The sequence below is a fragment of the Rhodococcus sp. MT28 genome (assembly GCF_058792695.1).
The window spans coordinates 1,124,400-1,236,220 of the sequence record NZ_JBXAFD010000001.1; the positions used below are offsets into that span (position 1 = coordinate 1,124,400).

The 111,821-nt window shown below is 62.0% G+C and carries 109 protein-coding genes, 1 tRNA gene and 1 pseudogene (2 of these 111 cut by a window edge); 39 read left to right on the top strand and 72 right to left on the bottom strand.

Going from position 1 to position 111,821, the window contains the following annotated elements:
- Both AC1Q6C_RS05405 and AC1Q6C_RS05410 read left to right on the top strand, forming a co-directional pair.
- Positions 1-1,138 carry the 3' portion of a class I adenylate-forming enzyme family protein gene (locus AC1Q6C_RS05405; RefSeq protein ID WP_166503000.1) on the top strand. The gene continues 518 nt to the left of window position 1, outside the view, so 1,138 of the gene's 1,656 nt are visible here — the last part of the coding sequence; its start codon lies off the left edge, out of view; its stop codon occupies positions 1,136-1,138.
- 53 nt (positions 1,139-1,191) lie between these two features.
- Entirely contained in the window at positions 1,192-2,097 is a 906-nt protein-coding gene (locus tag AC1Q6C_RS05410) for an NAD(P)H-dependent flavin oxidoreductase (protein WP_202427117.1), read from the top strand.
- Here the strand turns inward: AC1Q6C_RS05410 and AC1Q6C_RS05415 are convergent.
- From AC1Q6C_RS05415 to AC1Q6C_RS05440, 6 genes are read right to left on the bottom strand one after another with little or no spacing between them, the layout of a single operon-like run.
- Positions 2,094-2,990 (bottom strand): LysR family transcriptional regulator, encoded by an 897-nt coding sequence (locus tag AC1Q6C_RS05415; protein WP_003939949.1) that lies wholly within the window; start codon positions 2,988-2,990, stop codon positions 2,094-2,096. The two genes, AC1Q6C_RS05410 and AC1Q6C_RS05415, sit on opposite strands and share 4 nt — an antisense overlap.
- 3 nt (positions 2,991-2,993) lie before the next feature.
- A complete protein-coding gene (locus AC1Q6C_RS05420; protein WP_492666411.1) occupies positions 2,994-3,896 on the bottom strand; it encodes a LysR family transcriptional regulator in 903 nt (300 codons plus the stop codon).
- Positions 3,897-3,926: 30 nt separating this feature from the next.
- Positions 3,927-4,739: an enoyl-CoA hydratase/isomerase family protein gene (locus AC1Q6C_RS05425; RefSeq protein ID WP_030537193.1), complete on the bottom strand. Its 813-nt coding sequence runs from the start codon at positions 4,737-4,739 to the stop codon at positions 3,927-3,929.
- Positions 4,736-5,497, bottom strand: a complete 762-nt coding sequence (locus AC1Q6C_RS05430) for a crotonase/enoyl-CoA hydratase family protein (RefSeq protein WP_492666412.1) — start codon at positions 5,495-5,497, stop codon at positions 4,736-4,738. Before AC1Q6C_RS05430 ends, AC1Q6C_RS05425 begins: the two co-directional genes overlap by 4 nt.
- Positions 5,498-5,534: 37 nt before the next feature.
- The gene (locus AC1Q6C_RS05435; RefSeq protein ID WP_042448546.1) at positions 5,535-6,581 is read right to left on the bottom strand and encodes an MBL fold metallo-hydrolase; all 1,047 of its coding nucleotides are present in this window, start codon (positions 6,579-6,581) and stop codon (positions 5,535-5,537) included.
- Positions 6,578-8,137 (bottom strand): long-chain-fatty-acid--CoA ligase, encoded by a 1,560-nt coding sequence (locus AC1Q6C_RS05440; RefSeq protein ID WP_492666413.1) that lies wholly within the window; start codon positions 8,135-8,137, stop codon positions 6,578-6,580. The genes AC1Q6C_RS05435 and AC1Q6C_RS05440 overlap by 4 nt, the downstream gene beginning before the upstream one ends.
- Before the next feature lie 187 nt (positions 8,138-8,324).
- Here AC1Q6C_RS05440 and AC1Q6C_RS05445 point away from each other — a divergent pair, with 187 nt between their 5' ends.
- On the top strand, positions 8,325-9,269 hold the full coding sequence (locus AC1Q6C_RS05445; RefSeq protein ID WP_042923979.1) for a LysR family transcriptional regulator: 945 nt from the start codon (positions 8,325-8,327) through the stop codon (positions 9,267-9,269).
- Here the strand turns inward: AC1Q6C_RS05445 and AC1Q6C_RS05450 are convergent.
- The gene (locus AC1Q6C_RS05450; RefSeq protein ID WP_030537198.1) at positions 9,203-10,093 is read right to left on the bottom strand and encodes a LysR family transcriptional regulator; all 891 of its coding nucleotides are present in this window, start codon (positions 10,091-10,093) and stop codon (positions 9,203-9,205) included. The two genes, AC1Q6C_RS05445 and AC1Q6C_RS05450, sit on opposite strands and share 67 nt — an antisense overlap.
- 182 nt (positions 10,094-10,275) lie before the next feature.
- Here AC1Q6C_RS05450 and AC1Q6C_RS05455 point away from each other — a divergent pair, with 182 nt between their 5' ends.
- Positions 10,276-11,946: a chitobiase/beta-hexosaminidase C-terminal domain-containing protein gene (locus tag AC1Q6C_RS05455; RefSeq protein WP_064443699.1), complete on the top strand. Its 1,671-nt coding sequence runs from the start codon at positions 10,276-10,278 to the stop codon at positions 11,944-11,946.
- Between the two features lie 50 nt (positions 11,947-11,996).
- Here the strand turns inward: AC1Q6C_RS05455 and AC1Q6C_RS05460 are convergent, their stop codons facing one another.
- Complete coding sequence (locus tag AC1Q6C_RS05460; RefSeq protein ID WP_030537200.1) at positions 11,997-13,187, bottom strand: acyl-CoA dehydrogenase family protein; 1,191 nt, start codon at positions 13,185-13,187, stop codon at positions 11,997-11,999.
- A 309-nt stretch (positions 13,188-13,496) separates the two neighbouring features.
- Between AC1Q6C_RS05460 and AC1Q6C_RS05465 the strand changes: the two genes are divergently transcribed.
- Positions 13,497-14,717: an acetyl-CoA C-acetyltransferase gene (locus AC1Q6C_RS05465; protein WP_064114209.1), complete on the top strand. Its 1,221-nt coding sequence runs from the start codon at positions 13,497-13,499 to the stop codon at positions 14,715-14,717.
- Between the two features lie 5 nt (positions 14,718-14,722).
- Here the strand turns inward: AC1Q6C_RS05465 and AC1Q6C_RS05470 are convergent, their stop codons facing one another.
- The 5 genes from AC1Q6C_RS05470 to AC1Q6C_RS05490 form a co-directional block, all read right to left on the bottom strand.
- Positions 14,723-15,919: a CaiB/BaiF CoA transferase family protein gene (locus tag AC1Q6C_RS05470; RefSeq protein ID WP_064114208.1), complete on the bottom strand. Its 1,197-nt coding sequence runs from the start codon at positions 15,917-15,919 to the stop codon at positions 14,723-14,725.
- Between the two features lie 72 nt (positions 15,920-15,991).
- Positions 15,992-16,732, bottom strand: coding sequence for a 3-oxoacyl-ACP reductase FabG (gene fabG, locus AC1Q6C_RS05475; protein WP_003940214.1), 741 nt, complete (start codon positions 16,730-16,732; stop codon positions 15,992-15,994).
- Between the two features lie 42 nt (positions 16,733-16,774).
- A complete protein-coding gene (locus tag AC1Q6C_RS05480) occupies positions 16,775-17,941 on the bottom strand; it encodes an acyl-CoA dehydrogenase family protein (protein WP_064114207.1) in 1,167 nt (388 codons plus the stop codon).
- Between the two features lie 120 nt (positions 17,942-18,061).
- Positions 18,062-19,582, bottom strand: a complete 1,521-nt coding sequence (locus tag AC1Q6C_RS05485; protein WP_030537202.1) for an acyl-CoA synthetase — start codon at positions 19,580-19,582, stop codon at positions 18,062-18,064.
- A 45-nt stretch (positions 19,583-19,627) separates the two neighbouring features.
- Positions 19,628-20,425, bottom strand: a complete 798-nt coding sequence (locus tag AC1Q6C_RS05490; RefSeq protein WP_003939812.1) for an enoyl-CoA hydratase — start codon at positions 20,423-20,425, stop codon at positions 19,628-19,630.
- A gap of 109 nt (positions 20,426-20,534) precedes the next feature.
- Here AC1Q6C_RS05490 and AC1Q6C_RS05495 point away from each other — a divergent pair, with 109 nt between their 5' ends.
- Positions 20,535-21,965 carry a coniferyl aldehyde dehydrogenase gene (locus AC1Q6C_RS05495; protein ID WP_007729546.1) on the top strand — a complete coding sequence of 477 codons (1,431 nt, stop codon included), beginning with the start codon at positions 20,535-20,537 and terminating at the stop codon, positions 21,963-21,965.
- 36 nt (positions 21,966-22,001) lie between these two features.
- Here AC1Q6C_RS05495 and AC1Q6C_RS05500 read toward each other — a convergent pair whose 3' ends face one another.
- The 9 genes from AC1Q6C_RS05500 to AC1Q6C_RS05540 all read right to left on the bottom strand — a co-directional run bounded on the left by AC1Q6C_RS05500 (position 22,002) and on the right by AC1Q6C_RS05540 (position 31,909).
- Entirely contained in the window at positions 22,002-23,924 is a 1,923-nt protein-coding gene (locus tag AC1Q6C_RS05500; RefSeq protein WP_492666414.1) for an SEC-C domain-containing protein, read from the bottom strand.
- 35 nt (positions 23,925-23,959) lie between these two features.
- Positions 23,960-25,852, bottom strand: coding sequence for an SEC-C domain-containing protein (locus tag AC1Q6C_RS05505; protein ID WP_217017883.1), 1,893 nt, complete (start codon positions 25,850-25,852; stop codon positions 23,960-23,962).
- 18 nt (positions 25,853-25,870) lie between these two features.
- The gene (locus AC1Q6C_RS05510) at positions 25,871-26,548 is read right to left on the bottom strand and encodes a GAP family protein (RefSeq protein ID WP_054826843.1); all 678 of its coding nucleotides are present in this window, start codon (positions 26,546-26,548) and stop codon (positions 25,871-25,873) included.
- Between the two features lie 49 nt (positions 26,549-26,597).
- Entirely contained in the window at positions 26,598-28,151 is a 1,554-nt protein-coding gene (locus AC1Q6C_RS05515; RefSeq protein WP_492666415.1) for an acetolactate synthase large subunit, read from the bottom strand.
- A 150-nt stretch (positions 28,152-28,301) separates the two neighbouring features.
- Positions 28,302-29,876, bottom strand: coding sequence for a polyamine aminopropyltransferase (locus AC1Q6C_RS05520; protein ID WP_064074246.1), 1,575 nt, complete (start codon positions 29,874-29,876; stop codon positions 28,302-28,304).
- Positions 29,876-30,379 carry a DUF350 domain-containing protein gene (locus tag AC1Q6C_RS05525; protein WP_042448576.1) on the bottom strand — a complete coding sequence of 168 codons (504 nt, stop codon included), beginning with the start codon at positions 30,377-30,379 and terminating at the stop codon, positions 29,876-29,878. Before AC1Q6C_RS05525 ends, AC1Q6C_RS05520 begins: the two co-directional genes overlap by 1 nt.
- Positions 30,376-30,753 carry a DUF4247 domain-containing protein gene (locus tag AC1Q6C_RS05530; RefSeq protein ID WP_042448578.1) on the bottom strand — a complete coding sequence of 126 codons (378 nt, stop codon included), beginning with the start codon at positions 30,751-30,753 and terminating at the stop codon, positions 30,376-30,378. Before AC1Q6C_RS05530 ends, AC1Q6C_RS05525 begins: the two co-directional genes overlap by 4 nt.
- Positions 30,754-30,779: 26 nt before the next feature.
- Positions 30,780-31,280: a DUF2617 family protein gene (locus tag AC1Q6C_RS05535; RefSeq protein ID WP_042448582.1), complete on the bottom strand. Its 501-nt coding sequence runs from the start codon at positions 31,278-31,280 to the stop codon at positions 30,780-30,782.
- A complete protein-coding gene (locus AC1Q6C_RS05540) occupies positions 31,277-31,909 on the bottom strand; it encodes a DUF4178 domain-containing protein (RefSeq protein WP_050654601.1) in 633 nt (210 codons plus the stop codon). Before AC1Q6C_RS05540 ends, AC1Q6C_RS05535 begins: the two co-directional genes overlap by 4 nt.
- A gap of 171 nt (positions 31,910-32,080) precedes the next feature.
- On the opposite strand from AC1Q6C_RS05540, the gene AC1Q6C_RS05545 reads away from it, so the two are divergent.
- Positions 32,081-33,394, top strand: coding sequence for a YhgE/Pip domain-containing protein (locus AC1Q6C_RS05545; protein ID WP_158170437.1), 1,314 nt, complete (start codon positions 32,081-32,083; stop codon positions 33,392-33,394).
- Between the two features lie 99 nt (positions 33,395-33,493).
- The gene (locus tag AC1Q6C_RS05550; protein ID WP_065351444.1) at positions 33,494-34,870 is read left to right on the top strand and encodes an NAD-dependent succinate-semialdehyde dehydrogenase; all 1,377 of its coding nucleotides are present in this window, start codon (positions 33,494-33,496) and stop codon (positions 34,868-34,870) included.
- 155 nt (positions 34,871-35,025) lie between these two features.
- Here the strand turns inward: AC1Q6C_RS05550 and glf are convergent, their stop codons facing one another.
- The 4 genes and pseudogenes from glf to AC1Q6C_RS05570 form a co-directional block, all read right to left on the bottom strand.
- Positions 35,026-36,216: a UDP-galactopyranose mutase gene (glf, locus tag AC1Q6C_RS05555; protein WP_492666514.1), complete on the bottom strand. Its 1,191-nt coding sequence runs from the start codon at positions 36,214-36,216 to the stop codon at positions 35,026-35,028.
- Positions 36,217-36,293: 77 nt separating this feature from the next.
- A pseudogene (trpS, locus tag AC1Q6C_RS05560) lies at positions 36,294-37,334 on the bottom strand (tryptophan--tRNA ligase).
- Positions 37,335-37,533: 199 nt separating this feature from the next.
- Positions 37,534-38,760, bottom strand: a complete 1,227-nt coding sequence (locus AC1Q6C_RS05565) for an IS30 family transposase (RefSeq protein WP_492666416.1) — start codon at positions 38,758-38,760, stop codon at positions 37,534-37,536.
- A 102-nt stretch (positions 38,761-38,862) separates the two neighbouring features.
- Complete coding sequence (locus AC1Q6C_RS05570; protein WP_492666417.1) at positions 38,863-39,141, bottom strand: hypothetical protein; 279 nt, start codon at positions 39,139-39,141, stop codon at positions 38,863-38,865.
- 49 nt (positions 39,142-39,190) lie between these two features.
- On the opposite strand from AC1Q6C_RS05570, the gene AC1Q6C_RS05575 reads away from it, so the two are divergent.
- Positions 39,191-39,634: a hypothetical protein gene (locus AC1Q6C_RS05575; protein WP_064074241.1), complete on the top strand. Its 444-nt coding sequence runs from the start codon at positions 39,191-39,193 to the stop codon at positions 39,632-39,634.
- Between the two features lie 4 nt (positions 39,635-39,638).
- On the opposite strand, the gene AC1Q6C_RS05580 is transcribed toward AC1Q6C_RS05575, so the two are convergent.
- Positions 39,639-40,472: an alpha/beta fold hydrolase gene (locus AC1Q6C_RS05580; protein ID WP_492666418.1), complete on the bottom strand. Its 834-nt coding sequence runs from the start codon at positions 40,470-40,472 to the stop codon at positions 39,639-39,641.
- 74 nt (positions 40,473-40,546) lie between these two features.
- Here AC1Q6C_RS05580 and AC1Q6C_RS05585 point away from each other — a divergent pair, with 74 nt between their 5' ends.
- The 5 genes from AC1Q6C_RS05585 (at position 40,547) to AC1Q6C_RS05605 (ending at position 46,440) form a co-directional block, all read left to right on the top strand.
- On the top strand, positions 40,547-41,026 hold the full coding sequence (locus tag AC1Q6C_RS05585; protein WP_064687758.1) for a MarR family winged helix-turn-helix transcriptional regulator: 480 nt from the start codon (positions 40,547-40,549) through the stop codon (positions 41,024-41,026).
- Positions 41,023-41,655: a 5-oxoprolinase subunit B family protein gene (locus AC1Q6C_RS05590; RefSeq protein ID WP_030537216.1), complete on the top strand. Its 633-nt coding sequence runs from the start codon at positions 41,023-41,025 to the stop codon at positions 41,653-41,655. Before AC1Q6C_RS05585 ends, AC1Q6C_RS05590 begins: the two co-directional genes overlap by 4 nt.
- Positions 41,652-42,515 (top strand): 5-oxoprolinase subunit C family protein, encoded by an 864-nt coding sequence (locus AC1Q6C_RS05595; RefSeq protein WP_492666419.1) that lies wholly within the window; start codon positions 41,652-41,654, stop codon positions 42,513-42,515. Before AC1Q6C_RS05590 ends, AC1Q6C_RS05595 begins: the two co-directional genes overlap by 4 nt.
- Before the next feature lie 46 nt (positions 42,516-42,561).
- The gene (locus AC1Q6C_RS05600) at positions 42,562-44,112 is read left to right on the top strand and encodes a bifunctional 3'-5' exonuclease/DNA polymerase (RefSeq protein WP_050654595.1); all 1,551 of its coding nucleotides are present in this window, start codon (positions 42,562-42,564) and stop codon (positions 44,110-44,112) included.
- A gap of 102 nt (positions 44,113-44,214) precedes the next feature.
- Positions 44,215-46,440 carry an MMPL family transporter gene (locus AC1Q6C_RS05605; protein ID WP_075834453.1) on the top strand — a complete coding sequence of 742 codons (2,226 nt, stop codon included), beginning with the start codon at positions 44,215-44,217 and terminating at the stop codon, positions 46,438-46,440.
- Between the two features lie 4 nt (positions 46,441-46,444).
- On the opposite strand, the gene AC1Q6C_RS05610 is transcribed toward AC1Q6C_RS05605, so the two are convergent.
- From AC1Q6C_RS05610 to AC1Q6C_RS05625, 4 genes are read right to left on the bottom strand one after another with little or no spacing between them, the layout of a single operon-like run.
- Positions 46,445-47,290 carry a DNA-3-methyladenine glycosylase family protein gene (locus AC1Q6C_RS05610; protein ID WP_492666420.1) on the bottom strand — a complete coding sequence of 282 codons (846 nt, stop codon included), beginning with the start codon at positions 47,288-47,290 and terminating at the stop codon, positions 46,445-46,447.
- Entirely contained in the window at positions 47,287-47,886 is a 600-nt protein-coding gene (locus AC1Q6C_RS05615; RefSeq protein WP_007729599.1) for a methylated-DNA--[protein]-cysteine S-methyltransferase, read from the bottom strand. The genes AC1Q6C_RS05610 and AC1Q6C_RS05615 overlap by 4 nt, the downstream gene beginning before the upstream one ends.
- Positions 47,883-48,437: an RNA polymerase sigma factor gene (locus tag AC1Q6C_RS05620; protein WP_080961251.1), complete on the bottom strand. Its 555-nt coding sequence runs from the start codon at positions 48,435-48,437 to the stop codon at positions 47,883-47,885. Before AC1Q6C_RS05620 ends, AC1Q6C_RS05615 begins: the two co-directional genes overlap by 4 nt.
- Positions 48,424-48,924 carry a methylated-DNA--[protein]-cysteine S-methyltransferase gene (locus tag AC1Q6C_RS05625; RefSeq protein ID WP_003940613.1) on the bottom strand — a complete coding sequence of 167 codons (501 nt, stop codon included), beginning with the start codon at positions 48,922-48,924 and terminating at the stop codon, positions 48,424-48,426. The genes AC1Q6C_RS05620 and AC1Q6C_RS05625 overlap by 14 nt, the downstream gene beginning before the upstream one ends.
- Positions 48,925-49,068: 144 nt before the next feature.
- On the opposite strand from AC1Q6C_RS05625, the gene AC1Q6C_RS05630 reads away from it, so the two are divergent.
- Entirely contained in the window at positions 49,069-49,614 is a 546-nt protein-coding gene (locus AC1Q6C_RS05630; protein ID WP_007729604.1) for a hypothetical protein, read from the top strand.
- A gap of 4 nt (positions 49,615-49,618) precedes the next feature.
- Here the strand turns inward: AC1Q6C_RS05630 and AC1Q6C_RS05635 are convergent, their stop codons facing one another.
- The 4 genes from AC1Q6C_RS05635 to AC1Q6C_RS05650 all read right to left on the bottom strand — a co-directional run bounded on the left by AC1Q6C_RS05635 (position 49,619) and on the right by AC1Q6C_RS05650 (position 54,440).
- Positions 49,619-50,356, bottom strand: coding sequence for an SDR family NAD(P)-dependent oxidoreductase (locus AC1Q6C_RS05635; protein WP_030537223.1), 738 nt, complete (start codon positions 50,354-50,356; stop codon positions 49,619-49,621).
- Positions 50,353-51,378, bottom strand: coding sequence for a phosphotransferase family protein (locus tag AC1Q6C_RS05640; RefSeq protein ID WP_007729609.1), 1,026 nt, complete (start codon positions 51,376-51,378; stop codon positions 50,353-50,355). Before AC1Q6C_RS05640 ends, AC1Q6C_RS05635 begins: the two co-directional genes overlap by 4 nt.
- Positions 51,375-52,586 (bottom strand): acyl-CoA dehydrogenase family protein, encoded by a 1,212-nt coding sequence (locus tag AC1Q6C_RS05645; protein ID WP_003940162.1) that lies wholly within the window; start codon positions 52,584-52,586, stop codon positions 51,375-51,377. The genes AC1Q6C_RS05640 and AC1Q6C_RS05645 overlap by 4 nt, the downstream gene beginning before the upstream one ends.
- 75 nt (positions 52,587-52,661) lie before the next feature.
- Entirely contained in the window at positions 52,662-54,440 is a 1,779-nt protein-coding gene (locus AC1Q6C_RS05650; protein WP_230359110.1) for an ABC transporter ATP-binding protein, read from the bottom strand.
- Between the two features lie 95 nt (positions 54,441-54,535).
- Between AC1Q6C_RS05650 and AC1Q6C_RS05655 the strand changes: the two genes are divergently transcribed.
- A complete protein-coding gene (locus AC1Q6C_RS05655; RefSeq protein WP_030537226.1) occupies positions 54,536-55,123 on the top strand; it encodes a TetR/AcrR family transcriptional regulator in 588 nt (195 codons plus the stop codon).
- Here AC1Q6C_RS05655 and AC1Q6C_RS05660 read toward each other — a convergent pair.
- Positions 55,058-56,593 (bottom strand): helix-turn-helix transcriptional regulator, encoded by a 1,536-nt coding sequence (locus tag AC1Q6C_RS05660; RefSeq protein ID WP_065351451.1) that lies wholly within the window; start codon positions 56,591-56,593, stop codon positions 55,058-55,060. The two genes, AC1Q6C_RS05655 and AC1Q6C_RS05660, sit on opposite strands and share 66 nt — an antisense overlap.
- 170 nt (positions 56,594-56,763) lie before the next feature.
- Here AC1Q6C_RS05660 and AC1Q6C_RS05665 point away from each other — a divergent pair, with 170 nt between their 5' ends.
- The 6 genes from AC1Q6C_RS05665 (at position 56,764) to AC1Q6C_RS05690 (ending at position 60,226) form a co-directional block, all read left to right on the top strand.
- On the top strand, positions 56,764-57,138 hold the full coding sequence (locus tag AC1Q6C_RS05665) for a PLDc N-terminal domain-containing protein (protein ID WP_030537228.1): 375 nt from the start codon (positions 56,764-56,766) through the stop codon (positions 57,136-57,138).
- Complete coding sequence (locus AC1Q6C_RS05670) at positions 57,135-57,572, top strand: DUF6325 family protein (protein ID WP_064687762.1); 438 nt, start codon at positions 57,135-57,137, stop codon at positions 57,570-57,572. The genes AC1Q6C_RS05665 and AC1Q6C_RS05670 overlap by 4 nt, the downstream gene beginning before the upstream one ends.
- 1 nt (position 57,573) lies before the next feature.
- Positions 57,574-57,882 (top strand): SHOCT domain-containing protein, encoded by a 309-nt coding sequence (locus tag AC1Q6C_RS05675; RefSeq protein ID WP_054825971.1) that lies wholly within the window; start codon positions 57,574-57,576, stop codon positions 57,880-57,882.
- Positions 57,883-57,947: 65 nt separating this feature from the next.
- Positions 57,948-58,925 carry a DUF1214 domain-containing protein gene (locus tag AC1Q6C_RS05680; RefSeq protein WP_003940299.1) on the top strand — a complete coding sequence of 326 codons (978 nt, stop codon included), beginning with the start codon at positions 57,948-57,950 and terminating at the stop codon, positions 58,923-58,925.
- A 27-nt stretch (positions 58,926-58,952) separates the two neighbouring features.
- Positions 58,953-59,366 (top strand): phage holin family protein, encoded by a 414-nt coding sequence (locus AC1Q6C_RS05685; protein ID WP_020970904.1) that lies wholly within the window; start codon positions 58,953-58,955, stop codon positions 59,364-59,366.
- A 38-nt stretch (positions 59,367-59,404) separates the two neighbouring features.
- Positions 59,405-60,226: a tyrosine-protein phosphatase gene (locus AC1Q6C_RS05690; RefSeq protein WP_230359112.1), complete on the top strand. Its 822-nt coding sequence runs from the start codon at positions 59,405-59,407 to the stop codon at positions 60,224-60,226.
- Here the strand turns inward: AC1Q6C_RS05690 and AC1Q6C_RS05695 are convergent.
- Positions 60,213-61,190: a DMT family transporter gene (locus AC1Q6C_RS05695; RefSeq protein WP_230359113.1), complete on the bottom strand. Its 978-nt coding sequence runs from the start codon at positions 61,188-61,190 to the stop codon at positions 60,213-60,215. The genes AC1Q6C_RS05690 and AC1Q6C_RS05695 overlap by 14 nt on opposite strands.
- A 34-nt stretch (positions 61,191-61,224) precedes the next feature.
- Between AC1Q6C_RS05695 and AC1Q6C_RS05700 the strand changes: the two genes are divergently transcribed.
- The gene (locus AC1Q6C_RS05700; RefSeq protein ID WP_151098287.1) at positions 61,225-61,803 is read left to right on the top strand and encodes a TetR/AcrR family transcriptional regulator; all 579 of its coding nucleotides are present in this window, start codon (positions 61,225-61,227) and stop codon (positions 61,801-61,803) included.
- Positions 61,804-61,930: 127 nt separating this feature from the next.
- Here AC1Q6C_RS05700 and AC1Q6C_RS05705 read toward each other — a convergent pair whose 3' ends face one another.
- Positions 61,931-62,824 (bottom strand): LysR family transcriptional regulator, encoded by an 894-nt coding sequence (locus tag AC1Q6C_RS05705; RefSeq protein WP_042924016.1) that lies wholly within the window; start codon positions 62,822-62,824, stop codon positions 61,931-61,933.
- Positions 62,825-62,938: 114 nt separating this feature from the next.
- Here AC1Q6C_RS05705 and AC1Q6C_RS05710 point away from each other — a divergent pair, with 114 nt between their 5' ends.
- The gene (locus tag AC1Q6C_RS05710) at positions 62,939-64,429 is read left to right on the top strand and encodes a CoA-acylating methylmalonate-semialdehyde dehydrogenase (protein WP_054188408.1); all 1,491 of its coding nucleotides are present in this window, start codon (positions 62,939-62,941) and stop codon (positions 64,427-64,429) included.
- Between the two features lie 63 nt (positions 64,430-64,492).
- Positions 64,493-65,656 carry an iron-containing alcohol dehydrogenase gene (locus AC1Q6C_RS05715; protein ID WP_492666421.1) on the top strand — a complete coding sequence of 388 codons (1,164 nt, stop codon included), beginning with the start codon at positions 64,493-64,495 and terminating at the stop codon, positions 65,654-65,656.
- 29 nt (positions 65,657-65,685) lie between these two features.
- Here the strand turns inward: AC1Q6C_RS05715 and AC1Q6C_RS05720 are convergent, their stop codons facing one another.
- Both AC1Q6C_RS05720 and AC1Q6C_RS05725 read right to left on the bottom strand, forming a co-directional pair.
- On the bottom strand, positions 65,686-66,732 hold the full coding sequence (locus AC1Q6C_RS05720; RefSeq protein WP_081377525.1) for a LacI family DNA-binding transcriptional regulator: 1,047 nt from the start codon (positions 66,730-66,732) through the stop codon (positions 65,686-65,688).
- A gap of 924 nt (positions 66,733-67,656) precedes the next feature.
- Positions 67,657-69,198, bottom strand: a complete 1,542-nt coding sequence (locus AC1Q6C_RS05725) for a PucR family transcriptional regulator (RefSeq protein WP_042923930.1) — start codon at positions 69,196-69,198, stop codon at positions 67,657-67,659.
- A gap of 346 nt (positions 69,199-69,544) precedes the next feature.
- Here AC1Q6C_RS05725 and AC1Q6C_RS05730 point away from each other — a divergent pair, with 346 nt between their 5' ends.
- From AC1Q6C_RS05730 to AC1Q6C_RS05740, 3 genes are read left to right on the top strand one after another with little or no spacing between them, the layout of a single operon-like run.
- Complete coding sequence (locus tag AC1Q6C_RS05730) at positions 69,545-70,624, top strand: ABC transporter permease (RefSeq protein WP_021331893.1); 1,080 nt, start codon at positions 69,545-69,547, stop codon at positions 70,622-70,624.
- Between the two features lie 48 nt (positions 70,625-70,672).
- A complete protein-coding gene (locus AC1Q6C_RS05735; RefSeq protein ID WP_492666422.1) occupies positions 70,673-71,641 on the top strand; it encodes a sugar ABC transporter substrate-binding protein in 969 nt (322 codons plus the stop codon).
- A gap of 33 nt (positions 71,642-71,674) precedes the next feature.
- On the top strand, positions 71,675-72,454 hold the full coding sequence (locus tag AC1Q6C_RS05740; RefSeq protein ID WP_019745466.1) for an ATP-binding cassette domain-containing protein: 780 nt from the start codon (positions 71,675-71,677) through the stop codon (positions 72,452-72,454).
- Here the strand turns inward: AC1Q6C_RS05740 and AC1Q6C_RS05745 are convergent.
- The 7 genes from AC1Q6C_RS05745 to hisD all read right to left on the bottom strand — a co-directional run bounded on the left by AC1Q6C_RS05745 (position 72,447) and on the right by hisD (position 80,117).
- Positions 72,447-72,599: a hypothetical protein gene (locus AC1Q6C_RS05745; protein WP_209909953.1), complete on the bottom strand. Its 153-nt coding sequence runs from the start codon at positions 72,597-72,599 to the stop codon at positions 72,447-72,449. The two genes, AC1Q6C_RS05740 and AC1Q6C_RS05745, sit on opposite strands and share 8 nt — an antisense overlap.
- Positions 72,600-72,724: 125 nt before the next feature.
- Positions 72,725-72,865 carry a hypothetical protein gene (locus tag AC1Q6C_RS05750; protein ID WP_158170434.1) on the bottom strand — a complete coding sequence of 47 codons (141 nt, stop codon included), beginning with the start codon at positions 72,863-72,865 and terminating at the stop codon, positions 72,725-72,727.
- A 50-nt stretch (positions 72,866-72,915) separates the two neighbouring features.
- The gene (locus AC1Q6C_RS05755; RefSeq protein ID WP_054188413.1) at positions 72,916-73,752 is read right to left on the bottom strand and encodes a sugar phosphate isomerase/epimerase family protein; all 837 of its coding nucleotides are present in this window, start codon (positions 73,750-73,752) and stop codon (positions 72,916-72,918) included.
- Between the two features lie 31 nt (positions 73,753-73,783).
- Positions 73,784-75,583: a thiamine pyrophosphate-binding protein gene (locus AC1Q6C_RS05760; RefSeq protein WP_031330783.1), complete on the bottom strand. Its 1,800-nt coding sequence runs from the start codon at positions 75,581-75,583 to the stop codon at positions 73,784-73,786.
- A 41-nt stretch (positions 75,584-75,624) separates the two neighbouring features.
- On the bottom strand, positions 75,625-77,211 hold the full coding sequence (locus AC1Q6C_RS05765) for a GMC family oxidoreductase (protein WP_230359115.1): 1,587 nt from the start codon (positions 77,209-77,211) through the stop codon (positions 75,625-75,627).
- A gap of 153 nt (positions 77,212-77,364) precedes the next feature.
- On the bottom strand, positions 77,365-78,798 hold the full coding sequence (locus tag AC1Q6C_RS05770) for an aspartate ammonia-lyase (RefSeq protein ID WP_042923920.1): 1,434 nt from the start codon (positions 78,796-78,798) through the stop codon (positions 77,365-77,367).
- Entirely contained in the window at positions 78,795-80,117 is a 1,323-nt protein-coding gene (hisD, locus tag AC1Q6C_RS05775) for a histidinol dehydrogenase (protein WP_042923916.1), read from the bottom strand. Before hisD ends, AC1Q6C_RS05770 begins: the two co-directional genes overlap by 4 nt.
- A gap of 361 nt (positions 80,118-80,478) precedes the next feature.
- Between hisD and AC1Q6C_RS05780 the strand changes: the two genes are divergently transcribed.
- Positions 80,479-81,498: a Gfo/Idh/MocA family protein gene (locus tag AC1Q6C_RS05780; protein WP_230359116.1), complete on the top strand. Its 1,020-nt coding sequence runs from the start codon at positions 80,479-80,481 to the stop codon at positions 81,496-81,498.
- Between the two features lie 237 nt (positions 81,499-81,735).
- Positions 81,736-82,155 carry a nucleoside/nucleotide kinase family protein gene (locus tag AC1Q6C_RS05785; protein ID WP_125052065.1) on the top strand — a complete coding sequence of 140 codons (420 nt, stop codon included), beginning with the start codon at positions 81,736-81,738 and terminating at the stop codon, positions 82,153-82,155.
- Between the two features lie 175 nt (positions 82,156-82,330).
- Here AC1Q6C_RS05785 and AC1Q6C_RS05790 read toward each other — a convergent pair whose 3' ends face one another.
- The 3 genes from AC1Q6C_RS05790 to AC1Q6C_RS05800 form a co-directional block, all read right to left on the bottom strand.
- On the bottom strand, positions 82,331-82,834 hold the full coding sequence (locus AC1Q6C_RS05790; protein ID WP_054825966.1) for an NUDIX domain-containing protein: 504 nt from the start codon (positions 82,832-82,834) through the stop codon (positions 82,331-82,333).
- Positions 82,835-82,954: 120 nt separating this feature from the next.
- Complete coding sequence (locus AC1Q6C_RS05795) at positions 82,955-84,247, bottom strand: MFS transporter (protein ID WP_021331879.1); 1,293 nt, start codon at positions 84,245-84,247, stop codon at positions 82,955-82,957.
- A gap of 754 nt (positions 84,248-85,001) precedes the next feature.
- The gene (locus AC1Q6C_RS05800) at positions 85,002-85,628 is read right to left on the bottom strand and encodes a TetR/AcrR family transcriptional regulator (protein WP_030536574.1); all 627 of its coding nucleotides are present in this window, start codon (positions 85,626-85,628) and stop codon (positions 85,002-85,004) included.
- 89 nt (positions 85,629-85,717) lie between these two features.
- On the opposite strand from AC1Q6C_RS05800, the gene AC1Q6C_RS05805 reads away from it, so the two are divergent.
- Entirely contained in the window at positions 85,718-86,179 is a 462-nt protein-coding gene (locus tag AC1Q6C_RS05805; protein WP_064443685.1) for an SRPBCC family protein, read from the top strand.
- A gap of 2 nt (positions 86,180-86,181) precedes the next feature.
- Here AC1Q6C_RS05805 and AC1Q6C_RS05810 read toward each other — a convergent pair whose 3' ends face one another.
- The 3 genes from AC1Q6C_RS05810 to AC1Q6C_RS05820 form a co-directional block, all read right to left on the bottom strand.
- Positions 86,182-86,829, bottom strand: coding sequence for a TetR/AcrR family transcriptional regulator (locus tag AC1Q6C_RS05810; protein ID WP_007730038.1), 648 nt, complete (start codon positions 86,827-86,829; stop codon positions 86,182-86,184).
- 97 nt (positions 86,830-86,926) lie between these two features.
- Positions 86,927-87,688: an SDR family NAD(P)-dependent oxidoreductase gene (locus AC1Q6C_RS05815; protein WP_003939707.1), complete on the bottom strand. Its 762-nt coding sequence runs from the start codon at positions 87,686-87,688 to the stop codon at positions 86,927-86,929.
- A 73-nt stretch (positions 87,689-87,761) separates the two neighbouring features.
- A complete protein-coding gene (locus AC1Q6C_RS05820; protein WP_007730036.1) occupies positions 87,762-88,907 on the bottom strand; it encodes an acyl-CoA dehydrogenase family protein in 1,146 nt (381 codons plus the stop codon).
- 140 nt (positions 88,908-89,047) lie between these two features.
- Here AC1Q6C_RS05820 and AC1Q6C_RS05825 point away from each other — a divergent pair, with 140 nt between their 5' ends.
- Positions 89,048-89,656, top strand: coding sequence for a TetR/AcrR family transcriptional regulator (locus AC1Q6C_RS05825; protein ID WP_030536572.1), 609 nt, complete (start codon positions 89,048-89,050; stop codon positions 89,654-89,656).
- Between the two features lie 26 nt (positions 89,657-89,682).
- Positions 89,683-90,261, top strand: coding sequence for a DUF7822 domain-containing protein (locus AC1Q6C_RS05830; RefSeq protein ID WP_230359117.1), 579 nt, complete (start codon positions 89,683-89,685; stop codon positions 90,259-90,261).
- Positions 90,262-90,268: 7 nt separating this feature from the next.
- Here AC1Q6C_RS05830 and AC1Q6C_RS05835 read toward each other — a convergent pair whose 3' ends face one another.
- Positions 90,269-91,510: an RNA polymerase sigma factor gene (locus tag AC1Q6C_RS05835; RefSeq protein WP_003940594.1), complete on the bottom strand. Its 1,242-nt coding sequence runs from the start codon at positions 91,508-91,510 to the stop codon at positions 90,269-90,271.
- A 6-nt stretch (positions 91,511-91,516) separates the two neighbouring features.
- The gene (locus AC1Q6C_RS05840; protein ID WP_007730031.1) at positions 91,517-91,861 is read right to left on the bottom strand and encodes a YciI family protein; all 345 of its coding nucleotides are present in this window, start codon (positions 91,859-91,861) and stop codon (positions 91,517-91,519) included.
- A 140-nt stretch (positions 91,862-92,001) separates the two neighbouring features.
- Here AC1Q6C_RS05840 and AC1Q6C_RS05845 point away from each other — a divergent pair, with 140 nt between their 5' ends.
- Positions 92,002-92,478: a DUF309 domain-containing protein gene (locus tag AC1Q6C_RS05845; RefSeq protein ID WP_003940372.1), complete on the top strand. Its 477-nt coding sequence runs from the start codon at positions 92,002-92,004 to the stop codon at positions 92,476-92,478.
- The gene (locus tag AC1Q6C_RS05850) at positions 92,478-93,116 is read left to right on the top strand and encodes an LON peptidase substrate-binding domain-containing protein (RefSeq protein ID WP_003940076.1); all 639 of its coding nucleotides are present in this window, start codon (positions 92,478-92,480) and stop codon (positions 93,114-93,116) included. The genes AC1Q6C_RS05845 and AC1Q6C_RS05850 overlap by 1 nt, the downstream gene beginning before the upstream one ends.
- Before the next feature lie 6 nt (positions 93,117-93,122).
- Here AC1Q6C_RS05850 and AC1Q6C_RS05855 read toward each other — a convergent pair whose 3' ends face one another.
- From AC1Q6C_RS05855 to AC1Q6C_RS05870, 4 genes are read right to left on the bottom strand one after another with little or no spacing between them, the layout of a single operon-like run.
- On the bottom strand, positions 93,123-93,938 hold the full coding sequence (locus AC1Q6C_RS05855) for a mycofactocin-coupled SDR family oxidoreductase (RefSeq protein ID WP_042446953.1): 816 nt from the start codon (positions 93,936-93,938) through the stop codon (positions 93,123-93,125).
- A gap of 58 nt (positions 93,939-93,996) precedes the next feature.
- Positions 93,997-94,623, bottom strand: a complete 627-nt coding sequence (locus AC1Q6C_RS05860) for a LutC/YkgG family protein (RefSeq protein WP_492666423.1) — start codon at positions 94,621-94,623, stop codon at positions 93,997-93,999.
- Positions 94,620-96,140, bottom strand: a complete 1,521-nt coding sequence (locus AC1Q6C_RS05865) for a LutB/LldF family L-lactate oxidation iron-sulfur protein (protein ID WP_003940584.1) — start codon at positions 96,138-96,140, stop codon at positions 94,620-94,622. Before AC1Q6C_RS05865 ends, AC1Q6C_RS05860 begins: the two co-directional genes overlap by 4 nt.
- Positions 96,137-96,886, bottom strand: a complete 750-nt coding sequence (locus AC1Q6C_RS05870) for a (Fe-S)-binding protein (RefSeq protein ID WP_003940529.1) — start codon at positions 96,884-96,886, stop codon at positions 96,137-96,139. Before AC1Q6C_RS05870 ends, AC1Q6C_RS05865 begins: the two co-directional genes overlap by 4 nt.
- A 98-nt stretch (positions 96,887-96,984) precedes the next feature.
- On the opposite strand from AC1Q6C_RS05870, the gene AC1Q6C_RS05875 reads away from it, so the two are divergent.
- A complete protein-coding gene (locus tag AC1Q6C_RS05875; RefSeq protein ID WP_073512605.1) occupies positions 96,985-97,695 on the top strand; it encodes a FadR/GntR family transcriptional regulator in 711 nt (236 codons plus the stop codon).
- A gap of 53 nt (positions 97,696-97,748) precedes the next feature.
- Positions 97,749-97,822: transfer RNA gene (locus tag AC1Q6C_RS05880), tRNA-Met, on the top strand.
- A 97-nt stretch (positions 97,823-97,919) separates the two neighbouring features.
- Here AC1Q6C_RS05880 and AC1Q6C_RS05885 read toward each other — a convergent pair.
- From AC1Q6C_RS05885 to AC1Q6C_RS05920, 8 genes are read right to left on the bottom strand one after another with little or no spacing between them, the layout of a single operon-like run.
- The gene (locus AC1Q6C_RS05885) at positions 97,920-98,546 is read right to left on the bottom strand and encodes a TenA family protein (protein ID WP_058037937.1); all 627 of its coding nucleotides are present in this window, start codon (positions 98,544-98,546) and stop codon (positions 97,920-97,922) included.
- Positions 98,543-99,295 carry a glutamine amidotransferase gene (locus tag AC1Q6C_RS05890; protein WP_054828143.1) on the bottom strand — a complete coding sequence of 251 codons (753 nt, stop codon included), beginning with the start codon at positions 99,293-99,295 and terminating at the stop codon, positions 98,543-98,545. Before AC1Q6C_RS05890 ends, AC1Q6C_RS05885 begins: the two co-directional genes overlap by 4 nt.
- Positions 99,288-100,379: a phosphotriesterase family protein gene (locus AC1Q6C_RS05895; protein ID WP_228232250.1), complete on the bottom strand. Its 1,092-nt coding sequence runs from the start codon at positions 100,377-100,379 to the stop codon at positions 99,288-99,290. The genes AC1Q6C_RS05890 and AC1Q6C_RS05895 overlap by 8 nt, the downstream gene beginning before the upstream one ends.
- On the bottom strand, positions 100,334-101,377 hold the full coding sequence (locus tag AC1Q6C_RS05900) for an ABC transporter permease (protein WP_003939698.1): 1,044 nt from the start codon (positions 101,375-101,377) through the stop codon (positions 100,334-100,336). The genes AC1Q6C_RS05895 and AC1Q6C_RS05900 overlap by 46 nt, the downstream gene beginning before the upstream one ends.
- The gene (locus tag AC1Q6C_RS05905; RefSeq protein WP_003939830.1) at positions 101,374-102,144 is read right to left on the bottom strand and encodes an ATP-binding cassette domain-containing protein; all 771 of its coding nucleotides are present in this window, start codon (positions 102,142-102,144) and stop codon (positions 101,374-101,376) included. The genes AC1Q6C_RS05900 and AC1Q6C_RS05905 overlap by 4 nt, the downstream gene beginning before the upstream one ends.
- Positions 102,145-102,146: 2 nt before the next feature.
- On the bottom strand, positions 102,147-103,154 hold the full coding sequence (locus AC1Q6C_RS05910) for a substrate-binding domain-containing protein (RefSeq protein ID WP_019745494.1): 1,008 nt from the start codon (positions 103,152-103,154) through the stop codon (positions 102,147-102,149).
- Positions 103,151-104,050, bottom strand: a complete 900-nt coding sequence (locus tag AC1Q6C_RS05915; RefSeq protein WP_050654580.1) for a PfkB family carbohydrate kinase — start codon at positions 104,048-104,050, stop codon at positions 103,151-103,153. The genes AC1Q6C_RS05910 and AC1Q6C_RS05915 overlap by 4 nt, the downstream gene beginning before the upstream one ends.
- A gap of 2 nt (positions 104,051-104,052) precedes the next feature.
- Positions 104,053-104,895: a BtpA/SgcQ family protein gene (locus tag AC1Q6C_RS05920; protein WP_003940276.1), complete on the bottom strand. Its 843-nt coding sequence runs from the start codon at positions 104,893-104,895 to the stop codon at positions 104,053-104,055.
- A 234-nt stretch (positions 104,896-105,129) separates the two neighbouring features.
- Here AC1Q6C_RS05920 and AC1Q6C_RS05925 point away from each other — a divergent pair, with 234 nt between their 5' ends.
- A complete protein-coding gene (locus AC1Q6C_RS05925; RefSeq protein ID WP_003939717.1) occupies positions 105,130-106,155 on the top strand; it encodes a LacI family DNA-binding transcriptional regulator in 1,026 nt (341 codons plus the stop codon).
- On the opposite strand, the gene AC1Q6C_RS05930 is transcribed toward AC1Q6C_RS05925, so the two are convergent.
- The 4 genes from AC1Q6C_RS05930 to AC1Q6C_RS05945 form a co-directional block, all read right to left on the bottom strand.
- Positions 106,116-107,198 (bottom strand): M20/M25/M40 family metallo-hydrolase, encoded by a 1,083-nt coding sequence (locus tag AC1Q6C_RS05930; RefSeq protein WP_054828142.1) that lies wholly within the window; start codon positions 107,196-107,198, stop codon positions 106,116-106,118. The two genes, AC1Q6C_RS05925 and AC1Q6C_RS05930, sit on opposite strands and share 40 nt — an antisense overlap.
- 26 nt (positions 107,199-107,224) lie before the next feature.
- Positions 107,225-107,842, bottom strand: coding sequence for a sortase domain-containing protein (locus tag AC1Q6C_RS05935; protein ID WP_007730021.1), 618 nt, complete (start codon positions 107,840-107,842; stop codon positions 107,225-107,227).
- The gene (locus tag AC1Q6C_RS05940) at positions 107,814-109,511 is read right to left on the bottom strand and encodes a hypothetical protein (RefSeq protein WP_065454959.1); all 1,698 of its coding nucleotides are present in this window, start codon (positions 109,509-109,511) and stop codon (positions 107,814-107,816) included. Before AC1Q6C_RS05940 ends, AC1Q6C_RS05935 begins: the two co-directional genes overlap by 29 nt.
- 133 nt (positions 109,512-109,644) lie before the next feature.
- Positions 109,645-110,217, bottom strand: coding sequence for a peroxidase-related enzyme (locus AC1Q6C_RS05945; protein ID WP_003940498.1), 573 nt, complete (start codon positions 110,215-110,217; stop codon positions 109,645-109,647).
- 154 nt (positions 110,218-110,371) lie between these two features.
- On the opposite strand from AC1Q6C_RS05945, the gene AC1Q6C_RS05950 reads away from it, so the two are divergent.
- Positions 110,372-111,250, top strand: a complete 879-nt coding sequence (locus AC1Q6C_RS05950; RefSeq protein ID WP_064114170.1) for an AraC family transcriptional regulator — start codon at positions 110,372-110,374, stop codon at positions 111,248-111,250.
- A 63-nt stretch (positions 111,251-111,313) separates the two neighbouring features.
- Here the strand turns inward: AC1Q6C_RS05950 and AC1Q6C_RS05955 are convergent, their stop codons facing one another.
- Positions 111,314-111,821 carry the 3' portion of a CoA transferase subunit B gene (locus AC1Q6C_RS05955; RefSeq protein ID WP_003940102.1) on the bottom strand. Its footprint extends 140 nt past the window's final position, so 508 of the gene's 648 nt are visible here — the last part of the coding sequence; its start codon lies off the right edge, out of view; its stop codon occupies positions 111,314-111,316.

Consider the following 111,821-nt stretch of genomic DNA (forward strand, 5'->3'; position numbering starts at 1 on the left):
GTTCACCGGCGGAACCACCGGAGTCTCCAAAGGTGTTCGTGTTCTTCACCGCAACGTCGTCGGCAACATCACGCAGATGTGTGGGTGGAGAACCGGTCACGAGTTGGAAGCAGGTCCTGACGGTCTCGTCACGCCTCGACGCATCGACGGCCTCGACGTGCTCGGTCCGACGCCCGGGACCGGGGCGACCATCGTGGTCTCCCCTCTCTTCCACGCACATTCGTTGCTCAACACGTCGTTCCTGTTGATTTCCGGTCTCACCCAGGTGTTCGCCGGTCGGTTCGAACCCGGCCGGATGCTCGAGCTGATCGAAAAGCACGAGGCCACCTATCTCACCGGGTCTCCCGCCATGTGGCACGCACTGTCGGTTCATCCCGACGCTACGGTGCGCAACACCGACAGCGTGTGCGTCGTGTCTTCGGGTGCCGCCCCGATCGACAGTGTCACGCTCGCCGCACTCCGCCGGGCATTTCCCAAAGCGCTCGTCGTCGAAGGGTACGGGCTGACCGAGGCCACCTGTGTGGTCACGGCCGCTCCGCTGATCAACGGCTCGGAATATCGGCAGAGCAGCGTCGGCCTCCCGATCTTCGACACCGAAATCCAGATTCGCGATCAGCTCGACCGGAAGACCGTTCTGGGCGAGAACGAACGCGGCGAACTGTGGGTGCGTGGGCCTCAGGTCACCGACGGCTATCTCGGACACCCGGAAACCACCGCAGAACAGTTCGTCGACGGCTGGTTGGACACGGGAGACATCGCGTACCTGGACTCGGACGGATACCTCTTCATCTGTGACCGGGCCAAGGACATGCTCATCTACAAGGGGTACAACGTCTATCCGCGGGAACTCGAAGAGATTCTGGTTTCGCACCCGGCGATCTCGACTGCTGCGGTTGTCGGCCGCGAAGTGGGGAGCAACGGCCAGGAGCCCGTAGCCTTCGTGGTGATGATTCCGGGCGCCGAGTTCGACGCCGAGCAGATCAAGGCGTTCGTCGCCGAGCAGGTGCTGCCGTACAAGAAGATTCGCGAAGTCGTCGAGGTAGAACTCCTTCCGACATCGGCTGCCGGTAAGGTCCTCAAGACCGACCTCCGCTCGAGACTTCTCGAATCCGTCGATCAGAAAGGCGGTTCCAGGTGACGACCTTCGCAGACCTGACGTCGCAACTGCGTGTCCCGGTTCTCGCTTCACCGATGTTCATCATCTCGACTCCTGACCTCGTCATCGCGCAGTGCACCTCTGGCATCATCGGGTCCTTCCCGGCACTGAATGCTCGTCCGCAGTCGGCACTTCGGGATTGGCTCAAACTGATCACCGTGGCTCGTGAGGAACATGATCGTGAGCACCCGGAGAATCCGTCGGCGCCATTTGCCGTCAACCTCATCGTCCACCGGTCCAACAACCGCCTGGAAGAGGATCTGGCGACCATCGCCGAGTTCGAGGTTCCGATCGTCATCACGTCCCTCGGCGCTCGCACCGACATCAACGACGCAGTCCACGCATACGGCGGAATCGTTCTCCATGACGTCATCGACAATCGCTTTGCACGCAAGGCGATCGAGAAGGGCGCCGACGGACTGATCGCGGTAGCTGCCGGGGCCGGTGGTCATGCCGGTAGGCAGTCGCCGTTTGCCCTGATTCGGGAGATTCGTGAGTGGTTCGCCGGTCCACTGCTGTTGTCAGGTGCCATCGCTCATGGTGATTCGATTCTCGCTGCGCTCGCGGCCGGGGCCGATTTGGCATACGTCGGATCAGCTTTCATCGCAACCGAAGAGGCTAACGCGGATCCTGCGTACAAGGAGATGATCGTGGGTTCAGGGGCCTCCGACATCGTCTATTCCAACCTGTTCACCGGAGTACACGGAAACTACCTGCGGGGCAGCATCGTTGCCGCCGGCTTGGACCCCGACAACCTGGCCGAATCCGATCCATCCGCAATGAGTTTCGCGACCAACGACACCGATACCAAGGCCTGGCGTGACATCTGGGGCGCCGGACAGGGCATCGGAGCGATCGATGCAGTCCTTCCGACGCATGCAGTAGTAGAGCGTCTCGCCGCCGAGTACTCTGCCGCGCGAGAACGAATCTGCCGACTCTAGTGCTGTGACCGGCGTTCGTCGGACAGGTACTCGTGGATCAGGTTCACGAATACCTGTCCCACCGGCGACAACGTCGAGGGGTCGAAGGCGAGACCGTACGCACGCAGGAATCTCGGCTCGCAGGCCCGTTCCACCACCTGACCAGGCATCGATTTCGCCACCGAGCGCTCGACCAACGAACCGCCGAGTCCGGCGATGACCATCGGGAGCCGCGACTCCCGTTGCTCGGTCACCACCGCGAGTTCCGTTCTGGTACCGGCCTTTCGGATCGAATCTTCGATCGCGTCACCCATCGCTGCCCCGCGAGGAACGAATACCATGGGAATGTCCGGCATTTCCGAAAGGCGTACCGGCCCCTCGGGTAGTTCCGTTCCCGCCGGGTAGACCAGGCGGTATTCCTGCTCCCCCAATTCGACGATTTCGAGCCCTTCGCCCGCCTCGAGCGGCAGATGAGCCACCGCGAATTCGCAGTGGCCGTCCCGGATGAGACTTTCCAGATTGTCCTCACGCTCGAGTTCCGAGAATCTGACTCGTGCTTGCGGATACCGTCGACAGAACTCCGCAATCAGATCGACGATCGTCCCCGAGGTCAGTGCAGGGAAAGCCATGATGTCGAGGCGACCGACGATGGCGCCATCGGATGCCGTCAACTGTTCAGCCGCCGCAGCTACGTCTCGCAAAACCTGTCGACTCGGGCCGACCAGACTGCGACCGGCAGCACTGAGCACCATGCCGCGCCCGATGCGGTGGAACAGCCTCACTCCCAGTTCACGTTCGAGCCCGCGCAACGCTTGTGACACGGTCGGCTGAGCAACGCCGAGAGCCGCTGCGGCGCCGTTGATCCCCTTGTTCTCGACCACTGCGAGGAAGTACTCCATCTGCCGGAACTCCACAGTTCACTCCTCTTCCGTGGACGGAACGGCGGAGGTGGCCATTTCCGCAGCCGTCGCGATGAATGCAGCGGCCGCCGGGGATTGCTCGCCCGAGCGATAGACGATACCGACGTCGCGTGTCAGCGGCGGATCGAAGGAGAAGGCGCAGACGTCTGTCATCTGCTGTTGTGCAACCCTTCTCGGCACTACAGTGGCGCCGATTCCTCGACGCACGAGTTCCCACGTGGTCACAGGGTGGACACAGTCCACGACTACGTTCTCGGCGCCTTCGCTGAGCAAGCCCCGGAACTGATTCGATTGATCACCGAGATCGACCACAAGCGGCAAACTGTGCAAGAGCGCTCGCGGAACCGGATCCGCCAACGGCGTTGCAAGTCGGCCGGACAACGACGCATGGGTGGCGAGCACCAACTCCTGAGTGGCAATCGGAGCCGTGACCAAACCTTCGTACCCGATACTCAGATCGGTGACGCCGACCTCGGCCGACCCTCGCCGCAACGCATTGTCGATCCCGGCCGGGCCGTACGTGTCGAGAACACGCACGACGATCTTCGGGAAGTTGGCCCGGAATCGCCGGACCAACTCGACCATCGGATCGATCGAGAACGCCGAGTACGAGACGACGTCGACACGACCGAACTCGAGTTCGCGAACGGCGGTCACTTTCGCCTTCGCGCGCTCGACGTCGGCAAGGATTCTCCTGGCCGCGAGATCGAACGTGCGGCCCGCGTCGGTAAGAACCAACCGCCTGCCCGTCCGGTCGAACAGCGTGGCGCCGAGTCGACGCTCGAGCGTACGAATTGCCTGTGACAGAGAGGGCTGCGAAATGTAGAGAGCCTGAGCGGCCTTCGTTATCCCACCGTGGTCGACAACAGCGACGAAGTAGGTGACGAAGTGCAGATCCACTCATCCATCATACGACCAGCGATCCGTCGCTCACTCCACCCGAGTTGCCCCTGGTACGGCCCACTCTCCGGTGAAGATCGGCTCCCGCTTTTCCACGAAGGCACGAACCGCGTCGGTGGCATCCGTCGCAAAATTGACCGCTTGCGCCCTCGCCTCGTTGTCCAAGGCCTCCCGCAACGAGAGGGAGGTGTGACGTTCGAGCATGGCGGCAGACTGACTCAGTGCGGCCGGCGGGCCGGCGGCGAGCCGCTGCGCCAGTGTTGACGTGTGTTCGTCCAGCTCGGCCGGTTCGACCAGATAAGTCACCAACCCGAGCTCGTAGGCTTCCTGTGCGTCGATCGTCTCGGCAAGCATCACCAGTCGCTTGGCTTGTTGGAGGCCGACCAGTCTCGGCAGGATCCACGAACCACCGAAGTCGACAGACAACCCCCGTTTGGCAAAGATCTGGCTGAACTTCGCACCCTTGGCCGCCACGACGAAGTCGCAGAGCAACGCCATGTTCCATCCGGCTCCGACGGCAAACCCGTCGACCTTCGCCACCAGAGGTTTGGGAAACTCACTCAGTGCGATTGCCGTTGCGTTGATGACACGCATGCGATCGAGCGGGTGCGACGAGCCACGCTTGTCCAGATCGGAGCCCGCGCAGAAGGTCCCATCCGCGCCGGTCAGGATCACCGAGCGAATCTGCGCGTCCTCTTGAAGTTCGAGGACTGCTTCACGTAGAGCGATCCAGGCGTCGAGATCGAGAGCGTTGCGGCGGTGCGGCCGACAGAGAACAATCGTCGCGACAGCACCGTCTCGTTCGATGCTTACGGCCGCACGCTCGATCGTCTCGGCACTCATGAACCACTCCACACGGGAGAGCGCTTCTCGGCAAATGCCGTGGCGCCCTCCTTGGCATCACGAGAGGTGAAGACCGGATCGATGAATTCGCGTTGCGCCACAAAGGCATCCGGATCGGTGTACTTGGCGGACATTGCCAGTACCTGCTTGGTCGCGCGAACAGCCAGTGGACCGTTAGCCGCTACTCGGGCCGCAAGCTCGCGTGCGACGGTCAGCGCCTGTCCCGGTTCGGCGAGCCGATTGACCAAGCCGTGATGGTGCGCCACGGTGGCACTGAGCGGATCCCCCGTGATCGCGATTTCCATGGCCAACTGATACGGAAGAATTTTCGGCAGACGTAGGAGTCCGCCGGCGGCCGCGGCAAGTCCCCGCTTCACCTCGGGCAGGCCGAATTTCGCGTCCGTGGACGCCACGATCAAGTCGGCCGCCAAGGCCAGTTCGCAACCGCCGGCGAGTGCCCAACCTTCGACGGCTGCGATCAGCGGCTTCGACGGCGGAGCCTCGGTCAGACCGGCAAAACCACGACCCGGTAGCGATGGCCGCTCTCCGCGCGCAAATCCCTTCAGATCCATACCGGCGCAGAAGGTTCCACCAGCTCCGGTCAGAATGCCGATGGTGAGATCGGAGCGTTCCTCGAACTCGTCGATGGCCGCAGCCAAGGCTTCGGCAAGTTCGAGATTGACCGCGTTCTTGGCCTCGGGACGATTGAGGGTGATGATGGCAACGCCGTCGGCGAAGTCGGTGAGCACGACGCTCATGTTCGGTTCCTACTTCCGTGATGAGATTCTTGAAAGGTCACTGCGCGCGAATGCTCCAGCGCACGGGTGTGCCGCCGGACGGTGTCACGATCTCCCGCTTGGCCAAAACAACAAGATGAGCATGGGTTTCGCGGACTGCCAAGCGAAGTAGTCGCGGCGACATCTGTTCGAACGGGCGAGACCAGGAGATCGTGCGTGAGAGTTCCCAGGCCGTGGATTCAGGCTCATCCTGCACCGCAGCCACGATCTCCGCCAATCGCTCCTCGTGGTGCCCCATCAATTGACGTGCACGATCGGCGATCCCACGGAATCGATATTCATGTGCCGGAAGCACTTCGCACTCGCCCAGTGTTGTCGTCGCCTCGAGCGAGAGAAGATAACGATGAAGTGGGTTCTCGAGTTCACCGGGAATCGTGGAGATGTTCGGGCTGATCCTCGGCAGCATGTGATCGCCGCTGAACAACAAGCCTCTGGCCTCTTCCACGAAGCAGAGATGTCCGGGAGTGTGCCCCGGTGTCCACTGGGCGCGGAGATTCCAACCGGGCAGGTTGAGTGAATCCCCATCTCCCAGAACAATGTCGATGGTTTCATGCTCGGCGAACCGCACCAGGTCGACCCGAGACGCGTCGAGCACTTCGGCCGGTGCGCCGAGTTCGGACAATTGCAGGTTCCAGCCACTGATGTCGTCGCGGGTCTGCTCGGGACCGTGGTATCCGAGGAGCGTCGCGTCGGCCACATGCATCGCAAGCGTTGCGCCGCTGACCTGCCGAAGACGCGGCGCCAGGCCGAAGTGATCGGGATGCAGGTGCGTGATTGCCGCATAGCGCACTTCGGAAACGTGGTATCCGATCGATGCTATGCCGTCGACGAGAGCCTGCCAGGACTGTTCGTGATCCCAACCGACGTCGATGAGGGCAAGTCCGTCGTCGAGCGCGAGTGCGTAGACGAGTACGTAACGCAAAGGGTTGTCCGGCATGGGAACGGGGATCGACCACAATCCGTCCCGCACCTGTTCGACCGGTGGAAGGACTTTGTTCGCCCATGCCTCACGTTGTGCGACACCGACGTCTTCGGTCACGATCATGATGCTTCTCCGCTCGCGTTCAGCATGGTCCGGAGGCTCGACTTGAGCAGTTTTCCGCTCGCGTTGCGAGGTAGGGAGTCCACGAAATGGATCTGGCGAGGTTTCTTGTACGACGCCAACTTCGCTGTGCTGAAAGCGATCAACTCGTCGACGCTCGGCACGTCGGCACCGTCGACCAGTTTGACCACTGCGGTCACGGATTCACCCCAGCGCTTGTCGGGAACCCCGACCACCGCGACCTCGGCGACCGAGGGGTGCTCGGCCAGAATGGATTCCACCTCGATCGGATAGACGTTCTCTCCGCCGGTGATGATCATGTCCTTGAGTCGATCGGTGACGAACAGATACCCCTCGTCGTCCAGATGGCCGGCGTCCCCCGTTCGGAGGAAACCGTCGTGGGTGAACAATTCGGCGGTCTCACGGTCACGTCGCCAGTATCCGCGAGTGTTGTTTCTACTGCGCGCGACGATCTCACCGGAATTATTGGGCGGCAATTCCTCACCAGTGGTGACGTCTCGAATCGAGATCTCGACGCCGATCATCGGCTTGCCCGCAGAGCGAAGCAACTCCGAACGCGGCCCGCTCACATGATGGTCGTAAGCACGAAGGACGGATACCGAACCCGTCGTCTCGGTCATCCCGTATCGCTGAACGAATTTGCAGTTCAAGACAGTCATCGCGTGGGCGAGGAGCGCCGGAGTGATCGGTGACGCCCCATAGGCGACCACCTCCAGGCTGGTCAGATCGAAACTGTCGAGAGTCGGCAGATCTACCAGCGTCTGAATGACTGCAGGCACCAGAAATGCGTGGGTGACGCGGTGGGTCGCGATGGCATCAGCGACCCGAGCCGGCGCCATGTCTCCGAGCAGCACCAAAGGCACTCCGGCCGACAAGCATGTACTCATCCAGCCGGCACCGGCGATGTGAAAGAGGGGAAGTGCATCGAGTGCGACTGCATTCGAACCGAATTCGTAGACATCGAACCCCTCGGGCTCGTTGTACAGATTCCGGTGCGTGGCCACGACGCCCTTGGGCCGGCCGGTTGTCCCGGACGTGTACAGATGCAGAACTGCTGCGTCCGGATCGTGCCCGTGTCCGGGGTCGACACCGGTACCTGATGCCACGAACTCCGCCCAGGTTCGCGAATCCGGCAGGCCCCCTGCAGCTCCCACGGTTATGACCTCGATGTCCGGCAACGCTGCGGACATCGCCGCCGCCCCCGCGGCGAACTCGTCATCGACGATCAAGACGTCGAGCTCCGCGTCCTCGGCGATGTCGACGAGTTCGAGTGGGTTGAGCCGCCAGTTCAACGGTATGAACACAGCGCCTGCCTTCGCACATGCGATGAAGGTTTCCGCACCTTCGAGCCCCATACGCAGTAGCGCACCGACACGAGCACCCGTTGTGGTCACTTCTGCCAGCGCACTCGCCAAGGTGCTGGTCTCGCCATCCAGCTCAGCCCAAGTCAACGTTCGGTCGCCGCACGTGATTGCCGGATCGGACGGCCGTGTCGACGCCGAGTGGCGTATCCGGTTGGGTAGGTGAAGCTCGCTCACATCACGCTCCTGTGTTCCAGGTACTCACCGAGCACGAACCGCGGTCGGTGGTACTGGAACAGTCGACCATCGCTATGGCCTGCGCCACAAAGACGAGAAGGCGCACAGAGCCATAGCTCAGACCTATGTCAGCAGGTCGCAGCAAGTCACCGCCGCCAAGGGTCCGTCATCTGGGAGAATTCGTCAGATGCAGGCACCCGGGATGGACATACGCAGCGCGCAGTATCTCGTCGCGGTCGTCGATCACGGCAGCGTCACTGCCGCCGCGGACGTCCTGCGTATCTCGCAACCGTCCCTCTCGCAGGCCGTGCGCAACCTCGAACGAGCTCTCGGAGCCACACTCTTCGAGCGCACCACTCGCGGTCTGGCTCCCACCACGGTCGGACTGGCAGTTGCCGATTCTGCCCGTACGTTGCTCGCCGACGTTGCTCGGGCCGAGGCCGCGGTGGCTGCGGTAACCGCTTTGCGCGCCGGGGAACTCGCCATAGCGGTTCAGTCCGATCTCGCCATCGACCCTGTTGCAGAGGTCGCCGGACGCCTCCATCTGACGGCACCCGGAATTCGGTTCTCCACGAACGCCTCCGCCAACGCACAGGACGTGCGCGCGCTCGTGAGAGCAGGTACGTGTGAACTCGGGTTTCTCGAGACCCACCCGGGTGCCGAAGTCTCCGACGGGCTTCGAGAAATTGCCGTGAGCACCCAGGAAACGGTCTTGTCGATCCCCATTCGCCTGGCCACAGACCTCCCCGATCCGGTTCCGCGCACCGTGGTCGCGCGCCTGCCGATGGTGGTCGAGGCATCCGCAGTTCGGCGCGGGCACTCGATCGACGACGATCTGGAACTCACCGACGTCGTCGTGGAAGTACCTGATCGCCTTGCTGTCCGGGAAATGGTCGGGCAAGGTGTAGGCGCCGCGCTGCTGCCCAGATCGATCGCCGAACAAGACTCCCCGGCATCTGAGGTTCGCTCGCTTTTCCCACCGATCACCCGGCAGACGATCTTGGTCTACCGCGACGGCCCGCTCTCACCGGCCGGGTCTGCGTACATCGAGAACATCTCCCCACGTCACAAGCCCTCCACGAACAGCCTGCCCAACGGCGAGAGCGTCTCCGGATCGAACTCGACGCCGTAATTCAGTGAGATCGCCGGCTCCACCGGAAATATCTCCGCGCCGGACGCGACCGACCTCTCGGCCAACGAACGCTCCATGAATGCCATGCCCAAACCAGCAAAGACGAACGCGCCGACGGTCTCCCGCTGCGCCAACTCCGTCGACATCCGAGTCCGGGCCCCGGCGGCCTGCAGAGACGACTCGATGGCAAGGCGAGCCCGCGAGTGTTTGAGCACACCCACCACGGGGAGATCGGGCAATGCCGTCAATGACACCGGCTCTCCCGCAGCGGGTTTCACACCATTCGGCCAGACGTCAGGATGAACCCCCGACGGCACTGCCAGCCAGTACTCGTTCACCCCCAACACTTTCGTGGACAGCGCCGACATGTCGGGTGGCCAGTAACTGAAGACCACCTCGCACGCGCCGTCTGCCAACACCTGCTCAGACGTTGCACCCTGCGGCAACTCACCGACCCGAACGGTCACAGCAGGCCACCGCTCACGAAAGTCTGCCACGATGCGTGCGATCGGACCTTCGAGACCATGTGCCGCGGAGCAGATGTCGAGCCGGCCACGAGGCTCGTCGGCCGTACCGATCGCGACGTCGAACGCGGCCGCGCTGCTGCGAGTCATCTGCCTCGCCGGCCCTACCAACGCCCGACCTGCTGCCGTCAGCACCAAACCGCGACCGACGCGGTGAAACAGTTCGACTCCGAGTTCACGCTCGAGGCCACGAATACCCTGCGACAGCGACGGCTTGGTGACCGACAGATTCTGCGCAGCCGTCGACAAGGACTCACCACCGGCAACGGCAAGGAAGTACTCGATCTGACGTAGGTCCACTCCATCGACTTTGCCATAAACGCAGCCGGGTATACCGGTACCAAGCACTGCAGGGTGTTCACACACGCTTCATTAATCGGACATTCAGGACACACCTTCTTCTACCCGGCGCCACCTACCGTAATTGGTCCAGACCAATTACGGATGGGTCTGAACCACCGCGTCGAAGACAAGGAATCCTCGTGAGACGTACGACCATCGCGATAGCAGCCGTGACAGCGGCTCTCGCCGTTCCCGGCATCGCACCCGCCGAATCCCACGCCGAACCCGGCTGGGGCAGTTCGTCCTTCGAATGGGGCAGCTCTTCGGGCGAGAACAACACGCCGCCCGCAGCGCCCGGCGTCAGCGTCCCCGGCGGACGGTACGAGCACCCCGTCGACCTGACCTTCACCGCCGAGCGCGGCGCCACCGTCCGCTACACCGTGGACGGAACGACACCCACCACCGACAGCCAAGCTGCCACGCCGGGACGTCCGCTGCACATCGCGCAGGACACCAACGTCACTGTCGCAGCTTTCCGAGGCGATCACGCGAGCGCGGCCGTCTCGTTCGGCTACCTGATCAAGACGTCGGAAAAGCCGCTGGCTCAGGTCGTCGTGATGTCCGACGTCCACGTCGGCGATCACGCGAACAACGACAAGAAGTACGAAAGCTTCTTCGACACAATCGGTTCCATCTTCCCGAAACCCGACGCTATCCTCTCCAACGGGGACATGATCAACGACAACGGAGACGGCAAGGGGCCCGACCACAAGATCGTCGCAGAAATCTTCCAGGCAAACCTCGCCCGGAAGGGCATGAACGACACACAACTCCTGATCTCCAACGGCAATCACGATGCAAGTCTCGCGGCGATCAGAGCCGGGTACCCGGCGGAGTGGTTCCCGGATTCCGGTGGCGGATACTACGAATCCGACGTCAATGGTGTCCATCTCTTCACGGTCAACACCGAAACCTACAACAATGATTCAGCGCAACGCGATTGGCTGAAGTCCCGCCTGACCGAAATCACCGCGGAGTCCGGGAACCTGACCAAGCCGATCCTGGTCCAGGGACACCGGCCGGCAAGCAACACAGCCATGGACGGGCAGCAGGCGTCGAACCCTCGATTGACCGAAGACCTGAGTGCCTTCCCTCAGGCAATCTTCTTCTCCGGGCACTCACATCTGAACAACAACGACGACCGGTCGATCCATCAGCGTGACTTCACGTCGGTCAACGACGGCTCGATGTCGTACATCGAAATCGATCACGGCTACCAGATGGTGACCGAGTCCGGTCTCGCGAACCGTTTCGAATCACCCACTGCCCAAGCGCTCTTCGTCGAGGTCTACCAGGACCGCACGGAAATCAACCGAATCAACATGGCGGCAGACAAGCACGACATCTACGCCGGTGGCGCGTGGTCAGCCAACTGGCAGCCGCCGTACTCGAGCGCGGGCACGCTGAGCGGTTCGGGGTGGACGGTCGAACTCGACGGGTCGACCAACCAGCAGATCAAGGACAACTTCCGCTACACCTCGGGCGCACGGAACACGCACGCGCCGGAGTTCACCTCGAGCACTCCGCTCTCGGTGACGACCGGCGAAAACGGTGCGACCGCACTGAGGATCGCGCAGGCCAAGGACGATCAGATGGTGCACCACTACGCCGTCGAGGTCACGGACACAGCCACCGGAGCGAAGGTGGTCTCGTCGAAGGTGCTCTCGGACTTCTACTTCATGCCGCGGCCGAACAGCCTCGACATTCCGATTCCCGATGCCGCAGCGGGCACCGCATACGAAGCCCGCGTCGAAGCCGTTGACGCATACGGCAACCGGTCACCGGTGACAACCCTGGCCTTCACCCGCTGACCCGACACGACAAAGCGGCACCGCGCATATTCGCGGTGCCGCTTCTCGGCTCAGTTGTACGTGCGAAGCAGGCCCTTGCTGATGATCTGCTTCTGGATGTCGCTGGTGCCTTCACCGATCAGAAGGAACGGCGCCTCACGCATCAACCGCTCGATCTCGTATTCCTTGGAATAGCCGTATCCGCCGTGGATACGGAAGCTGTCCTGGGTGACCTCCGAGCAGAATTCACTCGCCAGATACTTCGCCATACCCGCTGCGACATCGTTGCGCTCACCCGAGTCCTTGAGCCTGGCAGCGTTGACCATCATCAGATGCGCCGCTTCGACTTTGGTGCCCATCTCGGCGATCCGGAACGCGATGGCCTGATGCTCGGCGATCGGCTTGCCGAAAGTCTCGCGTTGCTTGGCGTAGGTGACAGCCAGTTCGAAAGCGCGCTGGGCAATTCCGCAGGCACGCGCGGCGACGTTGACCCGGCCGACCTCGACGCCGTCCATCATGTGCCGGAATCCCGAGCCAGGGGTGCCACCGAGAACCTCCTCGGCTCCGATCTCGAAACCGTCGAAGATCATCTCCGTGGTGTCGATTCCCTTGTACCCCATCTTCTCGAGCTTGCCCGGAATGGTCAGGCCCGGGAGTACCTCGCCGAAACCTGCGGGCTTCTCGATCAATATCGTCGTCAGATTGTTGTGCGGCTTCTCCGCGCCCTCGTCCGTCTTGACCAGGACTGCCACCAAGGTCGAGGAACCTCCGTTGGTCAGCCACATCTTCTGGCCGGTGATCACGTAATCGCCGGAGTCCGTCCGCTTCGCCCTGGTCGATATGGCAGCAACATCGGAACCGAGAGCAGGCTCCGACATGGAAAATGCACCGGTGAGTTCCCCGGACGCCAGACGCGGCAGGTACTTCGCCTTCTGTTCCGGCGTCCCGTGCGCCGAAATCATGTGAGCCACGATGAAATGCGTGTTGATGACACCGGACACGCTCATCCATCCACGGGCCAATTCTTCGACGCACAGCGCGTAGGTGAGCAATGATTCGCCGATACCCCCGTACTCGGGGTCGATGGTCAGTCCGAACAGACCCATGTCCTTCATCTGCTTGACGATGTCGGTCGGGTACGTATCCGAGTGTTCGAGTTCCTGCGCCGCGGGGATGACCACACGATCGACGAACTCGCGTACCGCCCCGACGATATCGGTCTGGGTTTCGGTCAATCCCGCCGTCTGCGCCAAACGAGTCACTGTTCCACCTGTCAGTCGGTACTTCGTGCCCTCCCGGTCGACGAAATTGATTCGACTCCAGGAACTTTCATCCCACCGCGACGTGTGTGCGGCAGAGACGCTGCATCCATTCAATCCCCGAACGGTATATGTGTCAAAGTCGATTTCGCATACGAACCGTATGGCGGAAACTATGTCCGAACAGGTCGTTCCTGCTGTTGACAACCGCGCCACGTGTGCTGGATATTCGAGAGGCCAGGTCGCGGTGGGCCCTTCGATCGGCCCGTTCACGCGACGCATTCCCCACTCTCCTCGAGACAGGCGCATTCCATGCACGACGCAGTCATCTGTGAACCCGTTCGCACCCCGGTGGGCGGATTCGGCGGAGTCTTCAAGGACGTTCCCGTCACCACACTCGCCGGCACTGTTGTGCGTGGCCTCGTCGAACGAACCGGCATTGCGTCCACCGATGTCGACGACGTCATCTTCGGTCAGGGGTACGCCAACGGAGAGGCCGCGGCCATCGGACGAATCGCGGCACTCGACGCCGGTCTGGACGTGTCCGTTCCCGGAATACAACTCGATCGCCGTTGCGGTTCGGGATTGCAGGCGATCATCTACGCCGCGATGCAGGTACAGACCGGGATGAGTGATCTGGTCATCGCCGGCGGCGCAGAAAGCATGAGCGGAACCGAGTTCTACTCCACCGACATGCGTTGGGGCACAAAGCGCCCTTCCGTCGAGTTCCACGACCGATTGGCCAAACCGCGCACGAACTCCGGCGGAGTCAACTTTCCGGTGGAAGGCGGCATGATCGAGACCGCCGAGAACTTGCGCCGGGAGTACTCGATCACCCGCGACGAGCAGGACCGATACGCGGTGCGATCGCACGAACGGGCCGTTCACGCCCAGGACAGCGGGTATTTCGACGACGAGACCATTCCCGTTTCGGTGCCCGGACGCCGTGGTGAGCAGACAGTCGTCACCCAAGACGAGCATCCGCGCCGAGGGATACAACTGTCCGATCTTGCTGCACTGCGCCCCATTCGAGGTCGCGTCGACCCCGAAGCAACAGTCACCGCCGGAAACGCCTGCGGCCAGAACGACGCCGGAGCTGCGGCCATCGTCACCACTGCGGCCAACGCCGAACGGCTGGGCCTGCGGCCGTTCGCGAAACTGGTCAGCTGGGGTGTGGCCGGTGTGGAGCCGAACCGGATGGGCATCGGACCGGTGCCTGCCGTGGCGAAGGCTCTCTCCCGTGTCGATCTGTCGCTGGACGACATCGACCTCATCGAAGTCAACGAGGCCTTCGCCGCACAGGTTCTCGCGTGCGCCAAAGCCTGGGGATTGAGCGCGCGGGACATCGAAGAACGCTTCAACGTCAACGGTTCCGGAATCTCGCTCGGACATCCTGTCGGCGCTACCGGTGGGCGGATCCTCGCCAATCTGCTGCGCGAACTCGACCGGCGCCAGGCACGGTACGGGATCGAGACCATGTGTATCGGTGGCGGACAAGGGATTGCCGCGGTGTTCGAGAACCTGCGACGCTAGAAGCGTTAACCGATCGATCCGTCGCGGCGAAGTTCCGCGATCCGGTCGCCCGTAAGTCCCAACTCGGCCAGCAGAGAATCCGTCTGCTGGCCGAGTGCCGGAACGTCACCCATGCGCATTTCGACATCCGAATACGTCATCGGAGGCAGCACGGCATCGATCGGACCGTTCTCGGTGCCCACGGACCGCCACCTGGCACGCTTCTCCAGCTGCGGATGTTCCAGCAGACCGGCCATGTCGTTGAGTGCCGCGGCCGGAACACCAGCGGCGGCCAGACGCTGATCCAGATCTGTCGTCGAGTACAGACGCGTCAGAGAGCCCACCAATTCGTCCACCTCGCCACGGTTTTCGACGCGCACGATGTTGGTGCGGTAACGCGGATGATCGACCAGATCCTCTCGCTCGAACACGTCCACCATCAGCGCTCGCCATCCACGATCGTTCTGGACGCCGATCAGGATTTCGCCGTCGGCCGTGGGATACGAATCGTAGGGAACGATCGCGGCATGGCCGAGTCCGACACGTGGAATCTGCCTGTCCGCATACATTTTCATGTACATCGGATGGCCCAGCCACTCGACGGTGGAATCGAACATCGAGACCTCGACGAGCGCTCCCTTGCCCGTTCGCTCTCTACGGAACAGGGCGCTCAGAATCGAAGTCAGCGCGTACATTCCTGCCGCGATGTCGGAGACCGGGATGCCGGTCTTGGTGGCCGTCTCCGGTGTGCCTGTCACGGAGATCATTCCGGTCTCGGCTTGGACCAACATGTCGTAGGCCTTGCGCTCGCGCCGCGGGCCGGCACTGCCGTAGCCGGACATGTCGATCACGATGAGCCGTGGGTATTTATCGCGCAGTTCCTCCGCGCCGAACCCCAGTCTCGCGGCTGCGTCGGGAGCCAGGTTCTGCAGGAACACATCGGCTCGCGCGACCAGATCGAGAAGGATCTGCCGGCCGGCTTCCGACTTCACATCGACGGCGATCGATTCCTTGGAACGGTTGAGCCACACGAAGTGTGATGCCTGACCGTGAACCGCCTGGTCGTAGTGACGCGCGAAGTCACCCTCGCCGACGCGTTCTATCTTGATCACCCGCGCACCCATGTCCGCGAGATGTCTGGTGGCGAGCGGTGCCGCCACCGCCTGTTCGAGTGCAACTACGGTGATTCCGTCGAGCGGAAGATCCGAGTTCGGCTGTCCCATGTCAGTAGTCACCCCAGAAGTTTTACACCCAGAATTCTCACACTCTGAATTCTTGCACTCGAACAGGACGGATCAGATGTGGCGGCCGCCGGTGATCTCGAGAACCGTGCCGGTCATGTAGCTCGAGAGGTCGCTCGCGAGGAACAGCACAACCGAGGCAACTTCCGAAGGCTCGGCTGCGCGCCCCATCGGAATCTCGGCAAGCTTCTCGTTCCAGATCCGTTCGGGCATCGCCTCGGTCATCGCCGTGCGGACCAGTCCGGGCTGAACGGCGTTGACGCGAACGTTCTTGAACGCGACCTCTTTTGCCGCGGCCTTCGTCAGACCGACGATCCCGGCCTTCGCGGCCGAGTAGTTGGTCTGCCCGAGCATGCCCACCTTGCCGGAGATCGACGAGATGTTCACGATCGCGCCCGTCTCACGCTCGCGCATGCGGGCGGCGGCAGCGCGTGTTCCGTTCCAGGCGCCCTTGAGGTGAACGGCGATCACGTCGTCGAAGTCCTGCTCGGTCATCTTCCGCATCGTGGCGTCGCGCGTCATGCCGGCGTTGTTGACCATGACATCGACTGGACCGAAAGCGCTTTCGGCCAGATCGAGCATGGCCTCGACCTGTCCGGAGTCACGCACGTCGCAGGAAGCGAAACGGGCGACCGACTCTCCACCGAGTTCGGCGACCGCAGCCGTTCCCACGGTTTCGTTGATGTCGCCGAGAACGACGGTCGCGCCTTCCTTGATGAAGGTGCGCGCAATTTCGAGCCCGATGCCCTGGGCTCCGCCGGTCACTACCGCAACCTTGCCGTCCAACAATCCCATGTCCACTCCGTTCGTGAGGTTAAAGCTCGTCTGGAAAATGTGTCAGCGCTGGTTTTGCTTTTTCGCTTGCGCCACGAGCCCACCACCGAGAATCAGACGCTGGATCTCGCTGGTTCCCTCGTACAGGCGCAACAGGCGAACTTCACGGTAGATACGTTCGACCGGAACACCGCGCATGTACCCGTTGCCCCCGTGGATCTGCACGGCGAGATCTGCGACCTTGCCCACCATCTCGGTGCAGAAAAGCTTTGCCGCCGAAGGCCCGAGACGGCGATCCTCACCGCTGACGTACCGCGCGGCCACCTCGCGCACCATCGCACGCCCTGCCATCACACCGGCTTGCTGGTCTGCCAACATCGCTTGAACCAGCTGGAAGTCACCGATCGCGGTGCCGCCCTGTTCCGTGACCACGGAGAACGCGACAGATTCGTCGAGCGCTCGCTGTGCTGCTCCCACCGAAAGCGCCGCGATATGGACTCGTCCGCGCGCGAGAGACGTCATCGCTGCGCGGTATCCGGTGTCCTGGTCGCCACCGACGAGGGCCGACTCGGGAACCCGGACGTTGTCGAAGGTGACCTCGGAGGTCCAAGCACCTTCCTGACCCATCTTCTTGTCCTTGGGACCGACCGTGACACCTGGCGTGTCAGCCGGAACCAGGAACACTGCAATTCCCGGACCATCGGAATCCGCCGGGCGAGTGCGCGCGAACACCACGAACAGCTGCGCCAGTGGAGCATTGGTGATGAACCGCTTGTTGCCGTCGATCACCCAGTCGGATCCGTCCAGCACTGCCTTGGTCCGAAGGCCGGCCGGGTTGGAGCCCGCGCCCGGTTCGGTGAGAGCAAAGGAAGCCACGACATCACCGGAGGCGATGCGCTCGAGCCACTGAGCCTTCTGCTCGTCGGTACCGAAGCCGACCAGCACCTGCCCGGCAATTCCGTTGTTGGTACCGAACATCGAACGCAGCGCCAGAGACGTGTAGCCGAATTCCATTGCCAGTTCGACGTCTTGGGTGAGATCGAGTCCGAGCCCACCCCATTCCTGAGGGATCGCGTAACCGAAGAGCCCGATAGCTGCGGCCTTCTTGCGTATGTCCGCAGGAATGGCGTCGGTGTCGGCTATCTCCTGCTCACGCGGAACTACTTCCTTACGGATGAACTCCCGCGCAGTCGCCAAGATATCTGCGAAGTCATCTGCGTCGACCTGCATTCCCACCACTCACCTTGCTGTTTCCGAAGTCCATGCCGTCCCCCGAAGTCAATACCGTGAGGCAATCGGAGTCAAAGACCTGAAAACGAACCGAAGGTAAGGCAGAACCTATAGCAAGCTTCAGACGGTGCGCAGTTCCCGCTTCAGTAGCTTGCCGCTCTGGTTGCGCGGAAGCTCGGCCACGAAACGGACATGCTTGGGCACCTTGAACGGAGCGATTCGCTCCTTGACGTGGGCAATCAACGCCTCGGGCGTCAACTCGTCGTTGCCGTCCTTGAGCACGACGATCGCGGTGACGGCCTCGATCCACTTCTCGTCGGGCGTACCGATCACGGCAACTTCTGCCACGGCGGGGTGCGTGTAGACCGCATCTTCGACCTCGCGTGACGCCACCAGGATGCCGCCGGTGTTGATGACGTCCTTGATCCGGTCGACGACCGTGATGAAACCTTCTTCGTCCCGCACGACCAGATCGCCCGAATGGAACCAGCCGTCACGGAAGGCCTCGGCGGTGGCTTCCGGATTCTCCCAGTAGCCGTTGCACAGCTGCGGTGAGCGGTAGAGAACCTCGCCGGACTCACCGTCGGCGACATCGTTTCCGTCGGCGTCGACGACGCGGGTTTCGACGAAGAACACCGCGCGACCACAGGAAGACGGGCGATCAGCATGCTCGCTGGGCTGGAGAACTGTTGCCAGTGGGCCGATTTCGGACTGGCCGAAGCAGTTGTAGAAACCGATGTCCGGGTAGCGCTCGCGCAGACGATTGAGCACGGTGACCGGCATGATCGAGGCGCCGTACTGCGCCTTCTTCAGCGACGACAGATCGCGGGTCTCGAGGTCCGGATGGTTGGCCAGCGGTACCCACACGGTCGGCGCCAGGAACAGCGATCCGATCTTTTCGGCTTCGACACGGCGCAGGATTTCCGGGATGTCCGGCGCCTGCATCAGACTGACCGTCGCGCCGACGGACAGGTACGGCAGCATGAAGACGTGCATGCCCGCGGAGTGGTACATCGGCATGCAGATCAGCGGGTTGTCGTTCTTGTCGAGGCCGAGCGCGATCACCGAGGACACGTACTCGTGAACCAGTGCACCGTGAGACATCATGGCGCCCTTGGGCTTCGAGGTGGTGCCCGAGGTGTACAGGAGTTGCGCCAGATCGGTCGACGTCGCACGCGGTTCGAAGACCGGCACCTCGCCTGCCTCACCGATCGTGACGACGGACAGTTCCGCGTCCCGCAGTGCGATCACGTGATCGAGATCGAGGTCGGAGCGTACCGAGTCGAGTGTCGGCGCCAATGCCGGATCCACCAACACCGCGCGGGCGCCTGACTGCGCCACGAGGTACCGGAGTTCCTCCCCCTTCAGTGCGTAATTGACGGGAACATGCACCAAACCTGCTCGTGCACAGGCAAGAAATCCGATTGCATAGGCGTCGGAGTTGGTTCCGTATGCCGCGACGCGGTCGCCTTGTTCGAGCCCCAGACCGAGCAAGTAGGCGGCGACCCGCGTCACCGCGTCGTCGAGTTCGCGGTAGGTGCGAGTGCGATCTTCGAAGACGACGGCTACACGGTCGGGGTACTTGGCTGCCGAGCGCCGAAGCACTCCGTCGACAGTGTTGGTGCGTGGATCCAGGCTCATGCGCCTCAGGTTATAGGACGTCCAACTAAACCGGAAGAGCGATCGTTACTTATTGCGCCATTCGGGCTTTCGCTTGTCCACAAAGGCCTGCATACCTTCCTGAGCGTCGCAGGTCACGGCGTTGGTTGCCATAGTTTCCGCCATCGCCTCGTACGCCTGCGCTTGCGGCAGATCGATCTGGCGATAGAACGCCTGCTTACCGATCTTCACCGTCAAGGGGCTGGCCGTCGTGATCTTGGCGGCCAGTTCGCGCACCTCTCGGTCCAGGTCTTCGGGCGCGACGACGAAGTTCACCAGGCCCCAGTCCGCAGCGGTGTCGGCGTCGATCGTCTGCCCGGTGAGCAACATCTGCATCGAGCGCTTGCGCCCTACTGCCCTGCTCAGCGCCACCATGGGCGTCGAGCAGAACAGTCCGATCTTGACGCCCGGCGTGCCGAAGACAGCATTCGACGCAGCAACAACCAGATCACACGACGCGGCCAGTTGGCAGCCCGCCGCGATAGCCGGGCCCTGTACTGCGGCAATCACCGGCTGCGGAATCCGCTGTACGGTCTCCATCATCTCGGTACAGCCGTCGAAGATCGCCCGCTCGTCCTCGAGGGTTCTCCCGATCATCTCCGTCAGATCGTGTCCGGCGGAGAACACCGGGCCTTCGGCGCGCACGATCACGACCCGCACGCGCTCGTCTACAGACAATTCGACAAGGGCAGCCGTCACCTCACGCATGGTCTCCGCCGAGAGCGGATTGCGCCGCGCCGGCCGATCGAGCGTCAGGAAACCGAGTCCCACCGATTCCTCGACGGAAATCTTCACTGCAGTGTCTTCTACCTGTGTCTGCGACATGTGTTCTCTCTACCAATCGAATCCGTCCCGGTCAACGAGACGAAAAGGGCATCCACTCGCACCGCGTCGATACGGTCCGGTCAATACTTCGCCACTACGAGGAGTGCCCATGAGCACCGATGCCGCCGTCACCACTGATCTCGAAGAGATTCTGCGCGCTCAGCAGGAAGCAACTCGAGCCGCTGGTCTTCCGTCCGCGCAGACACGACGCGAGCGCATTCAACGCGTCGTCGATCTCCTGGTGGCAAACCACAAGGATCTGACCGAGGCGATCAACGAAGACTTCGGCGGCCGAATCCCGGCCTACTCGGTGATGAATGACGTTCTCGGGTCGATGGTTTCACTCAAGCACGTTCGTGATTCGCTCGAAGAGTGGATGATTCGCTCACCGAGAGCTACCGGAGCGATGCAGGACCAGTTGGGTGCCACGGCGTACGTGTCGTACCAGCCGAAGGGTTCGATCGGCATCATCGGAACCTGGAATGCTCCCCTGTTCACTCTCCTGAGCCCGCTCGCCTGCGCCCTCGGAGCAGGAAATCGCGCCGTTCTCAAACCGTCGGAGATCGTGCCCAATACTGCGGCCGTCCTGGCCGAGGCGGCGCGTCGAACTCTAGACCCCGTGGAGGTCGCGGTGGTGACCGGCGGCCCGGAAGTCGCTGATCTGCTGACGTCGCTGCCTTTCGACCACCTCGTCTTCACCGGCAGCACGACCGTCGGAAAGCTGGTCATGGCCAATGCTGCGAAGAACCTGGTGCCGGTCACCCTCGAACTCGGCGGCAAGTCACCGAGCGTCTTGAGCCGCAGTGCCGATATCAGCTCTGCTGCTTCGCGTTTGGCTATCGCGAAGTCCACCAACGCCGGTCAACTCTGTGTCTCTCCCGATCTGATCTACGTTCCGCGCGAGAACACGGAAGCATTCATCGACGCGTTCACCGACCAGTTCACGGGACTGTTTCCCACGATTGCCGACAACAAAGACATGGTCTCGATAGTCAGCGATCGTCACCTCGCACGCATCGAGGGGTACATCGCGGACGCCGAAGAACGTGGGGCACGAATCATCACCGTTCCCGACGAAGAACTCTCCGCAGACACTCGTCGTCGCCCACTGCGAATCGTGGTCGACCCTCCGACCGACGCGCAGATCATGAAGGAGGAGATCTTCGGGCCGGCCGTCGTCGTCTTGCCGTACGACCAACTCGACAACGTCGTCGCCGACATCAATTCACGACCGAAACCGTTGGCGCTGTATTACTTCGGAACCGATCTGGACGAGAAGGAATCCGTACTCGAACGCACCGTCTCGGGCGGCGTCACCATCAACGACGCGATGTCTCACCCCGGGCTGAGCGACGCACCCTTCGGCGGCGTCGGAGCTTCGGGCATCGGGCACTACCACGGCCGTGAGGGTTTCCTCGAGTTCAGTCACGCGCGAACGGTATTCGAAGCAGCGCAGCATGACCCACGCGGTGAATGGGGAATGCTCCCGCCGTACGGTGAGGGTTTCGAGCAGATGATGTTGGCTCAGGTAACGCCCTAGGGCCTCCGGCCCCGTGCGCCTTTTTGGTAGTTCGCGCTACCGGAAAGGCGCACCGGCAAGGCCGCGACTGAGGAACTCCACCAGCTGACCCGGCTCGGTGTCCTCGGACTCGATCAGTTGGATCAACTCCTTCTTGTCGTCTACCGCAAGCGGTTCGATGCCACCGAACGTGCGCATCGTGGACCCGGCGGGGAGAACACGAGCACACACGAGTGTGCCTGGCTCGAGGTTCAGCGAGCCCCACTCGTCCGTGACCTTCACCAGATGCCCGTTGCGGACGTCGCTGAGGGTCACCAACTGTCCCGACTCCGTCGAGGCGACCTTGTACACCGAGCGCGGAATCGACAACCACTGATCGGCCAGTTCGCGTTCGTCGGCAGGCAGCAGTTCTCCGCGGCGCTCGACAAAAGCCGCGAAGATACCCGCATCGAACAAAGCAGCGTCGACGGCCAAACCACCTTCGACGGCCAGCGTCAGTGCTTCTTCGCTGTTGAACTGCTCGGCACGGATGAGCGCAAGATCGAACACGGCGTCGAAGTACTCCGGCGTGCGCGAGAACAACTGAGCCTTGACGTAGAGCCAGCTGGCCCGGTCGTCGAACGTCACCTCGGACTTACCGAGATGGCAAACCTTGAACTTTCGCCCGGAACCGCACCAGCACTTGTCATTTCGTCCGAGTTCGGGGTGCTCGGCCGGGGCGTAGCGCTGAAGAACCTCGTGCAGAACCTCGGACTCGCCACCCTCGATTCGGCCCAGCAAAGCCAGCGCGCGCGTCACATCGCTTCGATCGGCGGCCAGTAGCGCCAGATCGAAGATCGCGGGAGTCCAGTCGGGATCTAGATCGTGCGCTGATTCGTACGACGCCTCAGCGGCCAGGATCTTGCCGAGACGATCCGAAGCCTTGCCCGCCAGCCAGTGCGCTGCCGGCTTGACACGACGCGACCCTTTTTCGGCGAGAGCAGTTGCAACAGAATGCAATACGGAATCATGATCGTCGAGTTCGGACAACAGCTCCAACGCTGCCGCAGCCGCGGGCGGCTCGGCGAGGCCGGCGAAGGCCTGCGGATCCTCCTTGATCTGCTTGCGCGCCCAGTCCGAGACATCCTCGACGCCTTCGGCTTTCGCGGCCATGACCACATCGACGAAGGCGATCACCGACGCGGCTTCTTCGGGGTGCAGATTCTCGCGGACCTCGAGCATGCGGGCCCGGTTCGCCAGGTGGTATGCCTCGAAATCGAATCCGTCGACCGCAACGTAGTCACCGTCGCGGACGTAACCTGACGCCTCGAGCATCTCGCCCAGCGGGGCGGTCGGCTGACGGAACAGCGACGGCTCGTCGAGCATCAACTGCCAGACAATGGCATCGAGGGTGTCAGCACCGATGTCGGCAAGGACCGTCGCCAGGTGCTCGCCGAATCCGGGTGCGGGATCCAGTACCTCGGGGATGGTGCAGAGCGTCAGCTCACGGTCAGCGACGAACAATCCGATCAAGTCACCTGCCGAGCACTCGGCAAGGGTGTCGGTGTCGAGTAGAAAGCCTTCGTCGTGTGGGAACTCCGGATCTTCGATCCCACGATCAGCCAACAGGTCGTCGTCTATCCCGCGGTGCACGACGCTGATGCCATGAATCTCGTCGTCGTCACGATCGAGGAACACCCGCAGCATCATCAGATCGGGGTTCGCGTCGAGAACGCCGGACTTTATTTCGGCTTCGGTGAGCCGATGGGTCAGCACTCGATGCTCGAACAACGTGTCGAGTGCGGCGTACCGCTCCTCACTCAAGTAGCCGAGCAGTGGGTCCTCGACGTACTCTACGAATTCGGCCATGTCCTCGGCTGTACCGTGGCCGGCATCGGCCAACAGGGTGCCCCAGTCCGCCGCTGTCTGCGGGCCGTGCTCACGCAACAACTCCATCGCGGCTTCGGCGATCAAGTCATTGGCATCCATCGGTTCGTTCACCTATCCAACTTTAACGGGGTCGACTCGATACATCGTCACCGGTCATCGGTCGAGTGATCGGCGCCTCCACGCAACTCGCGCACCAGTTCTTCGGCCTCGAGATCTTCGGAAGCGAGAACTTCGAGTACCCTCGCAGCCTGCGATTCCGTTGCCATGACCACAACACCCACCGCAAACGCGCCAGTGGGGGCCGTCAGGACCCGAGCACTGATCACATCACCTGGCTTGCCTTCGACCGAGTGAGCAACCGTGACGGTCTCCTTGGACCCACGATCGAGCAGCACGACGCCGGTGTCGGACGTTTCGATCACCTCGTACACCGACCTCCGGATTCCGAGCCACTGTGCGGCTGTCACAACTTCCGCCTCCGGAAGTAGTTCGCTGCGTCTGGCCAAGAATTCGGCAAAGATTCCACCCTCGAACAGAGCGACGTCCAGTGCCGATCCGTCGAAGATCGTGGCCGCGATCAGTTCGTCCTCGGAGAGATTTTCGTTTTCGAGATCGTCGAGCCCGGTCACGATGTCGACGAATTCGGAGGCAAACGCAAACAGGCATGCCTTCTTGTACAGCCACCGACCGTCCGCCTTGACGGATTCATCGGCCTTTCCGAGGTGGCAGACCTTGTATTTGCGGCCGGAACCGCACCAACACTTGTCGTTTCGCCCGAGTTCCGGGTGATCGGCTGGGACGAAGTCCTGCAGTACGGCGTAGAGATTCTCTTCGGTTCCGCCGTCGATCCGCCCGAGCAGTGACAGCGCCCGGGTCGCATCGCCGCGGTCCGACGCAAACTGAGCCAGCTCGAACAAGGCCGGACCCCAACCGGATTCGGCAAGGAGCGCTTTCTCGTAGTGCGCCTCCGCTTCGAGGACGCGCCCCAGCCGATCGACGGCCTTACCGGCGAGCCAATGAGCCGCCGCCCTGACCGACCGTGGCCCTCGCTCGGCCAGTTCGGAGGCAAGCGCTTCGAGGATTGCGTCGGTCACCGGGTCCTGATTCCGAAATCCGAGATCGAACACGGCCACTGCAGCACCCGGATCTGCCAGTGAGACAAAAGAGTCCGGAGCAGCGCTCACATGACGGTGGGCCCAGTCCGCGATATCGAAGTCGGCGATGACCGCGTCGGTGTATCCGCGGTCCGCCAGATCGACAAACGCAACGGCAGAGACTGCCTCGTCGTGGGTCAGGTCGTAGGTACTGGCCACCAAGGCTGTCCGAATCTGCAGGTCGTAGGCGTCGAAGTCGAATCCCCGCCGAGCCAGTAGCTCACGCTCGTGCTCGTAACCTGCCACCTCGAAGATCTCACCCAGCGGCGCAACAGGAACCGTGAAGAGTGACGGATCCTCGATCAGGAGTTGCCAGCACACAGAATCCAGGGCCTCGACTCCGTCCTCCTCGAAGAGTTCGCCGAGCGCCGGAGCAAGATCGGGTTCGTCCTCGATCTCGACCAGACGAAACGCAAGTGTTCCGTCTTCGACAGCCAAGCCGACGAGATCACCGTCGGCGCACTCGCCGAGGGTTCCGGCCGGAAGTACCACAACTCGTCGACTCCGGAAGGGAGCAGCTCCGCGTTCGGAGGCTGCTTCTTCCGCCAGGGCCACCCGGATCGCCCCGTCGTCGTCGCCGAATGCCAAGATCGGTTCCAGGTCGGGGCTCGCGTCAAGGATGTCCGACGCAATTTCGACTTCGCTGAGCCGGTGAGTGAACACGAGCCCTTCGAGGACCGTGTCGAGAGCGACGTACTTTCCGTTGGGCAGGTACCCGAGCATCGGTTCGGACAGGTACTCGAGTACATCGGCCAACTCGGTCGCAGTTCCGTACTCCTCGAGATGGGTCGCCCACTCTTCGAGACTCAGCGGGCCTTGCTCGCGCAGAACAGCCAAAGCAGCGGAGGCAATGGAACCGGCAGCGTCGTCGTCGAAATCAGTCACCCGCCAATGGTAGGCGACCTATTGCAGCCCACTGAGCCCCTCGCCCAGCACGGTCGCACCGAGGATCGTCAGGATGACCGTCATCATCACCGCGTTGTTGGCGGTCATCCATGCCTTCGCGGACGCGAGGATCTCGTCGGCACGCTTGCCGGAGAACACCTTCACCAGGATCGGCGACGCGATGCCGACGCTCGCGATGACCGTGAAGATCACCGCGGCAACAATCTGTTGGGCAACGACATTCGTGGCGACCGCGATAGTGGCCGCACCGGATACCGCCAGCGCTGCATTCTTGGGATTGACCGCCGCGGACAAGAACGCCAACCCGAACGCCTTCCGCGGAGTCAACCCGTCGACGCTCTTCATCCACTTCGGAACTGTCGGCTCACTCCCGTTTCGCGGACGCGCGCGCCACTGCTTGTATGCCAAGCCGAACAGGACAAGACCCAACACGATTCGTACGACACTCGACCACACCGAAGTCTGCGACGACTGCGACTCCGCGAACGAGTAGTCCGCGATCACGATGGTCGCTGCAACGACTGCCGAGATTCCGAGGACCCACCCGAGTAGAAAAGATGCCGCCCCTCGATGTGCTCCAGCGGTGATCATGACGAGCACGATCACCGCCATGGGCATCGAGACGAAAAGCAGGCCGAGGGCAATCGGAAGAGACAAACCGATCGCAGCTAGCACCGAAAACCTCCAGTTGAATGCACGATCGACGATCGATTCGAGGTCGAAATCACGACGTCGGAGGCAGCATGACCTCGATGAGATGCGGGCCGGGTTCCGCCAGCGCTGCGGCAAACTGTTCGGCCAACTCCTCCGCTGTGTTCGCCCGCGACGCGGGCACTCCCAACCCCTCGGAGATCTTGACGTAGTCCATGTTCGGAGATGACAGATCCAGCATCGACTGTGCGACGACGCCGCCACCTTCTGCGCCGACTCGTTGCAGTTCGCCACGCAGGATGGCGTATGCGCGATTGTTGAGCAGAATCGTCGTGACGTTCAACATCTCTCGCGCCTGCGTCCACAACGCCGTGATGGTGTACATCGCGCTTCCGTCGGCTTCGAGATTGATCACCGGTCGCTCCGGCGCTGCCACAGCGGCGCCCGTCGCCACCGGGATGCCCTGGCCGATGGCACCTCCGGTGAGCGTGAGCACGTCGTGGCGCGGCGCTCCGGCAAGGGCAATCGGGATCGCCCAACCGGAAGTCGCCGCCTCGTCGGAGATGATGGCGTCGCCTGGCAGCAGGGCGCCGATCACGTCGGCCCAATTTCGAACGTCCAGAGGCCCGCTCGGCAGCGCCGGCCGATTCGCTTCCTGCAAAACAGGTTCGACTCCCGGTGCCACGAGTTCGGCCACTGCCTCCAGTGCACCGGCAACATCGTCGCCGACGCTTGCCAGCGTTGTCACCGCAGCACCCTCCGGTGCCAGATCGCTCGGTTTTCCGGGATACGCAAAGAACGAGACCGGCGAAACCGCTCCGGCCAGAACCAGCTGAGTTGTTCCGCGAAGTTGTTCGGTGGCGTGCTCGGCGAAGTATCCCAAGCGCTCGAATGACGGTAGCCCCGCACCTCGTTGAAGCCTGGCTGGAAAAGTCTCGATCAGAATCTGGGCACCGGTCGCGACCGCAATTCGGGAAGCGGCGCGCAGCCCAGCTTCGGAACAGGCTGCGCCGCCCAGCAGTAGCGTGGCGCGACCCTCGGCATTGAGCGCGCCCACCACCGAGTCGATCTGTGTTGCAGAAACTTCCGCCCGCCCCGGTATGTCCCGAGGACCCGCAAGAACTCCACCTTCGCCCCACGAGACGTCGGCAGGGAGGACAAGTGTGGCAATGCGTCCGGGCGGATTCAACGAGGCGGCAACGGCGTCGGCCGCGTCGCTACCGACGGTCGCGGTGGATTCGGAACGTCGACTCCACCCCTCCAACCATTCGGTCAGCGCATCGATGTTCGATTCGAGAGGAGCGTCGAAACCGTGGTGGTAGGTCGCGTGGTCCCCGACGATGTTCACGATCGGTGTGTGGGCGCGGCGCGCGTTGTGAAGGTTCGCCAGTCCGTTCGCCATACCGGGGCCCAGATGGAGCAGCGTCGCGGCAGGCTTTCCGGCGATCCGTGCGTAGCCGTCCGCGGCACCGGTCACGGCGCCCTCGAACAAGCCGAGTACCGCCCGCATCTGCGCAACGGAATCGAGTGCGGCGACAAAACGCATCTCGGACGTTCCTGGATTGCCGAAGCACACCTCGACGCCCGAGTCGACCAGGCTTTGGATGAGCGACTGTGCACCGTTCATTTCGATCACCTCTTCTTCATGAAAAGCTGCGAATGCTTCCTGCGCTTCATCGTGAGCAACCGAACTCCCGGTGCGTGCTCCTCGATCCGAACAGTCATCCGTACCTCCGTCGTGGCCGAGAGTCTCGATTCAAGCTACTCGGTCGGGAGTTCAGCGTTCATAGCCCTTGCGCATATCGTCGACGATGCGTGGCCGGTCGAGCGTCGAGGGTTCCAACTCCCGCCTCGGGCGATCGCGAGGAAACACCGAGGCCGACGCCAGCGTCGGCTCGTCGAGGAACCGTAGTTCCGGCACATCAGCGGGCAGACGAAGCTCGGGCGGCGTGGAACCTCTTTGCGCGAGCACATATCCCCAGTCACCGAAGCTCGGCACGAAAACGTGATAGGGCGAGACGCTCAGTCCGACAGCCGATACCGTCGACACCGTTCTCCAGTACGCATCCGGTGTCGAGTACGGGCTGCCGGACTGGACGACCATCAGCCCGCCCGGATTCATCGCGGCAGCGGCAAGTCCGTAGAACTCCATCGAATACAAGCGGCCGAGTGCGGGGGTGTCGGGATCTGGGAGGTCGACGATCACCGCATCGAAACCCGGTTCCGGACGCTCTCGCAGCCACCGAAACGCGTCGTCGAGTACGACGTCCACCCGTGGATCCTCGAGCGCTCCCTCGTTCAGATCACGAAGACGCGTGTTGGCCAACTCGATGACTGCCGGATCGAGTTCCACTTGAACGATCTGCTCGACGCTGTTCATTCGCAGCACTTCCCGTGCAGCGAGGCCGTCACCGCCGCCCAGAATCAGCACGCGCCGGGGGTCGTTCACCAGGGCCGGATACACCAGCGACTCCGTGTACCGATGCTCGTCGACACTGGAGAACTGCAGGTCTCCGTCGAGGAACAGGCGCACGTCGTTCCCCCGCTCGGTGACGACGATTTCCTGGTACACCGATCGCTCGGCGGCCACCACGGGATCGGTGTAGAGCCGCTGCCTCGACGTGGTCTCGATGTCCGACGCTGCGATCAGCAACCATCCGATCAAACTTGCTGCCAACAGCATTGCGACGACGGCGATCGATCGTGCGCGCAGGCTGAGCTGCCACCGAAGGAGTATCAGCGCGACCACTGCCGCAGCCACGAGATTGATCATGCCGGTGAGTGCGGCACCGCGAATCATTCCCGCCCACGGCAACAGTACGAACGGCCACAGCAGACCACCGATCAATGCGCCGAGGTAGTCGGCGGCATTGAGGTTGGCCAGTACCTTTCCGGTGCTCTGTGCGTCGTTGTCGCTGCGACCGGACTGCAAGAGCGTCATCAGCAGAGGCACTTCGGCACCGACGAGGATGCCGATCAGCGCGGTCGCCGCCACCAGAACTGCTGCGCTGGAACCGAAGAACGTGAAGGTCACGTACAGCGTGACGGCACTGAATCCGCCGATCAGCCCGAGCAGTATCTCGACCGTCACGAACGAAACGGCAGCGTGTCCCAGCAGAGGTTTGGCGGCCAGCGCTCCGATACCCAGAGCCGCAACAAATCCCGCGACGATCAACGACGTCTGGGTGATGCCGCCGCCGGTCAGACTCACGCTGAGTGTCAACAGGGCCAGCTCGTAGATCAGGCCACACGCAGCGCACGCCGCAACAGCCGCAAGGAGAAGGACGCGTGCGCGCGGGCCGAGCATCGTCGAACGCTCGTCAACTGTCACATCGGGATCAGCGGCAACCATCAGGTGAGCGCTGCGGCGTTCACCAAACCGATGGACAGCAAGCTCACACCCACAGCCCACGCGGCGCCACACATCTTCGGATCCTGCACCAGCGCAACCAACTTGCCGGGAAGGAATGCGTTCATCAATCGCAGCGCGATCGCTTGCAACACGATCGCGAACAGTCCGTACACCGCGGAGTCGGCGAGTCCCTGAGCAAAGCCGTCCGAACTGGTCAGGATTGCCGTCACCACGATGATCGCCAGCGCAAGATGATTGGAGGCCAACAGAATCGCAGCGTTCGGGTTCTTGTCGACGTAAACCTGGTGGCGGAGATTTCCGGGTGTCATGAGGTCGAGGACCAGGAATCCCGTCGCCAGAACCGCTGCACCGACGACGAAGTAGGCGAGGGTGCCGAGAACGCCCCCGACGAGCAATGCCGGATCCACCGTTCCGATCTCGACGGAAGTGGATGCAAAGATGTTCGTCACGCCGTTCTCCTTCTCATTGAGCATTACCGTCATTTGGCACTACCCGAGCCGCCGCTGCCACTGCTTCCACCCGCCGGGGATCCCGGGTTGAAGCCCGGTCCCAGGTACGCGTATCCGCCGCTGCGATACGTGCCGTCGATGTCCTCTACCTTGATGGTGCTGCCACCGCCCGAAGCCGAACTGACAGTGACGATGTCGTCGTCGTAGCGCAGGTATTCGTTGCCGCCGTCAGCACTTCGCGCCGCTGGTTCGTCCGCGTCGACAATCCGTGAGACGGTCGTGCCCACTGGATCTTTCGACGAGTACAACACGACGTCGCCATCCTGGGACGTCTTGGAATAGTTGTCCGCGATGAAGTCTTTGGCTCCACCACCGCACGCCGACAACATAATTGCGGCCGCCAGCATCACCGGAGCAAACCACGTCCGCCCCCTCACGGGCGCCACCTACTGCGCGTCTTCACGATCACTCCTGTCCCCTCCCCCGGGTACAAATGCCAACTCTGCCAACTCCACCCCTGGCGGTCTCGCACGCCACACAACGCGGTCAACGCTGTGTCGTCGCCGGGAAAGGATCCGCAGATCCAACCGTCCTGGCCGGCGGACTCTCTCAACGATGCAGCTTCCGAATCGAATTCGACTCGGTCCAGGATCAGCGAGGAAGACTCGAACCGGTAGTTTTCCGTGGACTCCACTGCCGGCAAGGGTTCACCGCCGGCGGCAAGAGCATCGCACGAAACCTGCTCGGTCAGTTCCTTTCCCGACGCCCAGGCCGTCACCACGTGCGAAGCCCCGAGCACTCCGAGTGTCAGCGTCGCGTCGGAAGTTCCGATCACCAACTCGGCGAGGGTCGGTGGCGCAGGAGCTCCCAGTACCAACCCCAGTGCCGAGGCATCCACGTCGGTCGGCTCCACGTCGAGTAGATACAGGCTCATTCCGGGGGGCCCGAGTGGATGACAGTGAGTTCGCTGCGAGTGACCGCCCGTCCCGTGGAAACCTCCCACGACTGTCCGCGCGCCCACTTCTCGAATGCAATCAGGCCGGTCTTGTCTGCGGTCGCATAGTCCGCGTATTCCATCGAGCCGGAAGGGGCCGTACCCGTCGTACCCTCGGCCGTGAACTTCGCCGTTCCACTTTCGATCTTGCGGTGAACCTTGTCGTCGAGAATGACGTCGCCGTTCGGGACCAGGTTGGTTCCTTCTCGACGCATCCAGAGAGTCATCTCCAATTCGCCCTCGTCGTCCTCGACCGTCAACCAACGACGACCGGTCGAACCGTCGAGAAGGTGCTCACGCCAGATGTACCCCTCTTCGTCGAGCGTGATGGTCCCTCGAACAACATGGTCGATACCCGCGTACGTGATGATGTCGCCGACCCCGATCTTGTGGGGGTCGTACACCTCGGGATAGTCGGCGAGCGGGTCGACGCGAGCATTCGGCTTACCCTGGCGTCCACGCAGGACCACAAACACGACGGCAGCGATCACTACGAGTATCAGGACAACTATCAGCACGTTGGTCAACGGTTTCTCCGAAATCGTCTCGGCAGGGTTGCCGCGGGCCATACCCTACCGATCCGTTCTCAGCCTTTTCGGATGAGACTGCCGGCAATCCGGCCTGTCGCCGACCGGACAGGTCTCCAGCGCCGCGGGCAGATCGAAAGACTGCCCCGGCGCACCTTTGCGTTTACGCTCAGCCCGAGGAACTCCGCGCGAACGAAAGCCGGTCGACTGACGATGAGCAAGAACACGGAGCCGTCTGCCCGCACCGTCATGCACACACCACGATTCTGGTTGACACCATTGATAGTGGTCACCCTGTTGATGTCTGCGCTGGCAGCGTTGTACATGGGCGGAATACTCGACCCCAAGAAACACCTGGACCAGTTCCCGATCGCCCTGGTCAACCAGGACGAGGGCGACACCCTCCCCGGTGGCGACCCCGCCGACCGCAAGAACTTCGGAAACGACATCGTCGCCGGCCTCGAAAGCGGAATCGACCACCAGAAGATCGACCTGCAGCAGATCGGTATCGCCGAAGCCCAATCGCGGTTGAACTCCGGAACGCTGTACGGCGCGATCGTGATTCCCAGTGATTTCACGAAGAGGACGATCATCCTGGCGGAGGCCAGCGTCGTCGCCGGTGAAGTAGAGCAACCGATCATCACGATCTACACCAATCCTCGCGCCGGTTCCGTCTCGGCATCGCTGGTCCAGTCGATCGGAACCACAGCCCTCGCCTCGGTCAACAAGAACATGGGCGAGCAACTCACCGCCCTTGTCACCGCGCAGTTGGAAGCGGGAGGCACCGGAACCCAGATCTCCGGAGCGAGCCGCCTGCTGCTCGAAAACCCGGTGAACGTACTCACGGTTGCCCACGATCCGCTTCCCGACGGAACCGGATTCGGTTTGGTGGCATTCTATTTCGCGCTGCTGTTGGTCCTTGCGGGATTCACCGGAGCAACCGTGGTCAATTCCTTGGTGGACGGCATGCTCGGATACGCGCCTACCGAATTCGGTCCACTCTTCGTTCAGAACGACGTTGTGGGTATCAACAGGTTTCGAACGCTGCTCGTCAAATGGGCATTCATGATCGTGTTGTCCGGCATAGTCTCCGCGTTGTTCCAGTGGATCAGTCGCGCCCTCGGAATGCCGGTCACTCACGGGCTTGCATTGTGGGAGTACGGCGCGCTGGTCATCACAGCGGTGGGCATCACGGCGATGTCGGTGATGGCCGCGTTCGGCTCGTTGGGCATGTTGATCAACCTGTTCGTGTTCGTCATTCTCGCGCTGCCCTCGTCCGGTGGCACCATCCCCCTCGAAGCCAGCCCCAGGTTGTATGCCTGGCTGGCGCAATTCGAGCCGATGCACCAGATCTACATGGGCACGCGATCGATCCTGTTCTTCGGCGCACGCGGTGAGGCAGGCCTGCTGCATGCCGTCTGGATGACGTTGGTGGGTCTACTGATCGGCGTCGTACTCGGCATCGTGACCACCCGTTTCTACGACCGCAAGGGCTACGAGCGCACCCATCGCCGCAAGGTGGCGTGACATAGTACCCAGCCGGGATTTGATCGAAACCTGTTGAGCCGATTCAATGTGATTGCGCGTTTCGGGAATCTTCGAGCCCCTTCCGCACGTTGTACAACTATGGCTAATTACAAAACAGTCAATCCCGCGACAGGTGAAACCGTCAGGGAATTCGATACTTTGGATGACGCCGGAGTTGAAGCCGCACTTGCGAACACGCATCGCGGCTACTTGACCTGGCGCAACAGTGCGCCACAGCAGCGTGCGGCAGTCCTGAGCAAGACCGCCGAACTGTACACAGAGCGCGCAGACGAACTGGCCCGAATGATCTCCTTGGAGATGGGTAAGCCGGTCCGCGAGGCCAAGGGCGAAGTACAACTCTCGGCCGCGATCTATCAGTGGTATGCAGACCACGGTCCGGCACTGCTCGAGGAAGAACGACTCGACGTTCCCGGGGCCGAGGAGTCGGTTGTGTACCGGCGACCGATCGGCGCTCTCATCGGCGTCATGCCGTGGAACTTCCCGTACTACCAGGTCGCCCGCTTCGCGGCACCGAATCTGATGCTCGGTAACACGATCATTCTCAAGCACGCATCGAACTGTCCGCAGTCGGCGCTGCTGATGGAAGAGATTCTGCGACAAGCCGGATTGCCGGACGACGCCTACGTCAACGTCTTCGCGACCAACGAGCAGATCGCGGACATGATCGCCGATCCCCGAGTTCAAGGTGTGTCACTGACCGGCAGCGAACGCGCCGGAACCAGCGTCGCCGAAACTGCCGGACGCAATCTCAAGAAGGTCGTCCTCGAACTCGGCGGATCAGACGTGTTCATCGTCCTCGATTCCGACGACATGGATGCCACCGTCAAGTCCGCAACCAAGGCACGTCTGTCCAATGCCGGCCAGGCCTGCAACGCGGCCAAGCGTTTCATCGTCACCGAAGATTTCTACGACGACTTCACCGACAAGTTGGCGACGTCCTTCGAATCCGTCACTGCCGGTGACCCGTTGGACGAATCCACAGTCTTGGGTCCGCTCTCTTCGCAGGGCGCGGCAGACACTCTGATCGAGCAGATCGACGACGCTGTGTCCAAGGGTGCCACGCTGCTGACCGGTGGAAAGAAGATCGACGGCCCGGGCGCCTACGTTCAACCGACATTGCTCGCAGACGTGACACCGGACATGCGGGCCTACAGCGAAGAACTGTTCGGACCTGCCGGAGTCGTCTACAAGGTCAAGTCGGCCAGCGAGGCTGTGGAACTTGCCAATTCGTCGGTCTACGGTCTGAGCGGATCCGTCTGGAGCAGCGATCTCGATTCCGCCCGGTCGGTCGCTGCAGATCTCGACGTGGGAATGGCGTTCGTCAACGAGCACGGAACGACGTTGCCCGGTCTGCCCTTCGGCGGAGTCAAGCGCTCCGGAGTCGGCCGCGAGCTGGGTCCGTGGGGAATGGACGAGTTCGTCAACAAGAAGCTGCTCCGCGTCTCGAAGAAGTAGTTCGACACAGAAGTAGTTCGACACAGAAGTAGCTCGGCGCAAAGGAAGGCCCTGACCTCGATGGGGCGGATTCCAAGGGTCGTCGCAACACTGTGAGTGTTTGACGCATCGTAAGCGACCCGCAGTCGTTGCAGCTGTTTAGCTCCGGGGAGCGGTCAATCTATCGTGCCGTCGAGAGGACGTCCTTCGGCGAAGAACGGTGTGATCTTGTTGTCGAATACTGTGAGGGCCGATCCGATGGCCATGTGCATGTCGAGGTATTTGTAGGTGCCCAGACGGCCGCCGAAGAGGATGTTGGACTGGGACGCTTCCTGCTTGGCCAGTCGCCTGTAGCGTTCGAGCTTTTCCCGATCATCAGGCGTGTTGATCGGGTAGTACGGCTCATCTTCTTTCTCTGCCGCACGGGAGTACTCGCGCACGATGACTGTCTTGTCCGCGGGATAGTTTCTCTCGGGATGAAAATGACGGAACTCGTGAATTCGGGTGTAATCAACGTCGTCGTCGGCGTAGTTCATCACCGGCGTACCCTGAAAGTCGCCCACCGGCAACACTTCCCGCTCGAAGTCCAGGGTGCGCCAACCGAGCCAACCCTCTGAATAGTCGAAATAACGGTCCAGAGGTCCGGTGTAGATCACGGGAGTGCCGGCGACGATGTCGTCGCGTACTTCGAAGAAGTCGGTGTCGAGGTGGACGTCGATGTTCGGGTGATCAGCCATCTTCGTCAGCCAGGCTGTGTACCCGTTGGTGGGGAGCCCTTCGTAGGTGTCGTTGAAGTAGCGGTTGTCGAAGTTGTAGCGAACGGGGAGTCTGGTCAGGTTCGCGCTGGGGAGTTCTTTCGGGTCGGTCTGCCATTGCTTCGCTGTGTAGTTCTTGAAGAACGCCTCGTAGAGAGGGCGTCCGATCAGAGAGATTCCCTTTTCTTCGAAGTTCTTCGCGTCCCGCGATTCGATCTCGGACGCGTTCTCCGATACCCACGCGCGGGCTTGCTCGGGTGTCAAGTATCGGCCGACGTACTCGCAGATTGTGGCGAGGTTGATCGGCATCGAATACGCCTGGCCCTGATGGATGGAGAAGACGCGGTGCTGGTAGTTGGTGAAGTCGGTGAACTGGTTGACGTACTCCCACACACGCGTATTCGAGGTGTGGAACAGGTGAGCGCCGTACCTGTGGATTTCGATACCAGTCTCGGGTTCGACTTCTGAGTAGGCGTTGCCGCCCAGATGGTTTCGGCGCTCGAGAATGAGCACACGCTTGCCGAGTTGGGTGGCCACGCGTTCGGCGATCGTGAGGCCGAACAGGCCGGATCCGACAACGACAAGGTCATATCCCGAGTAGTCCACGGAAATCCACTCTAGCGGGGTTGAACGCGGCAACACCGGACTGCCAGAACTCGCTTCGCTGGTTTCTGCATCTGTGCAGTCGATCAGTAGATGGTGCCCATTGCGGTTCGGACTTCGTCGAGGGTCTGTTGGGCGATTTCGTTCGCGCGCTGGTTTCCGATGCGCAGGACGTCGGTGACATGGTGGGGGTCTTGGGCGAGGGCGTTTCTGCGTTGCCGGTGAGGGGCGAGGAAGTCGTTCACGAGCGTGGTGGTGAGCTTTTTGAGTGCGCCTGCGCCGGCGTCGCCGATCTGGTCGGCGAGGTCGTGTTCGTCGCGACCTGAGCACAATGCTGCTGTGGTCAGCAGTGCGGATACCCCGGGGCGGTTGATCGGGTCGAAGGTGATGCGGCGTTGTGAGTCGGTCGGTGCCTTGCGGATTGCCGCTGTGGTTTCGTCGGCGGTCATCGACAGTGTGATGGCGTTTCCGTAGCTCTTGGACATCTTTCTGCCGTCGAGTCCAGGTACTTCGGGGCTCGAGGTCAGCAGCGCTTGAGGTTCGGGGAAGACCTGGCCGAAGCGGTCGTTGAAGCGTCGCGCGATGACACGGGTCATTTCGACGTGTGGGAGGTTGTCTTTGCCGACTGGGACGAGGTTGCCTTTGCAGAAGAGTATGTCCGCAGCTTGATGGACCGGGTAAGTGAGCAGGAGACCACTGAGGGCACGCCCGGACGCGGCGTGTTCGGCCTTGACTGTCGGATTGCGGTGCAACTCGGCCTCGGTGACCAGGCTCAGGAACGGCAACACGAGTTGGTTCAGTGCGGGTATCGCGGAGTGGGTGAAGATCGTCGCTCGTTATGGGTCGATGCCTGCGGCCAGGTAGTCCAGTACCGCGCTGTAGACGTTGTCGCGGACTTCGCCGATGGCGTCGCGGTCGGTGATGACCTGGTAGTCCGCGAGGACGATGAAGGTGTCGACGCCGCACTGGTGCAGGCGGGCCCTTTCTGCGAGGGTGCCGAAGTAGTGTCCGAGATGCATTGGGCCGGTGGGGCATTCACCGGTCAGGACTCGGTATCGGCTCGGGTTTTCGGCGATGTCGTCGCGTAGACGGTCGCTGCGTGCAGTGGTTGTTTCGAGGGATGTCACTGTAGGGCTCCTGAATGGTCAGGGGCTGTACGGAACCTCGGGCTCGGCCAGGATCGACTTGCGCGTGGGCTGCATACAGCCCACGACATGGTTAGACGGGCTGCGAGAGCAGCCGCCACCATGTCTGTCGGATCACGATCACCCGGCCAGGGTAGCAGTTCATCCGGCGTTGAACGATGGTGCAACTCGGTCGCGATGGTTACGGAGACAAGTTATCGAGCAAACCGCGGAGGCGATTTTCGGGCGTACTCCAACCGAGTATTTTGCGGGGCCGGTTGTTGAGCTCGGCGGCGACCGCATCCAGGTGCTCGCGACTGTGCGATGCCAAGCTCGTCCTCTTAGGAAAGTACTGCCGCAGCAAGCCGTTCATGTTCTCGTTGGAGCCGCGCTGCCACGGGCTGGCGGGGTCGCAGAAATAGACAGGGATCTGGGTGTCGAGCGTGAATCGACGGTGCGAGGCCAGTTCAGATCCCTGGTCCCAGGTCAGTGATCGAACTAGATGTGCAGGAAGGGTTTTCATTCGTTCAGTCAACGCTAGGCGTACCGACTCTGCGCCTCGGCCGAGTGGGAGGTGAAGTAGAATCAAGTACCGGGTGCTGCGCTCGATGAGTGTGCCAATCGCGGAATTGCTGTCTTTGCCGATGATCAGATCTCCTTCCCAATGTCCGGGCACGGCTCGATCTGTCACCTCGTCGGGTCGTTCGCTGATCATGACCATCGGATACGTAAAACGCGGTCGCCGCGCGGTGGACCTGCGATGCGGTTTTCTTGCGGTGCGGCCGGTCCTCAGTGCAGCGGACACTTCTCGTCGAAGTGCGCCACGACCTTGAAAATAGAGAGATCGATAGATGGTTTCGTGGGCTACCTGCATCTCGTTTTGCTGCGGAAACTGCCGCCGGAGGGTCTGGCAAATCTGTTCAGGACTCCACCGCAAGCCCAATCGTTCCTGAATGAATTGCCACAGTTGCGGATTCGCGGTGATCTTACCTGTCTTAGGTCTCGGCTTTCGTGCGTCCGCTCGTGTTTGTGCAGCGTAGGGGCGGTAGCAGCCGCTAGTCGGATGGCGATTTCGACGGATCTCTCGGCTGATTGTGGAAGGACTGCGGCCTAACTCAAACGCGATCGTGCGGACTGTGGCGTTCTCGCGCAATCGATCCGCGATGTGCACCCGATCGGATGCCACGAGGTACCGGCTGGGGCCAGCAAGGGGCACCACCGAATCGATCGGCGCCGCCGCTGCACTCACTCCGGACGCGTTGCGTCCGTTCCTCCAACGCCGGCCGGTTTTGGGATTGATTCCAACGATTCGGCAAGCTTCGTTGTTGCTCAGCCCCTGCTTCATGAGCTGCAAGTATGCCGCTCGCTCGTTCCGAAGCGGAATACGTCCTTGCGCACTGCTTCGATTCGTCCGGATCTCGAATTCCATCGCACCTCTTAAGCTGCGGTGTTGCGACGATCCTTAGAACCCAAGTGGAGGTCGGGGCCTTTCCTCATAACCCACGGACCAGCAAGCGGGTCCGCTGCCTGGTCACTCGCTTGCCAGAGTGACACTCCCACGAGTGAGGCTCCACCCGAACCTCGTCGCGATGACAGCTGACAGCCAGCCCATCAGCGCACCCACCAGTGGAGCAGCGACGGCGGTGTAGATCGCCTCGTTGGAAACACCAACCGACACGGCGGAGTCACCGACGAAGGCGAAATCGGTTCGGGAGGCGAAGGAGGCCCACTCGATCAGGCCGGAGACAACAATAATCAGGAACCCCCGCAGGAAGCCGAAGCCGGCCAGCAGAACGTGAAGTGCGCGCATCCGGTCAGTCTGCCTGTAACACCCACCCAGATAAAACCGACCTGCTGGTATGACACTTTCACGTATCGCTCGCACTTCCGTGATCGCCGCCGCCCTCTGCGCGGGCGCAGCCATCTGTTCCGCGACGTCAGCTTCCGCGGACGTAGTCGACGTCACGATCCTTCCGGGTCTCAGCAGCGGGCCGACGACGCCGTACGGAGCGGGCTGCACGTATCTGGTGGTTGCCAGGACAGCAGCGTTGAACGAGCCGAACGTCTCGATTGTCGACATGAACCGAGCGTCGACCATGTTCCCGCAGGAACTGATCTGGGACACCGTCAATCCCTACTTCACCTTGCCGGTCGTACTCGGCCACGCCGTCACGCTGTGGACTCCGACTGCACCGGGCGAACACTCTCTGATGGCCTACCAGACGTCCGCGGGCGGGCCAGTCACAACGGTCGATGTCAATCCGGCGACACCGATCGGTCCGGGGTGCGTCGTCGCACCCTGATCCGCTAGCCCTCCAAGAAGTCGACGAGCACCCGGTTGATTTCATCGGCGGGAACCATCGGAATGCTGTGATGCGAAGAAGCTTTCAGCACCTCGACACGCGCTGCGGGAACCCTCTCCCGCACTGACATCGACACGGTTTCCGCATCATGCACCCGTCCGTCTTGTGCGAGGACCACCAGCAACTCGACATCCAGTGCGCTCAAGGCCTCCTTCGAAGGACGTCGAGGCACTACGAGATCGGGTCGCGGTAGATCCGAAGTGCCCACTTCCACAAGAGACAGCCAGTCGGAGTCGATACTCAACTCACCTGTCTCCCAATCCAACAGTCGCCGTCGGCGCGCTCGCGACGGGGAGAGCAACAGCGGAAGCGCACGCAGAAGGTAGCCCGCCTTCATGCCGGAGAAACTCGAATTAGGATCGAGCAGAACAAGTTTCCCGACACGATTCGGTCGATGCAGCGCAAAGGCCAACGCAATCATTGCGCCATAGGAATGTCCGATCACATCAACGGTGCCGGCCCCGGTGCAATCGACTATCGAGTCCATCCACTCGATCAGATCGTCGACGGACTTCATCGGATCACCATTCGGAACGCTCCGCCCGGCATCGCCCATGGTGTCGACAGCAAAGACACGCCGGGATTTCGACAGCGTCGCAACATTGTCGAACCACACCGTCGAAGTGGCACCTCCCCCGGACAGAAGGATCAACGGCCGCGAGTCTGCATGCCCACAGACGTTCACATGCGTGTTACCGAACCGCCCCGCGAGATCCACACCCAGCGGTTTCTGCGGCCATTTGGTCAGTACAGCGTCGTATGCGCGATTGAAGTCCATCCCCCACCCCCATTTCTCTCGATTATCGAGATAGTAGACAATCAAGAGACAACACACCAGGGCTGGAGGCATCCTTGAGCGTCGGCGATGCAGAAGACGAAGCGATGGCGATCGTCCACTCGCTTCGCGCACTTACCGTCGACTTGAACGTGGCGGTTTCCGGCTTTGCGAACAAGTACAAAATGCACTCCACCGACGTGCGCGCGTTGATCTGCCTTCTCGATGCCGAGCGCTCGGACACACCGGCGACACCAGGCTGGCTCGGCGCACAGCTGGGTATCAACTCGGCGTCGGTGACCGCGCTCGTCGACCGGATGGTCAAAGCGGGCCACGTAGCTCGGGAGCGAGACTCAGCAGACCGCAGGCGGGTGCTCTTGCAGGTCACACCATCGGCGGTCACTCTGGGCGAGAGTTACTTCGGCCCACTCATTTCACGGGCGGTGAGCACCCTCGGCAATTTTACCGCCACAGAGCGAGCCACCATCGCGAGTTTCATCGCCGCGATGCGAGCGGACGTGGAGCGGACTCGAGTCGATAGGGAACCCTCCCGGTGACTCGCATACTTCCCGCGGGAGAACGCGCATTGCTCGTGGACTTCGATTCCGAAGCTGGCGTTCTAGCGTTCACCGAAGCACTGACGCGTAACACCCCGGTCGGGGTCGAAGACTTCCTCCCCGCAGCTCGCACGGTCCTGGTCACGTGCACCCCGGCGGCAGATCTCACGTACGTCCGGAAGTGCTTGAACGATCTCGAGCAGACCGATTCTGCCGCGACCACAGACGAGCATTCCGAGACGGATGCACTCACCATCGCCGTCAGGTACGACGGGCCCGACCTCGACGACGTCGCACAGTCACTTGGTATGAGCCGATCCGAGGTGGTTGCGGCCCACACCGGGGCAATGTGGCGTTGCGCCTTCATCGGATTCGCACCCGGCTTCGCCTACCTGACTTCAGGCGACACTCGGCTCGACGTTCCGCGTCGAACGCAATCACGAACCGCTGTGCCTGCCGGTTCCGTCGCCCTGGCCGCTGGATACAGCGCGGTCTACCCGCGGGCATCGCCGGGTGGCTGGCAGATCATCGGGAGCACCGATGCCGTGATGTGGGATCTGAACGCCACACCACCGGCCACCGTTCAGCCCGGCAGACGCGTGCGCTTCGTGAACGAGGAACAACGATGAACGGCCTCGAGATACTCGACACCGGGCCGCTGAGCCTGATCCAGGACCTCGGACGGATAGGTCATCTTCGCTCGGGTGTCGGGGTTTCCGGTGCGGCGGACAGGCGATCTCTCAGGCTTGGCAATCGGCTCGTCGGCAACAACGAGGGCGCAGCCGGTGTCGAGGTCCTCCTGGGTGGGCTGAGTCTTCGGGCGCAGCAACCGACAACGATCGCGTTCACCGGTGCGCCTGCACAGGCCTACCGCGACGGCATTCCGGTCGGGCATTCGAGCGTGATCGATCTGCGGGCTGGTCAGACCGTCCGCCTGGACTACGCACCGAGTGGACTGCGGACGTATCTGACCGTCCGAGGCGGCATTGTGGTTCCCGAGATCCTGGGATCGCGCAGCACCGACACGATGTCCGGGATCGGTCCGGCGCCTCTCGCGCCTGGTGTTTTTCTACCGATCGGGCCATCGCCGACCACGTTCTCAGCCGTCGACCTCGCACCGGTGCCGCCGATGGCAAACGAGACTCTCGCCATTCGAGTGGTGTTCGGTCCTCGCGCAGATCGATTCACCAACCCCGAAACACTCCTCCATGGCCGATGGGCGATCTCGACCGACTCGGACCGAATCGGCGCACGCGTCGATCGCGTCGGCGCCGACGAACTACTTCGAAGAACAGACGACACCGAACTGCCCACCGAAGGCGTGGCACTCGGATCGATCCAGGTCCCACCCAGCGGCCAACCTGTCGTGTTCCTCGCCGATCACCCCATCACCGGCGGCTATCCGGTGGTGGGAGTGGTCGCGGACGCAGATATCGACCGACTCGGCCAAGCCCGCCCGGGTCAGCACATCCAGTTCGTCGGGGCCTGAGCACGCCGAGCGATGGCGTGTCGGACCCAGCCGTCACACTGATGTCGTGCGAGTTGTCCTGGTCCCCGGTAGTACGACGTCCACGGGAGCTGTGACGGCAACTGTCCTACGGACCGATCCCGCTGGAACGCCGCTCGCCGATCCCGTCGAATACCCCGACCTGATCGCAGCGGTACGCACCATCGAGGAAGCCGAGCACCCGCGGTGGGTGTGGCCGAGTACGGCGACCGTGTACCCACCTCTACTGCGGGCAGGCGTACGGGTTCAGCGGTGCCACGACATCTCCCTGACCCGCGCGATACTCGGAATGCGCGCCGGCAAACCGTCACCGCCCGCTGAGGAGTTCGACGACGATCGACTCGGACTCTTCGACACTGCACCCGTTCTCGATCCCCTCGCCGTCGTCACCGAATTCGCCGAGCAGCGCGCAACCATCGGCGCGGACGCTCGACTGGACTTGTTGATCGCAGCAGAATCGGCCGGCGCTCTCAGCGCCGCCGAGATGACGCACACGGGCCTTCCGTTCTCGACGCAGAAGCATCGTGAACTCCTCGAAGAACGACTGGGGCCGCGGCCGACGGGATACGACCTCCCCGCACGCATGCAGGAACTTGCCGCCCAGATCAGCGAGGTCTTCGGGCGCACCGTCAATCCTTCGTCTTCGGTGGAGATCACCGAGGCGTTCGGACGTCAGGGCATCGAACTACCGTCGACGCGCAAGTGGTTTCTGCAGGAGATCGATCATCCGGCTGTGCCGCTGCTCCTACGTCACCGCGAACTCGCCAAGCTGTACAGCACCAACGGTTGGCAGTGGATGGACAGTTGGGTGCGGGGAGATCGATTCCGTCCGATCTACGTTCCCGGTGGTGTCGTGTCCGGCAGGTGGGCGAGTCGAGGCGGCGGGGCCCTCCAGATTCCGAAGACAATGCGCTCGAGCGTCGTCGCCGATCCGGGCCACGTGTTCGTCGTCGCCGACGCCGGTCAGCTCGAGCCCCGAATTCTGGCCGCCATGTCCGGCGACCGCCGCATGATGGCCGCCGCCGGGGACGACGACCTGTACGCACTTGTCGGTGCCGAAGCCTTCGGCGGTGATCGCGCCAAAGCCAAGGTCGCAATCCTCGGAGTCCTGTACGGGGCGACGGCGGGTGAAGCCAAAGCACTGCTCGTCTTGTTGCGGAAGCGATTCCCGGTCGCCGTCGAGTACGTCGAGCAAGCTGCCAAGGCAGGTGAGCGCGGCGAGGTGGTGAAGTCACTGCTCGGCCGGGCCTGTCCCCCACCGTCTCCCGACTTCTACTCCCACGGCGACGCTCACGCCCGCGGTCGTTTCACGCGCAACTTCGTCGTGCAGGCCACTGCGTCCGAGTGGGCGCTGTGCCTCCTGGCCGACCTCAGGCGCCGCCTCGCCGAAGATCCGGACGGCGAGTTGGTCTTCTTCCAGCACGACGAGGTAGTCGTGCATACCCGAAATCCTGAGTCAGGTACCGCCCACGTGCTGGCCGCCGCGGCTTCGGCAACTCGATTGTTGTTCGGCGACACAGTCGTCCGTTTTCCCATGGACGTCGCAGCCCGCGAGACATACGGCAAAGGCACTTCGTAGCGTCGTCAATTCCACGCCAAGTGGTTCCACCGCGCCCGTATTGCGTGTTCTACTGGAAAATGTTGCTTTGTTGGTGCTGGTCGACTGCGTTCGAGGAGAACCATGACCAAGCTGGACACAACTGACGCAGAACGGAACGAGCGCGGAGCCGTGAAGCGCCTTCGCGTGCCGATCTTCACCGTGATCGCCCTTGCGATCTTCGCCTTCGTCGCAGGCGGATTCGGCGGTTCTTTCCAGGGCAAACTCGCCGAGGTTCAAAAGAACGACAACGCCTCGTACCTCCCGAGTTCCGCCGAATCGACAATCGTCAGCAACCAATCCGCGAACTTCCTCGCAGTCGAGACGATCCCTGGATTTGTTCTGTTCCATAGAGATTCGGCCCTCACCGAGGCGGACAAATCTGCAATCAACTCGGCCTACGGCGCCATTGCCGGCGTCGCCGGGGTAGACGCCGACGGTATGCAGCCCACTCAGTACTCCGCCGACGGCACAACTGCGTCGATCTTCGTGCCACTCGTCGCCAAGGACGGAGACACATCCGTGGCAGGCGATGTCCTGGCGACCACCGAGCAGAACGTCATCGACGCAGCAAAACAAGCAGCTGGTGATGTCGAGGTACTCCCAGCCGGGCCAGGTGGGCTACTCGTTGCGTTCATCGACGCCTTTGCCGGTCTGGACGGAGCGCTCCTTGGCGCGGCACTCCTGGTCGTGATCCTCATCCTGCTTGTCGTGTACCGATCGCCGGTGTTGTGGTTCTTCCCGCTGTTCTCCGCGCTCCTCGCCATCGGTTTGTCGTCGATGGTGATCTATTTTCTCGCGAAAGCCGAATTACTCACTCTGACCGGACAATCTCAAGGCATCCTTTTCGTGTTGGTGATCGGTGCCGGTACCGACTACGCCCTACTCTTGATCTCTCGCTATCGCGAAGAATTGCACACGTATCCCAACCGCTTCGACGCGATGATCAAGGCCTGGCGCGAGTCTGCGCCGGCCATCACCGCTTCGGCTGTCACCGTGATTCTCGGTCTGCTTTGCCTGACGTTCTCTCAACTCAACTCCAACAAGAGCCTCGGACCCGTCGCCGCCATCGGGATCGCCTGCACCTACCTGGTGATGATGACGTTCATGCCGGTCGCTCTGGCCGCCACCGGACGGTGGGTCTTCTGGCCGCGCAAGCCCAAGGTCGATCACGCCGCAGACCTTACGACGCACGGGATGTGGGGCAAGATCGCCGAGGCCGTCGGTAGCAAGGACCGCCCACTGTGGATCGGCGCCACAGTGTTGTTGATCATCCTGTTCGCGGCCGGGATCGGCAGTCTCAAAACCGATGGCCTGACATCCACCGAAAGCTTCACCAATCGTCCCGACGCAGTTGTCGGACAAGAACTCTACGACTCGAAGTTCGATCCCGGAGCCGGCGCACCGGCCGTGATCACCGCAAACGCCGACCAGGCCGACGCCGTCATCAAAGCAGCCAGCGGCGTCGAAGGTATCTCGCAGGATCCCGGCGCCGTCTGCACCCAGGTGGACGTCGCAAAGGTCAGCGATTTGATCAAGACCAACCCCGCTGCCGTCGCACAAGCCGCCGCTGCGGGTTGCGCCCCTGCGGCTTTCACCGTTGCACCGATCGACGGCCGAACCATGATCAATGCAACCCTCGCCGACTCCTACGATTCGCCGCAGGCACTCGAAACTGTCAAGCGACTGCGGACTGCCGTCCACGACGTGCCCGGCGCCGACGCGCTCGTCGGCGGCAGCACGGCCACCACCCTTGATGTCCAGGCGGCCTCGGTCCGCGACAGAAACCTGATCATCCCGATCGTGCTGGTGGTGATCTTCCTGGTTCTGGCCGCTTTGCTCCGTGCTCTGCTGATCCCGGTGATTCTCATTGTCACCGTGGTGCTTTCCTTCGCGGCGACCCTCGGTGTGAGCGGATTCTTCTTCACACACGTATTCGGGTTCGCCGGGGCGGATCAATCGTTCCCGCTGTTCGCCTTCGTCTTCCTCGTCGCGCTGGGTATCGACTACAACATCTTCCTGATGACCAGAGTCCGGGAGGAGACCGGAGAATTCGGCACCCGTGCAGGTGTACTGCGCGGTCTTGCGGTGACGGGCGGCGTGATCACGTCAGCCGGAATCGTCTTGGCCGCAACGTTTGCCGTACTGGGAATCCTGCCACTGGTCTTCCTCGCCGAGATCGGATTTGCCGTGGCCTTCGGCGTGCTGCTCGATACGATCATCGTGCGCAGCGTCCTGGTGCCGGCACTCTCTCACGACATCGGGAAACGTATTTGGTGGCCGTCCGAACTGGCCCGCGCGAAAGACTGACCGACTACAGAAACGCTTCCTTGGTCCACAGATGAAAGAGCGCGTAGGCTCGCCAGGGTCGCCAGCGCTCGGACAACGCTGTGGCTTCTTTGGCCGTCGAGACCCCCAGCGCACGTTTCAACACCAGATCATCGGGTACGAATGCGTCGCGATCACCGAGAATCCGGACGGTGAGATAGTCAGCGGTCCACGGTCCGATTCCCTTTAGCGCCAACAGCTCTCGACGAAATTGGACAGGATCCGCATTCCAGGAGAGATCGAGGCCGTTCGCTGCCGCAGTTGCCAGCGTGTGCACTGTCCTTGCGCGCGCTGTGGTCAATCCGACGGCTTTCTGTATGCCCTCGGTTGATTGCGCTGCAACCACGTCCGGATCAGGGAAGGCAAGAAAATCCCCTTGCACCGGTACCCCGAATGCGCTGACAAAACGACCACCGAACGTCCTCGCCGCGCCGAGCGAAACCTGTTGTCCCAGAACAGTGAGCACTGCGGTCTCGAACCCGTCCACCGAACCGAGCACACGCAATCCTGGACGGGCGGCAACAAGTGGGGCCAACAACTCATCACTACCGAACGCCGCTTCGACAGCAGTGTGATCGGCGTCGAGGTCGAGCCAACGGCGCACGATCACCTCCAGCACTGCGGAATCCGCTACCGGCACATCGGAATCCACGACGACACCGTCGTCGGTCCACGACACCGACACGACAACGGGTCCGGAAGGCAACGGTACGACTCTGGTGTGAACACCGTCGTCGTGACGCTCGAGGCCTGCGACGCAGTGAGCCCGCAGGGCACCGGTGAGCGGTTCGACTGCATAGGGCGCCTGAAAGCGCAGCGTCACTGCGCTCACCGGCCGGCTTCCAGATCCAGCAGAATCGCTTTCAGTTCGGGGCCACCCGCGTACTGCCCGAGGCTGCCGTCGCTGCGCACCACCCGGTGACACGGGACCACCAACGGCAGCGGGTTCTTTGCACATGCGGTCCCTACGGCACGCACCGCACGTGGGCTTCCCGATGCTGCCGCGACCACCGAATAGCTTGCAGTGTGGCCGTATTCGATCTCGGGAAGATGACGCAACACTTCGCGTCGGAACCCCTTCGCGAGTTGAAAGTCCAAGCGCAGATCGAATTCTCGACGCGCACCGGCAAAGTACTCGTCCAACTCGCGAGCGACAGTGTCCAGCCTGCGCGGGTAATGAAGCACACGGGGGCTGACGGTGTCCGCCAAACGTTCCAGAACGAGGTCGTGCCCTTCGACGGCAAAGGCAACCCGCACCAGGCCGACATCGGTCGCCGCCAGGAGCAGCTTTCCGACCGGCGAATCGACGGTTCGATATGCCACGTCGATCAATTCAGCTTCGGACGCCTGAGCAGCCAGGCGCGCCCGTAGGCGGATCATGGCGTCAGCGTCAACGGCTGGAAGCGCCTCGAACACATCGTTACTCATGAGTGACTCCCTTCCGCAGCGGTAGCGGACAAGTAGGTTCTTCGTAGTGTGGCGATACCGTCCGCACCCGCGCGTCTGGCGGCCGCCGGGGTGTTGCCGAGGATGTCCGCGATCTCTGCGTACGGCAGCCCACCCAGAAAGTGATAGGCGACTGCCGCACGTTGTTTGAGCGGTAGCTGTTCGAGTGCGTCCCAGAGTTCGTGATCCCACGTTCCGGGTACGCCGATTCGCGTCGGCAACTCCGGAACGTCGTCTGTCGGCACGGCCACCCGGGCGCGCACTCGGGTGATGTCGATTGCCTTGCGGTGCGCGATGGTGACCAGCCAGGCTTCGATGTTCGCGTCCGGATTCAGATCCGGATATGCCCGCATCGCTGCGATGAACGTCTCGGACCACGCGTCCTCGGCGTCGACGGGCCCGACCACCGCGCGGCAGACACGGAGGACCACTGCACCGTATTCGGTCACGACGTCTTCGAACGGTTTGAGTGTCACGACCGGTAGACGTTCCCGATCACCGAATTGTGAGCCGAGCGCATCAGAAGAGGACATCCGATTCGCCGCCGTGCTCGCGGTCGAGCAGGAACCGCTTACGTTCGAGGCCGCCGGCGAAACCGGTCAGACTTCCGTCGCTACCGACCACGCGATGACAGGGAACGATGATGCTGATCGGATTCTTGCCGTTTGCCGCGGCGGCGGCACGGATCGCAAGCGGGTTACCCAAAGTTTGCGCGAGCTCCATGTAGGTCCAGGTTTCGCCGTACGGGATCGTTCGCAAGGTGTCCCACACCCGCTTCTGGAACTCGGTACCCACGGGCGCCAGCGGCACGGAGAACTCCGTGCGATCACCCTCGAAGTACTCGGTGAGCTGCGATTCGACTTCACCGAAGACCGCCGAGGAACGATCACCGAACGTGGACTCGTCCGGCTTGTGGCGATGCTCCGCCATGTACAGCCCGCAGAGGTCGTCACCTGCTGCTACCAGCGTCAACGCTCCGATCGGCGAGTCGATCACAGTGTGCGTACGGATAGCCGTCATGTCTCGATCCTTCCAGGTTGCGCGGTGCGGCAGGCAGCGGGTGAAGTGATTGTCCGCGCCGGCACCGACACCTCGAAGACGCCGCGGGCCTCGTGAATGTGAGATTTACCTGTACTTTGACGTCACATCAGGCAGTATCGAGGGATGGCTCTAGTTTTGCCCGGCAGCTCCACCGTCGTCCGCTCCGTCGGCGACGTGGTGCACTGGTCCCTGTCCACGGTCGCTTTTGCGGTCACCCTGCCCACTCGACTCGAGGCGCTCCTCTTCTCGGTCGAGAGGTTGGTGGCGCGCATCAACCAGATCGCCGACAACGCCGACCGCGTCGTCATCGGAGCTGCCGCCGTGACCGTTCGCGCTGAGACACTGGTCGAGGCCGTCGAGCAGACGTCGGACATCGCGGGTCAACTCCTCGAGATCTACGAGCCCATCGCCCTACAGCTCGCGCCGCTGGCCGCCAGGTTCGCCGACGACCTTTCCGAGGCAGAGGTCAGCGCCGCGATCAAGCTGATCGACCAACTACCGGAGCTCACCGACCGGGTGGCCGCGGTGTTGCCCATCCTCGGAACCTTGGACTCCGTCTCGCCCGAGATCCACGAACTCCTCGGAGTGGTCAAGGACCTGCGGCAGGCGATCGTCGGGGTGCCTGGCTTTCACTTCTTTCGCAAGCGGGGCGAAGCCAAGCTGGATTGAAATTTCAGGCGGAGTAGCCGTTGGTCCCGGCCCGCGCCATGACGACCTTCGGAACGACCGCTCGAGACGAGAGCTTGAGCAGACCGTCCACCAACTCCACGATGTCGTCGACCTTGATCATGGTGTCCGGTGTGATCCGATCGTGTGTCCATGCCGACATGTCGGTGTCGACGTAACCGGGAGCGATGGCCGTCGCACTGACGCCGTTTCCGGATTCCTCGGCGTTGAGTGCCTCGACCATCGAAATCAGCGCAGCTTTGGTGGCTCCGTAGACGGCCAGGCCGCTCTCGGCATACACACCGGCCATCGAGGCGAGAGCGATCACCTTCGCTCCGCCGGCAAGGTCCGCGTCCGCCGCTGTACGCAGGAGCGGCAGCGACGCTTGCAATAGTGCAAACGGTGTTCGGAGATTGACGGCAACGGTCTTGTCGAAACGTCGCATCGGGTAATCCGCCACTCGCCCACTGGTTCCCACTCCGGCGTTGAGGACGAGAGCCCTCATGGAGCCGAATCGCTCATTGTGTGTGGCGACGAGTGCTGCGGCGAAGTTCTCGTCCGCCATGTCGCCGGCCGAGACGACGACGTCCGGCGATCCGGCGCGGGTAAGTTCTTCGGCGACAACGGCGAGCCGCTCGGTATCACGCGCCGTGATGGTCAGCCCGTACCCTTGCGAAGCCAAGCGTGTTGCGATGCCGAGCCCGATTCCCTTGGAGGCGCCGGTGACCAGTGCTGATCGAGTCATTCGAATTTCCCTTGCAGTGCGTTGAGTCCGGCCGAGATCAGTTCCGGCACAGAAGATCCAGCCTTGTCGAATCCCCCGCCGACGGTGGCTCCTGCTCGGAATCGGTGATCGATGCCCTGCGCCACGACGGCGAGTTTGAAGAACCCGAGCGCCATGTAGAAGTTCCAATGCGCCAGTTCACGACCCGAAACGGACGAATACCGTTGCGCCAGATCGACAACGGACGGTAGCGACGGGCTCGTCCACGCAGCAGGCTCACCCAGAACCAGATCCAGCGCGGGATGCCGATAGACGCACATCATCGCGATGTCCGCCAGCGGATCGCCCAGCGTCGACAGTTCCCAGTCCACCACTGCGGCAACCTTGGTGACGTCGTTCGCCGCGAGAATCGTGTTGTCGATCCGGTAGTCGCCGTGAACGATCGACGAGGCTGATTCCGCCGGAATCAATTCCGCGAGGCTCGACGCCAACCTGTCCACGTCGGCCGAGTCCTCGGTCTTGACGCGTGACCATTGACCGGCCCACAACTTCACCTGGCGGGCTACGTAACCGTCGGGTCTGCCGAGTTCGCCGAGACCCACTGCGGTGTAGTCGACGTCGTGCAGTGCAGCGAGAACACGCACCAACTCGTCGGTGCACTGCGTGACCTGCGCTGCCGGAACAGCTTCCAACTCGGTTTTGGTTCGGATCACTTGACCGGTAACGAACTCGACCACCGTGAACGACGCACCCATCACCGAGGCGTCCTCGCACAGCACGACGGTCGGCGCGACCGGCACGGCGGTGTTCTGCAACGCCGAGGTGATTCGGAACTCGCGCGCAACATCGTGCGCCGACGGCGTGAGGCCGGCCGTGGGTGGACGACGGAGAATCCACTTCGAGTTGTCGTCGAAGATTCCGTAGGTGAGATTGGATTTGCCGCCTGAAATCAGTTCGGCTCGCAACTCTCCGCTCACCTCGACGCCAGCGGCTTGCAGATACTTGTGGAGCGCCGCGAGATCGAGTCCTGGAAAGTCCGTCACTTCGACTCCTCCCGAGCAGCGCGCTTCGCAGCTCCGACAACACGTTTCGCAATTGCCCAGCGATGAACCTCGGACGGGCCGTCGTAGACGCGGAAGGGACGCACTTCGCGGGACAAGCGTGCCAGCGGCAGATCGCCGGACACGCCCATTCCGCCACACATCTGAATGGAGCGGTCCACGATCCGGAAGATCGCCTCGGCAGCGTAGGTCTTGGCGATGGACGTCGCGTTGCTCGCGTGCCCGCCCTGATCGAGTTCGAAGCAGGCCTGCACCAGAAGTGCGCGGCTGGCTGCGATGTCGATCTCGTTGTCGGCGACCATCTTCTGGATCATTCCGAGATCACCGAGTTTCGAGCCGAAGCCTTCTCGTTCGGCAACTCTGGCCACGGCGACGTCGTGGCCGCGGCGCGCTGCACCGAGCCAGCGCATCACGTGCGTCATGCGGGCGGGACCGAGGCGAACCTGCGCGTAGGCGAAACCTTGATCGACCTCACCGAGAACGGCCTCGTCGGGTACGAAGAGATCCTCGAACGTGACCTCGCAGTGCCCGCCGATCATGGCCTTGTCGAGGGTGTCGATGTGTCGACCCACTACCAGGCCGGGAGTATCCGTCGGCGCCAGGAACATGGTCGCTCCGCCGCGCTGCCCGGGCTCACCGGACGTGCGCGCCATGATGATGAAGAACCCGGCGCCGTCGGCGCCGGTGATGAACCATTTCTTACCGTTGATCTTCCAGCCACCGGGGACTTTCTCGGCGCGGGTGTTCAAAGCCGAAGGATCGGATCCCGCTCCCGGCGCGGGTTCGGTCATGGCGAATGCCGACCGCATGTCCCCGCTTGCGAGCGGCGCGAGGAACTGCTGCTTCTGTGCTTCGTTCGCCACGTGGGCCAGCATGTGAACGTTGCCCTCGTCCGGCGCCGCGATGTTGAGCGCCGTCGGCCCGAATAGCGAGTAGCCGGCTTCCTCGAAGACCGGCGCGCGATCACTCATGTTGAGTCCGTGTCCGCCGTACTCGATCGGCGCATGCGGGGCGAAGACACCGGCTTCTTTTGCTGCCGACTGCATCTCGATGCGGATTGCATCGCCACCCGCTACAGCGATGTCACCGGCGTGTTCGTCTTCGATGGGGAGCACTACGTTGCGCGTGAAGTCGCGCGTCTTCTCGATCAGCGCCACCACCTCGGGCGCGTACGTCAGATCGATTGCCACCAGCCACCTCCGAAAGAACATCCCGACCGAGCGATCGCTCGGTATCAGCACTCTCGCACACGCCGACGCGTCGGGTCAACAATCCTCGAGCATTGCCTCGCCCTGATCGAGCCTGCCGGCAACCACCATGTCGCGGTACAGATCGTCCTTGTCCATGAGCTCGTCATGGTTGCCGATGTTGCGGATCCGACCGTCTTCCATGACCACGATCCAGTCGGCGTCACGCACCGTCGAGAGCCGGTGAGCGATAGTCACCACGGCCCCGGTGCGCGCACGTTCGTTGATCGCGTCGACAATCGCGGCTTCGGTGAGCGTGTCGACCTGGGCAGTGGCTTCGTCGAGCAGAAGCAAAGCACTCGGCCGCAGAACTGCGCGCGCCATCGCGATCCGCTGACGTTGGCCGCCCGACAGCGAAGTGGCCGTCAGAGCGGTGTCGAGTCCGTTGGGCAGGGCCTCGATCGCGTCGTCGAGCCGGAGCAAGCGCAGAACGGCCTGGACTTCTTCGTCCGTCGCATCGGGATGGCTGAAGACGACGTTCTCCCGAATCGTTCCGGGCACCACCGGTGTCTCCTGCTCCACGTATGCGAGACTCTCGCGCACAGCGCGGTGATCGAGCGCGTCGTAACCGACTCCATGCAGGAGAACCTCACCCGATCGCGGTTCGACAAATCGCAGCACGGTCGAGAGCAAGGTCGTCTTTCCTGCGCCCGACGGGCCGACGATGGCCATGTGCCCACGCGTCGGAATGACCAGCGAGACATCGCGCAACGCCGGCTGGTTCGATCCGTGGTAGCTCACGGTGACGTCGCGCAACTCGATCAGCGGCGCGGCAGCGCTCGTTTTCGCGACCACGTCCACGACCTCGTCGTACTGCTCGGTGGGCAACGACTGCATCTCGCGAATCCGGATAGCTGCCGCGATTCCCGACTGAACGGAGGTCACGTTCTGCGCAAGCTCCGACACCGGCCCCATCAGGGTGAAGGCGTAGAGCAAAAACGCGATGAGCGTCGAGACTGCCATTTCGCCGTCGGCGACTCGCCAGGCACCGAAGCCCAGGATGGCAATGATCGATCCTTGAATGGCGGTCCACGCGACAGTCCACGCGGTTGCCGACACTCGCACCGCCGTGATCGCATGCTTTTTCGCATCGGACGCATTGTTCGTCACCAGAGCCCCGACGCGATCCTCGGCGAGGGAAACCTTGACCGTCCGGATCGCACGCAAGCCACCCTCGAGAACGCCGCCGAGCTGACCGAGCGATTCCTGGGTTCGCGCTTCCGCTGCGGAAATCCGAGGCATCAGAACCGCAAAGAGTATGGAGGCGAACACGATTGCCACCATGGTGACGCCCAACAACGGCAGATCCAGTACGCCCATCAGAACAATCGTTCCGATGGTCAACGCGGCTGCGTTCAGAATATTCACCGCGGCCGACGACGCAGCCTCCCGCAGCAACAAGGTGTCAGACGTGACCCGGGTGACCAATTCACCCACGGATCGCGATTGCAGCGCCGGCACCGTCGCAGCGAGGAATCGCCTCACCAGCGACGACCTGGCGTCGAAGACAACCTTCTCGGCGGCGGTTCCGAGAACGATCCACTGAGCACAACCGAGCACGGCACCGACGATCAGAAGGACGACGAGCGTGAGGATCGGTCCTTTCAGCGACGCACCGGTATCGAGGGTGTCGAGAACCCACTTGGTGACCATGGGCGTTGCCAGCGTCGCCGCGGAGCCGCACAGCGCCAATACCAATCCGAGGAGGAGCGACGGCAGATGCGGTCGAGCAAACTCCGAGAGGACGCGGAGATTGCTCCATTTCGGTGCGGGCTGAGAAGCGTCGGATTCAAGCATGAATTTATGGAACACGAATGTTCCATAAAGGGCAAGAGAAATTCCGATTCGGAAACACTGGATACCGAAACCGGACACGGCTACGCTTCGGATTCGTGACAACGATCCACAGCGCACCAGAACAAAGCGCGACCCGCGAGCGCACACGGAAGGCCATCCTCGATGCTGCCGTTTCGGTGTTCGCATCCAAGCCTGCTGCGACCCTCAGCGAGATCGCGTCGGCCGCAAAGGTCGGCCGGACCACTTTGCACCGCTATTTTCCCGAACGGTCAGACCTGGTCGACGCAGTCGCGGCCGAGGCCACCCGCGCCGTCGGAGAGGCAGCAGCAGCAGCTCGACTCGGCGAGGGTACCGGAGCCGAAGCACTGGTTCGCCTGTGCCATGAATACTTCGAACTGGCCGACCTCTTGACGGTCCTGTTCTTCACTCCCGGTGTGTATCAAGAAGATTCGTTTGCCGAGTCCGCGTCGAACGACGACTCAGTCACCGATGCCATCGAGCGCGGACACTCCGACGGTTCCATCGACCCCGACATGGGTTCGGACTGGGTGCAGAACCTGCTGTGGTCACTGCTCTACACGTCGATGGACTACGTGAACCGCGGTTCCGGGACGCGACTACAAGCCTTGGATCTGACGGTTCGCAGCCTCCGCCGCGGAATCGCCCCCGATCCCGCGGTCTAGGTTGTCGGCTGCTTGGACTGCGGCGCGCCGTTTGGTCACACCTAATTTTCGATAGATCGAGCGAATGTGAGTCTTCACGGTGGGATAGGCGATGCCGAGGTGCGCAGCGATCTCGTCAGCAGTCATCGTGGTTCGCAGAAAAGTGAGGATCTCTTTCTCACGTTCCGTCAGGACTCCGGCGAGTTTGGCAGAGAGCTGGCCCCGTTTTTCCAGAATCGTGCGTAGAAGTTCCTGGTGTCTCGACCCCTGTGTTGCGTGCGCGTTCAACAGATCGACGATTACCGGATCGCCGCTCAGAAATGGGGCGAGAATCCGCTCGGGGATTGCTTCCGCCAGCGCACGATCCAACTGCTCGTGCGCCTGCGGTCCACGCCCGGCGACGGAGCTCAGGGCGGCAGACGTGACAAGGGTGCTCACCAGCGCGTATCGCGGCAGCGCGGCCGAGGTTGCCAAGCGAAGCGCTTGAGCCGACGGTTCCGGATCCCCCATGACTCGGTAGAGCTCCGCGAGAAGCGCGTGAGCGACCGCAGCACCTGTTCTGGTCAGCGTGGGCATTGCGATGCGGCGAGCTTGCTCGTCCTGTCCTTGAGCGTGGGCGAGCCAGGCCGTGGTGACGCGCCGCAGCGTATCCCAAGGAATGCCGTGCTTGTCCGCAGTGCTCACGCCTCGCAGCAGACGAGCGGCGTTGTGGTATCGGTCTTCCCGGTTCAGAGCGATCAGGCTCATCACCAGGTACAGACGGGCGAGCGCCTCGAAATTGGTTCCAGGGCTGCCCTCCTCGATGATCGAGTCGAACTGAGCGATCGCCTCCTCGAAGTCGCCACGCCAGTAAGCGATGCACCCCCGATTCGACTGTGGGAGACCACCTTCGAAGCGTTCCCAATCGGACGCCACATCTCGCGCAGGAAGGCCGTCGAGGATCTGTTCGGCTTCGGTGAATGCTCCCGCGTGGGTCAGCGCAAAGGCCAAGTTGGACTGTGCAAGACGCAATGTCTCCGTGCGCGACTGCAACTGCGCCTCGTCGCTGGCGGAGCGAAGTAGCGCGATGGCACGAGGAAGGTCACGACGAAGCCTGACCTCGGTCCATCCGAGGAGGAAAAGCGCGGACGGGTAATCGTCCTCGGGCTCGCACTGGGCGAGCGCGTGACGCGCGCGATCGGCGATGACGGCCTTGGTCGAGGTGTCCGGAGCGAGCAGCAGGTCGGTGAAGCAGACGACAAAATCGTCGGACGCCACCCGCAGACCCTGCCCGCGGAGAAACTCAGCGCCGTACGGATCACCGCTGAGATCGCGGCAGCACGCCCGTATCAGCAGGATGTGCGGATCGTGGGGATCGGGATGAGCAAGGCAGAGCTGCTCGAGTTCCCTGGTGTGAGATTCGAGAATCAAACGAAGCCAGTTTTTCCGCAGGACTCGTCGAGCCTGCTCCGCCTCACCAGAGGCGAGTGCGTCACGCACGGCTTCGATCATGTGTCGAAGATACTCGAGACGTTCGATGTCCGTGGAAATCCGGTCTCATCCGCTTCGGATGAGACCGCGATCGAAGCCTGCGGAAACCAGTGAGAATTGCCGGAATCAACCGAAATGCGCTAGTCGGCGGAATCCCGGTGCGCAGGCCTGACACGAAACGGATAAGACACATGAGCTTCTGGGAAAGCCTCGGCTGGATGCTGTGGGCAACCGTCTTCATCGGATATCTCTTCGCGCTGTTCGCGATCATCGCCGACCTGTTCCGCGACCACAAGCTCAGCGGTTGGTTGAAGGCCGTCTGGGTGTTCTTCCTACTCTTCCTGCCCATCCTCACCGCGCTCGTCTATCTCGTCGCCCGCGGCGAAGGGATGACGGAACGCAGCAACAAGGCCGCACGCGACGCCGAGAAGGCCGCCGAATCGTATATCCGCGAGGTCGCGGGGAAGAGCCCCAGCGAGGAGATCGCCGCAGCCGCAGCACTGCTCGAAGCCGGAGCGATCAGCGAGGACGAGTTCGCCGCACTCAAGCTGAAGGTCCTCTCGTGAGTGCCGCGCGTTTCGGCCCCGTCGACTTCTACCTTCTCGGCCTGCCTGGGCAGAGCCTCGACCCGGCCGCGCTCTCCGCACTGACCGACCTTACGGATACCGGCCTGGTGCGGCTGCTCGATCTGATCGTCATCTCCAAGTCCGAGGACGATGAACTCACCCTCATCGAAGTCGAGGAGTTGCCGAACGGCTTCGAGATCAACGTCGAGATGCTCGGCGCGTCCGGTCTGCTCGGGCATGAGGACATCACCGAACTCGCGGCAGCCATTCCCACCGGTGCCACAGCGCTGCTGGTCGCGCTCGAGTTGGTCTATCAGCGCGAACTCGCCGCCCGCACCGCTGCGTCAGGCGCGGTGCTACTGGGTTACGAGCGGATACCCGCACCCGTCGTCAATGCCCTCATGGACACGATCAGCCCGAAACTGGAGGTCTGACATGCCGTACATCCCGAGAAGAGGTCGCCCCGGACTGCTGGGCCTCGCCGCCCGCACCGCGGTCGTGACCGGTACTGCGACCGCGGTCAGCGACGGTATGGCCACCCGCCGGCAAAGGAGAGCCCAAGCCGAATACGAGCAGGCGCAGTACGAATTCGCCCAGCAGCATGCCGCACTCCCGATGCCCACACCCGCACCCGCGGCCTCGGTCGATCTCGTCGCCGAGTTGCAGAAACTCGGCGACCTCAAATCACAAGGCCTGCTGAGCGACGCCGAGTTCCAAGCCGCGAAAGCGCGACTGCTCGGCTGATTCACCCCGACGGGCCATGGATTACCGCGCCCGCTTCCGTACCCCGACACCGATTGGAACCCACTATGTCCACGATCGCCGTCAACGTCCTGAACTTCAATCGGGCAGAGTCCGATCTCATGTTCGCTCGCCTGGCCGCGGGCGTCGGCCTGGGCACGTGGAACCACACTCGTGATCTCGGGTCACTCGACAACCAGCCGATCATCCGCCAGAACCGCGACACTCTGTACAGCAGCGCGATCATCGACGTGCGCGAGAACGTCACCATCACGGTGCCCGATACCGGCGAGCGCTACATCTCCGTGTGGGTGGTCAGTCAAGATCACTTCGGTCCCGTCATCCTGCGCGACCCGGGAGAGCACCTGCTCACGCGTGAATTGGTCGGGACCGACTACGCCGCACTGATCGTGCGCATCCTCGTCGATCCGAACAGCCCCGAAGACGTCGCCGAGGTGAACCGGTTGCAAGACGCCCTCAACATCGACGGCGGCGGAACGGGAGAGTTCCCGTTGCCCGACTACGACGAGCAATCGCAGACCGAGACCCGCGACGCACTCCTCGCACTCGCGCGTGGCATCACCACGTACGACCATTCATTCGGTACCGCTGCGGAAGTCGATCCGATCAGGCACCTGCTCGGTACCGCATCCGGCTGGGGTGGCCTTCCCGAGTACGAGGCCACCTACGTCAACTTCGACGAACGTCTCCCGGTCGGGGAATACCGTCTCCGCCTGAACGATGTTCCCGTGGATGCGTTCTGGTCGGTCTCGCTGTACAACGCGGCCGGATACTTCGAAGAGAACGCCCTGGGCGTCAACAGCATCAACAGCCTCACGGCCACCCCAGACTCCGACGGCAGCACCACCATCCGCTTCGGGGTCCATCTCGACGGCGTCGCGAACGCACTGCCCATCATGCCCGGGTGGAACTACGTACTGCGCCTGTACCGCCCCCGTCCCTCCGTGCTCGACGGCACCTGGACGGCGCCTCGTCCCGAAGCCCTGCAGCAAAGCGTTCCCCACGCACACACCACTCTCGGGTGACTCGACCTGATCACGGAGGTACAAGCCATGCGTCTGTTATTTCAGCTCATTTCGCAATGTGTTCTCGGCGCGATAGCGCTGATCGTCGTGCATTTTGCTCTTCCCGGGGTCAGCCTGAGCGTGAACGGCTTCTTGGCCGCTATCGGTGTATTCACCCTCGCACACATGATTCTCGGCCCATTCGTGCTCAGCGTGGCACTGCACTACGCAGCTCCGCTCGCGGGTGGTGTCGGCTTGGTCGCCACACTGCTCGCGCTCTGGGTTGCGACCCTGGTCCCCGACGGTATCGAGATCAGCGGCGTCGGGTCCTGGATCCTCGCCCCGATCATCGTGTGGGTGATCACGGCATTGGGCGGGTGGATCTTCATGGCCCTCGTCATCGACAAGTGGATCAAGAGACGCAATGCCGAAAAGCTCGTGCGCAGTGTGCAGAAGGCATGAATGATCAGTTCGGAAACGGAACCCACAAGGAGTCAGCCATGCCAACTCACCCGCTCGATCGCCGCGTTCTCCTGAAGTCCGCTCCGAACTTCCGGGACCTCGGTGGCATTCCTGTTGCGGACGGCACCGTCCGCGCGGGCGCGCTCTACCGTTCAGCGACTCTCGCGAAACTCGACGGCGACGACCTTGCCGCGGTCGCCGACTTGGACGTGCGGACGGTATACGACCTGAGGACCGCCGCCGAGCGCGACGGCGCACTCGACAATCTCCCTGACTCGACGCGCACAGTCTGGCTCGACGTACTTGCCGACAATGCCCAAAACGCCGCGGCCACTGGACTACTCATGACGGACCCGGTCGCATACGCCGAGACCATCAGCGATGGACGTGGGATCGCACAGATGGAGGAAGCCAACCGCAACTTCGTCAGCCTGCCGTCCGCTCTCGACGCCTATCGCACGTTCTACCTCGACCTCATCGACGAAAAACGCTCCGGGGCAGCACTTTTCCACTGCACCACCGGCAAGGATCGAACCGGGTGGGCCGCGACCTCTTTCCTACTCCTCCTCGGGGCCGACGAAGCCGATGTACGCGCCGACTACCTGGAGACGAACACCGATCTGGCCCCCATGACAGAACCGATCCTCGACTTCGCCGCGAGCAAAGGCGTTGACGCAGAAGTGCTACGACCCCTCCTCGGAGTCCGTGACAGCTATTTCGACGCAGCTCTCGACGAAATGCGCACGCACTTCGGCACCGTCGAGGACTACGCAATCAACGGACTGAAGCTCACCGCAGAGCAACTCACCGCGCTCCGCGAGCGGTTCACATCCCGATCGGCCTTCATCAGCGCGACGTGATCGAAGCTCTCGCCGGGCAGGAATCCGTGCCCTCGTCCTGCTTCTTCGGGCGATTGCCCACCCGGGTGACCACGACGACGGCGACGATGCCCACCGCCAAGCCGAGCGCGGTGAACGGAGTGAAGGATTCTCCGAACATCAGTGCGCCCCAGACCGCGGTGACGGGGGCGATCAAGAACATCAGGGTGTTGACGGACGTAATGCCGATGCGGAGGAGCAACAGCCAGTACAGCCCGTAACCACCGAAGGTGGACAACACGATCAACCAGAGCAACGCGATCCAGAATGTGCTGACACTCGGCGGTGCGGCAGCATCCGAGACGATCGCCAGAGTTGTGAAAACTATTGCGCTGGTTGAGCAGTGGATGACCAAAGCCTGCAGTGGCGGTGTGGACGTGGGAGCGCGTTGCTGGACGAAGGTGGATGCAACCAGGCTGAGCATCCCCAGGAACGGAATCGCGTACGCCCACCACGGCGCCGATGTACCGGCCCCGGCATCGGCTGCCGTGACCATCACGACGCCGCCCATTCCGATCGCCAACCCGACCCACTGCATACGCGGGACTGCGACACCGAGGACCGGACCGAGCAGCGCGGCAGCCACCAGCGGCTGAATACCGTCGATCAGCGCAGTTGTTCCGGTGTTCACGCCGAGATCGACTGCCCAGTACACCGACAACAGGTAGCCACTCTGGGAGAGCATCCCGATCACCACCTGCCTGCCGAGAGCCCGTGGTGTCGGCATCGTGTTCTGGCACCGGGCGGAGAACCAGACAATCGGGAGCAGTACCACCGCGAGCGGGAGAAAACGCCACATCAGCAGCGTGGGGACCCCGGCACTGCCGGCGCCTAGTTTGGCTCCGATGAATCCCGAACTCCAGCACGCGACGAACAGGACCGACAAGGTAGCCGTCACGGCAGATCTCGAGGTCACGATCCGAGGTATACCGATCTGTTTACTCATGAGTCCGACTATACAGATCGGTATACTTTTGTCCATGGCAGAGGAATCCACACCCGAATTGACTCCGAAAGCGCGTCGCATTCTGGAGTCTGCGTCGAAGCTGTTCTACGAAAAGGGGATTCATGCCGTAGGCGTGGATACCGTCGCACTGGACGCCGGCGTCACGAAGAAGACTTTGTACGAACGGTTCGGCTCGAAAGACGGTCTCGTCGTTGAATACCTGAGGGCTCGAGATCGGCGGTGGCGAATCTTTCGCGACGAGAAGCTCGCATCAGCCGGAGCTAGCCGCGCCGAACAGTTGAGTGCGGTATTCGACGCTTCCGCCTCCTGGTCCAAGGCGAGCGGAGGCAAGGGGTGCAGCATGATCAACGCGCACGCCGAGTTCAGCGATCACTCACATCCGGTGTTCGCTGTCATCGCCGAACAAAAGCGGGAGATGTCAGACCTTTTCCGGCGCATTCTGGCGACGGACGGACTAGCCGACGAACGTCTCGTCGAGGCAATCATGCTGCTTCACGAAGGTGCCCTCGTCGCAGACGGGATCGGTATCGGCACCCACCCCTTCGGTGCCGGCCGGAACGCAGCCCTCGAATTGTTGAAGACCTCGGGGTAACCCACCCCTCTTCGCACATTCCACAAGACCCTTCGACAGCGTCCACACCTGACATCGCGATCATTCCTCAGGCGCTACAAACTGACCGTCAACCATCGCCCAACCCGGGGAATACAGGAAACGCACATCACCGCGCATGGAGGTCGGGATTCCTGTCGACAATCTCATGCAAGGCATCGCTTATCGCCCGTACGCGGGCCAATCTGATCAGCTCGCGCGGGACAACGAGCCAATACGACCTCCGAATTACGAACTCGTCACGCAGCACCGGCACGAGGTCATCGTCGGTCGCGCCGATGTATGTCGGCAAGGGCGCGATTCCCACACCGTGCCTGACCGCCTCGTAGTGACCAGCGATGTTATTGGTCTGGATCTGCGCCCGCCCGGTGGGCAGTATCCGGTCGAGGATACGCAGAGGTTCGACATCCAAGAACGCGTCCACATACCAGACGAGCGTGTGATGACGTAGGTCGTCCACCGACGAGATCGACTCGTGCGTCTCCAGATACCGACGCGAGGCGTAAAGCCGCAAGTTGTAGTCCGCAAGTTTGCTGACGACCACAGATCGGGGAGAGGGACGCTCCAACGTGACGGCGACGTCGAAGTCACGCCCGGTCAACACATCGTGGGTAGTCGAAGTCAGCACTTCGGTGTACAAATCCGGGTGCCGGACACGGACAGAGCGCAGGCCCGGAACCAAGACGAAGGCACCGAAGCCGTCTGGGGTCAGGATCCGGACCGTCCCGTTGAGGCTCGGCGACGCCGAGGCGGTCGTCTCACCGAGCGCAGAAAGTAGCGTCGACTCGATACTCTCCGCGTAGGGAACCAATCGCCTGCCCGCCTCGGTCAGCTGCCAGCCCGAGACGCCGCGATCGAAAAGCCTTGCTCCCATGTCTTTTTCAAGCCTAGAGATTCTCCTGGAGACAGTGGTCTGATCGACCCCCAGCCGCTTCGACGTATCCGAAATGCGCCCCGTGCGTGACAGTTCCAGCAGAAAGCGCAGGTTGTCAGAAGTAAACATCGCCATTCCCGTTCTTGGCTGCAATTTTGCATTGAGTACTGCGATCTTACTTGTTGACGACGGCAATTCTGCGGCACAGACTCGAATCAACCCCAGCCTCAGGAGTGAATAGTCATGACTGTCATCGCACATTGGATCGACAACACGATCGCCCCCGGTTCGAGCGGAAACTCCGCGCCGGTCACGAACCCTGCGACCGGCGCCGTCACTGGCAGTGTCGCGCTCGCCAGCGTGCAAGACGCACGCGCCGTTATCGACGCAGCTGCTGCTGCGTTTCCCGATTGGCGCGACAGTTCGCTCGCCAAGCGAACCGCAATCCTCTTCGCGTTCCGCGAACTGCTCAATGCCCGCAAGCACGAACTCGCCGAGATAATCACCGCCGAGCACGGCAAAGTCCTCTCCGACGCACTCGGCGAGGTGTCAAGAGGCCAGGAAGTCGTCGAATTCGCTTGTGGCATCGCGCACCTGCTCAAGGGCGGTATGACCGAGAATGCCTCGACGAACGTCGACGTCACCTCGATCCGTCAACCACTCGGCCCGGTCGCGATAATCTCGCCGTTCAATTTCCCCGCGATGGTCCCGATGTGGTTCTTCCCCATCGCGATCGCCACCGGAAACACGGTAGTACTCAAGCCGTCCGAAAAAGTTCCATCTGCTTCGCTGTGGATCGCGGCACTCTGGGCCGAGGCAGGACTTCCAGCAGGCGTGTTCAACGTCCTGCAAGGCGACAAGACAGCTGTCGACGAACTTCTGACCAACCCTGCGATCAAGGCCGTTTCGTTTGTCGGTTCAACCCCCATCGCCCAGTACGTGTACAGCACCGGCACCAGCCATGGAAAGCGCGTTCAGGCTCTCGGAGGAGCGAAGAACCACGCGATCGTCTTGCCTGACGCAGACCTCGATCTGGCCGCCGACGCAATGGTCAACGCCGGATTCGGCTCGGCCGGCGAGCGCTGCATGGCGATCTCGGCACTGGTCGTCGTCGGCGACATCGCCGACGAACTCGTCGGCAAGATCGCCGAGCGGACCCGCACCCTGAAAACCGGTGACGGCACGAAGAACTCAGACATGGGCCCTCTGGTGACCAAGGCCCACCGCGACAAGGTCGCCTCCTACGTCGACGCCGGTGAGGCCGCCGGCGCGACACTCGTCGTCGATGGCAGGCAAGTGCAGGCGAACGGTGGTGAGGGCGGATTCTGGCTCGGCCCGACCCTGATCGACCACGTCACCACCGACATGAGCATCTACACAGACGAAATCTTCGGCCCTGTGCTCTCGGTCGTGCGGGTGAACTCCTACGACGAAGCACTCGACCTGGTGAATTCGAGTGCATTCGGGAATGGCACCGCGATCTTCACCAATGACGGTGGCGCAGCACGTCGCTTCCAGAACGAGATCGAGGTTGGTATGGTCGGGATCAACGTCCCTATTCCAGTCCCCATGGCCTACTACAGCTTCGGTGGTTGGAAGAACAGCCTGTTCGGCGACACGCACGCTCACGGTACCGAGGGTGTCCACTTCTTCACCCGCGGGAAGGTCGTCACTACCCGCTGGCTCGATCCCAGCCACGGCGGCATCAACCTCGGCTTCCCCGAAAACAACTGAGTCCCTATCCCGTCCGAATACCACGGGCTGGGAAATACATTCACAACATTCGAAGGGATCGGCATGGTTGCCAACATTTCATTTCCCCGGTTCTTGAAACTTGGTCCTGGGTCCGTCGAGAGTCTCGGCGAAGTGCTGACGGATCTGAACATCGAGCGTCCGCTTCTCGTCACCGACGCATTCATGGTCAGCAATGGTTCAGCCGATCGATTGCTGAAGATCGTTGCAGCAGCAGGAAAGAAGGCCGCACTCTTCTCCGAGACGGTTCCCGACCCCACTACCGATTCTCTACAGGCTGGTCTCGACGCTCTGACCGCCCACGATGCCGACTCGATCATCGGCTTCGGCGGTGGCAGCCCGATGGACACGGCAAAAGCACTTGCCGTCGTGTTCAAGCAGGGCGGCGTCATGCGCGATTTCAAAGCCCCTCGGGTGTACGCGGGGCCGGCGCTTCCGATCATCGCCATCCCGACGACGGCAGGAAGTGGCTCGGAAGCAACACAATTCACGATCATCACGGATGTCACCACCGACGAGAAGATGCTGTGCCCTGGACTTTCATTTCTTCCGATCGCCTCGATCGTCGATTCAGACCTCACGATGTCGATGCCGCCGAGACTGACGGCCGACACAGGTGTCGACGCACTTACACACGCGATCGAGGCCTACGTCAGTAAGAAGGCAAACCCCATCTCGGACGGGCTCGCACTGTTTGCGATGAAGACAATCGGGGAGTACCTCTTGCGCGCGTACCGTGACGGCTCAGATCGGGAGGCGCGCGAACAGATGATGCATGCTTCCACTCAGGCGGGTATGGCGTTCTCCAATGCGAGCGTGTGCCTGGTACATGGGATGAGTCGTCCGATCGGCGCACATTTCCATGTGGCGCATGGACTTTCCAATGCAATGCTGCTTCCGGCGATCACCGCGTTCTCCATACCCGGGGCGCGTGATCGATACGCCGATTGCGCCAGGCAGCTGGGCGCGGCAGATCGCGGCGACTCAGACGAGGCGGCCTCGCACAAGCTGGTCGACTTCATCGATACTTTGTGCGTCGACGTAGAGGTACCCAGTCCGCGCACATTCGGCATCGACGAGACTCGCTGGGAGGAGCTCATTCCACTGATGGCGGACCAGGCGTTGGCGTCGGGTTCTCCGTCGAACAACCCGGTGGTGCCCAGCGCACAGGAAATCGCCGAACTGTACCGGAAAGTCTATCGATCCTGACCACTCCGGCCCGGTCAGCATGGTCTCGTTCAGACTGTGCTGACCGGGCCTGTCGAGTTTCGGACGATCAGCTTGGTTTTGAAGATCTTCTGCCTTCGCTTCGCGCCGTCGATATTGTCGAGCAGCATGGAGGCTGCGGCGCGGCCCTTCTCCACCAGCGGTTGACGCACAGTGGTCAGATCCATGAGTTCGGCGATGGGGGCATCGTCGAATCCGACAACCGAAACAACCTCAGGTACTGGGATATTCATGCTACGAAGCACGCTCAAGGCAGCGACGGCAAAGACATCTGACGTCGTGGCTATTGCGGTCGGATTCAGTTTCTCGACCATCGAGCGGACAGCACGGACGCCGCTGTCACGATCGATACCTGAAGCCTCGTAAACCTCGATCGAGACACCGGCATCTCCCCGCGCAGTTGCAGCATCGAAGTACCCGAGGATCCGATCTCGCTGGACCCGCTCGGAAGAATGTTCGACAACTGTCTTGGAGATCGACCCGTCGGTGCCACCGATGTTCAAACGTTCGCAGACCACACCGATTCTTCGGTGCCCGAGATCCAAGAGATGGGCCATCTGCTTGAATCCTGCAGCGCGATCATCGATTCCGATGAACGGCAAGCCGCAGTCCGCGGGTGAATCGATCGCAACTGCCGGCGTTCCGGAGTGAATCAGGGCCGCAATGATCGGGTGGGTAGGAGTCACATTGTGCAGGACGACTCCGTCGACCAAACCTCTGACCGCGGGAGAATTGAATCCTTCTTCCCTACTGGAGACCAACGGCAACAAAGTCAGGGCAACGTCGGCGAGTTCGTTGACTTCGACTACCCCCTTCATCAACAGCATGGTCGACGGGTCTTCCAGTGCGTGCCCCAACGACTCCATCACCATGATGCCAACCGCTCCGACTCGGCCGGAGCGCAGGCTACTGCCGACGATGTTCGGCCCGGCGTAGGACAAAGACTGAGCGACTGCGTAGATGTGATCACGCTGCGATGCAGAAACTTTCGGAGAGTTACTGAACGCGTATGAGACAGCGGCTTGGGAGACGCCTGCTGCCCGCGCCACGTCCTTCATCGTAACCACTGAAGCGACTCCCCTTGCTCCGGACGAATCATCCGCCGTAACCCTTGACGATCTCACGAATTCTATCGTGGTCTCGTTTCAACCGAGTGTTGGCTTCGGTTGACCTGTCGTCACAGTAGATGGTGTTCACACATTCGCCCACACCGGACTGCATGCGTCCAAGCTCTACGAAAGCCCCCGAAGAGCTCGACACGGTATGGCACATCGTCTTTCCGCCCCGACATCGCCGTGTCGATCTCGCCACAGAGGTTGCATCGAGCTCGCACGGCCAGCGGCACAGACGGCTTGGGCATAGGCAACGACGAACCGATATGGCGACACGTGACACAGACGTACCCCACTTCTTCCTCCATACGGTGACCAGCCATGTTCGTCGCCCCACTCCTGCCGTAGCTCGGTAGCCTGAAAGATGTTTCTGCACTGAAGGTCCCGCATATGTACACACGACGACGTCCGTGAGACGTACTGTCGACAGCGGCGATTGCCCCGACTGGACACTTCGGGAGAAGGTAGGCGCGACACCGCGGTTTGCGATACTTTCGCCTGTCGCGCCACATCTCAACCTTCACCTTGTTTTACCACCACCAACATGAGTGAATCGTATCACCTAGTGATACGATTCACTCATCTCTTCTATGAAGGGAATCAACGAAATGCTCTAGCCGAAGTCGCCGTTCGTGCTCGACCGCACGAAATGGGCATTGCTTGTCATCTTTCGCACTTCACGGAGCTTGCCAAGCCTCTTGGGCGACAGGGACACCCGACGTCAAGAATGCACTCGAGCTCACCACCAGCGGATTCGGTTTCGTCATCTTGGGACTGCCCGGTGGTTCCCTGTGCGGATTGCCGGCAACAGGCCGTCTCACTGCCGCGCGCGCAGCCCGCACCGCCGTCCCCCTCATCGAAGTCGGAATGCTAGTTCCTTCCGGAACGTCGCGACGAACTGATCGCCGACCCCTCCAGCAGCTCGAGACCTTTGACTGCCAACAGCAAGCGCTGCCGCGTTTCCGGGGCATCAAGGGATTTCCCGAGAATCGTCGAGATCCGCTCCAACCTGTTGTACAGAGTTCTGCGCTGCACGTAGAGCTTGTCCGCCGCTTCAGTCTTGCGACCGTCGACGCTGAGAAATGCGCGCAGTGTCGGCAGTAGCGGACTGGCCGAGTGCGCATCCTTCGTCAACAACGGACCCAATTCGTCTTCGACGAAGCTCGCCAGTTCCGGGCCCTGCGCCAGGGTCACCAAAATCCGCTCGACCCCCAGTTCGTCGAAGTGAAGGACACCACCAGAAGCTCGGGCGACCGCGGCAGCACTGCGCGCTTGAGTGAGCGCGACAGCAACCATGTCACGTGAAATAGCGCGGCTCACACCGACACCCGCACCGACGAAACCGACAAGATCCTCGATCTCCGGCGGACGGCCACCCACTTCCGGCGCCACCGTGACGATGTAATCACCCATGTCGGCACTGATCGCATTGGGACTGCTCCTGCGCTTGGGCCGGATTCCAGCAGAATCGTCACGAGTATTCTTGTTGGCCACGAACACTCGCATCAGGCCAGATCCGAGCCGATACCCCAGACGACTGGCCTGCTTCACGAACTCATCGCCGGAAATTTCTCCCAGCAGCAAGTGTGTCATCAAAGCGGTACTGCGCTGATCGTCACGCGCCTCGCGGCTACGATCGGTGAGAAGCGAGATCGCGATCGCTGCTGCTGCCCGCTCCGCCGCGAATTCAGCCGAGAACGGCGCGGTCGGCGATTGTCCTTGGAGCACGTGGATCCACCCCCACGGTTGACCACGCATGACGACGGGCCTTCGGACACAATCAGTTTCATTGTCGTGCGATACTCTGGCGTGACGATTCCACTCGTCGTCGTCGAATTCGACACCGTCCACTGAGAAATAGACCGTCACCCGGTGAGCGATGTTTTCCAGAACCACCGTGCTGTCGGTGAGCGCCGCCAGAGTCTCCACTATTCCGAGATGGTCTGCGCCGTCGAGCAGCAATCCCGAGAATGTTGCTTCGACCTCACGTTCACGAGTCAGGCTCCGAAGTCGCATTTCGGTCAGAATTTCGTGCACCTGGGCGGAGACTCCGGCGAACGACACTTCGTGGGTCAGCGCGATCACCGGAAGCAGCATTTGTTGGGCTTCCTGCACAACAGCTTGAGGAACTCGATCGAACATGCGACCGGATTCTTCGATCACCAGAGCTGCCGCACCGGCTCGAGAAACCGCCTTCACGTAAGCACGCTGCTCGGCTTCTGTTTCCCCTATACCGAGGCCCGCCGTCAGCAACAATTCGCCGCCGCTGAGAAATCGTGCGATATCGGGGATCTCGGACGAGTGAACCCATCGGACTTCGCGTTGATCCAGATCCGTTCCGCTGGTGAGTACGTGAGGACCGGCCGCGCGGATCAGTGAGAGTTCCAGAGCGTCCGCAACCGTGAAAGACATGTCAAAGACACTACACAAAACGTGTCGTCCAGCCGAGACATCTTTCCCGGCTTGCGTCTAGCTGTGAATGCAGTCACAGGACAGTATTTCTACAACCCCAGGGCTTCGCCGGGGGTCGCCAAACAGAGTTGAGACACATGGCGAACCCGCTTCCTACCTGTCCGAAGATTTGTTTCAGCGCCCCTGTACTGCCGGCCCACCGTCCGAGTAATCGCTACCGATTCTCGAACCGAACGCGAACTGCAGGGCACCGATCCGAATCTCGACACGCACAACGCCGTGCGACCGGGTGACCTGATTTCGCTCTTTCGACCGAACACCGAAACACCCTTTCGAGGAGTCCTCAATGCCCCTGACCGAAGACCAGCAGAAACGGCCGCCAAGCGCGGGAATCTCTGTCGATGACGTCGGCCGTTCCACTCGTTCCGCGGCACCTCAGCCGCCCCACGCATCCTCGCAGGAATGGCTACCGGCTCTGCTCAAACGCATTCTGCCGAGCACACCTTCGCAGGTCGTTCAGCGGGTGATGCTGACTGTACTGGTCGCATCGGTGGTGATTCTGTGCATCGCCAACCCGATCTTCCGGCAGTCGGACAACCTGCTCAACGTGCTGCAACAGGCGGCGATGGTCGGAATCATTGCCGGCGGTATGCAGCTGATGATTATCTCGGGTGGCTTCGATCTCTCGGTCGGAATCGTGGCAGCGGCAGCCGGATGCGCTGCTGCGTACGTCAGTCTCCAGCACGGTATAGCCATCGGAATTCTCGTCGGATTGGTCGCCGGTCTACTCGCCGGCTTCGTGAACGGCATCCTCGTAGCCAAGATCGGCATCAACCCATTCGTGGCCACGTTCGGTACACAAGCCGTCGTCACCGGACTGCTGTACGCCGCAACCGGCGCCACCCCGATCGCTCCTCTTCCTTCCGGATGGACCGATCTGGGCTTGAAGAACATCGCCGGAATCTCCTTTGCCAGTCTTACATTCGTCGTGGTCATCCTGATTCTGCTGTTCGTCTTACGATGCACGCTCTTCGGCCAGCACATCTACGCCGTCGGGAGCAACAAGGAAGGGTCGCGCCGCGCCGGAATCCATGTCGATCGGGTTCTGATTGCCGTCTATGCCATCGGCGGGCTGTGCGCCGCCATCGCAGGAATTCTTCTTGTCTCGATCTCCGGAATCGGGAGTCCGGCAACAGGTACACAGTGGGCACTTCTCGCCATCGCCGCCGTCATCATCGGCGGCACACCACTCACCGGCGGAGTCGGCGGCATCAGCTCCGCGGTGATCGGCATCCTGTCGCTCACCGTCCTGACAAACGCGTTGAACCTGTACAGCGTGTCCGCTTACTGGCAGCCGGCGCTGACGGGTACGGCCGTTCTGCTCGCAGTCGGCTTCGAAGCGTTCCGCAGCGCCCGCAAACGCTGATACATCCGATTCCCCTCGCAGCCAACCACATTCCAGGAGTGAAAACACATGACCGTAAGAAGAACTTCTCGAACGATCCAAACCGCATTTGTCCTTTGCCTGGCTGCGTTCGTCGCCGTCGCACTCACGGCCTGCGGAACCGCACCTTCCTCGGGTGCGAACAAGACATTGGGCTTCGTGGTGTACGACGTCGGCGTCGACCCATGGATGAACGTAGCCATCTCGACTGTGCAAGAAGAAGCTGAAGCTGCGGGATACAAGCTCAGTGTTGTCAACGGGCACAACGACATCGCTCAGATGAGTAGCGGAATGGACCAGCTGGTCACGCAGAAGGTCGACGCCATTCTCCTCGCCCCCAGCGACCAGGACAGCATGACTCCGTCTATCAAACGAGCCGAAGCAGCAGGAATCCCGGTCATCGCATTCTCCCTGGCGCTGTCCGAAGACGCCCCGGTCTCCTCGTTCGTAGGGACCGACGACGTTCAGGTCGGACGCGAGCAGGCGAAGATGGTCGCAGGAGCAATAGGCAATCGGGGCAACGTCGCCTTGATGACCGGCATCCTCGGCAGTGGGCCGCAGATCGGTCGGTCGGAAGGATTCCGTGCCGAACTGCAGGAGAACTTCCCCGACGTCAAGCTCGTAGAAGAGCAGCCGAACAACTGGGCGAACGACAAGACCATCAGCCTGACCCAGGACTGGCTCGCGAAGTATCCGGCGGGGCAGATCAACGCCGTTGTCGCACAAGGACCTGAATTGGCTGCGGGCGCCCGCCTGGCCAAGTCTATGGGCCGAAGCGAAATCGTCTTCGTCGGCAACGACTATCCGGAAGAGATGCGCGAGAGCATCCTCGCGGGAGACACGTACGGAACCATCAACGGTGATCCCAAGGAGATGGCGCGAGAAGCTGTCGCCGCCATGCTGACCCTGCTGGACGGTGGCACGGTGCAACCCAAGATCTTCGTCCCGATCCCGCCCGTAACATCCGCCAATGTCGCCGACTCTCCCGCAGCGTACTGATTCGAGACGACCCCCCAGATCGGAACCACCTCAATGAGTACTATCACCAACACCACCGAGCCTCTTCTCCAGACTACGAACCTCTCCAAGTTCTACGGCGGCGTCAAAGCTTTGCAAGGCGCCTCCATCAGCGTCGGACACGGTGAGCACATCGCCATCATGGGCGACAATGGCGCAGGCAAGTCCACCTTCGTCAAGATCCTTTCCGGCGCGCAACCGTCGAGTGATGGCACCATCCGATTCGACGGTGCGGACTGTGAGTTCCAAAGCCCGATCGATGCACGCGAAGCCGGGATCGAAACCGTCTATCAGGATCTTTCACTCGCAGACGACCTCGACGTCCTGACCAACCTGTTCCTCGGGCGTGAAGAGAAGCTGATCAACTTGGGCGGCTTGAGCGTGCTCAACAGACGCAAGATGGCCAAGCGTGCAACCGAATTGCTCACGGAGATCGGAGTGAACGTGCCCGAGGTACACCGGACCGTTCGGGGTCTTTCCGGTGGCCAGCGCCAGGGTATCGCCATCGCCCGCGCATCCGGTTGGGGATCGAAGCTCATCATCATGGACGAACCCACAGCGGCACTGGGCCTGCAGGAGACCGCCCACGTCCACGACATCATCAAACGCCTCAAACAACGCGGAGTCGCGGTCATCATCGTCAGCCACAACATGCAACAGGTGCTGGAACTGACCGACCGGGTGTACGTTTTCCGGCGAGGCCAGGTCGTCGGGTGCCGAAACACCAAGGAAACCACCGCCGACGAGATCGTCTCGATGATCACCGGCGCTCGACCTGCAGAGGCCGTCACGTAAGCAGCTGTAGCTGCAGGCAGATCGACGTACAGGCCCGTCTGAAGTCACCACGACTTTCGACGGGCCTGTTCGTGTCGCGGATCCGATACTCACCGTCACCGTCGGCGTCGGCGTCGGCGTCGGCGTCGGCGTCGGCGTCGGACATCCGAGACCCTTTCCGTCACCCCTCTGGCCCCCACCGCCCCAGACGAGGCAGAACTACAGCCGCCGAGACGAAAAGTGCTCGGGCCCAACCTGATGAGGTTGGGCCCGAGCACTTTCGGTGTTCGGTTAGTTGATCTGTACTCGGCCATCGACGGCTTCGATCCGCGGGATCGGCAGTGCGCGTAAGGCAGGCGGGACTGTCACGAACTCCTCGACGGTCGGTACTTCACCGTTCGGAATCCTCTGCTTCATCACGGACGGGTTCATGATCACGACTGTATTCATGTTTCCCGGATGCGTCTCCAAACCGAACACGGCTACTGACCGACTGCTTCGATCAATGCGCTGAGGTGGGTGTAGCTCTTCTTCGCGGCGTCGAGCGTGCCGCACTCCACCGACAAGACGACGTCGTGGTCGGCCGCGGCGAGCGTGTCGACGATGCGCTTCCAGTCGATGACACCTTCACCGCAGGCGCATCCCAGCATGCCTCTCACTTTTCCGCGTAGACGTTTCGCGTCGTCCACCGCAATGTCCTTGGCGTGCAAGTGCGTGACCTGACCGATGATGGCTTCGAGCCACTCGTGCGGATCGTTCTCACTCAGGTAGCTGTTTCCGGTATCGAGGTTGATCGTCAGGGCAGGACTGTCGACCAAATTCATGATCTTGTCGAGGCGCTCCGGAGTCGCGGTGTACGGCCCGTGGGTCTCGATTGCGATCTTGATACCCCGGGGCTCCGCGACCAGCGCTGCCTCCTTCAGGGTGTACCGCATGAGCGTGTAGTTCTCTTCCTCCGTGGTCCAGGACGGGGTGGGTCCATCGTCGACCATGATCATCGGAGAACCCACCTCCGCGGCGTAGCGGATGGCCTGGCGGAAGTACTCCACTGCCACCTCCGGCTTGGCGAGTGGCGCGTGGCTCGACAGCGACGAGATGCTGAGACCGCGATCTTCGGCCGCATTCCGCAGGATCAACGGATCGTCGAGCATGGAACGGCTGTGGAAATATCCTGCTGCACTGAGCAGTTCACGACCCCAGTGCACCATCGGCTCGACGTACTTGTAGCCGATCTCGGCAGCTTGGTCCATGGCCCAATCGAAAGAGCCGTTCTCGTATCGCGCGAACTCCAGATTAAGTCCGAGTTTGATGTTGCCCATGACTTACAACTACTTTCCGGTGAGGGGTGGGTCAGAAGCCGCGCTGGTTCACGTAGTCGTCTCGAACTTCGCCGTGGTAGGCCGGCACGGTGATATCCCACCAACCCATTGCATGCATCTCGGTCCAGGGAAGCTCGCGAGCACTGATCGCCTCGATGACTACGGGGCCCTCGGTCTCGAATGCGCGCTGAACAGCGGCGCCGAGCTTTGCGGGATCCTCGACTCGCTCGGACTTGCATCCGAGAGACTGCGCGAACGCAGTGATATCGGCGAAGTACGGGGATCCATCCGGCAACTTCCAGCCTGAGATGATTTCCCGTTCCGCGCCGAAGAGATTGATCTGGAGGTCCTTGATTGCTTCCCAGCCACCGTTGTTCAGAACGACGAAGACGACATTGACGCCGCTCATGGCGGCAGCTGCGATCTCCGTGCCGGTCTGTAGGAACGCGCCATCGCCGACGAGCGCGAGAACCGGCTTGTCCGGTGCGCCGATCGCGGCGCCGATCGCGGCAGGTACACCGAATCCGATTCCGGAGAATCCGCCGGCAACGATGTTGCTCTTCGGCTCGTAGATCGGGAATTCGTTGAACGCCTGATTTGCCGGGTTGCTGGAATCGGTGACCAGAATTCCGTTACGCGGAAGGACCTTTCGGATCTCGACCATTGCCCGCGAGTTGGTCATCGGCAAGTAGTCGGTCTCACGCATAGGGCGCAGGTGCTCGTCCCACTGTGCCTTCAAGTCCTGAAGTTCGGCGTAGTAGTCGGTTGCCCGGAAGTCGTAATCCGCTGCCGGTGCGCCGAGTTCGTCGATCAGAGACGAGAGCGAGGTCTTGGCGTCGCCGACGATCCCGACCTCGACCGGGTAGTTGCGGCCGATCTCGAATCCGTCGATGTCTATGTGAACGAGTTTCGTGTTAGGGATGTCGAATGTGACTCCGGGGCGGTACGAGGACGTGATGCGATCGCTGAATCGGCAACCCACTGCAAGAATGACGTCGGCGGTCTTGGTGACTCCGTTACCCGGAATCGATCCCATGTCGCCGCACGGCCACGCGTACAGATCGTGGTCTGCAGGGAATGCGCCTTTGCCCTGGAAGGAGTGCGTCACGGGAGCGCCGAGACGTTCCGCCAGTGTGAGGAGTTCCGCACCGGCCTCGGCTGCGATGACGCCTCCGCCAGCGAGGATCACGGGACGCTTAGCACCCGCCAGTAGCTTGGCTGCCTCGGCAATGGCGACGGGATCACCAGTCGCCCGGGTCTGAGCTCGGCGCGAGTACAACTCTGGAACATAGTCGCCGTACTCAGCTTGCAGGTCCTGCGGGATATCCACCAGGACAGGCCCTCTGCGACCTTCGAGCATCGTGTTGAACGCCTGAGCCATCGCGGAAGGTAGCTGCTCGAGTCGACCGGGCTGCCACCAGCGCTTGACGACCGGCTCGACCATCCGTGGGAAATTGTTCCCGTGCGGCCGATCGATCTCCTGGAGGACGCCGCGGTTCTCCATATACGTGTGAACGGCGCCGGTGATCAGAATCATCGGCTGCGAGTCCGCGAACGCAGTCGCGATTCCGGTTACGGTGTTTGTCGCTCCCGGTCCGATGGAAGTACAGACGGCCGCGATCTTGCCCGATGCGCGGTAGTAGCCGTCGGCCATGTGTGCGGCGCCCTGCTCGTGGATGGCGGGAACCAACTCGATTTCGTCGGCCCGGTCGACGAACGCATCAAGTAACGCCGTATTGCCGTGTCCCGGAATAGCGAATACCTTTTCAACTCCTTCACGGATCAGTATGTCGACCACCATCTGGCCACCGGTGAGCTTTTGCACAGTCATGTTCTTCACTTTCGAATCGAAAAGAATTGGGGGTGAGCAATTTATGCAGAGATCGACGAGCCGTGCGATGCACCCGCCGTGGAGTCGCCGCTTCGAGCGATGATCGAATCTGCAACACGCAACGCGTTCGCCGCGATCGACAGCGCCGGATTCATCACCGGGAGCGACGGAAAGAAGGAGGAGTCGACGACATACAGGTTGTCGACATCGTGTGCCTGGCAACTCGGATCGAGGACCGATGTAGCCGGGTCGGTACCGAGCCGAACGGTTCCGGCCTGATGCGAGTTGACCTCTATCCCTGTTCCTTCACTGATGACCACCGGAAATCCGATCTTGCGAAGCATTTTTCGCGTCTCGCGAACCAGAACCTCGTGTGCCCGGACGTTATTCGGTTTCCATGCGATCTGGATACGCCCTCCGGGAGTCAGCGTGACACGATTTTCAGGGTTGGGCAGATCCTCCGTGAACAGCCACCAATCGGTACTACGGTTCGTGGCAAGGCTCAACGCCCATTTGGGGATGTGGGGCCGTTGCCCCTTGATCATCTCCGCTTGGAGCTTCCCGATCAGTTGCACATGGCCTAGCGGATACGGATGATCGTCAGTGCCACGCAGGTAGAAGTCGTTGAAGTACAACGTCTTTTGAAATTCGGACTTGTTCTTCTTGAGTGGGTCGATGGCCACCATGATCGAGTTCATGTGCACCATGTAGTTACGACCGACCATTCCGGAGGAATTTGCGAGCCCGTCAGGATGGACAGATGTGGCCGAACGTAGCAGCAGCGCTGCAGAATTGACCGCACCACAGGAGATTACGACCGTATCCGCACGTACTGTGGAGGTGACGCCGCGATGGGTCACTTCGACGCCTGATGCTCGACGTCCGGAATCGTCGGTCAACACCTTCTCCACGTACCCGTTCGTGACGATTTCGACGTTGCCCGAATCGAGTGCGGGTCGCACGCAACAGACGTCGGCATCCGATTTCGCCAAGGTACGGCAGGGGAACCCGTCGCATGTCTTGCATCGAATACATGACCCACCCTGCCGAAGGTCGACCCCGAGAGGGAGATTGGAAGGGGTGAAACCCGCCTTACGCATGTCGTCGGCGACCTGCTGTATCGCTGGCTCGTGCCCTACGGGAGGGTACGGAAATGGTTGGTCGCGTGGCAACGTCGGGTCGTCGGTGTGGTCGCCGTGAACCTTGTACACCTGCTCGGCACGTGCGTAGTAGGGTTCGAGATCGTCATACGAGAACGGCCATGCCGGCGATTCACCGTCGTGATGCCGTGAGGAATGAAAATCCTCTCTCCTGAACCTGACCAACGAGCCACCGTAGAATTTGGTGTTTCCGCCGACGTAATAGTAGGTGCCGGGGGCGAACTCCCGCCCTTCGGTGTCGACCCATTTTTCGGCGTTCTTGTACCGATCTTTCTCGAACACCGCTCGGGGGTCCCAATTCTGACGTTCCTGTGGAAGGAAGTCTCCCCTCTCGATCAAGAGCACATCGAGGCCGGAATCCTTGAGAGCGTATGCCATCGTTCCACCCCCCATTCCGCTTCCCACGACGATGACGTCGTAGTTGCTCTTACAGGGGGGATGACTGTCCATTCGTGTCTTTTCGAACATGGTTTCCGTCTCCTGGCTGGCTTGGCGCGGTACGTCCTTGAACCGTGCCGACTCAGCTTCTGTCAATCCTGACACAACAGGACTGCAAGTAGTTATACGTATCACTAAACGATACCGCCCACATGTGCGGTGTCAACCGCCCTGAAGACCTGGTCAGGTCGACGGGACGAGTGGATCGAAATCGGGAGCCGACACGATCGCAGTTCGTGCCAAATTCGCAGGCTCCATGATCGCGTCCAAATCCTCCTTGCCCAACAACCCGCGTTCGAGCACCAACTCCACGACGGTACGACCGGAAGCAAGCGCGTCCGCCGCCAATTCCGTCGCGGCTGTGTAGCCGATGTAGGGATTGAGCGCGGTCACGACACCGATCGAAGCCGCGACCGTTCGTTCGAGATGCTCGACGTTGGCGGTAATGCCGATCACGCATCGCTCGCGCAACACAGTGCAGCCCCGCGTGAGGAGTTCTGCAGTCTCGAACAAGCTGTGTGCAATGACCGGTTCGAATGCGTTGAGCTGCAGTTGACCCGCCTCGGCAGCCATGGTGATGGTCAGATCGTTTCCCACCACCCGGTAGGCAATCTGATTGACCACTTCCGGAATGACCGGATTGACCTTTCCGGGCATGATCGACGAACCTGCCTGCACCGCAGGTAAATTGATCTCACCCAGACCTGCTCGTGGGCCTGAGGACAGCAATCTCAGATCGTTGCAGATCTTGGACAGTTTGACCGCGGTACGCTTGAGCACTCCCGACAGCTGAACGAAGGCCCCGACGTCCTGGGTTGCTTCGATGAGATCCGATGCCGTCGAGATGTCGAGACCGGTGATCGACACCAGATGCTCACGCACACGTCTGGCGTACTCCGGGTGCGCATTGAGACCGGTACCTATCGCCGTCCCTCCCAGGTTGATCTCCGAGATCAACCGAGCGGCCTCTTCCAGTCTCTGAGAGTCCTCCTTGATCATCACGGCGAACGTGACAATCTCTTGACCGAGAGTCATCGGGACCGCGTCTTGCAACTGAGTCCGCCCGACCTTGAGCACGTGGGAGAACTCGGCTGCTTTCTCCGCGAATGCGCCTGCAAGTTCGTCCATCGCACCTCGAAGCCTGGTGACGGCACCTTGCAAGCCGATTTTGATCGCGGTGGGGTAGACGTCGTTGGTGCTCTGACTCATGTTGACGTGTTCGAGCGGATGGAGGAATTGGTACTGCCCCCGTTCGCCGCCGAGAATTTCGAGCGCGCGGTTCGCGACCACTTCGTTGGCGTTCATGTTCGATGACGTGCCGGCACCACCCTGAATGACGTCGACGACGAACTGGTCGGTGAACCTGCCCGCACGAATCTCCTTGCAAGCTTGCTCGATCGCCGCTGCATGCTCGGGCGAGAGGATTCCGAGGTCGGCGTTCGCCCGAGCAGCGGCCTGCTTGACCGCAGCCAACGCCGATACCATGTCCGGGTGGACCGAGAGAGGAATACCGGTGATCGGGAAGTTCTCCAGTGCTCTCAGCGTGTGGATGCCGTAGTAGGCCTCCGCAGGCACTTCGCGATCACCGAGCAGGTCGTGCTCGATGCGCATCGTCATTTGAGGTTTGCCGCCACCGGGATCTCGCCCCACGGTAGTTCGGCTCCACCGAACTTCGCCGCACGCAGGTCACCTGAACGGGCGTGGCCTTCGAAGCGTTCCAGTCGGGACAGTCGCGCAGCGATCTCGCCGATCCTGGCGCTCGCCGCCGGATCGCGCACCTCCTGGAAAGTGAGGGTTTTGAGGAACTTCCCTACCCAGAGCCCTCCGGTGTAGCGCGCAGCGCCAAGAGTAGGAAGTACGTGGTTGGTCCCGATCACTTTGTCGCCGTATGGAACACACGTTCCTTCCCCCAGAAAAAGGGCACCGTAGTTGCTCATGCTGTCGAGCGCTTCACGCGGATTCTGCGTCAGGATCTGTACGTGCTCGGAGGCAAACTTGTCCGCGAGTTCATATGCTTCGGAGAGAGTCTCGACAACGTGGATCTGTCCGTGGTCGCGCCAAGCGGGCCCGGCGATCGCGTTCGTCTCCAGACCGGGTAGCAATGCGTCGATGTGTTTGATCACCTCGTTGCCCACAGCCTCGGACGTCGTGATCAACACACACGGTGAATCCGGACCGTGTTCAGCCTGGCTGAGTAGATCCACTGCGATGGTGAACGGGTCGGCGCACTCGTCGGCAACGATCAGTGTTTCGGTGGGACCTGCAAAGAGATCGATTCCGACCTCACCGAAGAGTTGACGCTTTGCCTCTGCCACGTATGCGTTGCCCGGCCCCGTGAGGATCGAGACAGGATCGATCGTCTCGGTACCGAGAGCCAGCGCTGCAATCGCCTGTACGCCACCGAGCACGAAAATCTCGTCGGCCCCGGCGAGATGCATTGCGGTGATGCTGATCTGGGGCGGAAGCCCGTCATTCGGGGGCGTCGTAGCCGCGACGCGTTCGACGCCTGCGACCTTCGCGGTCAGCACCGTCATGTGCGCCGACGCTGTCAGCGGGTACCTGCCACCCGGAACGTAAGCTGCAGCCGCGTCGATCGGAATGTTCCGGTGCCCCAAGAACACGCCGGGCAGAGTCTCGACCTCGAGGTCTGTGATGGTGTCGCGCTGCGCCTGGGCGAAGTCGCGAATCTGACGCTGCGCGAACTGCAGGTCCTCGAGGACCGTTGTCGGGACGGACTTGACGATCTCGCGGATCTGATCTTCGTCGAGCCGGAACGAATCCGGTGACCACCGGTCGAAACGGTCAGAGTACTTGCGGACCGCGTCGTCACCGTTGGCACGAATGTCTGCGATCACACCCGCGACAGTGTCGACCACCGCCGGATTGCTGGCACGCTGCGCTGGTTCGCCGACTGCGGCTTTGAGAACGAACGACATTGGCGGGTTGCTCCTTCGAGGTGAGGCATGAAATCAAACTGATAGCCCTAGCTTTCCTGCGAAGTGATCCAGCGGACAGACACATAGGGGGAACCACTTCTGCCAAATTCTGCCCAATCCGTGCATGATATGCCGGTCGTTCGAAAGCTCACGGTCAGAGCAGGTGCAGCGCTCGCGCCTGCTCACAGTGGTCGATCAGCGGCTCACGCTTGCACGTTTTGGCGCTGTCGATATCTATCGCCACTTCGTAGGGTTGGCCTACCAGATTTCGTCCGCGCCGAACTCCTGACGTCGAGTCGGCCGATACCCGGAGCCGTCGCTGTCTATTCGACATCGTCGATGCCCGAGAAGGAATACTTCGATGAGCGAACAACCGCATCTCGTCTGGGGAATCGTCGGTGCGAGTGATATCGCCGAAACGAGAATGATTCCCGCACTGCGAAGGACCGGCCACCACATCAGTTCCGTGTACAGCGGAAATGCGGACCATGCCGAGCAGTACGCACGTCGGAACGAGATATCGAACGGAACGAACAAGCTGAACGATCTGCTCAGCGATCCCCTCATCGATGCGGTCTACATCTCCAGTGCAAATGATCGCCACCTCGAGCAGGTGTGCGCGGCGGCAGCAGCCGGAAAACACGTTCTCTGTGAGAAGCCGCTGTCGACGAGCATCGACAATGCGCGGAAGATGACCGCCGCTTGCGAATCCGCCGGCGTAGTCCTAGGCGTCAACCACCACCTGCCCGCAGCAGGTACGCACCAGGCCATTCGACGCACAGTGGCGCGCGGCGACATAGGCCGGATTCTGTCGGTCAGTGTTCGCCACACGTCGCTCCTACCCGAACGTTTGCGAGGGTGGCGACTCGGTAGCACGCCGGGATCAGGCGCCGTCATGGATCTTTCCTGCCACAACGCCTCCGTCGTGAATCCGCTACTCGGCACAAGAGCACTGACGGCGAGCGCGATCACTGTGGCCCAAGGAGATTGGGTGACCGAAGCCGAAGATGCAGCCTCCTCGTCGATTCTCTACGAGAACAACGTCCTTGTACGATTCCACGACACTTTCACTACGCCATTCGCACCCACGTATGTGGAGGTGCACGGGACAGCCGGCAGCCTTCATGCAGCCGACGTCATGACTCCGGAACCCATCGGGTCGGTCGTTCTGCACGATCGCCGGGGATCGCACGAGATCGATATCGAAGACCGCCGGCACACGTACGACATCACGCTGGAACACTTCACCCGTGCCACGCGCGGTGACGGCCGACCAGTCGTCGACGGACTCGACGCGACCAACGCACTGGCAGTGAGCATCTCGATACTCGAGTCGGCCAGGACGGGTAACCGGGTCCCAGTCGACTTCTGTGGACAGTAGCCGTTCACAATTCACACTCGGAGCTGGTTCGATCCAAGGTAGAGGTTCATGAAACGTCCCACTGAGCGTGACGAAAATACGGATTGGAATAGATTCGCGATCCCACAATTCGTGGAACTTCTGCGGGCCGGTTCAGTTGGGCGCGGCCCGGCAATCGTAGGGATCGATGGGAGGGGTGGTTCCGGCAAGTCGACGCTGGCCGCACTGTTATCGGCAAACTGTACAGGGACGGTCATCGTGCACACAGATGACATCGCGTGCAGTCGAACATTTTTTGGCTGGGATACCTTGCTCGCCAAGGAATTACTGGAACCTATCCGGCGAAATGGGCTTCCATTCACCTTCCAGCCGAACCACGACAAGCCTCGCGATATCGCTGTCCCTGACCAGACGACGTTGCTTCTCGTGGAAGGTGCCGGGTCGATCCGCCGTTCATTGCGGATGTTGTACGACGCGACAGTGTGGGTCGACACCGCACCGGAGACAGCGCGACAACGATTGGTCGAGCTCGGCGAGGATCCACAGGGCTATCACGACGACAGGATGATCGAAGAGAATTCGTTGCTGAACGCGGACCGCCCTTGGGCGCACGCAATGTTTCACGTGTCTGGAACCAACTCTGCGACCAACGGCACAGTCCTGGTGCGCCGAACATAACCCCGTCGACCTCGAACGGCATTGGCATCACGAGTCGTCCACGGGGTTGTCTACGACGGGTCGCTGCCCAGTTGCGGCATATTCTCCTGTACAGAGCGTCGGTGTCTTGTCATGTACGTGGCGTCGGTGTCGCCAGCGATCGCGCGGACCGATTCTGTACGAGTAGCAACCTGGATCAATCCGAGCCGAAACACACTACCGGGCACGGCGAGCCGCGACGAAGGGTGAGATCGAGTCTCTCGGCGATATCGTGAGGCGCGAAAAGGGCCGAACCCGAATAGTTCTCGATCTCTTCCAGACTCCACCATCTGAAACCGTGTAGGTGCTCATCGCGCAATTCTGCGTCGGTCAGTGCCCCTCGTGGTTCGAATTCATGAACTCGAACCAGGAAATAGAAGTTGTCGACGCCGCTGAATCCGGGAAAGTGCTCTGGATCGATGATCGTTTGACGCCAGACGAGCGGCTGCGTCGTGCGTAGTTCGAGCCCTACCTCTTCTCGAAGCTCTCGCTCGAGTGTGCCGCGTGGGGTCTCACGTTCCTCACAACGGCCACCGGGCGTGATCCAATAGGTTTCATCGGATCTAGATCGAAACTCGCACAACAGTATTCGATACGAATGATCCACGATCAGCGCTCGCGCAGAACGTCTGATCGACTCCGAAGGTCCGCCGGTGCTCATGTTTCTTCCTCAAATCCCGAACAGAATTTCCTTCCGTTCGGTGACACCAGTGCGAGTACACCGGATTTCGATGTACTCGCACGTGGGCCACTGCTTGTTCGACCTCATGCTTGTTCGACCTCAGTGGGAGACCGTGTGATGCTCCGGCTTCGGAGCATTTCCCGTACGTTCAGTTTCCGAGTATCGCGGAACGGTTTTCATCAATACAGGACCGCCGACGGCGATGAGCAGGAGCAAGATTGCCGGCAGCGCCGGCATCCAGCCGATTCCGAATCCGTCGACGATGAGCGTGATCGCAGCCGGCCCGGCGAGCATGCCGACGTAGCCGATCGCATTGACAATTCCGATGTTTCTTCCGGCGTTCTCGGGGTCACGACGGCCGGCAGCAGAGAGCATCAGCGGAGCCATGCATGCCAGCCCGAGCCCCAGGAGAACGAATCCCACCAGGGCGAACGGAGCTGACGCACCCCCGATCGCGAGCAAGGCACCGACGAATCCGATCACACCACTGACGGCCACGATGACGCGCGCACCGAAGTACTCGGCGAGCCGGTCGCCGAAGAGGCGCCCCACGAATTGTGCACCGGAGTAGAAGGTCACAGCTGTCGCAGCCATACCTGCGCTGGTATCGGCATGGCGCCGGACGAACTCCTGTCCCCAGTCCAGAATTGCGCCTTCGCTGAGCATCGATGCCAGCATCAAGAGGCCGAATCCGGCCATGATCAGCAAAGTCGTCGTCGACGCCGATCTCTCGGTTGTCGATTGCTTCTCGATCGCGACTGCGGCAGCCGGGGGAAGCAGCTCATCGCGAGTCAACAGCCAGCGACCGAACACAGCTCCGAGAACCGACATCGTGACACCGATCGAGATGTAGGCCACGGCGGGGCTCTCGACATAGTGACGGGCGATTGCACTGGCCACCAGGCCGATGACGAATCCGCCTGCCGGATAGGCCGCGTGGAACGCAGACATGATGGGCCTGCCGTAGTAACGCTCCACCTGCACACCGTGTGTGTTGAAGGCGGTATCGAAGGCACCTCTCAACAGGCCGATCATCACGCCGAGGAACATTGCGCTGGCAATACCCTGCAAGAACGCGAACGGGATATACATCAACGGGTAGATGATCATCGTCGGCATACAGGTGGCTCGCGGACCGTACCTGTCGACGAACGGCCCGATGAGGAAGCAGCCGACTGCAGCGCCGACGCCGATCGCCAGTGCCACCAGCCCGAAATTCGAGTCTCCGCCCTCCCCCGACCACCCCAGGTGAGCACGGAGCGCAGTGGTGTTCGTCGACCACGTGAGCATGACCGCTCCCAATTGCGCGAATCCGAAGAATGTCGCAACCCGGGCGAGCCGAATTCGCTGGAGGCTCAGCGCCGGCCGGTCTTCCGAAATGTTCGTAGTCATTGTGAGTCCTCAATCTGCACACGCGTGCCCCTCAATAGGGTTGCGAGGCACGTCATGTACTGCAATCAGCGTTGTCCAAATCACGTTACGGAGTCGCCATCACAACAACGATGCGCAGTGCGAGAACTAATTCACCATAAATATGCACATATCGCGCACATCCTAGGCCAAACAGTCCCCGCAGCCGCACGCCCGCCAGGTCGACACTGCGCACTGCATCATTGCGCGTAACGACACCGGGGGATAAAATTCACCATTCTCGTGCGGTTAAACGTATCACCGCACGTGGAAGAGTCAATAGGGCAAGAATCAGCGCACTGGTAATTGATCGACCGAGCCGTGTGCCCGAAGGTGAGCCTCGTGCCGGTGTAGAAGTAGCTACAGCGAGCCTGCACTGTTTTGCAACGACGCGTGGACGGTCACCCGCGAGACCGCACTCGCAAGCCTCCTGGCCGGCGCTGACCGCCTACTGATCCCCGGCGGCGATGAAGTCACCACTGTTGCAAAGTCGTTGGCCGCCGCGGCCGTCCGGAATCCGATAGCTGGAGAACGCCTTCGCAACGCAACAAACCGTGTCCGCGCGCTGGTCAATGCGACCGACCTACGCGATTTCCCAGGCAAACAAAAGCGAGGTTGAACGCGTCGTGGCCGACACCAAACGCTGGCGACCGCCTTCCGCGACACTGCACACAGCAGTTACTCCCCCACGCGCTTCGCCCCCACAGTCACTCCCCCACCCGCTTCGCCCCCACAGTCACTCCCCCACCCGCTTCGCCCCCACCATGCGCCTCGCTATCTCCAAATACCTCTCCACCAACTCGTCCGGAGACAACTCACCGTCCGGTCGGTACCAGACCGCGACGGCGACGCACATCGTCACCACGGCTCGGCTGGCGTCCTCGGGATGGTCGGCCTCGAACACTCCCGAAGCGACGCCGTCGAGGACGATCCGGTCCACCTGCTTCTGCTGTTCGTCGCGCTGGGCGATGTAACCAGCCCGGCTGTCGGGCTCCATGCTGCGGATCTCCGAGGAGGCGACGAACGACTGCTCGCGTCGAAACATGTGGAACCGCAACAGAGATTCGATCACCGCGTCGAAGCGATCGGAGGGATCGTCCCCGGCATCGAGTTCGGCGGCGCGGCTTCGCTCCAACAACTCCGTCATCACAACGGTCGCCAGACCGATCAGCAGAGCTTGCTTGGACGGGTAGTGGTGGTAGAGCCCCGGCACCGACAGCCCGGACCGCGACGCGACGTCACGGATCGAAGTCCCGTGATAGCCCTGCTCGACGAACGCCTCCAACGCCGCAGCGAGCGGTTTCGGTAGTCCCAGGTCTTCGTAATCGCGCCAGGACCCGCGTACCGGAAGCTCGTTCGTCATACCGATACCGTAGATCGCTCTTGCGCCGCCGCCGAACACGTCGGAGCCATTGGTTAGAGTCGGTGTTCACCGAAAGACAGGGACCAGTCATGATCCATGTTCGCCACACCGCGGTTGCTGCCGTGCCGGTTGATGTCGCCTTCGACTACATCGACGACTACCGCAATGTCCCGACGTGGATGTTCGGTGTTTCCGAGTTCACCCCGTTCGGAGAGTTCGATCAGGGACTCGGCGCCACGTTCGACGCGGCCATGCAGATCGGGCCGAGCACGTTGCGCTCCAAACTCGAGGTCACCGAGTGGGAGAAGAATCGGATCATCAAGCTGTCCTCGCTCGGCGGTGTATCCAACTCGTCCACGTGGGAGTTCGCCGCGATCGACGATTCCAAGACCGAGCTTTCCGTCGACTTCGCCTACAAACTGCCCGGCGGCATTGCCGGCAAGGCACTCGGCCGATTGATCGGGCCGTTCGTCGAAAACGCTGTCAAGAACAGCGAGGAAACACTGCGCCACAGCCTCGAGGAGCAGTTCGCGGCCCGCGGCGAAGGCTGAAACTACCCGCGGTCGCCTTCGAGTCCCAGCGCGTTGGCCCACACCTGAGTAGCCGTCTTGACGACGTCCTCGAACGGGACGGGGTTGCCGTCGGCGCCAGGTTCCTCGGAGACGAATGAACTGTAGGCAAGACGGCTCACCATCGCCGACAGTGCTCGGGAAGCCAGCAGCGGGTCCAACGAGGCGTCTGCCTTGCCAGCTGCTTGCAAGCGTTCGATGGCTCGGGCATTGCGAGAAATGAAGGTCTCGGCTCGGTCCCGACGCAGTTTCGCGAAGGCCGGGTCGATGTGCGATACCTGCTCGAGTAGGCCCATGAGTTTGGCGTTGCGGCGAAAAGCCGTCAGGTAGGCACGGTTGCTCGATTCGAGGACCGCATACGGATTGTCGACGTCGCGGACCCGTCCCATGCCTGGGTGCAGCATGTCTTCCTGCGCGACGTCGAGAACTGCGGCGAAGATCTGCTCTTTGTTGTCGAAGTAGGTGTAGAACGTGCCGGTGGAGCAGTTCGCTTCCTTGGTGATGTCCGTGAGACGGGCGTCGAGATACCCTGCGCGCTCGAACACCGTTCGAGCCGCTGCGACCAGAGAAGCCCTGGTCCGGACGCCGCGGGCAGTCACCGGCAGGTCACGCAGAAGCTCCGTCGCAGCCATGGATGGTGGCGGACGGTCTTCCCAGTTCTCCTGAGGTTCGGCGCGAGAGGTCACCAGCTACTTATACGGCAAAGCCGGCGACATCTCGGCATCGGCGTCAGGTGATGGTGATTCCTCCGTCGACGGCGATGGTCTGACCGGTGACGTATCCGCCGGCCTCGGACGCGAGCCACACCATGGTGGCCGCGAGCTCTTCCGGATCGCCCATGCGGCCGAGGATCAGGCGCGGAGCCATCGCGTCCAAGTAACCGTCGTTGTATTGGTCTGTCATTTCCGACTTGAAGAAGCCGGGCGCGATCGCGTTGACGCGAATGCCCTTGCGCGTTCCCCACTGCTGTGCGAGGTCGCGGGTCAATCCGACGACGCCTGCCTTGCTCGCCGCATAGGCGGCCTGCGGGAGTCCGGCGGTCGTCAATCCGAGAATGCTCGAGATGTTGACGATGGAGCTGCCCGGGAGCATGACGCGGCCGCAGGCCTGCGCTGCCCAGTAGGACCCATTGAGGTTGATGTCGATGACGGCGCGGAACTGGTCCGGGGTCTCGCGGGTCGCCGGAACGGCAGTTCCGACGCCGGCATTGTTGACCAGCACGTCCACGCGGCCGAACTTCTCCATCGCGGCGTCGACCATGTTCTGAGCCTGAGCCGGATCGACGATGTCGGTGGCCACGCACAATGCTTCGCGGCCTGCGTCACGCACGAGCTTGGCCGTGTCTTCGAGCTTGTCGACGCGGCGAGCAGCGAGGACGACGTCCGCGCCGGCCTCTGCTGCGGCTTTCGCAAACGCCACCCCGAGGCCCGACGACGCACCGGTCACGATGACCACTCGATCGGTCAGAGAGAACTTGTCGAGAACAGACATGCGCGGTGATGCTCCTGTGTCGTCGGGTTCGGGAAGTGGCGGTTGCAGTGACGTATCGACTGCAGTTGCGAAATTACAGGCCGAGATCGCGGCCGATGAGTTCCTTCATGATCTCGTTGGATCCGGCCCAGATCTTGGTGACGCGGGCGTCCATCCACGCGCGAGCGGCGCGGTACTCGGTCATGAAGCCGTAGCCACCGTGCAACTGAACGCAGTGATCGAGGACCTCGTTCTGCACCTGCGCGGTCCACCACTTAGCCTTGGCGGCGTCGATGGCGGTCAGCTCGCCGGCAGCGTGTGCCGCGACGCAGTTGTCGACGTAGGCCTGGGTGACCTCGATGCGGGTGACGAGATCCGCGAGAAGGAATTTGTTCCACTGCAACGAGCCGATCGGCTGACCGAAAGCCTTGCGGTCCTTGGCATATTGCAGCGTCTCTTCGAGGATCGGAGCGGCGTGCGCGATGTTGGACACCGCAGCGCCGACGCGCTCCTGCGGCAGCATTTCCATCATGTGGATGAAGCCGCGGTCGATCTCACCGATGATGTTGGTGGACGGCACGCGAACGTTCTCGAAGAACAGTTCGGCGGTATCGGACTCGTGCTGGCCGACCTTGTCGAGCTTGCGTCCGCGCTCGAAGCCTTCCATGCCGGTCTCGACGGCAAAGAGGGTGATGCCCTTGGACTTCTTCTCGGGACTGGTCCGAGCCGCCACGATCACGAGGTCGGCGTTGTAGCCGTTGGTGATGAAGGTCTTGGAGCCGTTGATGATCCAGTCGTCGCCGTCCTTGACCGCAGTGGTCTTGAGCGAGGCGAGGTCGGATCCACCGGAAGGCTCGGTCATGCCGATGGCCGTCAGCATCTCACCGGTGCAGAACTTGGGCAGCCAACGCTGCTTCTGCTCTTCGGTGGTGAGCTGAACGAGGTAGGGAGCAACGACGTCGGCGTGAATGCCGAAGCTCGAGGCAACAGCTGCACTGGCGCGCGAGAGCTCTTCGGCCAGAACCGCGTTGAAGCGGTAGTCGCCGGCTTCGCTTCCGCCGTACGCCTCCGGAACCTCGAGTCCGAGGAAGCCGTTGCGTCCCGCTTCGAGCCAGATTTCACGATCGATGAAGCGCTGGTCGATCAGCTTCTCTGCGACCGGAAGGATGTTCCGGTTGACGAATTCGCGAGCAGATTCGCGAAATGCCTCGTGATCGGGTCCGTACAGAGTGCGACGCATGACGAGTTGCTTCCTTTCGGCGTGGCAAAGCCACACGTAACGATGTTCCTAAGCATTCGCTTAGAATCTAAGCACCTGCTTATAGTGAATCGAGAGCGGGATATTGTCAACATCGAAATCCGTCACACCTGGAGGAAACCGTGAGCGATTCACCTGACGTGGTGATCAGCCCCTCCAAAGCTGCGGCCCGTATCCGCGCGGCAGCCGTGGACGCTTTTGCCTCTGCCGGCTACGGCGGCACCACCACCCGTGACATCGCCGCGCGACTCGACATGAGTCCCGCCGCCATGTACCCGCACTACCGCTCGAAAGAAGAACTGCTTTTCGCGATCAGCTTCGAAGGCCACACCGAAGCGTTGAAGGTGGTCGAGGGCGCCGACCGACCGGGTGAAGAACCGTCGGTTCGCTTGCAGGAACTGATCAGCACCTTCGCCAGTTGGCAGGCGGGGCACCATTCACTCGCTCGCGTCGTCCAGTACGAACTCACTGCCCTCACACCAGAGCACTACCGAACCGTCGTCGCGCTTCGCCGCAGCACGACGCGGGTGGTCCGGGAGGTTGTCGATGCCGGCGTGCAGTCGGGCGATTTCACGATCCCCGATGCCGAAGGCGTCACCCTCGCCTTGATGTCCCTGTGCGTCGACGTGTGCCGCTGGTTCCCGGCCGGCAACTACACGAACCCGGAAGACATCGGAAAACTGTACGGAGACCTGGCATTGAGGATGGTGGGCGCCGCCCGAATCAGGTGACGCCGACCGCAGAAAGGACTCGGCCAGTGGCCAACCGCACCTATCTCTACTCGACCCCTGTTGCCCCGCATGAGAATCCGGCTGCCGCTCGCACCCGTGGACTCAAAGGAATCTCGGAGTGGTCGTACGCGATACCGCTGGTCCCCCGGATCCTTGTGTCCGTGAATCCGCTCCCCCGCCAGTCGATCATCTGGGACGACACCCCCGACCTGATCGCGGTCACCGCGCCCTGTGGTCCTGGTATCGCCCGGTTCGAAGACTTCCTCGGCCGCATCGATCACCCCGCACTCGGCACGATGGCCGGCGATGCGCTGCGTTTCCTGCACAGCCACACCGAACCCGACCACTACTTCGTCCTCGAGTGCGGCGAGATCTTCGACATGGACGACGAACCGTTCGCCGAACAGGGCACGGCCCTGATGACCGGTCTGGCGGACATCGACGCCGAGATGGAGGCGGCGCTGGCCACGCTCGCACCCGTCAAGCCAAGCTTCTGGGAGCGACTGTTCACGCCGACTCAGGAGAGCGTCGAGGAACCGCTACGCGAGCTCGGCCTCGGTTACTGGTCCGAGACCCTGTACTTCGATCTCGACGTCCCTCGATAGGAGCCGATCAGTCCGAGATCTCACCCAACCGACGCTCCAGGTAGGCCCGCTCCGGTTCCGTACCAACGAGTTTCAGAGCTTGTCGGTACGCGGATGCCGCTGCGTCGGTGCGCCCCAACCGAGCAAGTAGTTCGGCTCGTGCAAGGTGATACGGATGGTAGTCGGCAAGTTTGGGCTCCGCTGCCAGTTCCTCCAGCGCAGTCAGCCCGACTTCCTCGCCGTCGCGCATCGCCAACGCTACTGCCCGATTGACGGCCACGACCGGCGACGGAGTCAGCGTGAGGAGCACTCCGTAGAGAGCGCAGATCTGTGGCCAGTCGGTGCTCTCCACATCTGCGGCCTCGTCGTGCAATGCGGCGATGGCGGCCTGCACCCCGTACGGCCCCGGCGCTCCCCCGGTCAACGCGACTACGACGAGGTCGCTGCCTTCCTCGATCATCGGCTGGTCCCAACACCCGCGATCCTGGTCTTCGAGGAGCACGATCCCGCCGGCGGCGTCGGTACGGGCATCCCGACGCGCGTGGACGAGAAGCATCAATGCAAGCAACCCGGCGATCTCGCGCTCATCGGGAAGCAATGCGCGCAAGATCCTCGCCAGCCTGATCGCCTCCACCGCCAGGTCTACGCGTTGCAGATCCGGACCCGAACTCGCTGCGTACCCCTCGGTGAACACCGAGTAGATCACCTGCAGAACACCGGGCAAACGTTCCGGGAGTTCTTCGGCGCTGGGAGTGCGGAAGGGAATCCGAGCCTGACGGATTTTCTTCTTCGCGCGCACGATCCGCTGCGCCATCGTCGCCGAAGGAACGAGGAAAGCCCGAGCGACTTCGGGCGTCGTCAACCCGCCGAGGCAACGCAAGGTGAGTGCGATTCGGTCGTCCTCGGCCAGCGCTGGGTGCGAGCAGGTGAAGAACAGCTGCAACCGCTCGTCGGGAAGTTCTCCGTCGACCGTGGGCGGCGCCGGGTCGGCACGATCGGCGTCCACCTGCATCACCGCCAATCGCGCCGCATAGGCCTGATCACGACGAAGCCTGTCGACGGCTTTACGACGCGCCGTGGTCAGCAGCCAGGCGCCGGGCTTAGCCGGCACTCCGTCCACGGGCCAGTGCACCAACGCGGCCTCGACGGCTTCAGAGGTGACTTCCTCGGCCAGATCCAGATCACCGAAGCGGCGGACGAGCGAGGCCAAGAGTCGTCCGCGTTCCTCCCGGAACACTGACTCGATGGAGTTCTCGGCCTGCTCGTCCACGGCGAATCAGTCCCCGAACCCGGCCAGTGGACGCACCTCGACGCTGCCGCCGTCGCGCGCGCCGGGGCACCGCGCGGCCCAGGCCAGCGCCGCATCCAGATCAGGGACGTCGATGACGTCGTAGCCGCCGAGGATCTCACGGGTTTCAGCGAAGGGTCCGTCAGTGACGGTCTTTTCCCCGGACTGCGAGACTCGAACCGTCGTCGTGGTGGTCAGGTCGGCGAGAGCATCGCCGGACACCCAGATGCCGGCGTCCTTCATTTCCTTGTCGTATTGCTGCCAGTCCTCGAACGTGCACTGGGGTTCGGTGTCTCCGCCGGGTGCGGTGTAGATGAGCAACATGTACTTCATGACTGACTCCTTGGTCTGTTGTTTTTCTTGCGGCTTTCTTGCCTTACAACATGACGACGAACGGTTCTCCCCGGAATCGACAGGCGACTCGAAAAAACTTTTGGCGAGTTCGGCCGAGGCGCTGCCGTTAGGCTGAGTGTATGACCGAACGCGACCGGGACGCCGCTGGGAAACCCCTCAATTCGCGGCCCCGTGACGGACTCGGACGTCCACTGCCACGCGACGCAGCGGGCGGTGTCCCGCGCATTCCGGACGATGTACGCCTGCCACCAGACGAGTCGATCACCGAGGCGCAGCGCCTCCTCGACCACGGCATGCCTTTCCACGCACACGAGATTCTCGAAGGAACGTGGAAAAGCGCGCCGCCCGAGGAACGTGACCTGTGGCAGGGACTGGCTCAGTTGGCCGTCGGGCTCACCCATCTGCTTCGGGGCAACAACACCGGCGCCGTCTCACTCCTCGGCCAGGGTCACGACCGCATCAGGCACTACGAGGTCGAGAGTCCGCACGGCCTCGATATCCCCGGTCTACTGACGTGGTCCGAACACCTGCTCGCCGAAATCGATCGCCCCGGCGATTTCCCCGCCCCTCCGATTCCGAGGTTGAGAATCCCCTGATGCCCATCTTCCCCATGTTTCCGCTCGGCTCCGCTTTGCTACCGGGTGAGGTGTTGCCCCTGAACATCTTCGAACCTCGGTATCGCGCACTGGTCGAGAACGTTCTCGAAGCTGCCGACGGCCCACTGTTCGGAGTAGTGCTCATCGCTCGTGGCCACGAGGTCGGTGGCGGCGAATCACGTCACGACGTCGGCACTCTGGCTCGGATCGAGTCTCATGTCGCCATGGGTGCCGGGCGGTATCAGTTGTATTGCCGGACCGAAGACCGCATCCGGGTCAATCGATGGCTGCCAGACGATCCCTACCCACTTGCCGAGGTCGAATTGTGGCCTGACGAGAACAACGGAACACCAGTCACTGCTTACGAATACGACTCGCTCCTCGAGCGCATCGAGTTCATGTACGGAATGCTGGGAAAGCTCGCACTTCGGGCCGGCGAACAGACTCCGCGAATGCCCGTCCCACCGGATCCCTTGGATCCGCTGGGTTCTCGGCTGTATGCCCTCGCCAGGAGCATTCCAATGGGTGACGCCGATCGCCTGGCGATTTTGACCGCGCCAGGCGCCGACGAACGTATTCGCACACTCTCGGAGGCAGTCGAGAACACCATCGAGGTCGCGCAGTTCAATCTCCTCTGAGCGCAACTACGCCATCGTCTGACCCATGTCGATGACGATCTTCGTCCCGGTGACCGCGCGGGAGAGGTCCGTCGCGAGGTAGACGACGGCGTTGGAGATGTCCTCGACGGTGGTGCGCGGGACGGACGTGAGCGGCCACTTGTACGAGTTCATGTACTCCGGATGAGTAGTGAGTACCTTACCGACGTTGGGATCGTTGCCCATCTCGGTCTCCACCGCGCCAGGGTGGATGCTGTTGACTCGAATGTCGAAGCTTCCCAATTCCGTTGCAGCAGTACGAGCCAAACCCACGAGGCCGTGCTTGGCCGCCGAGTAGTGCGCGCAGCCGGGCGCTTCGGCGACGCCGGCAGCACTGCTCACAATCACGATGGAACCACCGTTGCCGGCTTCGATCATTGCAGGAACCGCAGCTGTCATCGTGCGCCAGACACCATTGAGATTGATGTCCACCAGCGTCGACCACTGTTCTTCAGGCATCTCCCAGAAACGGTTCCACGTAGCGATGCCCGCATTGGCAATCACGACGTCGAGGCGACCGAACTTGTCGACGCCCGACGCCACCGCCGCCCGCAGCGCCTCGAGGTCACGGACGTCCGCTACAGCGGTGACGATCTCGCGCCCCTCCGCGCGCACGAGACGAGCCGTTTCTTCGAGGTCGGCTTCAGTCGCGGCCGCGTAACCCACGTCTTCGGACACCGACGCGCACACGTCGACAGCGATGACGTCTGCACCTTCCTGCGCGAGTCGAATCGCGTGATTGCGTCCCTGACCCCGCGCTGCACCGGTGATGAAAACGACCTTGCCTGCCAACAGTTGTGTCATGGCCGGGACGTTAGACGCTGATGTGGCCCGCTGCCTCCGAGTTCCCGCTCGACGGGAATCAACCGTCGACGATGACGACGTGAAGATTCCTCGGACCATGGACACCTTCGACGCGCTCGAGTTCGATGTCGGAGGTCGCCGACGGGCCGCTGATCATGGTGGTGGGGCGCTCCGGTGTCAGCTTCGCAATCGCCTCCGGCACTCCCACTTCCACACTGCTGCGATACACGACGCAGATGTGTGTGTCCGGTACCAGTGTCAACGCACGGCGTCCCTGTGATGGACCGGCGTCGAGGAAGATGGTGCCGGTTTCGGCGCACGATACCTTCGAGCCGGTGACAACGGCGTCGAGGTTCTCGAGTTCAGGAGCCGGTACGTCCGGGCTGTCCACCACCAGCGTTCCGTCGAATCCGGCTACCCATGATCGGTCGAGGCCGGCGGGGATCCCCAGAGTGTGTAGTCCGCGCTCTCTCAGTATTCCGGCGACGGCCTCGGCGACTTCTGTTGCAGCGCAATGGTGAACGTGCGCCTTGTAGTCCACCAGACGGTCGACGAACAAATCGATGAGTTCCCCGTCGGACATGGTTCTGCCAGTCCGGTAGTTTCGCGGTATCTCGCCTTCGCGGGCGGGCGCCAAGGTGATGGCATCACGAATGCGTCCGAACACCACTTCACGTGAATTCATCTGTCCGCCTTCCCGTCACGACGAGCCTCGTCCAATGCCGCGCGGCCTTCGTCGGAGTCCCACCAGGATCGGAAGGTCTGCTTGGGAGGTGCGGGAATGTCTCTGGCAGCTGTCCAACCGTTCAATGGAGGTGGCAACGTAGAGATCTTCCCTTTCCTGCCGGCCACGACGCGTCCGAGCCCGGCAGCTTTCTGAGCCAACGTCCACCGGCCCTCGGTCGACATCGCCAGAGAGGCGGCTTTCATCGCCAAAGACTCTGCTGTGACACCGGATTGCTCGACCTTTTGGTGACGCAATTCGACGAGCAGCGAGGGTATGTCGATCTTGACCGGGCAGGCGTCGAAGCACGCACCGCACAGACTCGAGGCAAAGGGAAGCGTCGAGTTGGGATCGTCTTTGCCATGCATGCCCGCGAGCTGCGGAGTCAGCACCGCGCCGATCGGTCCCGGATAGGTCGATCCGTAGGCGTGACCGCCGGTGCGCTCGTAGACCGGGCACACGTTCAGACACGCCGAGCACCGTATGCAGCTCAGGGCTTCCCTCCCGATCTTGTCGGCAAGCGCGGCAGTCCGACCGTTGTCGAGGAGGACCAGGTGGAACTCCTGTGGACCGTCGTCGGGCGTGACGCCGGTCCACATGGAGGTGTACGGGTTCATCCGCTCGCCCGTCGAGGACCGCGGCAGCAGTTGCAGGAAGACCTCCAGATCCTGATACGTCGGCAGAATCTTCTCGATGCCCATCACGGTGATCAGTGTTTTCGGCAGCGTCAGGCACATTCGCCCGTTGCCCTCCGACTCCACGACGGTCAGAGTGCCCGTGTCCGCGATGCCGAAATTGGCGCCGGAGACGGCGACCGGCGTCGTCATGAACTTGTGGCGTAAGAACTTTCGTGCAGCTGCGGCAAGTTCGGCCGGGTTCTCCCCGAGGTTCGGATCGACATCTGGCATCTCGCGAAGGAATATCTCCCGAATCTCGGACCTGTTGCGATGGATCGCGGGAACCAGGATGTGCGACGGTTTGTCATGGCCGAGCTGGACGATCAATTCCGCGAGATCGGTCTCGTAGGCGGTGATTCCGTGGGCTTCGAGATGCTCGTTGAGACCGATCTCCTGCGTGGCCATCGACTTGACCTTGATGACCTCGTCGGAGCCGGTGGCTTTGACAAGTTCGGTCACAATGGCGTTGGCCTCGTTGGCATCCGCCGCCCAATGCACCTGCCCACCGCGCGCGATGACTGCAGCTTCGAACTGTTCGAGCAGTTCCGGCAACCGCGCCATGACGTCGGCCTTGATCGCCGAACCCGCATCACGCAGGTCTTCCCAATCGGGAAGCTCTCCAGTCACGTTGATGCGCTTGGCACGGATGGTGTGCGTCGCCTTGCCGATATTGCGTCGCAGTTGCGCGTTGGCCAGCTCGTGATGTGCTGCGACGGGGAATTTCTCAGTACCTCGCAGGAACCCTGCACCCTCGGGCGACCTCGGCGGGAAGCTGGGCAGACCCAGCGTCACAGCGCTCATGCGTGCACCCGGCTTTCCACCGACGCCAGAATCTCCGCGAGGTGAATGGTCTTGGCGCCCATCTGCAGTCGCGACATACCGCCGCCGATATGCATGAGGCACGACGAGTCTCCGGCGCTGCAGAATTCGGCGCCGGTGTCCGCAACGTGGCGAATCTTGTCCGCCAGCATGGCCGTCGAAGTCTCCGCATTCTTGATGGCGAAGGTGCCGCCGAATCCACAGCAGGAATCTGCTTCGGGGAGTTCGACCAGATCGATGTCGCGGACGTTGCGCAGCAACTGAAGTGGCTTGTCCCCCACCCTCAACATGCGCAGTGAGTGACAGGTCGGGTGATAGGTGACCCGGTGCGGGAAGTACGCGCCCACATCGGTGACCCCGAGAACGTCCACGAGGAATTCGGAAAGCTCGTACGTCTTTGCCTTCACGGTCTGCACCTGTCCACACAGCGACGCGGTGCCGTAGCGCTCGGCGACGATCTCGTGTTGATGACGGACCGAACCGACGCACGACCCCGATGGTGCGACAACCGCGTCGATCGACGCATCACCGAAGGTGTCGGCGTAGTTCGCGACCAGCGGTAGTGCGCCCGGCTGATAGCCGGTATTGACGTGCATCTGCCCGCAGCAGGTCTGCCCGGACGGAAACACGACGTCGTGCCCGAGACGGGTGAGCAGGAGGGCGGTGGCCTTGACGGCGTCGGGAAACATCGTGTCCCCGATGCAGGTGGCGAACAGCGCTACTCGCATGTGGTTCCCCGCAATCTGTCGGTGTGGTCTGACCACAGTAATACATCCCCGGACAGGCCACCCCATAAACGGCGTCCACCCGGTTATGCTCTTGCCTCATGCCGACCGAGCCGAGCCCGCGAGCGTGGGAACAAGTACTGAGCCACCTCGAACGTCGGCTCGTTTCAGGCGAGGTGTCTCCTGGCCAGCGCCTGCCGGGAGAGAGAATTCTGGCAGCAGAGTTGGGCGTCGGACGGTCATCGGTCCGAGAAGCGTTGCGGGTCATGGAAGCACTCGGCCTCCTCAAGGCGCAGACTGGCTCCGGCCCGACGTCCGGCGCGATGATCGTGGCCAAACCGACCGGCGGTATGACCATGCTGATGCGGATGCAGGTTGCAGCACAAGGCTTTCCGGTCTCGGATGTGGTGAAGACACGACTCGTACTCGAATCCGAGGTGATGCAGTCCCTGGCATCGCGGACCCCGGCACCCGACCTCCGCGCGGCCGTCGAACTGCTCGACTCGATGGAGGACGCAGCTCTCTCGGCCGAGGAATTCTTGCTACTCGACGCACAGTTCCACGTGGCGCTCGCCGATGCGGCGGGCAATCAGGTGATCGCAGCCATGATGACCGGCCTGCGCGAGTCCATCGAGGCCTACGTTCTCGCGGGCGTCCAGGTCGACAGCTGGCCGAGCACCTGCATGCGACTGCGTGACGAACACCGAGGATTGGTAGATGCGGTCAACGCGGGTAACGGCGAACTCGCACGTCAGCGCATAGTCGGCCACATCCGCGGTTACTACTCGGAAAGCGCCCACTCCGGCCGGTGACAGGGGGTGGTAATTGCGCCTCCAGAAGTCGTGTACTGTTGGTTTCACACCGACGCGGGGTGGAGCAGCTCGGTAGCTCGCTGGGCTCATAACCCAGAGGTCGCAGGTTCAAATCCTGTCCCCGCTACAAAGAAGAGGCCCGTAGGTTGCGAAAGCGACCTACGGGCCTTTTGCTGTGCGCCTTTATTGACCGCCGGGGGTTAATAAAGGCGCACAGCAGTACCTCACACCACCACGTTGTGAAAATCGATCTCTGCGACCAGCATGCCGGAGAACCACCGATCCAGGTCCTCGTCGGTGACGGACTCGGGCATGGCGTCCACTTCGCACGCCAGCACCGCCACCTGGGACACGAACGGCGGAGCGACATGCATGTCCACCCAGTCCTGCAACGCTGGTTCGCGATCTACCTTCACTGCCGCCGCCTCCCGGCACCACGACAGATACAGGGTTTCCGCGGCGTACATACCAACCAGGGCCGCCGCCCTCCCCTCTTCGCGAGCGAGGGTCAAGGCATGCGTGGACAGCACGGCCGACTCCTCGACCAGCGCCGCTGCGTCACCCTCATATGGGAAGCGGGAACGCAACTGCGCGAAATACTCGCGCTGTTCGCCCACCAGGTTCGACATCGACGTCACGTGGTCGAGCGCGTCGTCGAGCGTCGGGGATTCGGCGACCACCAACCCCAACACCTTGACGGCCGTAAGTACGAATGCCTCTTCGATCACGAGGTACCGGCGGAATCCCTCATCACTCAACGTCCCGCCGATGGTGTCCTCGATGAATGGAACCGCCCGCGCGGCAGCGAGATTACTCTGCTGCCGCGCGAGCAGGTCTGAGGAGCGACTCATTCGCCGGCGACCCAACTGATCAAGCCGTCGAACAGGTCGGTGTATCCGGGCCACTGCTCACAGAACTCCGGCGGAGCCCAGTGCGGCGAGCAGTCCGAGGTGAAGACGATCGACCGTCCGGCGCCGTATTCACCGGCAGCGACAAGCGGATCGCCGTTGATGGTGGCGGGAACCACGGCACCGTCCTTCGCGACGACGCGGTTGTATCCCAGGAGCGCGGGCCAGGAATCGCCGGCATTACCGAGAGCCGGGTGAGCAGCATCGACGACGGTGGGAACGATCCCAGCCGGTGTCTCGACGCGATCGTCCTCGGCCAGCATCGTCACGGGCAGTACCTCGGCGATCGCGGTCTGGCGGAAAGCTGCTCGCGCCTGGAATCCGGAGAACGAGAGGTAGCCACCGATCATCATCAGTGAGCCGCCGGCGTTCACCCAGTCACGAAGCGCGACAAGGCGATCCTCGCCGGCGCGGAACTGGTCGAACACGCCGGGAGCCAGCTGCAGCGAGTTCGCTCCGATGTCGGAGAGAACGACGACGTCGAACTGGGACAACGCTTCTGCGGTACCAGGGAACTGCGTCGGCACCAGGTGTGCGGGCATGTGTGTCACGTCGTGGCCACGTGAGGTGAGCGCATCCCGAAGCGGACCGACACCCTCGACGTAGGAATGGACGCTGAACTCGTCGACGCCCTTGACGTGCGTCGACGTCGTCATCCAGCTCTCGCCGGCGATCAGTACTCGTTTACCCATGACTGCTTCTGTTTCCTTTCGCGGCCTGCTCGAAGAGCGACCTCGGGTTGTCTCGCATCAGTGCGGACACTTGCTGGGGATCTACGCCTGCGCGCACCAATCGGGCGGCGAAGGCGAGTGGTACGTAGGAGAATCCGTTTCCGCCGTGCTTTCTGAGCATTGATTTGAGGAAGAGGTCGTGACTGAGCAGGAGCTGTGATGCGTGACCGGAGGTGACCAATCCGGCTACCGCAGTGGCTGTTTCCGCCGGATGCGGCGAAAGACCCTCGCCGGGGAAATCGAAAGGCATCCCGATCATGTCGAACTCGAGAAAGACACCGCGGTCGGCGAGCGATCGTTGGTAGTCGGCGTCGTGTCCGGACGGGTCCATGTGGCACAGGACCACTGCTTGCGGATCGACGCCCATCTCGTCGACCACGATGTCGACGACGTGATGTCCCACGCGCTGCCAGCCCGGAAGGTGGACGAACAGGGGCACGTCCACCTCGCGCTGGGCGATGCATGCCGCCCGCAACGCTTTCGCCTCGTTCTGAGTGAAGAGCGGGGAGACTCCGATCTCCCCGATCACGCCAGGAGCCAATTCCTTTGCCGGATCGAACTCCTCGACGAGCGAACCTGCCAGATCGTCGACACCGAGTTCGTGGACCTCGACCGGATGGGTCGTCTCGAGGTACCACCCTGAACCCATGATCACTCGCACGTCTGACTTTCGCGAGAACTCCGCCAGCTTCTCCGGTGCCCGGCCCAGTCCCGGCGGTGTCAGATCGACGATCGTCCGACCACCGAGGCGGGCGAAGTCCGCAAGGTCTTCCACCACGGCCGATCCGTCGTCGACTCGACAATTGTCGAGACTGTAATACGGATTGTCGTGAAGAAGCCAGGCATCCTCGGCGCGTACCGGACCGGCCAACCGCTGTGCCACAACCGGATCCGGGGCCTCGGTGTACGCACCGGTGACGTCGTTGTGCAGATGTTCGTGTGGGAGAACCAGTCCGAGTTCCGAGCTGTCCACGGTTCCCGTGACAGTACGAACCTTGCTCATGAGCGTGCAGGCCCCGACGGTGCGGACTGCAGGTGTCGCCACAGCGCGCTCAGTGTATGTCCGCGCATGTTGATCCAGATGGCCAGTAGCAGAACGACACCGGTGATGATCGGCGTCAGGAACGGGCTCACGCCGAGCAGGGTCAATCCGTTGGCGATGATTCCGGTCAGGACGGCGCCGATGACGGTACCGATCACGGTGCCGCGACCGCCGAAGAGATTGGTGCCACCGAGAACCACCGCGGTGATCACGGTGAGCTCGAATCCCGTTGCGGAGTTGGCCGAACCCGAGCCCAGTCGAGCCGCGATCAGCAGTCCCGCGATACCGGCAGCCAAGCCGGTGAAGACGAGCGTCATCATGAGCACACGACGCGTGTTGACGCCGGACCGTCGCACGGATTCGACGTTGGAGCCGATACCGGTGACATAGCGCCCGAAGCGCATGCGGTTGAGCGCAATTGCTCCGATGACCACGACGACGAGAGCAATCCAGGCGCTGGCGGAGAACCCGAGGAACTCAGCAGTTCCGAGCTTCGCGAAGTAAGTGTCGGCAGGAACCGGAACGGAGAATCCTTCGGTCCGATACAGCGCGATACCGCGAATGACGGACATCGTCGCCAGAGTCACGATGAACGGCGGAATACCCTGATAGGCAGCGAGCCATCCGTTGACCAGGCCCCAGGCCGCACCCATCACCGGGGCGGCGACGAAGACCAGGGACGAATCGACGCCGGCCTGGATAAGCTCGGCACTCATCGCCGCGACGAACGCGACGATCGCACCGACGGACAGGTCGATCTGACCTGCCGTGATCACGAAAGTCATCGCCACCGCGATGATCAGAACCGGAGCGATCTGGGTTGCCAGGTTCGACAGGTTCGTGAATGTCAGGAACGACGACGTGGTCGCCGAGAAGACGGCTGCGACAGCAACTGTCACCGCCAGCATCGCGAGGGTGGGCTTGTTGACGCTGTCCCACAAGGAGGGTTTCGCGGCGAGCTTGCGCTCGATCGGCGCCTGGGTCTTCTCGAGAGTGGTCATGCCGTGGCTCCCTGTGTTGCTGCCGATGTCCGTTGCGGCACCGGAGTTCGAGTGATGAGTCCGACGAGGGACTCGATGTTGAGGTCGCCGATCGGAACGTCGTCGACACTCTGCCCCTCGTACATGACCGTGATTCGGTCACACACGCGGAACAGGTCCTGCAGGCGGTGTGTCACGAGAATGACGCCCACGCCGGCCGCTGCGACGTCCGTGATCAGCTTGAGCACCGACTCGACCTCGGCGACGGCAAGCGCTGCGGTGGGCTCGTCGAGGATCAGTACGTCTGGGCGGAAGGAGACTGCGCGGGCGATCGCGACGGTTTGCCGCTGTCCGCCGGACAGTTGCCCGATCTCCTGGTAGGTCGACTTCACCTTGACATGCAGGTCGGCGAGAATGTGAGCCGCCTTCTCGTGCATGGCATGCCGGTCGAGGAAGGGGCCTTTTCGCGGTTCTCTGCCGAGGAACAGATTGCTGGCGACGTCCAGCGTGTCGCACAGAGCCAGATCCTGGTAGACGATTCCGATCTTCTTCTGCTGGGCGTCGAGAGGCGTCGAAAAGCGCACTGGTTCACCGTTGACGCGCATTTCGCCGCCGTCGTGCTGAACCGCACCGGCGAGAATCTTCATCAGAGTGGACTTACCGGCGCCGTTGTCGCCGACCACTCCGAGTACTTCACCCTTCGCCAGCCGAAGGTCCACTCCTTGAAGGGACTTCACCGGTCCGTACGACTTGGTGATGCCCGAGAGTTCGATCAGTGGAGGTGCCATGATTACTTCTCCAAGTAGTACATGTAGTCGGCCACGTTCTCCGGGGTCACGATCTGGGTGGGAACCGGGATGTTTGCCGGAGCGCCGCGTCCGCAAGCCAGGTCGATTGCCGAATTCATTGCCTCATGGCCGAATTCGAAGGTGTTCTGCTGGACCACGCCTTTAAGCCAACCGGCTTTGAGTCCGCCTACCGCCTGATCCGAAAGATCCCAACCGACTGCTTCGATGCGATCCTGCGCCTTCTGACTGTTGACCGCCGCGACGAGACCGATCAGTGCCGGCTCACCGGTTGCGTAGACGTACTTCATGTCGCCACCGCCGGTCAGCAGGTTCTCCGCTGCGGTCTGTGCGTTCTCCTGAATGTTACGTCCGTCCACGACGGTGCCGACGGTCATTCCGCGGCCGGTCACGGTCTCCGTGAAGCCCTTCTGCCGCTCCAACTGGACAGTACTGTTGAGCGCGCCGACGATACCGACCGTTCCGGTGTTGTTCGCGACGTCGGCCAAGGTGTTTCCGATCTTGGCGCCACCCTCGGCGTTGGCCGTACCGACCTGAGTCGACAGTGCCGGATCGTCGATGGTCGCGTCGACCGCGACGACGGGGATGCCCGCGTTCTTGGCCTTGACCACCGACGGCTTGATTCCGTCCGTGTCGATTGCATCGACGATGATCGCGTCGACTCCGGCGGCGATCAGATTGTCGAAGGCGTTGGCCTGCGCGACGGAATCGTCGTTGCCGCTGATGATCTGCAGGTCGACGCCTGCCTTGTCCGCGACGTTCTTCGCGGCATTGTTGATCTGGTTGAAGTACAGCGCCTGGAGGTTGATGGTCACCAGACCGACCTTGAGCTTGCCGTTCGTCCCGTCACAGCTTTCGGCGACCCGGGTCGGCTGCGGGATGGACGAGCCCCCCGATGCGTCCTTCGAGTCACTCGACGAAGCCGAGTCACAAGCGGTGAGCGTGAGCGCGACTGCAGCTCCCAGCGCCAGAGGCAATGCACGTTTCATCATCGAGTCTCCAAAAGGGTGTGAGGGGTCAATGTTGCTGTGAAGCTGTCCAATTCATCTCGGGTGGGGCATCCGCGGGGGCCTGCGGTGGCGCAAGCCAATGCAGCCGATGCCCCGGCGAGTCGTGCGGCGTCCACCGGTGATCGCCCGGCGTCGACAAAAGCGATGTACGTACCGCCGAAGCAATCACCGGCCCCGACTGCATCGACGACGTCGACCGCTACTGCCGGTTCGCTCGTCACCTCGCCGTCCGGTGTGGCCAGTGTCCAACCTCGCGAGCCGTCGGTCACCAGCAGATGGGTGTGGTGCTCGGCGGCCAGAGTCTGCCACTGGTCGAAACCGATCCCGAACTCGCCTTCCCACAGGGCACGCCCTACGACGACGTGGTCGGCCAGAGCGAACGCGCGCAGTGCCGCGGCTTTGTTTTCACAACCGTCCAGATCGATTACCAGACTTACGCTTCCCGGTAGTTCATCCGGGAGGAAGACCGCACGGTATCCGTCGAGGAACAGTCGTCCACCGCCGGCAGCGGCCAATCGGGTGACGACAACTCCGATGCGTTCGGCATCGTTCGGGTCGTCCTGGCTGATGATGGAGCGATCGCCGTCCTGCGCGATGAGAACAACTGCCGTCGACAGGAACGCATCTCGCGGCGACCAACTGGTGTCGACGCCGTCTGCCTCGAGGGCTTCGAGAAACTCGGTGGACCGCGCGTCCGGGCCCACGGCACCGGCAAAGATCACTTGCGCGCCCATTCTGGCCGCGGATACCGCAGCATTTGCATTCATTCCACCGTCGATCTGACTGATGGCCGTTGCCTGAACGCGCTCACCGAGTACCGGTACGTGTGGGACATGTACCGTCACATCGTTGTTGGCGTATCCACAAAAGACAATCATGGTTACTTTCCTGCGGCCCGGGACAGTTCGCGGACCTTCTCGCCTGCGACCCGTCCCCACCAGCGTCCATTGTCCTTCACCGAGGATGCAACTATCGCGCCGTCGCATTCCTTCATCAGCGCTGCGACATTGGCAGCCGTGATGCCGGAGCCGATGATCACCGGAAGAACGGTGTTGTCTCGGATCACGGAAACCTCGTCGACCGAAGCGGCGTCACCGGTGCGCGAACCCGTCGCGATCAGAACATCTGCGTCGAAGAACTCGGCGTCTTCGGTCTGTTCCGCGACAGTGCGGTCCGCGACAATGGCATGCGCACCGTGTTTGACGTGCACGTCAGCGAAGATCCGGACCGGGTCGGCGCCGATGCGATGGCGGAAGCGCGTCGTCTTGGCCGCCTGACCCTCGATGAATCCCTCATTGGCAATGTAGGCATTTGCCCACTGATTGACGCGCACAAAACTCGCGCCTGCCGCCCACGCTGCGGCCACTCCGCACTCGCCGGCGTTGGACAGGATGCTGACGCCGACCGCCTTGCCGAACTCGCCGACCACCGCTGCCGTGATGACTCCCATGCTGGCGGCGGTTTCGTATCCGTGTTCGCCGGGCTTGAGGAACGGTATGTCCCAGTGATTTTCGACGATCACACCGTCGAAACCGTTGTCGACATACGCGTGTGCTTCCTCGACGGCGAAGCGAGCAATTTCCGAAACCGGCTGCCCGGTGTAGTGCGGGCTGCCCGGCAGGGCCGGGAGGTGAATGGCCCCGATGAGAGAGGGCGTGCCGGTGAACATCTCTGCCAGCGCCGAGGGCTTGGGCGGAAAGACTCCGAGCGGTGATGCGGTCACTTCAGCTACCCCATTCCATGCGCAAGATTTGCGCTGTATGTCCATGCACAAGATCTGCACACGATGTAATCGATTGCCTTGATGAATTAGCAGGTTATGCGATCAACACCGGGTTGTGTCAAGGATTTCACAATTCGAATGTGTAAACGATTGCCTCAATCGCGTTACATGCGGGACACTGGACCGTGCGGTTCGATAACCTCGGACCCGAATCGAGCAGAAAACGGGGGACGCATGCGCAAGGCGACCATTCGCGATGTCGCGGAACTGGCCGGGGTGTCGACGGCCACCGTGTCGCGGGCACTGTCCGGATCCCGCCCTGTCTCGGACGAGCTTGCAGCGACGATCAAACGAGCCGCGGATTCTCTCGGATACTCGGGAAACATCATCGCCAGCTCACTGCGTCGCAACCGGACGGACACTGTCGGAATGGTGGTTCCGAGTATCGCGAACCCCTTCTTCACTTCGCTGGTGGTCAACGTCGAACACGTCCTCGCTCGGCGCGGCCTACAACTGTTCCTGTGCGATTCTCGTTCCGATCCCGACGTGGAAGCGCAGCGGCTCAAGTCGCTCGTCTCCCGGCAAGTGGACGGAATCATCATCAGCCCGTGCCACGGCGAACTGAGTGCCGAAGCCGTCCGAGCCAGCGCGGCAACGCTTCCGGTCGTTCAACTGGACCGGTTTGCAATGGATACCCAGACGGACTGGGTCGGCGTCGACGACGACGCCGCTCAATCCCTGGTGATGGAGCATCTGTCCGAGCGTGGCGCGCAATCAGCCGCCTTCATCAGTTCCGAGCTGACCAATTCGTCAACAGAACTTCGCCGGGCCGGCTTCTTCCGCCACGCGGATCGAATGGGCATCGAAACTCGTGACGAGTGGACACAACTCGGCGAGTACTCGATCGAGTGGGGGCGCACGGCATCCAACATCATCCTGACCGGCAAAACTCGCCCCGACGCCCTGGTCTGCGCCGACGACTTGATCGCACTTGGCGTGTTGCAGACGTGTCACACATTGGGCATCGACGTTCCCGGCGACGTTCTGGTCACCGGTTTCGACAACATCCCATTCTCCGAATTGTGCAACCCGCCGTTGACCACCGTCGGGCAGCCGCAGGAAAGAATCGCGGAAGAAGCTGTGCGACTTCTGGATCAGGCGATGAACAACTCTTCCGAGTCGACAGCCCACATCGCGCTTGCTCCTGAACTGATTGTCCGTCAGTCCACCGTCGGCCAAGCGGCGGCAACCGCACCGTAAGCAGCGATCGCATCGTCCAGTTCGGAAACCTTGACGCTTTCGTTGGCCGCATGCATCAGCGAGGGAGTGCCAGGGCCCCAGATCACGACGGGAGCACCAGGGGCGGCGGCGGCCAGTACCGAAGCGTCGGTGAAGTACGAAACCGGTTCGGTTGCAACAGGGATAGGCAAGGTAGCCAACCACGGATCCGACGCGTCGGTACGCACACCTCCCAGATGAATCGACGTCTCCACCGAGTCGACTTCTGGTTGGGCTCGCCACCACGCGAGCAGGTCGGCGCCGTCTCCCACCGTGCGGTGATCGATCACCGCACGTGCACTGTCCGGCACGATGTTCGGAGCCGAACCCCCGCCGACCAAGCCGAGGTTCCAGGTTTCGGCACCCAGAAACGCGTCGGACGACAGCGGAAGCTCACGCCGGGCTCGGTCGACGACGTCAAGCAGTTTGAGGACGGCGTTGGTTCCTCGCTGCGGCGTACTCCCGTGCGCGGCTTTTCCTTTGACGGACACTTCGAGCCACAGTGCGCCGCGGTGCCCCAGGTTGATGCGATTGCCGGTCGCCTCGGGAACGATGACGGCCCCGACCTCGAGATTCGCAACGGCGTCGGCCGAACGAACAGCCCCGAGCGATCCGATTTCCTCGTCGCTCGTCAGCAACAGCGCGACCGGGACTCCACGTTCGAAAGCGTCGACAACCGCGGCAGTAGCGGCAACAAGGCCGGCCTTCATATCCGATGTCCCTCTGCCGAGGAACAATTCGCCGTCGACCTGTGCGGCGTACGGGTCGAACTCCCAGTCGGAGACAGTGCCCACTGGCACCGTGTCCACGTGGCAGGCGAACAGTAGTCTCGCGGCCGAGGGTGCAGCTTCGTTGGTGATCAAGGCCCAGGGATGATTGCCGGTCAGGTCTGACTCCACCTTCGCCTGTGGCGCACGTGAGAGAACCAACGAGACAATCGAATCCATCGCCCGCCGTTGAGGAGCGGCCTCCCCCGAGACCGTGTCGAGAGCTACCAGTTCCGAGAGAAGTCCGAGGGAATCCATGTACCTATTCTTGCACTGCCACGGATTCAGTGCGCTGCCAGCTGGGCGATGACGACGTAATTGTCGTCGGTCGACTCTCCTTCGACGACATCACAATTGGCGAGGATCAGCCGTCCCGGAACCGATTCGCGCAACTCGTGAGCGCCCAGCAGCGAACCTTTGTGCAGCGGTCCGACTGTTTCGACGTCGTACTCAAGCGTGCCGTTCGGTGTACCCAGGAGAATTCGATCGCCCGGCTCCACTACCCGGAGCGCCCGGAACGGTGCTTCGCGAGTGGTGTAGTTGTGGCCGACCACGACAACTGTTTGTGTGGTCGACGTTCCCGGCATTCCGCTTTCACCCCACCACACCGGCAGTTCGTCGACGGGATTCAGTTGCTGCCCACTCTCGCCGCCGCGCATCAGTTTCTCCGAGTGCAACGGACTGCTCAGGTACGTGACCCCGGACGCAGACCTCAACTCGATCCTCTCGGGTTCTGCCGGATCGACGGTCACCGAAGCCGGTGCAGCCGCGATATGCGACTGCACCGGCGAGCGGTCAGGTAGCGATCCCGCGTTCTCGCCCGAACATCCGGATACGAGGAGGGCGAGGATCGCTACCGCCGAGAGACCGGCGCTACGCAGACGTGTTGCCCGGGCCGTCATGACGCTTGCGACGAACAACCACCGTCGTAGCTGCTGCGGCGGCAGCGCCCACGACTCCGACGCCGATCAATACAGCCGGCAGGTTGGAGTTGCTGCTACCGCTGGTGCTGCTGCTTGCGGTGTCACCGAGAGCAAGGTCGACCGGGGGCAGGCTTCCGGCGAGCGCCGGATCGCCGTCGGCATCGGTGACGTAGTAGTCGACGACGTCGAAGGCTCCCTTGTTGTTGTAGTAGCCGACCAGCTTGACGCCGGTCTTGTTCACTACAGCGGTGGTCTCGTCGACCTTCGTGACCCCGGAGCCGTCGTCAGTGTGCTCACCGATGATCACTTCACCGCCGACGCCTGTTCCGTTGTCGATCTCCTTCTCGCCCTTTGCCTTGAGCTCGTCGACGATCTTCTGCGCTGCATCCGCTTCGGCCTTTGCGGCGGCTGCGGCGGCCTGAGCTTCCTTTGCCTTTGCTGCTGCGGCGTCGGCTGCGGCCTTCGCGTCTTCGGCGGCCAGGTAGAGATCCTGCGCCTTCTTACTCGCTGCTTCGGCAGCTTCGGCCTTCTTGGCGGCTTCGGCAGCCTTTTCGTCGGCGATTGCTCGCTTGTCGGTGGCCGCCTCCCCTGCAGCATCGGCCTCGGCCTGCGCCGTCTCCGCGGCCTTCTGTGCAGCGGCAGCGTCCTTCTCTGCGGAAGCTGCGGTAGCTGCCGCTTCATCAGCAGCCTTACGGGCGGCGGTGGCAGCTTCTACCTCGGTGGCGGCTGCGGACTCGGCTGCCTTGGCGGTGGTTTCGGCGGCGGAGGCCACCTTCTGAGTTTCCTTGACGGTGATCGCGAGCTGCTTGGCATTCCAAGCTGCGGCCAACGCCTGAGCCTTAGCGACGGCTGCCTTCGCGAAATCCCAGTTCTTGAAGGCTTCCTCGGCTTCCTTGTTCTTGTCCGCTACCAGTTTGGCGTTTGCATCCGCGGCAGCCTTCGCCTCATCGGCCTTGGCCTGCAGAGCATTAGCCTCGGCGCGCGCCTTTGCTGCCTCTTCGGTCTTGGGCCCCGAACCGGCGGCCTTCGCAGCCTCCTCGAGTTCAGCAGCCTTGGCCGCGGCCGCGTCGGCTTCTGCCTGAGCTGTTTTTGCTACCTCCTTGGCATCGGCCGCCGCGGACTCCGCAACCTTGGCCGCCTCTTCGGCTTCCTTGGCAGACTGTTCCGCGGCCCCGGCCTCCGCCTTGGCCTTGGTCGATTCGACCGCCGCCTTGGTTGCCTCGACGCTCGCCTGGGTCATTGCCTCGGTCGCCTTCACCGAAGTGTCTGTCGCTGCGGACGAGTCGACCCCTGCCGTCGCGGCTGCTTCGGCGGCCTTCGCTGCCGCGTCGGCAGCTGCCTTGGCTTTTGCTTCGGCTTCCGCCAGTGCTGCAGCGTCCGTACCAGCGGTTTCGGCACTGCCCGTGCCGGCGACCCCGGCTTCAACCTTCTCCGGCGTGGTCTCGGTGCTCGTCGCCGCGTCGGCGTCGGTGGTGGCAGCTGCCTCTTCCTCGGCGCAGGTCACCAGCGGATCAGCGCTCGGGGTACACACGGTTTCCGGCTCTGCCGATGCAATTCCCGTGCCGCCCACCGCCAATCCGAGAGCTAGTACGGCACCGGCGGCCGCAGAGCGGACCCTCCGAGAATGGGCGATGGACTTCTCCGACATAGCGCTCAACCTTTCGGCCTTCTTTACGAAGACGGCAATTCCGGCGTGGACAGCCTTTACTTCGTCGGCTGACTTCCAGACGTTACGACCGGTCGGTCCGAAAAATTGAGAGCTGCTGCTCTACCCGCAAGAATCAGGACCGCGGAACGCGCCCCATCAGGTAGAACTCCGGATTGGGCAGCATGCCGGAGAAACTCGCCATGCGATTGCTGAGCCCGAAGAATGCAGTGATCGCGGCGATGTCCCACGCGTCCTCGTCGCCGAAGCCGTGCACACGAAGGGCGTCGAAGTCGGCGTCGGCGATTTCGTGCGAGGCGGAGTTCACCTTGGTGGCGAAGTCGAGCATCGCGCGCTGACGATCGGAGATTTCTGCGGTGCGATAGTTGACCGCAACCTGGTCGGCAACCAGCGGCTTCTTCTCGTAGATACGCAGAATTGCGCCGTGCGCGACAACGCAGTACGTACATTTGTTGGCCGCAGAGATCGTGGTGACGATCATTTCTCGATCACCCTTGGTGAGTGCGGAATCTTCCTTGAGCATGATCGCGTCGTGGTATGCGAAGAATGCCCGGAACTCGGCTGGGCGCCGAGCGAACATCAGGAAGACGTTGGGCACGAACCCCGACTTCTCCTGGATCTCGAGAATCTTGGCGGCGATGTCCTCGGGCACCTCGGTCAATTCAGCCTGCGGAAAACGGGTGCTCACTGTGCCTCCTGGTCAGCCATCGATGTTCGATTCAAGATAATGATGATTAACTGAGTTGTCCAGATGCATTTCCTGCCCTACTTTTTCGGGCACGGATAGTCGGGTACGGCCCAAGTGATCTGCGTAGCGTGAAACCCGTGAACAGGAAGACACGATGATCGACGGACTGAACCGCGCGCTCGACTACATCGAAAGCAATCTGAGCGGCGAGATCGAGACAGCCGAGATGGCAAGGCTGGCAACCACCTCGGAGTATCACTTTCGGAGGATGTTCTCGGCCCTGGCCGGCATTCCCGTATCCGAATACATCCGTCGACGTCGACTCACCCTGGCTGGTGCCGAGTTGTCCGTCAGCAGATCAGGAGTGTTGGAGACCGCCGTGAAGTACGGCTACTCGTCCGCGGAAGCCTTCACACGAGCGTTCACCGCATTTCACGGCGTGAGCCCCGGCGCGGTCAAACGCGCTCCCGCCGTTCTCAAATCCCAACAGAAACTTGTCATTCACGTGACACTGGAAGGAGCCACACCGATGGACTACATGCTTGTGGACAAACCTGCCCTGACGGTAGTCGGGTTCAAGACCCGGGTTCCATTGGTTCACGAAGGTCCCAATTCTGCGATCGAAGATTTCACCCGCTCCGTGGACAAGGTTGCGTTGCGAGGGTTGCGCGAGCTCTCCGATCAGGACCCGGCGGGAATCGTCAGTGTCGTCGACAATTTGGCGCATCCCAGAACCGAAGGCACAGAACTGGATTACTACCTGGGAGTGGTCACCGGCAAACCTTCACCCACGGGTTTCGATCTGCTGACGGTCGACGCACACACGTGGGCCGTCTTCACCGCCGACGGGTCGGAAATCGAATCTGTGCAGTATTTGTGGCGAGATATCTACACGGAATGGTTCCCTGCCAACCCTTTTCGCTCCGTACCTGGTCCCGAGATCATGCGTACCGAATACAACGACGATTTCACCGTCGCACGGTTCGAGCTCTGGATTCCGGTCGAGAGCGAGCTGAGCGACGTCGGGGCGTAAAACAGCCGCCAGGTCGGATGGAAGTCACGACCCGGCGGCTGAGCCATCAGATGAAACAGACTGTCAAAGAATCAGTTTCGCTCCGGTAGCAGCAACCACGTCCTCGACGCTGATGCCCGGCGCCGTCTCCACCAGGCGGAGACCGTCGTCAGTCACGTCGATCACGGCCATGTCGGTGATGATTCGCTGGACGCAGCCCTTACCGGTCAGCGGAAGCGAGCACTTCTCGACGATCTTGTGCTCACCCTTCTTCGAGACGTGCTCCATCATCACGATGACACGCTTTGCGCCGTGGACCAGATCCATCGCGCCGCCCATGCCTTTGACCATGTGGCCAGGGATCATCCAGTTCGCGAGGTCTCCGGTGGCACTGACCTGCATGGCACCGAGCACGGCAACGTCGACCTGGCCGCCGCGGATCATGCCGAACGACGCTGAGGAGTCGAAGAACGACGCACCGGGGAGAACGGTGATGGTCTCCTTGCCCGCATTGATCAGCTCGGGATCGAGTTCGTCCTCGGTCGGGTACGGCCCCACGCCCAGAACGCCGTTCTCCGAGTGCAATACAACG

What these genes read in the sequence shown, in the direction of transcription:
- AC1Q6C_RS05715 (WP_492666421.1), top strand. Translation starts at nt 64,493, where the DNA reads ATGGTTGCCAACATTTCATTTCCCCGGTTCTTGAAACTTGGTCCTGGG.
- AC1Q6C_RS05495 (WP_007729546.1), top strand. Translation starts at nt 20,535, where the DNA reads ATGAGCACCGATGCCGCCGTCACCACTGATCTCGAAGAGATTCTGCGC.
- AC1Q6C_RS05410 (WP_202427117.1), top strand. Translation starts at nt 1,192, where the DNA reads ATGTTCATCATCTCGACTCCTGACCTCGTCATCGCGCAGTGCACCTCT.
- AC1Q6C_RS05870 (WP_003940529.1), bottom strand. Translation starts at nt 96,886, where the DNA reads ATGCGAGTAGCGCTGTTCGCCACCTGCATCGGGGACACGATGTTTCCC.
- AC1Q6C_RS05480 (WP_064114207.1), bottom strand. Translation starts at nt 17,941, where the DNA reads ATGCAGGTCGACGCAGATGACTTCGCAGATATCTTGGCGACTGCGCGG.
- AC1Q6C_RS05805 (WP_064443685.1), top strand. Translation starts at nt 85,718, where the DNA reads ATGATCCATGTTCGCCACACCGCGGTTGCTGCCGTGCCGGTTGATGTC.
- AC1Q6C_RS05820 (WP_007730036.1), bottom strand. Translation starts at nt 88,907, where the DNA reads ATGCGTCGCACTCTGTACGGACCCGATCACGAGGCATTTCGCGAATCT.
- AC1Q6C_RS05790 (WP_054825966.1), bottom strand. Translation starts at nt 82,834, where the DNA reads ATGAGCACCGGCGGACCTTCGGAGTCGATCAGACGTTCTGCGCGAGCG.
- AC1Q6C_RS05685 (WP_020970904.1), top strand. Translation starts at nt 58,953, where the DNA reads ATGCGTCTGTTATTTCAGCTCATTTCGCAATGTGTTCTCGGCGCGATA.
- AC1Q6C_RS05740 (WP_019745466.1), top strand. Translation starts at nt 71,675, where the DNA reads ATGAGTACTATCACCAACACCACCGAGCCTCTTCTCCAGACTACGAAC.
- AC1Q6C_RS05525 (WP_042448576.1), bottom strand. Translation starts at nt 30,379, where the DNA reads ATGACGGTAATGCTCAATGAGAAGGAGAACGGCGTGACGAACATCTTT.
- AC1Q6C_RS05795 (WP_021331879.1), bottom strand. Translation starts at nt 84,247, where the DNA reads ATGACTACGAACATTTCGGAAGACCGGCCGGCGCTGAGCCTCCAGCGA.
- AC1Q6C_RS05570 (WP_492666417.1), bottom strand. Translation starts at nt 39,141, where the DNA reads ATGCGCGCACTTCACGTTCTGCTGGCCGGCTTCGGCTTCCTGCGGGGG.
- AC1Q6C_RS05850 (WP_003940076.1), top strand. Translation starts at nt 92,478, where the DNA reads ATGCCCATCTTCCCCATGTTTCCGCTCGGCTCCGCTTTGCTACCGGGT.
- AC1Q6C_RS05490 (WP_003939812.1), bottom strand. Translation starts at nt 20,425, where the DNA reads ATGTCGCAGACACAGGTAGAAGACACTGCAGTGAAGATTTCCGTCGAG.
- AC1Q6C_RS05550 (WP_065351444.1), top strand. Translation starts at nt 33,494, where the DNA reads ATGGCTAATTACAAAACAGTCAATCCCGCGACAGGTGAAACCGTCAGG.
- AC1Q6C_RS05815 (WP_003939707.1), bottom strand. Translation starts at nt 87,688, where the DNA reads ATGTCTGTTCTCGACAAGTTCTCTCTGACCGATCGAGTGGTCATCGTG.
- AC1Q6C_RS05535 (WP_042448582.1), bottom strand. Translation starts at nt 31,280, where the DNA reads ATGAGCCTGTATCTACTCGACGTGGAGCCGACCGACGTGGATGCCTCG.
- AC1Q6C_RS05700 (WP_151098287.1), top strand. Translation starts at nt 61,225, where the DNA reads ATGGCAGAGGAATCCACACCCGAATTGACTCCGAAAGCGCGTCGCATT.
- AC1Q6C_RS05445 (WP_042923979.1), top strand. Translation starts at nt 8,325, where the DNA reads ATGCAGGCACCCGGGATGGACATACGCAGCGCGCAGTATCTCGTCGCG.
- AC1Q6C_RS05725 (WP_042923930.1), bottom strand. Translation starts at nt 69,198, where the DNA reads ATGTCTTTCACGGTTGCGGACGCTCTGGAACTCTCACTGATCCGCGCG.
- AC1Q6C_RS05695 (WP_230359113.1), bottom strand. Translation starts at nt 61,190, where the DNA reads ATGAGTAAACAGATCGGTATACCTCGGATCGTGACCTCGAGATCTGCC.
- fabG (WP_003940214.1), bottom strand. Translation starts at nt 16,732, where the DNA reads ATGGGATTGTTGGACGGCAAGGTTGCGGTAGTGACCGGCGGAGCCCAG.
- AC1Q6C_RS05635 (WP_030537223.1), bottom strand. Translation starts at nt 50,356, where the DNA reads ATGACTCGATCAGCACTGGTCACCGGCGCCTCCAAGGGAATCGGGCTC.
- AC1Q6C_RS05930 (WP_054828142.1), bottom strand. Translation starts at nt 107,198, where the DNA reads ATGGATTCCCTCGGACTTCTCTCGGAACTGGTAGCTCTCGACACGGTC.
- AC1Q6C_RS05860 (WP_492666423.1), bottom strand. Translation starts at nt 94,623, where the DNA reads ATGAATTCACGTGAAGTGGTGTTCGGACGCATTCGTGATGCCATCACC.
- AC1Q6C_RS05545 (WP_158170437.1), top strand. Translation starts at nt 32,081, where the DNA reads ATGAGCAAGAACACGGAGCCGTCTGCCCGCACCGTCATGCACACACCA.
- AC1Q6C_RS05665 (WP_030537228.1), top strand. Translation starts at nt 56,764, where the DNA reads ATGAGCTTCTGGGAAAGCCTCGGCTGGATGCTGTGGGCAACCGTCTTC.
- AC1Q6C_RS05580 (WP_492666418.1), bottom strand. Translation starts at nt 40,472, where the DNA reads ATGGACTTCAATCGCGCATACGACGCTGTACTGACCAAATGGCCGCAG.
- AC1Q6C_RS05905 (WP_003939830.1), bottom strand. Translation starts at nt 102,144, where the DNA reads ATGGCACCTCCACTGATCGAACTCTCGGGCATCACCAAGTCGTACGGA.
- AC1Q6C_RS05765 (WP_230359115.1), bottom strand. Translation starts at nt 77,211, where the DNA reads ATGTTCGAAAAGACACGAATGGACAGTCATCCCCCCTGTAAGAGCAAC.
- AC1Q6C_RS05615 (WP_007729599.1), bottom strand. Translation starts at nt 47,886, where the DNA reads ATGAGTAACGATGTGTTCGAGGCGCTTCCAGCCGTTGACGCTGACGCC.
- AC1Q6C_RS05575 (WP_064074241.1), top strand. Translation starts at nt 39,191, where the DNA reads ATGACACTTTCACGTATCGCTCGCACTTCCGTGATCGCCGCCGCCCTC.
- AC1Q6C_RS05650 (WP_230359110.1), bottom strand. Translation starts at nt 54,440, where the DNA reads ATGCTTGAATCCGACGCTTCTCAGCCCGCACCGAAATGGAGCAATCTC.
- AC1Q6C_RS05425 (WP_030537193.1), bottom strand. Translation starts at nt 4,739, where the DNA reads ATGAGTGCCGAGACGATCGAGCGTGCGGCCGTAAGCATCGAACGAGAC.
- AC1Q6C_RS05925 (WP_003939717.1), top strand. Translation starts at nt 105,130, where the DNA reads ATGCGCAAGGCGACCATTCGCGATGTCGCGGAACTGGCCGGGGTGTCG.
- AC1Q6C_RS05885 (WP_058037937.1), bottom strand. Translation starts at nt 98,546, where the DNA reads ATGAGTCGCTCCTCAGACCTGCTCGCGCGGCAGCAGAGTAATCTCGCT.
- AC1Q6C_RS05690 (WP_230359112.1), top strand. Translation starts at nt 59,405, where the DNA reads ATGCCAACTCACCCGCTCGATCGCCGCGTTCTCCTGAAGTCCGCTCCG.
- AC1Q6C_RS05530 (WP_042448578.1), bottom strand. Translation starts at nt 30,753, where the DNA reads ATGCTGGCGGCCGCAATTATGTTGTCGGCGTGCGGTGGTGGAGCCAAA.
- AC1Q6C_RS05515 (WP_492666415.1), bottom strand. Translation starts at nt 28,151, where the DNA reads ATGAACGGTGCACAGTCGCTCATCCAAAGCCTGGTCGACTCGGGCGTC.
- AC1Q6C_RS05915 (WP_050654580.1), bottom strand. Translation starts at nt 104,050, where the DNA reads ATGATTGTCTTTTGTGGATACGCCAACAACGATGTGACGGTACATGTC.
- AC1Q6C_RS05845 (WP_003940372.1), top strand. Translation starts at nt 92,002, where the DNA reads ATGACCGAACGCGACCGGGACGCCGCTGGGAAACCCCTCAATTCGCGG.
- AC1Q6C_RS05810 (WP_007730038.1), bottom strand. Translation starts at nt 86,829, where the DNA reads ATGGCTGCGACGGAGCTTCTGCGTGACCTGCCGGTGACTGCCCGCGGC.
- AC1Q6C_RS05900 (WP_003939698.1), bottom strand. Translation starts at nt 101,377, where the DNA reads ATGACCACTCTCGAGAAGACCCAGGCGCCGATCGAGCGCAAGCTCGCC.
- AC1Q6C_RS05630 (WP_007729604.1), top strand. Translation starts at nt 49,069, where the DNA reads ATGGCTCTAGTTTTGCCCGGCAGCTCCACCGTCGTCCGCTCCGTCGGC.
- AC1Q6C_RS05940 (WP_065454959.1), bottom strand. Translation starts at nt 109,511, where the DNA reads ATGTCGGAGAAGTCCATCGCCCATTCTCGGAGGGTCCGCTCTGCGGCC.
- AC1Q6C_RS05625 (WP_003940613.1), bottom strand. Translation starts at nt 48,924, where the DNA reads ATGACGGCTATCCGTACGCACACTGTGATCGACTCGCCGATCGGAGCG.
- AC1Q6C_RS05950 (WP_064114170.1), top strand. Translation starts at nt 110,372, where the DNA reads ATGATCGACGGACTGAACCGCGCGCTCGACTACATCGAAAGCAATCTG.
- AC1Q6C_RS05710 (WP_054188408.1), top strand. Translation starts at nt 62,939, where the DNA reads ATGACTGTCATCGCACATTGGATCGACAACACGATCGCCCCCGGTTCG.
- AC1Q6C_RS05705 (WP_042924016.1), bottom strand. Translation starts at nt 62,824, where the DNA reads ATGTTTACTTCTGACAACCTGCGCTTTCTGCTGGAACTGTCACGCACG.
- hisD (WP_042923916.1), bottom strand. Translation starts at nt 80,117, where the DNA reads ATGTCGTTCGTTCTCAAAGCCGCAGTCGGCGAACCAGCGCAGCGTGCC.
- AC1Q6C_RS05780 (WP_230359116.1), top strand. Translation starts at nt 80,479, where the DNA reads ATGAGCGAACAACCGCATCTCGTCTGGGGAATCGTCGGTGCGAGTGAT.
- AC1Q6C_RS05890 (WP_054828143.1), bottom strand. Translation starts at nt 99,295, where the DNA reads ATGGGTAAACGAGTACTGATCGCCGGCGAGAGCTGGATGACGACGTCG.
- AC1Q6C_RS05595 (WP_492666419.1), top strand. Translation starts at nt 41,652, where the DNA reads ATGAACGGCCTCGAGATACTCGACACCGGGCCGCTGAGCCTGATCCAG.
- AC1Q6C_RS05755 (WP_054188413.1), bottom strand. Translation starts at nt 73,752, where the DNA reads ATGGGCAACATCAAACTCGGACTTAATCTGGAGTTCGCGCGATACGAG.
- AC1Q6C_RS05470 (WP_064114208.1), bottom strand. Translation starts at nt 15,919, where the DNA reads ATGGGACAGCCGAACTCGGATCTTCCGCTCGACGGAATCACCGTAGTT.
- AC1Q6C_RS05745 (WP_209909953.1), bottom strand. Translation starts at nt 72,599, where the DNA reads ATGTCCGACGCCGACGCCGACGCCGACGCCGACGCCGACGCCGACGGT.
- AC1Q6C_RS05935 (WP_007730021.1), bottom strand. Translation starts at nt 107,842, where the DNA reads ATGACGGCCCGGGCAACACGTCTGCGTAGCGCCGGTCTCTCGGCGGTA.
- AC1Q6C_RS05750 (WP_158170434.1), bottom strand. Translation starts at nt 72,865, where the DNA reads ATGAACCCGTCCGTGATGAAGCAGAGGATTCCGAACGGTGAAGTACCG.
- AC1Q6C_RS05865 (WP_003940584.1), bottom strand. Translation starts at nt 96,140, where the DNA reads ATGAGCGCTGTGACGCTGGGTCTGCCCAGCTTCCCGCCGAGGTCGCCC.
- AC1Q6C_RS05465 (WP_064114209.1), top strand. Translation starts at nt 13,497, where the DNA reads ATGCACGACGCAGTCATCTGTGAACCCGTTCGCACCCCGGTGGGCGGA.
- AC1Q6C_RS05840 (WP_007730031.1), bottom strand. Translation starts at nt 91,861, where the DNA reads ATGAAGTACATGTTGCTCATCTACACCGCACCCGGCGGAGACACCGAA.
- AC1Q6C_RS05675 (WP_054825971.1), top strand. Translation starts at nt 57,574, where the DNA reads ATGCCGTACATCCCGAGAAGAGGTCGCCCCGGACTGCTGGGCCTCGCC.
- AC1Q6C_RS05620 (WP_080961251.1), bottom strand. Translation starts at nt 48,437, where the DNA reads ATGTCCTCTTCTGATGCGCTCGGCTCACAATTCGGTGATCGGGAACGT.
- AC1Q6C_RS05855 (WP_042446953.1), bottom strand. Translation starts at nt 93,938, where the DNA reads ATGACACAACTGTTGGCAGGCAAGGTCGTTTTCATCACCGGTGCAGCG.
- AC1Q6C_RS05565 (WP_492666416.1), bottom strand. Translation starts at nt 38,760, where the DNA reads ATGGAATTCGAGATCCGGACGAATCGAAGCAGTGCGCAAGGACGTATT.
- AC1Q6C_RS05660 (WP_065351451.1), bottom strand. Translation starts at nt 56,593, where the DNA reads ATGATCGAAGCCGTGCGTGACGCACTCGCCTCTGGTGAGGCGGAGCAG.
- AC1Q6C_RS05430 (WP_492666412.1), bottom strand. Translation starts at nt 5,497, where the DNA reads ATGAGCGTCGTGCTCACCGACTTCGCCGACGGCGTTGCCATCATCACC.
- AC1Q6C_RS05520 (WP_064074246.1), bottom strand. Translation starts at nt 29,876, where the DNA reads ATGGTTGCCGCTGATCCCGATGTGACAGTTGACGAGCGTTCGACGATG.
- AC1Q6C_RS05800 (WP_030536574.1), bottom strand. Translation starts at nt 85,628, where the DNA reads ATGACGAACGAGCTTCCGGTACGCGGGTCCTGGCGCGATTACGAAGAC.
- AC1Q6C_RS05770 (WP_042923920.1), bottom strand. Translation starts at nt 78,798, where the DNA reads ATGACGATGCGCATCGAGCACGACCTGCTCGGTGATCGCGAAGTGCCT.
- AC1Q6C_RS05910 (WP_019745494.1), bottom strand. Translation starts at nt 103,154, where the DNA reads ATGATGAAACGTGCATTGCCTCTGGCGCTGGGAGCTGCAGTCGCGCTC.
- AC1Q6C_RS05680 (WP_003940299.1), top strand. Translation starts at nt 57,948, where the DNA reads ATGTCCACGATCGCCGTCAACGTCCTGAACTTCAATCGGGCAGAGTCC.
- AC1Q6C_RS05485 (WP_030537202.1), bottom strand. Translation starts at nt 19,582, where the DNA reads ATGAGCCTGGATCCACGCACCAACACTGTCGACGGAGTGCTTCGGCGC.
- AC1Q6C_RS05720 (WP_081377525.1), bottom strand. Translation starts at nt 66,732, where the DNA reads ATGAAGGACGTGGCGCGGGCAGCAGGCGTCTCCCAAGCCGCTGTCTCA.
- AC1Q6C_RS05730 (WP_021331893.1), top strand. Translation starts at nt 69,545, where the DNA reads ATGCCCCTGACCGAAGACCAGCAGAAACGGCCGCCAAGCGCGGGAATC.
- AC1Q6C_RS05875 (WP_073512605.1), top strand. Translation starts at nt 96,985, where the DNA reads ATGCCGACCGAGCCGAGCCCGCGAGCGTGGGAACAAGTACTGAGCCAC.
- AC1Q6C_RS05540 (WP_050654601.1), bottom strand. Translation starts at nt 31,909, where the DNA reads ATGGCCCGCGGCAACCCTGCCGAGACGATTTCGGAGAAACCGTTGACC.
- AC1Q6C_RS05435 (WP_042448546.1), bottom strand. Translation starts at nt 6,581, where the DNA reads ATGATCGTGACCGAAGACGTCGGTGTCGCACAACGTGAGGCATGGGCG.
- AC1Q6C_RS05605 (WP_075834453.1), top strand. Translation starts at nt 44,215, where the DNA reads ATGACCAAGCTGGACACAACTGACGCAGAACGGAACGAGCGCGGAGCC.
- AC1Q6C_RS05735 (WP_492666422.1), top strand. Translation starts at nt 70,673, where the DNA reads ATGACCGTAAGAAGAACTTCTCGAACGATCCAAACCGCATTTGTCCTT.
- AC1Q6C_RS05760 (WP_031330783.1), bottom strand. Translation starts at nt 75,583, where the DNA reads ATGACTGTGCAAAAGCTCACCGGTGGCCAGATGGTGGTCGACATACTG.